This is a genomic window from Albibacillus kandeliae (genome assembly GCF_003116585.1).
GTDB classification, from domain to species: Bacteria; Pseudomonadota; Alphaproteobacteria; order Rhodobacterales; family Rhodobacteraceae; genus Albibacillus; species Albibacillus kandeliae.
This window is the reverse complement of sequence record NZ_QEHM01000004.1, coordinates 329,478-440,355: the sequence shown is the minus strand read 5'-3', so window position 1 is coordinate 440,355 and position 110,878 is coordinate 329,478. Positions and strand designations below refer to the sequence as shown.

Genomic DNA, 110,878 nt, shown 5'->3' with positions numbered 1-110,878 from the left:
GCCTATGCCTCCGAGGCCGGGATGCCGCTGATCGCCGACCCGGGCTACGACCTCAGCCGGGCGGTGGCCGAGGCCGGTCACCCGGTGACCACGGCGCCGGGCCCCTCGGCCCTGCTGACCGCGCTGACCCTCGCCGGACTGCCGACCGACGCCTTCTTCTTCGCGGGCTTCCTGCCCAACGCCACGGGCGCGCGGAAGGGGCGGCTGGAAGAGTTGAAGGCGGTGCCCGGTACGCTGGTCTTCTACGAGTCGCCCAAACGCGTCGCCGCCTCGCTGGCGGATATGGCCGGGGTGCTGGGCGGCGAGCGCCCCGCGGCGCTCTGCCGGGAGCTGACCAAGAAGTTCGAGGAGGTCCGCCGCGGCACGCTTGACGAACTCGCGCAGTCCGTCACCGAGGCGCCGCCGAAGGGCGAGATCGTTCTGGTGGTGGACCGGGGGCGTTCGGAGAAAATTAGCGAATCCGATGTAGAAGAGGATTTGCGGCGGGCGCTGGAGGACAACAGCCTGCGCGATGCCGCCGACATCGTGGCGCGCATGCACGATCTTCCGCGCAGGAAGGTCTACCAGATGGCGCTGAACCTCGGGAAGGATTGAGTGATGCAGGCGGAGGCGGTGCTGGAACGCGACGATGCGGCTCAGGTCTCGGCCCGGCAGCGCCGGGGCCTCTCCGGACGGCGGGCCTACGAGAGCGGGCTTTCGGCCGAACAGCGCATCGCCCAGGATTATGAACGGCGCGGCCTGACCATCGCGCGCCGCCGCTGGCGTGGCGCCGGGGGCGAGATAGACCTGATCACCCGCAACGGCGAGGAGGTGATCTTTGTCGAGGTCAAGCAGTCGCGCGACCTGCATCGCGCCGCCGAACGGCTGAGCCTGCGCCAGATGCGCCGGGTTTATGCCAGCGCCGAACAGTTCCTGGCCGGGGAACCTGCAGGTCAGCTGACCCCCTCCCGCTTCGACGTGGCGCTGGTGGACGGCGCGGGCCGGTTCGAGATCATCGAGAACGCCTTTGGCCTGGTCTGACCGCCGAGGTCTGACGGGCCGGGGGTGAGGGCGGGATAGGTCGCTGGGGGCGCTGCCCCCGTCGCGCCGTGCGCGACTCCCCCGGGATATTTGGGACCCAAAGAAGCAGGCGGGTCGGAGGGCAACGATGCCGTGTGCGGGGCGGATCGGGATTGCGCCCGCCGTTTCTCTGCGCCATGACTTGCGCGCAGCGCACGAGAGGACCCGCAGATGAAGATCGCCTTTCAGATGGACCCGATCGGGGCCGTGAACATCAACGCCGACAGCACCTTCCGCATTGCCGAGGAAGCGCAGGCCCGGGGCCACGAGCTGTTCTACTACGGGCCCGACCAACTGGCCTTCGAGGAGGGGCGGATCACGGCGCGCGGTCATGACATGACGGTGCAGCGCGTGCCGGGCGATCCGGCGGTGCTGGGCCCGCGGCGCATGGTCGATCTCGCGGATTTCGACGTGGTCTGGCTGCGCCAGGACCCGCCCTTCGACATGCATTACATCACCTCCACCCATCTGCTGGACCGCCTTGCGGGGCAGACGCTGGTGGTGAACGATCCCTTCTGGGTCCGCAATTATCCCGAGAAGCTCCTGGTGCTGAACTTCCCGGAGCTGACGCCGCCGACCACCATCGCCCGCGATATCGAGGTGATCCGCGCCTTCAAGGCCAAGCATGGCGATATCATCCTCAAGCCGCTCTACGGCAACGGCGGGGCGGGCGTGTTCCGGCTGGATGCCAACGACCGCAACCTGTCCTCGCTGCACGAGCTGTTCACCGGCTTCTCGCGCGAGCCGCTGATCGTGCAGAAGTACCTGCCGGCGGTGACCAAGGGCGACAAGCGGGTCATCCTCGTCGATGGCGAGGTGATCGGGGCGATCAACCGCGTGCCGGCCGAGGGCGAGACGCGCTCGAACATGCACGTGGGCGGACGGCCGGAGAAGGTCGAGCTGACCGCGCGCGACCGCGAGATCTGCGCCACCATCGGCCCGCTCCTGAAGGAAAAGGGCCAGGTCTTTGTCGGCATCGACGTGATCGGTGACTACCTGACCGAGATCAACGTGACCTCGCCCACCGGCATCCAGGAACTGGAGCGCTTCGACGGGATCAACGCGGCGGCGATGATCTGGGAGGCGATCGAGGCCAAGCTGGCCTGATCAGCCCGCCAGTGTCATGATCCGGAAGCTGACCGCCTCTGCCACGTGGGGGCGGCGGACGGTCTCCGACCCGTCGAGGTCGGCGATGGTGCGGGCCACCCGCAGCACCCGGTGATAGCCGCGCGCCGAGAGGCCGGTCTTTTCCGCCACCCGGGTCAGCAGCGCGCGCCCGTCCGCATCGGGTTCGGCGACCTCGGTCAGCAGGCTGCCCTCGGCATCCGCGTTCTGGCGAAGGCCGGGATGGGCGCCATAGCGGCGCTCCTGCACATCGCGCGCCCCGGCGACCCGGGCGCGGACCGTGGCGGAACTCTCGCCCGTGGCGGGCAGGTCGAGGTCCGAGAAGGCGACGGGCGGCACCTCCAGCCTCAGATCGAAGCGGTCCATCAGCGGGCCCGAGATGCGGCCGAGGTAGTCCGTGCCGCACTGGGGCACCCGGGCGCAGGCGCGCGCCGGGTCGCTCAGGTAGCCGCACTTGCAGGGGTTGGCGGCGGCCATCAGCATGAAACGGCAGGGATATTTCACATGGGCATTGGCGCGGGCCACCATGACCTCGCCCGTTTCGATGGGCTGGCGCAGGGTTTCGAGCACGGTGCGGGGAAACTCGGGGAATTCGTCCATGAACAGGACGCCGTTGTGCGCGAGGCTGATCTCGCCGGGGCTGGCGCGCCGCCCGCCGCCGACGATGGCCGCCATCGAGGCGGTGTGATGCGGTTCGCGGAAGGGCCGCGTGCGGTTGATCCCGCCCTGGTCGAGCAGCCCGCAGAGCGACTGGATCATCGAGGTCTCGAGCGCCTCTGCCGGGGTCAGGGGCGGCAGGATGCCGGGGATGCGCGCGGCCAGCATGGATTTGCCGGACCCGGGCGTGCCGACCATGATCAGGTGATGCCGCCCGGCGGCGGCGATCTCCAGCGCGCGCTTGGCCCGTTCCTGTCCCTTGACGTCGCGCAGGTCGGGGCAGTGGCCGTCCTCGATCACCTCGCCGGGTTCCGAGGGCGCAATCGGGGCCTGCCCGGTGAAATGGCGCACCACCTCGACGAGGCTGGCCGCGCCGATCACGGTGGCGGCGCCCACCCAGGCCGCCTCGGGGCCGGAAGCGGCGGGGCAGAGCAGGGTGCGCTCCTCCTCGGCCGCCGCCATCGCCGCGGGCAAGGCGCCGACCACCGGCACGATGGAGGCGTCGAGGGACAACTCACCGAGCGAGACGGTGCACTGCGCCGCTTCGGAGGGCACGATGTCGAGCGCCGCGAGCAGGGCCAGCGCGATGGGCAGGTCGAAGTGGCTGCCTTCCTTCGGCAGATCGGCGGGCGAGAGGTTGACGGTGATGCGTTTCGACGGCAGCGCCACGGCCATGGCGCTCAGCGCGCTGCGCACCCGGTCGCGCGCCTCGGTGACCGCCTTGTCGGGCAGTCCGACGACGCCAAAGGCAGGCAGGCCGGGGGTGACCGAGCACTGCACCTCGACCAGTCGTGCCTGGACGCCCTGAAAGGCCACTGTGTAGGTGCGCGAGACCATGCGTTCCCCGGTTCATGGGTTAACCGGGGACATGGGTAATCGGTCAGCCGTTTAGGACTGGTTAACCGTGGTGCTCAGTCGGGAACGGACCAGCTCTCACCCGGCAGGTCGATGGCATAGGGCTCGGGGTCGTAATGCACCGCGCCGGCCTCGCGCCGCCACGCCCGGACCGATGGGGTGTTCAGCAGGGCGTCGCAATAGGCCCCGGCCCCGGCGCTGACCGGCAGGCCATAGCCGATGATCCGGGCCGCGACCGGGGTGTAGAACACGTCGGCCAGCGAGTAGGCGCCGAACAGCCAGCCCTCGGCGCTGCCCGAGATCGCGCGGGCGTGGGCCCAGAGCGTCTCGATCCGGTCGAGGTCGGCCAGCACGCCCTCTGAGGGGACAAAGCCCTGGTAGCGGCGCTGGAACTGCATCGGGCAATTGCCGCGCAACTCGCGGAAGCCTGCGACCATCTCGGCGCAGAGCCAGCGCGCGGTGGCCCGCCCCGCCGGGTCGGCAGGCCAGAGACCGGCGTCGGGATGACGCTCGCCCAGGGTTTCGGCGATGGCGAGGCTCTCGCCGATCACGGTGCCCTCGGGCGTGCGCAGGGCAGGCACCAGCCGCGCGGGCGCGAGGGGTGCAAGATCATCGGCCATGGTGCCGGTGTAGAGACCGACGAACCGTGGCGTCACGGGGATGTCGAAGGCGTCGAACATCAGCCAGCCGCGCAGGGACCAGCTCGAATACATGCGATCGCCGAGGAAGAGGTCATATGTCATGGGCAGAGATTAGCCACGACCTCGGCGCGCGGTAAAACGCAGTTATGTGCGCGCCTCCATCACGGCAGGTGATTGATCCGCCCCAGGTTCCAGCCCTCGGGCAGGCGCTGGATCTCGGTGACCGAAAGGTTGTCGATGCGATAGCCGAAGGCGTCGTTCGGCGCGACTCCCAGTGCGCGCTGAACCTGCGAGAGGATCACGCCGAAATGGGCGACGATCACCAGATCCGCGCCGTCGTGTTCCGCGATCAGGGCGTCGACGGCCCCGTCGATGCGGGCGCAGACCTCGTTCCAGCTTTCGCCCTCGGGCGGGCGGACCTCGCCCGGCTGATCCCAGTAGGCGCGGGCGCGCTCCGGGTCCTCGGCCTCGATCTCCTTGTAGGGGCGCATTTCCCATGTGCCGAAGTTGATCTCGCGCAGCGCGGCGCGGTGCGGCAGGCGGCGGCGGGTTCCCTGAATCGCGTCGGCGGTGGCGCTGGCGCGGGACAGGTCGGACGAGATCACCAGCGCCTCGGGCGGGAGGTGGGCCGAGAGGCGCGCGATGGCCTCCACGTCGCTCAGGTCGGCGGGCGGATCGGACCAGCCGACCATGCCGCGGATATGGGTCGGCCCGTGGCGCACAAGGTGAAGACGGGTCATGGCAATTCTCCCTTCAGGACCTGGGGCAGCCCGGCAATCACCTGCACCACCAGCCCGGCCTCGCGGGCCAGCACGATGTTCAGCCGTCCCTGCGCCTCGCGGAACCGGCGGGCCAGCGCATTGTCGGGGACGATGCCAAAGCCGACCTCGTTCGACACGATGACCAGTCGCGCGGCGCAGTCGCGGATCGCGGCCAGCAGGCGCGCCTGCTCGGCCTCGAGGTCATTCTCGGCCAGCAGGTGGTTGCTCAGCCACATGGTGGCGCAGTCGAACAGGCAGATCTCGCCGGGCACCAGCCGGGCCAGTTCGGCGGCGGCATCCAGCGGTGCCTCCACCGTGCGCCAGCGCGGGCCGCGCCGGGCCACGTGGGTGTCGATCTTGGCGCGCATCTCGGCATCCCAGGCCTGCGCACTGGCGATGTAGACAAGGGGCGCATCCTGCCTTTCGACAAGGTTTTCCGCAAAGGCGGACTTGCCCGAGGCGGCGCCCCCGAGCACGAGACAAGTATCTGACAACAACTTTTTTTGACCTCGGATGGAACCAATCTCAGTTATCATGCGTAGAAAAAGAAAGCTCCGTTCACAAGGCGCCGGCAAGGTCAGGGATATTGTAGATGCCATTGGACACGACCCCAGAACGCACGCTTTCACGTCACGCGATGAAAGCTGAACTGCTCGATGCGGACACCGAGCTGCGCCTTGCCTATGCCTGGCGCGACGATCGGAACGAGCAGGCGCTGCACCGGCTGATCAATGCGTACATGCGTCTCGCGATCTCGATGGCGTCCAAGTACCGCCGCTACGGCGCCCCCATGAACGACCTGATCCAGGAGGCCGGGCTCGGCCTGATGAAGGCCGCCGACAAGTTCGACCCCGACCGTGGCGTGCGCTTCTCCACCTATGCCGTCTGGTGGATCAAGGCGTCGATTCAGGACTTCGTGATGCGCAACTGGTCCATGGTGCGCACCGGGTCGACCTCTTCGCAGAAATCCCTGTTCTTCAACATGCGCCGCGTGCAGGCCCGGCTCGAGCGCGAGGCCGCCGGTCGCGGCGAGGTGCTTGGCCGTCAGGAATTGCACCAGCTGATCTCGACCGAGATCGGCGTGCCGCTGCATGACGTCGAGATGATGGAGGGCCGTCTTTCGGGGTCCGACTTCTCGCTGAACGCTGTCCAGTCCGCCGACGAGGAAGGGCGCGAGTGGATCGACGTGCTGGAAGACGACAGCGCGCAGGCCGCCGAGGTGGTGGGCGAGCGTCACGACAACGCACAGCTGCGCGACTGGCTGGTCAGTGCGCTGGGCACGCTGAACGAGCGCGAACGCTTCATCGTGCGCGAACGCAAGCTGCAATCGGTGCCGCGCACCCTCGAAAGCCTCGGAACCGAGCTCGGTCTCTCCAAGGAACGGGTCCGCCAGCTTGAGGCGGCCGCCTTCCAGAAAATGCGCAAGAGCCTTGCGGCGCAGAGCGACGAGGTGTTTGAGTTCCTCGGATGAGGATACTCTTTCGGTTCTGCTGCTCCCTCCTGCTGAGCGTGGGCGCGGCCCTGGCCGAAACGCCCGCGATCTCCTTCGACACCTCCCATGACATCGTGCTGCTGGGAGAATCCCACGACAATCCGGCCCACCACGCCGTGCAGGCGCGCGCGGTCGCCCAGATCGCGCCCCGGGCGCTGGTCTTCGAGATGCTGACGGCCCGGCAGGCGGCGCGCGTGACCGACGACAACCGCAACGATCCCGCCACGCTGGCGCAGGCGCTCGGCTGGGCCGAGAGCGGCTGGCCCGATTTCGCGCTCTACTTCCCGATCTTCGCGGCGGCCCCCTCGGCGATCATCTACGGCGCAGGCGTGCCCCGCGAGGCCGCCCGGGAGGCCCTCAAGACCGGCATCGTCGCGAGCTTCGGAGACGAGGCCGCCGCCTACGGCCTGACCACGCCACTGCCGCCCGGCCAACAGGCCGAGCGCGAGGCCCTTCAGATGGCGGCCCATTGCGACGCCCTTCCCGAGGATCTCCTGCCTGGCATGGTGGACCTGCAACGCCTGCGCGACGCAACGCTGGCCCGTGCCGCCCTCCGCGCGCTCGACGAAACCGGCGGCCCGGTGGTGGTGATCACCGGCAACGGTCACGTCCGGTCCGACTGGGGCGTGCCCTCTGTCCTCGCGCGCGTCCGCCCCTCGGTCGACGTTCTGGCCGTCGGTCAGGACGAGGACGGCGCCATCGAAGGGGCCTTCGACACGGTCCTGCCCGGCCCGGCGGTCGACCGGGGCGACCCCTGCGCCGCGTTCCGCTAGGCGCCGCGCCGCCAATTGGGCTCTGGAACTACCGGTGAGCCATCCCTATTGTCGTGAGGGGTAGGAACGACGGGCGCGGATCATGCTGGCCAACAAAAGAATTCTTCTGATCATCGGTGGCGGGATCGCGGCTTTCAAGGTGCCGGACCTGATCCGTCGCCTGCAGGATCGCGGCGCCTCTGTCACGCCTGTCCTGACCCGCGCGGGCGAGGAATTCGTCACCCCGCTGACGGTTTCGGCGCTGGCGGGGCAGAAGGTCTACCGCGACCTCTTCGACCTCACCGAAGAATCCGAGATGGGTCACATCCAGCTCTCGCGCTCGGCCGACCTGATCGTCGTCGCCCCGGCCACCGCCGACATGATGGCCAAGATGGCCAACGGGCTCGCCAACGACCTCGCCTCCACCCTGCTGCTGGCGACCGACACGCCGGTGCTGATCGCGCCCGCGATGAATGTCCGCATGTGGGACCACCCCGCGACCCGGCGCAACCTCGCACAACTGGTCGCCGACGGCGTCGGCGTGATCGGACCCAACGAGGGCGGCATGGCCTGTGGCGAATTCGGCCCGGGCCGCATGTCCGAGCCGCTGGAGATCGTCGCCGCGATCGAGGCAAAGCTCGCCGACGGGCCGCTCAAGGGCCGCCGGGTGCTGGTCACCTCGGGCCCGACCCACGAACCCATCGACCCGGTCCGCTACATCGCCAACCGCTCCTCCGGGGCGCAGGGCACCGCGCTGGCGGCGGCGCTGCGCGATCTCGGCGCGCATGTCGTCTTCGTCACCGGCCCGGCCTCTGTCCCGCCACCCTCGGGCGTCGAGGTCGTGCGGGTGGAAACGGCCCGGGAGATGTCAGAGGCCGTCGATGCCGCGCTGCCCTGCGACGCCGCCGTCTTTGCCGCCGCCGTGGCCGACTGGCGCGTCGCCTCCGCCTCGGACCGCAAGCTGAAGAAAACCCGCGACGGCATGCCCAATCTGGAGTTCGCCGAGAACCCCGACATCCTTGCCCGCGTGTCGCAGATGACCGGGGGCCGCCCGCCGCTGGTGGTGGGCTTTGCCGCCGAGACCGACGACGTCATCGCCCACGCCACCGCCAAGCGCGCCCGCAAGGGCTGCGACTGGATCGTGGCCAACGATGTCAGCCCCGCCACCGGTATCATGGGCGGCAGTGAGAACGCCGTGGTGCTGATATCGGACGAAGGCGCCGAGGAATGGCCGCGCATGGGCAAGGCCGAGGTCGCGACCCGGCTGGCGGCGCGCATCGCGGCTGCCGTCGCGTCGTGAGTATTTGGAGAGAAAAGATGCTGAGGAGTGGCCCTTGGTCCTGATCCGCGTGACCCGTGATGCCGATGCCGATGCCTCGGTTCCCCTGCCGTCCTACGAAACCGCCGGCGCGGCGGGCGCCGACCTGCGCGCCAACCTGCCCGACCGGGGCGAGATCGTGCTCTCCCCCGGCCAGCGCGCGCTGGTCCCGACAGGCCTCCGGCTGGAAATCCCCGAGGGCTACGAGGTCCAGATCCGCCCGCGCTCGGGCCTTGCGCTGAAACATGGCATCACCCTGCCGAACAGCCCCGGCACCATCGACTGCGACTATCGCGGTCCGCTGGGCGTTATCGTGATGAACGCGGGCGACGCGCCCTTCACCGTCACCCACGGCGAGCGCATCGCGCAGATGGTCGTCGCACCGGTACTGCGCGCGGCCTTCGACCTCGTCGACAGCCTTGGCGACACCGCGCGCGGCGCCGGCGGCTTCGGCTCGACCGGGCGCGGCTGATGCTTCTGGTCCTGGCCCTCGCGGCGCTGCTCTGGGGGCTCGGCTGGGCCCTCGGAACGCCGCGCGGTCCACGCCTCCTGATGGTCGCCCTGCTGTTCGCCGCCGTGCTGCTCGTGCAACTGGCGCTACCCGACGGGCACCCCCTGCGCGAGGCGACAGGGGGCTCGGCAGCGCTCTGGCTGCTGATCGGCGGTTTCGCCGTTCTGGCACTGGGCTACGCCTCGGTGATCCGCGCGCTGCGGCGGCGGGCGCAGGCGGCAGAGCCGGGCGCGACCACCGGGGCAGCGCCACAGCCGGGCGGCAGCTTCACCGAGACCGAACTCGACCGCTACGCGCGCCACATCGTGCTGCGGGAAATCGGCGGACCGGGCCAGAAGAAGCTCAAGCAGGCCAAGGTGCTGGTGATCGGTGCCGGTGGGCTGGGCGCGCCGGTCCTGCAATACCTCGCGGCGGCAGGCGTCGGCACCATCGGCGTGATCGACGAAGATGTCGTCGACAACGCCAACCTCCAGCGACAGGTCATCCACCGCGACGCCGATATCGGCAAGCCCAAGGTCTTCTCGGCCGAGGCCGCGATGCTGGCACAGAACCCGCACGTGACGGTGCGCCCCTACAACCGCCGCCTGAGCGAAGACATCGCCGCCGACCTCTTCGCCGACTACGATGTCGTGCTGGACGGCACCGACAATTTCGAGACCCGCTACCTCGCCAACCGCACCGCCGTGGCGCTGGGCAAGCCGCTGATCTCGGGCGCGCTGTCGCAGTGGGAGGGGCAGGTGAGCCTGTTCGACCCGGCCCGTGGCGGTCCCTGCTACAAGTGCATCTTTCCCGAGGCCCCGGCGCCGGGGCTCGCGCCCTCCTGCGCGGTGGCGGGCGTGGTGGGGCCGCTGCCCGGCGTCGTCGGCTCGATGATGGCGGTAGAGGCGGTCAAGCTGATCACCGGGGCCGGGGCCGTGCTGCGCGGCGAGCTGCTGATCTACGATGCGCTTTACGGCGAAACCCGCAGGATCACGCTGAAACCGCGTGCCGATTGCCCGGTCTGCGGTGGTCTGCACCCGGCCTGAGGCTGGAAAACCCCGCACGGGGACCATAGGTTTCCCGACAAAGGAGACCTCCATGACCAATCCGATTCTGGCCACCTGGGCCACGCCCTTCGACATCGCGCCCTTCGACAGCATCTCGGACGAGGATTTCGCCCCGGCGCTTGACGAGGCGCTGGCGGCCCATGACGCCGAGATCGCCACGATCGCCGCCAACCCCGAGACGCCGACCTTCGCCAATACCGTCGAGGCGCTGGAAGCCGCCGGGGGCGCGCTCGACAAGGTGCTCTCGGTCTTCTTCACCGTGGCGGGCGCCGACAGCAACCCCAAGCGCGAAGAGCTGCAGCGCGCCTTCTCGCCCCGGCTCGCCGCGCATTTCTCGGCCATCTCCAGCAACAAGGCCCTGTTTCACCGCCTCGCCGACCTGTGGGAGCGGCGCGACACGCTGGGCCTCACCGATGAGCAAGCGCGGGTGCTGATGCTGACCCATCGCAACTTCGTCCGCTCCGGCGCGGCGCTTGACGGCGCACAGGATGCCCGGATGAAGGAGATCAAATCGCGCCTCGCCACGCTGGGCACGGAGTTCACCCAGAACCTGCTCGCGGATGAACGCGAGTGGTTCATGGACCTCGCCGAGGACGATCTCGAGGGGCTGCCCGCCTTCGTCGTCGACGCGGCCCGCGCTGCGGGCGAGGAGAAGGGCACCGAGGGTCCGGTGGTGACGCTCTCGCGCTCGCTGATCACCCCCTTCCTGCAGTTCTCGCCGCGCCGCGACCTGCGCGAAAAGGCTTACATCGCCTGGGCCGCCCGGGGCGCCAACGGCGGCAAGACCGACAACCGCGAGATCGCGGCCGAAATCCTGCGCCTGCGCGAGGAACGGGCGCAGCTGCTCGGCTATGCCAACTTCGCCGAGTTCAAGCTCGAAACCGAGATGGCCAAGACCCCGGAGCACGTGCGCGACCTGCTGACGGCGGTCTGGGAACCGGCCAAGGCCCGCGCCGAGGCCGACGGTGCCGTGCTGACCGGGATGATGCAGGCGGAGGGCGTCAACGGCCCGCTCGAGCCCTGGGACTGGCGCTACTACGCCGAGAAGCGCCGCAAGGCCGAGCACGACCTCGACGAGGCGACCCTGAAACCCTACCTCCAGCTCGACCGCATGATCGAGGCGGCCTTCGCCTGCGCCAACCGGCTGTTCGGGCTCGAATTCCGGCCGCTCGACGTGGCGCTCTACCATCCCGACTGCCGCGCCTGGGAGGTAACCCGGAACGGCGAGCACGTGGCGGTCTTCATCGGAGACTACTTCGCCCGGGGCTCGAAACGCTCCGGCGCATGGTGCTCGGCCATGCGCAGCCAGGCGAAGTTCCCGGTCGCACAGGCGCCGGTGGTGATCAACGTATGCAACTTCGCCAAGGGCAAGCCCGCGCTGCTCTCCTACGACGACGCGCGCACCCTGTTCCACGAGTTCGGCCACGCGCTGCACCAGATGCTGTCCGACGTGACCTACGAGAGCATCTCGGGCACCTCCGTCGCGCGCGATTTCGTCGAACTGCCGAGCCAGCTCTACGAGCACTGGCTGGAGGTCCCGGCGGTGCTGAAGGAATTCGCCACCCATGTCGACACCGGCGAGGCGATGCCGCAGGCCATGCTGGACAAGGTGCTGGAGGCGGCGAACTTCGACCAGGGCTTCGCCACGGTGGAATACGTGGCCTCGGCGCTCGTCGACCTCGAATTCCACGACGGCCCCGCGCCGACCGACCCGATGGCGACGCAGCAGGAGATCCTGTCGGGTCTCGGCATGCCCCACGCCATCGGCATGCGCCACGCCACCCCGCACTTCGCCCATGTCTTCTCGGGCGATGGCTATTCCTCCGGCTACTACAGCTACATGTGGTCCGAGGTGATGGACGCCGACGCCTTCGAGGCCTTCGAAGAGGCAGGCGACGCCTTCGACCCCGCGCGCGCCAGGGCGCTGGAGGAGAACATACTCTCGACCGGCGGCTCGCGGGACGCGGCAGAGCTCTACATCGCCTTCCGTGGCCGTCTGCCGGGGGTCGAGGCGCTGCTCAAGGGCCGCGGCCTCGCAGCCTGATTGCGCCTGCGGCGCAAGCCTCCGGCGGGGATATTTGCGGACCCAAAGAAATGGCTTCTTCGGGGTCCAAGTATCCCGGGGGAGTCGCCGTCAGGCGACGGGGGCAGCGCCCCCGGCCGCGTCAGTAGCCCGCGCTGCGGTCGACGAGGTGCAGCAGCGGCTCGCCCGCCTCGGCGCGGCGGACGTTCTCGGCGATGACCTCGCTCGAAGTCCTGAGCCGGGTCTCGGCGGCGACGTGCGGGGTCACCGTGACCCGCGGGTGTGACCAGTAGCGATGCGCGCGGGGCAGGGGCTCGACCCGGAAGGTGTCGAGCGTGGCGTGGCCCACATGACCCGAATCCAGCGCGGCCAGCAGTGCCTCGTCGTCGATCAGCCGGCCGCGGCCCGGGTTGAGGATCACCGCGCCCTCGGGCAGCTGGGCCAGCGTTGTCGCGTTCAGGGTGTTCTCGGTTTCGGGTGTGTTCGGCAGCAGCAGCACGAGGATCTCGGCGCTGGCGAGGGCCTCGGCCAGGCCCGCCTCGCCATGCAGGCAGGTGAGACCGGGGATGGTCTTGGCGCTGCGGCTCCATCCGGTCACCCGGAAGCCGAGTCCGGCCAGCGTCTCGGCGCAGGCGCGGCCCAGGGCGCCGAGGCCGAGGACGGTCACGCCGCGTTCCTCGGCGAGCGGCGGATAGGCGGGCTGCCAGTCGCCGCCGAGGCCGTGGATGTAGCGGTCCATCCCGAGGTGGTGGCGCAGCGTGTGGCCGGTGACCCATTCGATCATCCCGCGGGTCAGCCCGTGGTCGACCATGCGGGCGAGCGGCACCGTGAGGGTCCGGTTCCCGGCCACCGTGTCGACCCCGGCCCAGAGGCTCAGCACCGCCTTCAGGCGGGTGAAGGGGGTGAAATCGCTGACCGGGCCGTTCGGGGCATAGACGATGTAGTCGACCTCATCTGCGGGCAGATCGTCGCCCAGCACGCAATCGACGCCCGCCTGTTCCAGCGCCCGCGCAAGGGCGGGGCGATATTCGTCCCAGCGCGCGGGCGCGCCGGCATAGAGAACTCTTGCGGTCATGGTCTTCCTATCGTCTGCGGCCGCGCGGGCGGTGGATATGGGCGCTCTGGACCAGACCGAAGGCCACCATCAGCACCAGCATGGCCGACCCCCCGTAGCTGACCATCGGCAGCGGCACCCCGACCACGGGGGCAAGGCCCATCACCATCGACATGTTCACCGAGAAGAACAGGAAGAAGGTGATCGCCACCCCGAGGGTGATCAGCGAGGAATAGCGGTCGCGGGTGGCCAACGCGGTGTGGATGCAGAACACGATGATCAGCACGTAGAGCGCCAGCAGGGAGATGCCGCCGATAAAGCCGAATTCCTCGGCCAGCGTGGTGAAGATGAAGTCGGTGTGTTTCTCGGGCAGGAAGTTCAGCCGCGACTGCGTTCCCTGCATGAAGCCCCTCCCGGTCCATCCTCCCGACCCCAGCGCGATCTTGGACTGGGTGATGTGATAGCCCGCGCCCAGCGGGTCCGAGGCCGGGTCGAGGAAGGTGTCGATGCGGCGGAACTGGTAGTCCTTGATCAGCTGCCAGTCGGTTCCCCGGCTCTCGAACACCGCGCTCACGAGGCCCACGCCCGAGGCGATGACGGCCGCGAAATAGGCCCAGTGCACCCCTGCGAGGAACATCATGCCGCCCCCCGCCGCCAACAGCAGGATCGAGGTGCCGAGGTCGGGCTGACGCAGCACGAGGTAGGTGGGAAACAGGATGATCATCACCGGCACCAGCACCCAGAAGGGATGCGAGGTGCGGCGCGCGGGCAACCAGTCGTAATAGGCCGCCAGCAGCATGATCAGGGTGATCTTCATCAGCTCCGAAGGTTGCAGGCGGATGACCCCGAGGTCGATCCAGCGCTGCGCGCCCTTGCCCTCGATGCCCATCAGTTCCACCCCGATCAGCAGGATGACCGAGAGCAGGTAGGCGACCACCGACATGTTGCGCCAGAACCAGATCGGCACCATGGCGACCATCATCATGGCGGTGAGGCCGAGCGCAAAACGCTTCATCTGCGGTTCGGCCCAGGGATAGAGCGAGCCGCCGGCGACCGAGTAGAGCTGGAGGAACCCGACGCAGGCGACGGTGCAGAGCAGCAGCGCCAGCGGCCAGTTCAGGTAGAGGATCTTCCTTGGGCCAGTCGGGGTAGACTGGACGTTATACTCGAGATAGCTCATGCCCGGTCGCTCGTCTTGCGCTGGTTCTCACGGTCGATGCGCTCCTGCTGCAGCTTTTCCTGCTGCTCGCGGATGCGCTCGCGGTCCGAACTGGGATAGGCCTCCAGGGGCGGGGTGCCATCATAGAGCGCCTGCAGCAGCACGTCGCGCAGGATCGGCGCCGCCGCCGAGGAGCCGCCGCCGCCGTGTTCGACCACCACGGCGACCGCGTATTTCGGACGGTCGGCGGGGGCGAAGCCCACGAACAGCGCGTGGTCGCGCCGCTCCCACGGCAGGTCGTTGTTGCTGATCACACCGGCGGCGCGTTCGGCCTTGGTGATGTTGCGCACCTGGCTGGTGCCCGATTTGCCGGCCATCTGCATGGTGTCCTCGGCAATGCGCGAGCGGTAGCCGGTGCCGCGCCGGTCGTTGCTGACCGCGAACATGCCCTTGCGCACCTGCCGCAGGTGGTTCTCGTTGATCCCCATCGGTTCGCCCGCGCCGCTCGGCTGCTCGATGCCGTCGATCGACTTCACCAGCCGCGGGGTGACCGAGCGTCCGGTGGCGATGCGCGCGGTCATCACCGCCAGTTGCAGCGGCGAGGCCAGCACATAGCCCTGGCCGATGGCCGCGTTGGCGGTATCGCCGATCAGCCAGGTCTTGTTGTAGTTCTCCTGCTTCCAGGCACGGTTCGGCGCAAGGCCACGGGCGACGGCCGACATCGGCAGCTCGTGGCGCACCCCGATGCCAAGCGTCTTCGCCATGTCCGAGATCTTGTCGATCCCCACCTGCATCGCCACGTCGTAGTAGTAGACGTCGCAGCTCTGCTTCAGCGAGTTGATCAGGTCCACGTGACCGTGCCCGCCGTGCTTCCAGCAGTGGAACCGGCGGCCCGAGACCTCAAGGTAGCCCGGGCACCAGACGGTGTCGTTGTTCGAGATCACGCCCGCCTCGAGCGCGGCAAGGGCGGTGACCATCTTGAAGGTCGAGCCGGGCGGATAGGCGCCCTGCACCGACTTGTTGGCCAGCGGGCGGTGCTTGTCCTCGGTCAGGCTGCGGTAGTCGGCGACCGAGATGCCCCGGACGAAGAGGTTGGGGTCGAAGCTCGGCGAAGAGACGATGGCCCGCAGGTCGCCGTTCTCGCAGTCGATCACCACCGCCGCGGCGCTCTCGTCGCCCAGCCGGGCCTGCACGTAGCTCTGCAGCCCGATGTCCACGGTCAGCTGCAGGTCGGCGCCGGGCTGGCCCTCGCGGCGGTCCAGCTCGCGCATCACGCGGCCCGTGGCGTTGACCTCGACCCGCTTGGCCCCGGCCTTGCCGCGCAGCAGCTCTTCCTGCCGCGCCTCCAGACCGACCTTGCCGATCTGGAACCGGGGAATGCGCAGGACAGGTTCCGGATCCTCGATCTTCTGCAGGTCGTAGTCGCTGACCGGGCCCACGTAGCCGATCACATGGGCAAGGTCGGGGCCGTGGGGATAGACCCGCGTCAGGCCGACCTCGGGGCTGATCCCGGGCAGGGCAGGGGCGTTGACCGCAACGCGGCTCACGTCCTCCCAGCTGACACGGTCGGCCAGGGTGACGGGCAGGAAGGGCGCGCTGCGCTTGATCTCGGCCAGCGCCTGCTCGGTCTCGCCGGGATCGAGCCGGATCAGCTGGCCCAGGTGGTTGATGACCTCGTCCACATCGCCCGCGTCCTCGCGGACCACCACCACGCGATAGCTCGGCGCGTTGCGCGCCAGCGGTACGCCGTTGCGGTCGAAGAGTTCGCCGCGCGACGGGGCGATCAGCCGGATGTTGATCCGGTTTTCCTCGGCCAGCAGGCGGAACTGGTCGGCCTGCTCGACCTGCATGTAGCGCATCCGCAGCCCCAGCAGCCCGGCAAAGCCCAGCTGGAGCCCCCCGACCACCAGCGCCCGGCGCGTCAGCTTGCGATACGAAGAGGCCTGATCCTTGCTGTTCGGTTTCTTCATGCGCGGCCTCCCATCGCCACGGCGTCACTGGGGGCGAGCCTGCGCACGCCCAGCAGCAGTTGCGACACCAGCACCACCAGCGGGTAGGTCAGCATCGTCAGGACCATCTGGATCAGGCTGATCCCGAGCGTCGGGGCCGGGACCAGCAGGATCGCCAGCACCAGCCGGTCGATCAGGATGATCCCGATCACCACGATGCAGACCGCGGTCCACTCGCCGACGAAGCTCGCGTCGCTCAGCCCGTTGGTGCGGTACTTCAGGTACTCGCTGCCCAGCAGCACCAGCACCGCCTGCAAGCCGGGCGGGCGCTGGAACATCAGGTCGGCCATCAGCATCACCAGCGCGACGCAGAGCGGCGGCGCGTAGTCGGGGCGCCGCAGCACCCAGGCAAAGGTAAAGGCCATCAGCAGGTCGGGCGGCGCCCAGCGGCGCGGCACGGTGTCGAGCGGGATCAGGTGAAAGAAGATGATCACCGCCGCCAGCGCGAAGTAGACGAAGCGCATGGTCCAGACGTGGGGGGTGACGCGGTCAGCCATCTGCGGGCGCCTTTGCCGCGGTGGTTTCCGGGTCCTCGACGCCCTCGCTGCTCTCGGTCGACCCATCCGGCAGCACGAGGCCGCCCGGATCGCGCAGCGACTCGGTGCCGTGGTGGCGCAGCACCCGCAGGAACTCCAGCCGCTCGTAGTCGGCGGCCAGCCGGACCCGCAGGCGGCCCGAGGGCGCGGCGGCGACCTGACCGATCAGCAGGCCGGCCGGAAACACCCCGCCATCGCCGGAGCTGACAACGCGGTCGCCCGGGCGCACAAGGTCGGGGTTCTCGAGAAAGTCGATGAGCGGGGCCGCGGTATTGTCGCCCTTGATCATCGCGCGTTGGCCCGAGGGCTGGATCGTCGCCGGGATCGAACTGGCCGCGTCGGTCAGCAGGATCACCCGCGCCGTCGTCTCGCCGGTGCCCGAGATCCGCCCGACGAGCCCGATGCCGTCCATCGCGGCCCAGCCGTCCATGATCCCGTCACGCGCCCCGACGTTCAGCAGCACCGACTGGCGGAAGGGCGAGCCCGAGTCCGCCATGACGACGCCGGTGATGTAGGTCAGGCGCGGGTCGAGCCGCACGTTGTTCAGATCCAGCAGGCGGGCGTTCTCCTGCTCCAGCTGCAGTGCGGCTTCCTTCCACGCCTGCATCCGGCGCAGCTCGCTGCGCAGTTCCTGGTTCTGTTCGCTCAGGCGGCGATAGCTCTGGAAATCGCGGATCAGGTTGATCGCCCCGGTCACCGGCGCCAGCGCCCATTCCATGTTCGGAACGACCTTGTCGACCACCTGTGCGCGGAACCGTTCGACCCTCGGGCTGTCGATCCGCCAGACAAGGAAGATGCCGACAAGGCATAGGCACAGCACCGCCAGCAGCATACGCCGCAGGGGGCCGGTATAGTCGTCCCGCTGTGATCTATCCTTGGCCAATACGGGTCTCGTCGGAAGGTGCGATGGGCAAAGCCAGACCATTCGCCTGCCCCTGACAGATGCCGCAAATCGGCGCCGAGAACAAGGGAAAGGGGCGATCACGAAGTGGCGGATCCCCGCGCAATTCCGTGACGGAAGTTGATCCGCATTGTGCCACGAAGAGCTCTGCATATAATTTGATCGCCGTCCTGCCGCGCCCGCGCGGAGATTTTTCGGGACGGGTCCGGATGCCGGGGGAAATTCCTGCCCCCTCCGCCTCGCGCGGCTCCGGAGTCGGCATTTTTCGAGTCACGCGGCGGCGCCGTCCGCTGCATTGTTAGAAGAGGTTATTTGTTCGATGCCAACCGTGCATACCGTCAAGAAGGGCGAGACCCTGGGCAAGATCGCCCGCAAGTACAGCATCGCCAAGTGGAAAGACATCTACGAGGCCGCCGAGAACGCCAAGTTCCGCAAACTGCGCCCCGATCCCAACCGCATAGAGCCCGGCGACAAGATCACCATCCCGCCGTGCCCCGCCACGGTCGAGGGCAAGCACAGCAAGGACATGCCGCGCATGTCCATTTCGGTCGACGCCGACAAGGCGCTGATCTTCGTCCAGCAGAAATGGGAATACACCTTCGTCGAGAAGTCCGGCGTCAGCAAATGGACCAGCAAGGAGAAGACGGACTTCCACAATGCCGCGGACAAGTCGATCTGGGCGCGCTGGAGCGGCAAGTTCAAGATCACCTGCGCGGGCAAGTCCGACTTTGCCCGCGCCTACGCCGATGTCGTCTTCAACGTGAACTTCGACATCAAGAAGGTCACCTCGGGCGGACACTGGAAAGTGACCGTGACCAAGGTCCCCAAGGGCAGCAAGTCGCCCACCAGCTCGGTGGACTGGAACGGCCAGAAGATCACCCTCGATTCGGAGGATACCAAGCTGCGCGACCTGCAGGGCACTGGCAAGAAGAAGGACAAGCAATCGCCCTTTGCCCATGAATTCGGCCATGCCGTCGGCAACTCAAAACATGGTCCGGCGGGTCATGGCGATGAATACAAGGCATCCAGTCCTTTCCACGAAGAAAAGAAGAGCATGATGAACATTGGCAACCAGCTGCAAAAGCGCCACGCCGATCACCTCATCATGGAACTGAACAAGATGATCAAGGACACCACCTTTACCGTGAAGAGCGTAAGCTGATGCGCCTAGGTGCGCCGCTGTTGCCCGTACTGCTCGCGCTGGCCCCGCTGCCGGTGCAGGCCCAGACATTGATGGAGAACAAGTTGACTGTTTCGATGAAAGAAGAAGCTCTCAAGGAGCTGTCGCTCGACGAGGCGCTGGACCGTTTCGGTGCCGCGCGCGAACACGAGGAATTCGACCTGCGCCCGGAGATGGTCGAGTTCCGGACCGATCTGCCGGAGTTCTTTACCGCCGAAGAAATCGCGGCGGGCGTGCGGATCCGCGAATACACCTGGCCGCTCGACTCGCAGATCAACCGAACGATCTGGTTCGCGGACAGGGGCAAGGGGTGGCGCTATCTGCACCACAAGGACTGGGACAAGAACCTGGAGTTCTGAGAGAGCCGCGCCGCAGGGCGGGCTCTCGCAGGGTCAGCTGTCGTAGTCGATCGCGTGGCGCAGCTGCTTTTCGTATTCCAGCGCCTTGCCGGTGCCGAGCGCCACGCAGTTGAGGCTCTCGTCGGCAATCGACACGGCCAGGCCGGTCTGCTCGCGCAGGGCCAGGTCGAGGTCGCCCAGAAGGGCACCACCGCCGGTCAGCATGACGCCGCGGTCGACGATGTCTGCGGCCAGATCGGGCGGCGTGGCTTCCAGCGCGGCCATCACGGCCTCGCAGATCTGCTGCACCGGTTCGGCCAGCGCCTCGGCGACCTGCGCCTGGCTGATCTCGATTTCCTTCGGCACGCCGTTCAGCAGGTCGCGGCCACGGATCTGCATCGAGGTGCCGCGCCCGTCGTCGGGCATGCGGGCGGTCCCGATGGAGGTCTTGATGCGCTCTGCCGTCGATTCCCCGACCAGCAGGTTCTGCTGGCGGCGCAGGTAGCTGATGATCGCCTCGTCCATGCGGTCGCCACCAACGCGGACCGAGCGCGCGTAAACGATGTCGCCCAGCGACAGCACGGCCACTTCGGTGGTGCCGCCGCCGATGTCGACGACCATGTTGCCGGTCGGGTCGGTGATCGGCATCCCGGCCCCGATGGCAGCCGCGATCGGCTCGGCGATCAGCCCGGCGCGGCGAGCGCCTGCGCTCAGAACCGACTGGCGGATCGCGCGCTTTTCAACCGGGGTCGCGCCATGCGGGACGCAGACGATGATCTTGGGTTTCGAGAACGTCGAGCGCTTGTGCACCTTGCGGATGAAGTGCTTGATCATCTCCTCGGCGGTGTCGAAGTCGGCGATCACGCCCTCGCGCATCGGGCGGATGGCCTGGATCGAGCCGGGCGTCCGGCCGAGCATCAGCTTGGCGTCCTCGCCCACGGCCAGAACCTTCTTGACGCCGTCCTTGATGTGGTAGGCGACCACGGAAGGCTCGGACAGGATCACGCCGCGTCCCTTGACGTAGACAAGCGTGTTCGCCGTACCGAGGTCGATCGCCATGTCTGCCGTGAAGATGCCGCCTAACGAGTCGAAAATACCCATGAATGAGTGATCCTGTATGAACTGCCGATTGGCCCGCGACTCATCCCAGGGGGCGCGGGCGAGGCCACTTATATGCGCCGCTTGCGTGCGGCGAAAGGCCGGATTCCGTGCAGATCAAGCGTCATTTCGCTTGTCGAGGGGCGTTTGAGCACTCGCGGAGGTACCCAAGCACGGCGCGCGTGCACCTGAGCTGCAATTGTTCTCCTCCCGGTGCACCCGCCAGAGCCTCGGCATTGATCATTCCCTTGCAGATCGCAATGACGTCGCGCGCCTCGGCAAGGCCCGTCGCCGGAAAGCGCTGGCGCAGCATTTCCAGCACCACACCGGCCATCTCCTCGGCCAGATCCGCCGTCTCCTGCATCAGCCCAAGCTGCGGTTCGACATACTCCAGCTCCAGCGCCAGCCTCGGGCGGCTGAACTGGTGGATCATCCCCGCCTTCACCATCTGGCCCACCGCCTGCTCCACCGGCAGGTCACCCGATCCGGCCAGCGCTTCCCGCATCAGCTCCAGCAGTTCCGCCCGCTTGATCCGCATCAGCGTGGCAAGGATCGCCTCCTTGTGCGGGTAGTACTGGTAGAGCGAGCCGATGCTCACCCCCGCGCGCCGCGCGATTCCATTGGTGGTCAGCGCGTCGCGCCCCTCGCTCTCCAGAATGCGAGCGGTGGCCTCGAGGATGGCCTCCTGCGTCGCCCGCGACCTGGCCTGCCGCGCCTGTTTTCTTGGCTGGTTCATGCCGTCCCGCCGCTCCGCCGCAATGCGAGTTGAGAATGTGAGCGAATGCTCACATCTTTTCGGCAAGGATGCAACAAGGGGCACCACCGATGAAACTCACCGTCTTTCTCCTGCTCGAAGCGACGCCCGCCTGGCTGGCCCTTTCGCGCGAGGAGCGGTCGCAAATCGCCGACCCGGCAATGGCCGATGCCTTTGCCCGGCCCGGCCTCTCCTGCCGCTACTTCGATGCCGAGGCCTTCCACGCCCGGATCAGCGATGTCGCGATGATCGAGGCGGACTCGCCGCAGGACTACTACTTCGCCATCGAACTGCTGCGCGATTCAGACCTGATCGCCCGGGGCTACTTCCGCATGGTCGAGATCGTGCCCGCCTACGAGGACGGCTTCCGCGCCTACGAGGCGGCACGCGATGCGGCTTGAGGGCAAGCGTATCGTCGTCACCGGCGCCTCGCGCGGGATCGGGCGGGCGCTGACCGAGCAACTGGCAGGGCGTGGGGCGACTGTCCTCGCCGTAGCCCGCGACCCCTCAGCACTTGCGGGCGACCGGATCGTCCCGGTCTCCTGTGACCTTGCCGACATGGCCGCCCGACAATCCCTGATCGCGCAGCTAATAGGCGACCTCGTCCCCATCGACGGGCTGATCAACAACGCCGGTATCCAGCTTCAGGCCAGCTACCTCGACACCCCTTGCGACCCCGCCTGCGATATCGACCGCGAAATCGCCATCAACCTCGCGGCGCCGCTCCACCTCTCCGCCGCGCTGGCCCCGCACCTCGCGTCGCGTCCCGAGGCGATCCTGCTCAACGTCACCTCCGGCCTTGCCCTCACCCCCAAGGCATCGGCCCCGGTCTACTGCGCCACCAAGGCCGGTCTGCGCTCCTTCACCACCGCCCTGCGCTATCAGGCCGAGGACAGGGCGCCCAACCTGCGCGTGGGCGAGATCGTGATGGCGCTGGTCGATACCGAGATGACCACCGGCCGGGGCCGCGGCAAGCTGAGCGCCGATCAGGCCGCGCAGGCCGTCATCGCCGGGATCGAAAGGCAGGAGAGGGGAGATATCTGGGTCGGCAACACGCGCCTGCTGAGGATCATTCAGCGGCTGTCGCCCGCCCTCGCAGCGCGGATGCTGCGAAACGGGTAGGGTGGCGCGACCCGCAGGCCGCGCCACCCAAAGCTCAGGAAACGTCCTTGTAGGAGACCTCGCGCGAGTCCGTCCCCGGCGCGGTCTTGGACCGGCGCACGACGAGGCGGTTCAGCGCGTTCACATAGGCCTTGGCCGAGGCGACAACGGTGTCGGTATCCGCCGACTGGCCGGTCACGACGCGCCCGTCCTCTTCCATCCGCACCGAGACGGTGGCCTGTGCGTCGGTGCCCTCGGTCACCGCGTGCACCTGGTAAAGCTGGAGCCGTGCCGAATGCGGGAACAGGGCCTTCACCGCGTTGAAGGTCGCATCGACCGGACCGTCGCCGGTCTGCGTGGTCGATTTCTCCTCGCCGCCCACTTCCATGATCAGCTCCGCGGTCTGCGGCGCGGTGGTGCCGCACACGACCTTCAGCGACTTGATCTTGAGGTAATCGTTCTCGGAGTCCTCACCCACACGCATCAGCGCGACGAGGTCGTCGTCGTAGACTTCCTTCTTGCGGTCGGCGAGTTCCTTGAAGCGAACGAAAACGTCCTTCAGCTGGTTGTCACCCACCTCGAAACCAAGCTGGCGCAGCTTGTCGCGCAGCGCGGCGCGGCCCGAGTGCTTGCCCATGACGAGGTTCGAGGCGGTCAGGCCCACGTCCTCGGGGCGCATGATCTCGAAGGTCTCGACGTTCTTGAGCATCCCGTCCTGGTGAATGCCGGACTCGTGCGCAAAGGCGTTCTTGCCGACCACCGCCTTGTTGAACTGCACCGGGAAGCCCGACACGGTCGCCACGCGGCGCGAGATGTTCATGATCTTGGTGGTGTCGATCCCGGTGGTCCACGGCATGATGTCGTGGCGCACCTTCAGCGCCATCACCACCTCTTCCAGCGCCGTGTTGCCCGCGCGCTCGCCAAGGCCGTTGATGGTGCACTCGATTTGCCGCGCACCGCCCGCGACGGCGGCCAGCGAGTTCGCCGTCGCCATGCCAAGGTCGTTGTGGCAGTGGGTGGCAAAGATGATGTCCGACGCACCCGGCACCTCGGCGATCAGGCGCTTGATCAGGTCGGCGCTCTCTGCCGGCGCGGTATACCCGACGGTGTCGGGAATGTTGATCGTGGTGGCGCCCGCCTTGATGGCAATCTCGACCACGCGGGCGAGGTACTCCCATTCCGTCCGCGTCGCGTCCATCGGCGACCACTGCACGTTGTCGCAGAGGTTGCGCGCGTGGCTCACCGTCTCGTGGATGCGCTCGGCCATCTCGTCCATCGTCAGGTTCGGAATGGCGCGGTGCAGCGGCGAGGTGCCGATGAAAGTATGGATGCGCGGCTGACGCGCGTGTTTCACCGCCTCCCAGCAGCGGTCGATATCGGCGAAGTTCGCGCGGGCGAGGCCGCAGATCACCGAGGTCTTGGCGTTCTTCGCAATGTCCGAAACAGCGCGGAAGTCGCCTTCCGAGGCGATCGGGAAACCGGCCTCGATGATGTCGACGCCCATCTCGTCGAGCAGCCCAGCGATCTCGAGCTTTTCGTTGTGGGTCATGGTCGCGCCGGGAGACTGCTCACCGTCACGCAAGGTGGTATCGAAGATCAGCACGCGATCTTTGTCGATTGCTTGGGTCATGTCCGAAACTTTCTGTATCTGTCCTAAAGCCAATGGCGCGCAGGCATCATCCTCTGAGCGGGCGCGCCAGGGGTGGCACGCTCAGAGGCGTGTTAGGATCAGTAGGCCGCGCAGCGACGTTCCGCGGAATGCGGTCAGGGTCGAGGTATGGGCGCGGTTCAACATGGGGGCCGTTATACCGCGATCTTGGTAAATGGAAAGGAAGAATTTCCTCCGGGTCAGGGCGATACCGCCGCCGGAACTGTTCTCCCGGCTGCAATAATGCCATCGCGCGGTCCGGTTTCCGCCACGGTTGCCGTGCATTCGTGCAACAAGAAACCGAATTTTTCCCCGCGGCCCCTTGCCGGCTTGGCCTGACCGGCCCGAGGGCCTAATTCGGCGACAATGACAAGGCTCGTGCCGACGCGTCGGCAAAGAGACCCTGAAGCAGAAAGAGCAAGACCATAGCCAGCCTGTACGATAGTGCGTGCCTCGCGTTCGACGCGGGCGATCCCGCCGTCTGGACGGTGCTGGCGACGCTGACGCTGGTCGCGACCGTTTCCTACCTCGTGCGCCGCTTTCCCAATACCCTCGGGCATGGCTGGTTCATGCTGGCGATGGCGGCAATGGCGTGGTGGCTGCTCTCGGTCCTGCTGGAGTTCTCCAGCCATACGTTCGACTGCAAGGTGCTGGCCGCGCGCGTCGCCTGGCCGGGGATCGTTCTGACCCCCACGGCCTGGGCCTTCTTCCTCTACGAATACGCGTTGGCCCGCCGGGTGCCCGGCTGGGCGCGCTGGGTCGGCCTGCTGATCGCGCCCGCGCTGATCACGGCAGCGGCCCTTGCCGTTCCCTACTACGACGGGTTCTACGGCACCGGCACGCGGCTGGTCGACAACGGCGTCCGCCTCTCGGTGATCTATGACCACGGGCCGGTGTTCTTCGCCTCCGTCGCCTATCTCTACGTGGTGGTGCTCAGCTCGGTCGCCATCACCTTCCGGGCCCTCACGCTGGCCTCGCTCGGCGTGCGCAGCTTCCTGAAGAAGCTGCTGGTGGTGACGATGCTGCCGATCACCGCCGACCTCGCCTACACCTTCGGCGGCGTCACCATCTTCGGCATGGACCCGACCCCGCTGGTCTTCTCGGTCAGCCTGTCCTTCGTGTTCTGGATGTCGACCGATCATCGCTGGGTCGACATGACCGCCATCGGGCGCGACCTGATCTTCTACAACACCCGCGATCCCATCGTGCTGGCCGACATGCAGGGGCGCCTGATCGACGCCAACCCCGAGGCCAAGTCGGTGCTGGCGCTGAAGGGCGTGGCCGAACAGTCGAGCCTGCTGGCCCATCCCGACATCGGCGACATGATCGGCCACCTCCGGACAGGCGACGCCGAGGGCGCCGTGCGCATCATACGCCGCGATGGCCGCAGCTTCGCCGCCCGCGTCTATCCGCTCTCTTTCCTGCATGCCGGGCACCAGCTGGGCTGGCTGATCTCGTTGGTCGACGTCTCGGCCCAGGAAGAAGCGGCGGAAAAGGCGCAGGCGGCCGATCTTGCCAAGACCCGCTTCCTCTCGACGGTCAGCCACGAGCTGCGCACCCCGCTCACGGTGATCAAGGGCGCGACCGAACTGCTGGCACGGGCCAACGTCGCCGCCGAACCGGAAAAGGTGGAAAAGCTGATCCGCCTCGCCCGCGACAACGCCGAGACCCTCGCGCGGCTGGTCGACGATCTGCTGGACGTCCAGCGCCTCGAAAAGGCCGAGTTCTCGATCTCGATGGAGCGGCTCGACCTCAACCAGCTGGCCGAAACCGCCCTGACTCGGATCGAGAGCTATCAGGCGAACAAGCCGATGACCTTCGAGTTCCGCCCGGCCCCGGTTGCCGTTCCGGTGGACGGAGACCGCCAGCGGCTGATGCAGGTGCTGGCGAACATCCTCTCGAACGCGATCAAGTTCTCCAAGGATCCCGGCGTCGTCCGCCTGTCGGTCTCGGTGGTCGGGTCGCAGGCCGAGGTCCGGATCAGCGACAACGGGATCGGCATCCCCGAGGACGCCCGCGCCAAGGTCTTCGGCCGCTTCACCCAGGTCGATTCCTCCGACACTCGCAATCGCGGCGGCTCGGGGCTCGGGATGCACATCACCCAGCAGATCCTCGAGCAGCACGGCGGCAGCATCGACTACGAGAGCGTCATCGGAGAAGGGACGACCTTCATCGCCCTCGTGCCGCTGGCCGTCGCCGCGCCGGTCGCCGACAAGGGCGCCGACCCCGTGGTGGCAAAGCCCGCCCCGGTTCAGGTGGCAAGCTAGGTCCGGACCCGGACCGCCCGCCTTTCTCTCACCTTACTCGCTCGGTGTCTGGGTGGTGTCCTGCTCGGCCGGAGCGGTCTGCTCGGTCGTCTCGGCGGCAGGCGCCGCTTCGCTGGCGGCACCGGTGCCAGTGTCGGTCCCAGTCCCGGCCTCGTCCTTCTGCAGCGCCCCGTTCTCCCAGGTGCCGCTGGCTTCCTGACCCGAGGCATAGCGCATGGTACCCTGACCCTGCCGCTTGCCGTTCACGAAGGACCCTTCGTAGACGTCGCCATTGGCATAGGTCGCCACGCCTTCGCCGCTGATCTCGCCATCGCGCCACTGGCCCTTGTAGCGGAACCCCCCCGCCATGGTGATCTCGCCATCGCCGTCGCGCTGGCCGGCGATGAACTGGCCCGTGTAGACCGAGCCGTCGGCATAGGTCGCCGTGCCCTGCCCATGCCGCTGTCCGTCGCGCCATTCGCCTTCGTAGCGATAGCCGTCCTCGTAGGTCATCACGCCCTGACCGTCGTTCTTGGCGTTCTTGAAAGACCCCTCGTAGACCGTGCCGTTGGCATAGCGCGCCACGCCGTCGCCCTCGATCACCCCGGCGACCCAGCCGCCTTCGTAGGTCGAGCCGTCGGGATAGGTGATCTTGCCCTGACCGTCCGCAAGGTCGCTCTTGAACTGGCCCTCGTAGACCGAGCCGTCGGGATAGGTCACCCGGCCCTGACCCTCGATCTGCCCGGCCACCCAGGACCCGGTGTAGACGTAGCCGTCGGTGCCGGTAAATGTGCCCTGTCCGTCGCGGCGGTCGTCGGCAAAGCTGCCTTCGTAGATGTCGCCGTTGGCGTACTGCACGCGGCCCTCGCCCTGCCGCCGCCCGGCGACCAGCGCGCCGGTATAGACGTCGCCGTTGGGCTGGGTCAGCGTCCCGGTCCCGTCGATCTGGCCGTCCTTCCAGCTGCCCACGTAGACCAGCCCGTCGGGCAGGGTCAGCGTGCCATTGCCCTCCCGTTCACCGGCGACGATGTCGCCCTCGTAGACGGCCCCGTCCGGGTAGGTGATGACCGCCTGGCCCTGCTTCTCGCCGTCGACCCAGCTGCCCTTGTACTCGTAGCCGCCGGGGCTCGTCATCGTGCCGGTGCCGTGGTGGCGCGCATCGCGGAACTCGCCCTCGTAGCGCACGCCATTGGCATAGATCGCAATGCCCTTGCCGTTGATCTTGCCGTCCAGCCACTCGCCTTCGTAAGTGCCGCCGTCGGCAAAGGTGATCTTGCCGATCCCCTCGGGTTTGCCCTTGGCGAATTCGCCCTCGTAGACCGATCCGTTGGGAAAGCGCGCGGTGCCCTTGCCCTTGATCTCGCCATCGGCCCATTCGCCCGAATACTCGTAGCCGTTGGGCAGCTTGTAGGTGCCGGTCCCGTGCTGAAGACCGTTGCGGAACGTGCCCTCGTAGACGCCGCCGATGTCGTCCTGCGTGGTCATCACTTCCGAAGACTGCTGGGCGAAAGCCTGGCCTGCCAGCGAGAGCGCGAGCGTCGCTGCCAATACGTAAGAGGGTCGAGTCATGATAGTTCCTGTCTGCCCCGTTCTGCCGCGGAACCGTGCCACGGCCCGTTGAAATTAGGCGACGGGCGGGTCCGGAGCAACGTCTTTTGCGGTTATCCGCTTTCCCCCGGGTGTCTATCTGTTAAACGGGCTGACAGATAGGGAACGGGCAGAGGACCGCATGAGCGATCGCTTTCGCATCACACTTGCACAGCTGAATCCCACGGTGGGCGACATCGAGGGGAACGCCGCAAAGGCGCGCGCCGCATGGGAGCAGGGCCGCGAGGCCGGGGCCGACATGGTCGCGCTGCCCGAGATGTTCATCACCGGTTACAACACCCAGGACCTGGTGATGAAACCGATCTTTCACCAGACGGCGATCGCCGCGATCGAGCAGTTGGCGAAAGACTGCGCAGAGGGTCCGGCGCTGGCCGTCGGTGGCCCCTGGATCGAAGGCGCGGGCCTGTTCAACGCCTATCACATCTGCCGCGCCGGACGTGTCGTCAGCCGCGTGCTCAAGCACGACCTGCCGAACGAGACCGTCTTCGACGAGGTGCGCATCTACGACAGCGGCCCGCTCGGCGGGCCCTACTCGGTCGGCAACACCCGCGTCGGCTCGCCGATCTGCGAGGATGCCTGGCACCCCGAGGTGCCCGAGACGCTGGCCGAGACCGGGGCCGAGTTCCTGCTGGTCCCGAACGGCTCCCCATACTATCGCGGCAAGCATGACACCCGGCTGAACCACATGGTCGCCCGCGTGGTCGAGACCGGCCTGCCGCTGATCTATCTCAACATGGTCGGCGGTCAGGACGATCAGGTCTTTGACGGCGCCACCTTCGGGCTGAACCCCGGCGGCAGGCTGGCCTTCCAGATGCCCCAGTTCGACGAGGGGATCGCCCATGTCGACCTCGAACGCGGCCCTGAGGGCTGGCGCATCGTCGAGGGCGAGGAGCACGCTCATCCCAGCGAATGGGAGCAGGACTATCGCGTGATGGTCGACTCCCTGCGCGACTACATGCGCAAGACCGGCTTCAAGAAGGTCCTGCTGGGCCTGTCCGGGGGCATCGACTCCGCCATCGTCGCCACCATCGCCGCCGACGCCATCGGCCCCGAGAACGTGCGCTGCGTGATGCTGCCGTCCGAATACACCTCGCCCGAGTCGCTGGAGGATGCCGAGGCCGTCGCCAAGGCGCTCGGCTGCCGTTACGACTACGTCCCGATCAGCCAGGGCCGCGCCGCGATCACCGAGACGCTGGCGCCGCTCTTCGCCGGTCTCCAGCCCGACCTGACCGAGGAAAACATCCAGTCGCGCCTGCGCGGCCTGCTCCTGATGGCCATGTCGAACAAGTTCGGCGAGATGCTGCTGACCACCGGCAACAAGTCCGAGGTCGCGGTCGGCTATGCCACCATCTACGGAGACATGGCGGGCGGCTACAACCCGATCAAGGACCTCTACAAGACCCGCGTGTTCGAACAATGCCGCTGGCGCAACCAGAACCACCGCCCGTGGATGCTGGCCCCGGCGGGCGAGGTGATCCCGCCCCGCGTGATCGACAAGCCGCCCTCCGCCGAACTGCGCGCCGACCAGAAGGACAGCGACAGCCTGCCCGACTACCCGGAACTCGATGCGATCCTCGAGATCCTCGTCGACAAGGACGGCTCCATCGCCGACTGCGTGGCCGCCGGTTTCGACCGCGCCACCGCGCAGAAGGTCGAGAAACTGATCTACATCAGCGAATACAAGCGCTTCCAGTCCGCCCCCGGCGCGCGCCTGACCAAACACGCCTTCTGGCTCGACCGTCGCTACCCCATCGTCAACCGCTGGCGCGACCCGAGCTGAGCTACTCCCACCACCGGTCGATGGCGGCGATGTCGTCGTCGCTCCAGCCGAAGTGGTGGGCGAATTCGTGGATCGTGACGTGGGTGATCAGCTCGTCGAGCGTCACGTCGCCACGGTCGCGCCATTCGGCGAGGATCGGCTGCCGGAACAGCCAGACCACATCGGGCTGCTGCGGCTGGTCCCAGACCGATTTCTCGGTCACCGGAATGCCCTCGTAAAGCCCGGTCAGCTCCAGCCGGTGCGAGATCCCGAGCTCGCGCAGCATCTCGGCGGCGGGCCACTCCGCCACCAGCAGGGCGACCTCGCGCGCGGCCTTGCGAAAGATCCCCGGCATCGCCTCCACGGTGCGGCGGGCGACGTCCTCGAAATGCTCTGTGCTGGTGTTCTGTTGCATCGCGAAGATATGGGATACCGGGACCCTGCGGAGAAGGGCCGCCCGGGCGCACTAGCATGTTAGCGTTGGACTGTGTGCTTAATGTCGATGTTCCCGGGGAACCTCTGAAGGTCGGGTTTTCCCGTATGGACCGGCCCGACTCGCTACGGCTAGATAACGCCATGCCTGGACCGTCGCTGCCCCATTTTGAAAGTGATTACCGTGTGCCCGAACAAGTCGATGTCGTTGTCATCGGCGGGGGCATCGTCGGCGCTTCGACGGCATTGGAACTGGCCGAACGGGGCCTGTCGGTCGTGCTCTGCGAAAAGGGCCAGATCGCCGGGGAACAGTCCAGCCGCAACTGGGGCTGGGTCCGCCTCTCGCAGAGGGACCCGCGCGAAATTCCCCTGATGATCGAGGCGATCCGCATCTGGGAAGGGCTCGATGCGCGCGTCGGCGGGCGCACCGGCTATACCCAGAGCGGCATTCTCTTCACCTCGCCGAACGAACGTGGCGTCGCCGAGAACGAACGCTGGTCGCGCCACCTCGCGCCACACCAGATCGAATGCCGCGTGATCAACGGCAGCGAACTCGACAACCTGATGCCCGGCCACCGGATGAAGGTGAAGGGCGCGCTTTATACGCCGGTCGACGGCAGGGCCGAACCGCAATGGGCGGCGCCCGCCATCGCCGAGGGCGCCCGCACCGCCGGGGCCACGGTGATGACTGCCTGCGCGGTCCGCAGCCTCGACATCCAGGGCGGCCGGGTCGCCGGTGTGATCACGGAAAAAGGCCGCATCCGCTGCGAGCAGGTCGTCCTTGCCGGCGGGGCATGGTCGCGCCTGTTCTCGGGCAATGCGGGCATTTCCCTGCCGCAGCTCAAGGTGATGAACACGGTGCTGCGCACCACCCCGGTCGACGGCCCCGCCGCCTCGGTCTGGTCCGACGGTTTCGCCTTCCGCAAGCGCGAGGACGGCGGCTACACCATCGCCTCGGGCCACGAGAATGTGGTCGACATCGTGCCCGACAGCTTCCGCCTCGGGCTCCGCTTCCTGCCCGCCTATCGCGCCGACTGGCGCTCGCTCGGCTTCCGCCTGTCCGGGCGCTGGGCGGTGGAGGCCTCGCAGGCCCGGCGCTGGCGCCCGGACGAGACCACCGCCTTCGAGAAATGCCGCGTGCTCGATCCCGCGCCCTCGCAAAAGATGCTGCGGCGCAGCTGGAACGCCATCCTCCGCGCCTTTCCGATCTTCGAACAGGCCGACATCGTGCAAAGCTGGGCCGGTATGATCGACGTGACCCCGGATGCCATCCCGGTGATCTCGGCCGTGGACCAGATCCCGGGCTTCTACATCGCGACCGGCTTTTCCGGCCACGGCTTCGGCCTCGGCCCCGGCGCGGGCCGCCTGATGGCCGATCTCGTCACCGGCCGCACACCCGTGGTCGACCCGCACGAATTCCGCCTCGCACGGTTCTTCGACGGCAGCAAAATCCGGCCCGACGCCGGGTTCTGACCCTTTCAGCCAAAGCGCGGGCCGAGGTCCGAAGGATCCGCATCGGTCCGCCAGAACTCTGTTGAGCCTTGGGGGCAGGCGGCCAGTGCCCGGGCCAGCGGCGCGGGCAGGACCGCGCGGCGCAGCGCATAGGCGACGGCTTCAATGCAATTGCCGGGCGTCAGGTTGTGATGCGGCCGCAGGGCCTGCGCCTCGCGCGTCATCTCCTCGCGGCTGGCAAAGGGCACCGGCGCGGCATCCACCTCCCACTCGAAGACAAAGATCGCCCGGGGCACGGCGGGCAGAACGCTGGCAAAGCCGATGCCCTGCGGGCCCGTCAGGCGGCGGCGAAAGGCGCGGAACACGCCGTCGATGGCATTGTAGGCCATGTTGTCCGACGCGAGGTCCATACGCTCTCGCGCATCCGCCAGAAAGGCGCGCCACTCGGCATCGGCATGGCGATAGGGGTAGGGCATGGGCATGGGGCATAGCGTAGTTGCAGCAAGCAAACTGGACAAACACAAAGCCATGTGACAACAGGACGGCGACCTGGAGACGCACATGACCACCACCCGTTTCGCCCCGTCGCCCACGGGCTACATCCATATCGGCAACCTGCGCACCGCGCTGATGAACTACCTGATCGCCCGCAAATCCGGCGGCGAGTTCATCCTGCGCATCGACGACACCGACCCGGAGCGGTCGAAGGAAGAATACGTCGAGGCGATCAAGGAAGACCTGACCTGGCTGGGTCTGACCTGGGACCGGTTCGAGCGCCAGTCGCTGCGGCTGGACCGCTACGCCGAGGCCGCCGACGAACTGCGCGCCAAGGGCCGCTTCTACGAGGCCTTCGAGACCCCGACCGAACTGGACCTCAAGCGCAAGAAACAGCTGAACATGGGCAAGCCGCCGGTCTATGACCGCGCCGCGCTGAACCTGTCCGAGGCCGAGAAGGACAAGCTGCGCGCCGAACGCGGTGCGGGCGTCTGGCGCTTCAAGCTGATCCAGGAACGCATCGAGTGGCACGACGGCATCCTCGGCGACATCTCGATCGACGCGGCCAGCGTGTCGGACCCGGTGCTGATCCGCGCCGACGGTCAGGTGCTCTACACCCTCGCGTCGGTGGTCGACGACATGGACATGGGCGTGACCAACATCGTGCGCGGCTCGGACCACGTGACCAACACCGCGACCCAGATCCAGATCATCGAGGCGCTGGGCGGCAAGGCCCCCGATTTCGCGCACCACTCGCTGCTGACCGGCCCGCAGGGCGAAGCGCTGTCCAAGCGCCTCGGCGTGCTCTCGTTGCGCGACCTGCGTGCCAAGGGCGTGGAACCGGCGGCGCTGCTCTCGCTGATGGCGCGGCTCGGCTCCTCCGACCCGGTGGAACTGCAGTCGGACATGGCGAAGCTGATCGAGGGCTTCGACATCACCCGCTTCGGTTCGGCCCCGACCAAGTTCGACGAGAACGACCTCTTCCCGCTGACCGCGCACTTCCTGCAGCAGCAGCCGCTGGAGTCCGTGCGCGCCCATATCGACGCGCTGGGCGTCCCGGCGGACAAGGCCGAGGCCTTCTGGACCGTCGCGCGCGAGAACATCACCACCCTCGCCGATCTCGAAGGCTGGTGGACCCTCTGCCGCGACGGTGCCGAGCCGCTGATCGCCGACGAGGACCGCGAGTTCATCGCCGAGGCGATGGCGATGCTGCCGCCGCAGCCCCATGACGAAACCACCTGGGGCAGCTGGACGGCGGCGGTGAAGGAAAAGACCGGCCGCAAGGGCAAGGGCCTGTTCATGCCGCTGCGCAAGGCGCTGACCGGGCAGGAACGCGGGCCGGAAATGGCCGCGCTGCTGCCGCTGCTGCAGGTGATCCGCGCGCGCGGCTGACGTCGAGGGCAGGAGCGAGGGGCCAGCCCCTCGCGCTCCCCGGGATACTTGGAACCCAAAGAAGGGGCGGCGCGGGCCGCCCTTTTTCGTGTCTCAGAGCGTCAGATGCCGGGCGCGGGCACCGCGCTCGATGGCGGCGGCGTGCAGGCGGTCGAGGTTCAGCTCGTAGCGGACCTCTTCCAGCAGCCGCAGTTCCGGCTCGGTCAGGGTGCCGTCGGAGGCCGCCACGTCGCAGGCCAGCGCATAGGCGGTCTCGAACAGGCGTTCGGGCAGGTTGTCGCGGATCAGCCCGAACAGGGCGTCGAGCCCGTCCTCCTGTTCGAACAGGTCGAACACGGTCTGGGTCACGCTGTTCATGCGGTCGATGTCGTAGTCGGCGAAGATCGGCAGCATGTTCACCGAGGACTGGATCTTGACCAGCTCGGCAGTGCGGATGTTCTCATCCGACGCGGAAACGGCCACCATGAGGGCGACAAGACAGTCCTGCGCGCTGAGCGGGTGTTGGTCTGTATCGGACAAGGTCGCGTATCCTTCGCTTTGCTCGGTTCATGAGCAAAATATTGACGCCGCAGGCGCAGCACAATAGGTAGCGGCGTCGGGTCGCGCGGCGTGCGCGGCAAGGAACCTCCGGAGTAAACAATGTCTGATCTGCGCGAAGCCGCTCTCGCATCCAAAGCATGGCCTTTCGAAGAGGCACGCCGGGTGGCCAAACGCTACGAGAAGGCACCGCCGGAGAAGGGTTACGTCCTGTTCGAGACCGGCTATGGCCCCTCGGGCCTGCCGCACATCGGGACCTTCGGCGAGGTGCTGCGCACCACCATGATCCGCCGCGCCTTCGAGGTGATCTCGGACATTCCGACCCGTCTGATCTGTTTCTCGGACGACATGGACGGGATGCGCAAGATCCCGGGCAACGTGCCGAACCAGGAACGCCTGCGCGAGGACATCCAGAAGCCGCTGACCAGCGTCTACGATCCCTTCGAGGAATTCGAGAGCTTCGGCCATCACAACAACGCCATGCTGCGCCGTTTCCTCGACACCTTCGGGTTCGAGTACGAGTTCTACTCGGCCACCGAGTTCTACAAGTCGGGCCAGTTCGACGAGGTTCTGAAGCTCGCCTGCGAACGCTATGACGCGGTGATGAAGGTCATGCTCAAGTCGCTGCGCGAGGAGCGCCAGCTGACCTATTCGATCTTCCTGCCGATCCACCCGGAGACGGGCCGCGTGCTCTACGTTCCGATGAAGAAGGTGGACCCCGAGAATTACACCATCACCTTCGACGACGAGGATGGCCGGGAATGGACCCTGCCGGTCACCGGCGGCAACGTGAAGCTTCAGTGGAAGCCCGATTTCGGCGCCCGCTGGGCGGCGCTGGACGTCGATTTCGAGATGTACGGCAAGGACCACTCGACCAATACGCCGATCTACGATTCGATCTGCGAGATCCTCGGCGGCCGCAAGCCCGAGCATTTCACCTACGAGCTGTTCCTCGACGACAAGGGCCAGAAGATCTCGAAATCCTCGGGCAACGGCATCTCGATCGACGAATGGCTGACCTATGCCTCCACCGGGAGCCTCTCGTACTTCATGTACCAGAAGCCCAAGACGGCCAAGCGGCTCTACTTCGACGTCATCCCGCGGATGATGGACGAGTATCACCAGCAGCTGCGCGCCTACCCGACGCAGGATGCCGCCGGTCAGCTGAACAACCCGGTCTACCACATCCACGGCGCGAACGTGCCCGCCTCGGACATGGTGGTGCCCTTCTCGATGCTGCTGAACCTCGCCTCGGTGTCGAGCGCCGAGGACAAGGAAGCGCTCTGGGGCTTCATCCGCCGCTATGCGCCCGAGGCCAGCCCGGCGACCAACCCGCAGATGGACGAGGCCGCCGGGTTCGCTGTGCGCTACTACAACGACTTCGTGAAGCCCGAGAAGACCTTCCGCGCGCCGACCGATCTCGAGCGCGAGGCGCTGGAGGATCTGCGGACGCAGCTGGCCGCCTATGACGGCCCGCTCGACGACGAGGCGCTGCAATCCATCGTCTATGCCTGCGGCCGCGACCGGTTCGAACCGCTGCGCGACTGGTTCAAGGCGCTCTACGAGGTGCTGCTCGGCGCCTCGCAGGGCCCGCGGTTCGGCGGGTTCATCGCGCTCTACGGCGTGAATGAGACCATCGCCCTGATCGACAAGGGTCTGGCCGGCGAACTGGTCTGAGCCGAGGGGGCGGCGCACCCGCCGCCCGGTCGCTCAGCGGACCACGTGCACCGCGCATTTGGCGTGCCGGACCACCTGCGTGGCGGTGGAGCCGATCAGCAGGTCCTGCATGCCGGGGCGATGCGAGTCGATCACGATCAGGTCGGGGCTGTGCTGTTCGGCCCAGTCGAGGATGCTGGAGCCCGAGTGCCCCTCGATCACCTCGCCGGTGGCATTGGGCAGCTGCTGCGCCAGCTCGTCCAGCCGGGCCTGGATCGCCTTGCGCGTTTCTGTGACGAAATCCACCGGCATGTAGGAGATGGCATAGGCCGGGATGTGCTCGATCACGTGCAGCAGCGTGATGCGCGCGCCGGGCGATGCCAGCAGCCCGGCCAGCTTCATCGGCCCGGTGACGTCGTGCTCGGTGTCGAAGGCGACGGGAATCAGGATGTTCTTGTACATGATCGGCCCTCCGGTGCGATATGATGCCCAGAGTGGACAGTTAGGCCGCGCTCGGCCTTGATCCAGATCACCTGCCGCCGCGATCTCAGCCGAAACTCTGCGCCACGTCGTACATCACCGGCTCGAAGCTGCGGCACAATTCGTTGATGGCGCGGTTGCGCTTGCGCATCTCGGTGGTGCGCAGCATGGCCTGAAAGTCCTCGCGCCGTTCCCACTGCGAGTAATTGGCGATGCGGGTCTGGGCATCGTTCACGTGCAGCCCGGCGGCGATGAAGCCCGGTTGCTTGGAGATGAACTGTTCATAGGCCTCGGTCAGCGCCTCGAGCAGGTCATGACAGGTGCCCGGGGTCATCTCGAAGGTGGTGATGACGGTCTGGACATTGGCGTCGGACGAAATGGTCAGCATTGGCTCCTCCCTTGGCTGACCCCGATGCTATCACAGCTTTTCGAGCGCCGTCTCCACTTCGCTGACAAGCGCCATCACCTCGGCATGGGCCGGGCCCTTGCGCGCCTCCAGCGCGGCCTTGCCCTGCCCGAGGGTCTCGGCATAGACGACCCGGTTCGCCATCGGGGTCGCGGCCACCTCGGCCTCCATCTCGGCTGCCTTCTCGGCCACGTCCGCGGCCAGCCGGGTGCCGGGGCGGGCACGGGTCATCACCATCATGGCCGGTTTTCTCTCGCGCTCGGCGAGGTAGAGCACCACCTCCACCGCCCAGAGGTCGACATGGCTGGTCGCCACCGGGATCAGCACGAGGTCCGACACCCGCAGGGCCGGGCGCAGGTCGCTGTCGGCCTTGGGCGGGGTGTCGATGATGACGATATCGTGGCTGTCGGCCAGCTTGCGGCACTCGTAGGGCACGCCCCAGGCCGAGGCGGTCGAGAAATCGAGGCCCGGCTCCTGCTGCGACTCGATCCGGGTCATGAACCAGCGTCCGGCGCTGCCCTGCGGGTCGGTATCCATCAGGGCGACCGTCTTTCCGGCGCGCAGAAAGCCGATGGCGAGGTTGATGGCGAGCGTGGTCTTGCCGGCGCCGCCCTTCTGCTGGGCGATGGTAATCACGTGTCCCAAGGGATTCTCCCTCTCTTCGCTGCAATGCAGCATATCAGGGCCGGGCACCAATACAATGCGCAATTGAGCGCTCGTTCGCCCCATGCGCGAACGCGGCTTGCGATGGCCGCAGTTGTGGCTGACCCGGCCTGCGCCTAACCTCCGCGCCATGACAGATCCCATCCGCCCGACCGATGACGAGGCCCGCGCGCTGGCCCGCCGCCTGCTGCAGGAAGAAACCACCGCCGCGCTGGCCGTTCTGCGCGGGGGCGCCCCCTTCGTCACCCGCATCGCCCTCGGCCTCGCGCCCGAGGGCGGCCCGATCTCGCTGGTCTCCGACCTTGCCGCCCATACGCAGGCCCTGCGCGCCGATCCGGTTTGTTCGCTACTTGTGGGAACTCCGGGGGAGCGGGGCGATCCGCTGACACACCCGAGGCTGACCCTGCAGGCAGGGGCCGAATTCGTCGGGCGGGACGACCCCGGGCGCGAGGCACTGGCCGCGCATTATCTGCGCGGCCACCCCAAGGCCAAGCTCTACATCGGTTTCGCCGACTTCCACTTCGTCTGCTTCCGCGTCACCGGGGCCTTCCTGAACGGCGGCTTCGGCCGGGCCTTCAACCTGACCCCGGCCGATCTGTCGCTCTGACGGCGCTCAGAGGTCGATCCGCACCGTCAGCGCGACCTCGCCCTGCACCTCCTCCTCCCAGACAAGGTCGACCTTGTCGCCACTGCCACCCTGCTCGGTGCGGATGAAGGGCACGCCATAGTGGGTCTGGTCCGCAGCGGTCTTGATCGCGCCCACGCTGACCACCGAGTCGACCCGCCGGGCCATGCCATCGAAGGGGATCGCGTCGGTCAGGCTGACGACCCATGTCTTGGCCGGGGTCGCCTCGACGTATTGCACCCGGGCGGGATTGGTCACCTGACGCGAGACCTGGTGAAAGGTGTTGGCCTCGAAGGTCACGTTCTTGAACCGGCTCGCATCCAGCGGGGCATGGCTGCTGTCAATCCGCTCGACCCGGTCGATACTGCCCGAGATCGAGCGGAACTTGTTGCCGGTGACCGAAAGCCCGTTGAGGTAGTGCCCGCTGCCGAAAGGCTTGATCACGATAAAGCTGAACCAGTCCGCGACATCGGTGCAAAGGCAGATGTTGTCGGTGATGCTGAGCGAGGCAAAGGAGAACCCCGAAGTGAAATCCGGCGTCGAGTCGTGCTCGTTGGTCCACTCGATCCAGCAGTTGTCGATATAGTTCGCCGCGATCGTGGTGCAGTGGTAGTTGCCGATCAGCACGATCCCCGCAGTCCGCACGCCGTTCGAATTGGTGTCGCCCTGAAACAGGTGATTGCCGATCACCGTGTGGTTCTGCCCCTCCAGCACCGCGAAATGCAGGAACCGTGTGATCCGGTTGTGCCGCAGCTTGACGTCATTGGCGTTGACGTTCAGCCCGATCGAGACACGGTCCTCGACATCCAGCGCGTCCTCGTTCGAGAGGAACTGGCAATTGTCGATGATCATGCCCTGGCAGCCTTCCGCAATCGAGGTCACCCCCCGATCCTTCGGCTTGTTGAGGATGCAGTGGTGCAGGCTGAACACCGACCCGGCCGGCGCAAGGCGTATGCCGCTGGCGATACCGTTGCACTGGATCTCGACCTCGGTCAGCTCGAACTTGCTGAGCTGAGAGAAGCCTGAGAAATCGAGCATGTACTTGAAATCACGAAAGGTATAGGTCTGCGTGCCCTCCGCGTCATGCAGCTGGGCGCTGAGCGTAAGCTCCTGTGCGCCGATGTTGCGCGCAGTGACATAAACCTCGCGTCCCACCCCGTTGCCTTCGACCAGCGCCCCCACCGGTATGTTCGCAACATTGGCGACATCCGACAGCGTCCTGCCATTGCTGGCACTGTAGCTCGCCTGCGAGGTCACGGTCTCCGTGTCCCATGCCGCGCCCCCGGTCGCGTTCAGCTGGCCGTTCCGGATCACCCGCCGGGTGGCGTAGCTGTCCTTGTTCGGCACCGCCGCCTGCATGTCGACCGGACCCGAGAGGTTCACCTTGCGCCCGCCAAGGTCCAGCTCGGCATGGTCGGAGTTGTTCAGCAGCGCCTGAAAGGCCTTCTTGAAGGCCAGTTCCTCGTCGCCAAAGGCGTCCACGTAGCTCGCCAGGTCGTAGTTGCGCGTCAGCAGCAGCATCTTGTCGGTCGGCATCGTCACCGTACCTTCGAAGATCACCGGCACGTCAAAGGTCACGCTGTCGTCCAGCTGGTAGATACCGGCGGGCACCAGCACCCGGCGTCCCTCGGCAGCGGCATTCGCGGCTGCGAACGCGGCGGTGTCGTCGGTGGTGCCGTCGCCCAGGGCGCCAAAGTCCCGGACGTCCACAAGGCTCAGCATGTCCCGCAGAAAGGCCGAGGTGATGTCCTCGATGACGATATCGTCGATCCGCACGACGCCGCCGGTCGGCCCGGTCAGGTCCACCCCGAAATGCCCGTAAAGCGCGGCGGTGCCCCAGGCCATGTCCACCCCAACCCGCATACCGGTCCCGATGATGGCCGTGATCTCGACCACCTCGCCATAGGTGGTCAGCGCGGTGGCGGGCCCGGTCTCGGTCACATCCGATACATGCCCGCCCCCCGCGGCCCCGGCCCAACCCGCAATCCGCACCGAGGGGAGGTTGCCGCTGACCGCCTTCACCCGGGCGGTGACGCGCAGGTAGGCCCCCGGCAGCAGTGGCGTCTCGCCCATGTAGCGCAGCTTCTGGGTGGCATTGGTCTTGTAAAGCTCGAGGCAGCCCGCGAAATCCTGATCCGACGGGACAAAGACAGCGTTCGGGTCGCCATCGTAGGTGTCCGATCCGGGGGTGCCGTTGCCGCTGGACCAGACGTCCAGCCCCTCGGCAAAGGCGGGCGGCACCAGTTCGACGCCATCGGTGATCGCAATGTTCATGTGGTTCCCTTCTTGCCGGTCGCGCAGGCTCCGGGCCGGTCCCGGAGGCGCCCGACGGGGTAAGGGAAATCGGTTAAGGCCGGATCAGGGCACCGTCACGGTCCTCGCGGACCCTTGGCGCAGGTCAGACCGACGCGCCGGGCGGATCGAGCAGGGTAACCGCGTTGATCTTCCAGCCATTCTCGGTGGGGATCATCTGGTAACCAAGGTAGAACCGCCGCCCGGCGCCATCCAGCACCTCCACCCGCTGCCACAGCCTGCCGTCGATCTCGCTGAGGTCAAGAAACCGTGTCTCGGCGGGCCGATAGACCATCGGATAGCCCTGTTGCACCATCCGCCCAAAGTTCTCGGGGGTCTGGAACAGCGACCGGATGCCGGGGCTGGCAAACGAGAACGCCCGGTCGAAGTCGTCCTGCCGGAAGGCATCGAACTGGCTGGTGATGGCAGAGCGTATCTCGTCCTGCTGGGCTCCCGCAGGGGCGGCCGCCGAGAAGGCAAGGAACAGGATCAGGAACAATCGGCGCATGGCTGGGCCTTTCGCAGGTCTGATCCGAATATGCGCCAAGCGCCCGTCCGGATCAAAAATAGTCCTGTTCAGTCCCGGCGATGTTCCGGGTTAACACGGCGTGCGGCCTGCTAACACACTGTAAAACGTCGCAAAATTGGAATGTTTCGCGCGCGAAACATTTTCCGCGCAACCCCCTGATCTTGCTTGAGGGGCCGACGCCTCAGGTGCCGTAGATCGAGCTCCACCGCGCAATCAGCTTCTGCTGAAAGACCTTGGCCTGCCCGTTCCAGTGCCGCGCCCCCGGCGGGCGCTCCCGCTGTTCCCTCGGGATATGCGAACGGGTTTCGGGATCGGCGGCGAAGATGGCAAAGGCCAGTTCGGTCCCGTCGTCGGTGGTGATGAACCCGCCCAGCCCCGAGACGAAGTTCAGCGTGCCGGTCTTGGCGTCGATCCTGACCTTCGAGTTCTTGACCAGCCGCCCCTTGGAATCGAGCACCGGAACCGCCTTCAGCAGCGGCCGCAGCACCCCGCTGCGCCGCGCGTCGACCAGCGCGGCCACGAGGTCCTCCGCCGTCATGCGAGAGTCGGCGCCAAGCCCGGAGTGATCGACCATCCGCGTGCTCTTCATGCCGAACCGCTGCGTCGCCCATTGGCTCATCGACAGCCCCGAATCCTTCAGTGATCGCGGCGGTGTCCCTTCCCGCGCGGCGGTGGCCGACATCCCGACCATCTCGGCGGTCAGGTTGTTCGAGTACTTCAGCATGTCCTTCAGGATCACCGTCAGCGTCGGGCTGCTGTGCGACGCGAGCACCAGCCGCTGGCCCGCCGGGCCGGTGCCATTGCGGGCGGGCTTCAGGACAATCCCGTTGGCACGGGCAAGGGTGCGGAACACGTCGCCCGCATAGTCCGCGGGCCTGCGCACCGGCAGCCAGCGCGACCCGCCGGTGCCAAGCGCCTGCGCCGAAACGGTCCACTGGTCGCGCCCGTTGCCATCCTGAAAGGTATAGACCGGCGCGGCCCGGCTCACGACCTTCATCTCGGCCATGGCCACCTCGGGGCGGTACTTCTCGGTCCGCGCGTCCATCGCCACCTGATACCCGCCCGAGGCCTGTTTCCATTCGAAATGGACCCGGTTGAAGTTCAGCGCGATGCCCGAAACCGCCGGGCTGTAGCCCACCTGTTCCGGCTGTTCCTCGTCGATGCTGTGGGTGTAGGGCAGGCAGCTGTCGTCGACGTAAAAATCACCGCGCACCTCGTGCACGCCCGCCGCCTTCAGCTTGCTCGCCAGGTCGGCCAGCGCGTCGGTATCCAGGAACGGGTCGCCGCCGCCCGAAAGGATCAGGTCGCCGTCCAGCCGCCCATTGCTCAGCGTGCCGGCCCCGAGGATCCGGGTGGTGAAGCGGTGATCGGGGCCCAGCGTTTCAAGCGCGTAGAGCGTCGTCAGCGCCTTGGCCACGCTGGCCGGGGGCAGACGCCGGTCGCCGCCGACGGCCTCCAGCGGCAGCCCGGTTTTAACATCGGAAACGGCCCAGCCGACATCGCCGGAAAACCCGGTCTGGTCGAGCATGGTTTCGGGCCGCGCAGGAAGCCGGGAGCGGGGTTCGCCGGGGCGCGGCACGGGTCGCAGCGAGGCGTCGGGCGCTCCGGCATGGGCGCCGCCAGCCGCGAGACAGGCGGCCAGACCTCCCAGTACGAAACGACGCGTAGGACGGATTTGCATGGCCGTACTTAACCCCAGCCCGACGCGGCAAACAAGCGCGATCATTCGTCTTTTGCAGGCTCTTGCGGCATGGTATTGCCGTCGCCATGTGGCAGGCAGTACTTATCATGTTCATCGCTATGTCGATGATCCCCGCCGGCGATCTGGCGGGCAAGCTCCTGACCGGCAGCTATGGCGCAAGCCCGGTCTTCGTGGCCTGGTCGCGCTTCCTGATCGGCATGGCGATCCTGCTGCCCTTCGTGCGGTTCTCGGCCTTCCGGCTGCTTGCCGACTGGCGGCTCTGGTTGCGCGCGCTGCTCATCACCTGCGGGATCCTGTCGATCCAGACCGCGCTGCGGACCGAGCCGCTGGCCAATGTCTTCGCCGCCTTCTTTGTCGGCCCCATCGTCAGCTTCACCCTCTCCGCCGTGCTGCTGCGCGAACCGGCGGGGCTGTGGCGCAGCCTGCTGATGCTGCTGGGCTTCTGCGGTGTGCTGCTGGTGGTGCGCCCCGGCATCGGCGGCTCGGGCGGCCTGATCTGGGCGGCACTGGCGGGCAGCTTCTACGGGGCTTACCTCACCGCCTCGCGCTGGGTCGCCAAGGTGGGAAGCCCGCTGGAGATCACCTTTACCCAGCTGGTCATGAGCGCGCTGATCCTCGCGCCGCTGGGTCTCGCCAGCCTGCCCGCGCCGTCCTGGCCGGTCGCGGGCCTCGCGGCCACCAGCGCGGCCTTCTCGATGGCCGGAAACCTGCTGCTGCTCTGGGCCTATTCGCGGACGGTATCCACCCGTCTCGCACCGCTCGTATATTTCCAGCTGATCGCAGCCACCGGCCTTGGCTGGGCCGTCTTCGGCGACTTCCCCGACCCGATCACCATCGCGGGCCTCGTGCTGATCATCGGCGCCGGGCTGGTCTCGGCCAGCCTAAGACGCTGACCAGTCCCCGCGCGCCCTGATCTCGGTCGAGCTCCAGTCCACCATCGGCACGTTGACAAAGCACCATGCTGGCGGCTCCGCCTGAGCCAGCAGGTGGCTCGCCGTGCCGCTGATCCGGTAGGGCGCGTAGATGCGCGCTGCCGGAGACATCCGGGCGGAAATCCGGTCGCCCGGACGCGCCAGCACGCCGACGGGCACGTTGTCCATGATATAGCGCCAGTCCTGCCAATGGTGCAGCTGCGCAAGGTTGTCAGCGCCCATCAGCCAGACGAACCGCACGCCGGGATACATCGCCCGCAGGGTCGCGATGGTATGCGCGGTGATCCGGGTGCCGACCTGCGCCTCGATGTCGGTGACCTCGACCCTCGGGTGCTGCATGATCGCGCGGCAGGCCGCCATCCGCGTCTCCAGCGGCGCCGGGCCGCGCGCCTTCAGCGGGTTGCCCGGCGAGACCAGCCACCACACCCGATCCAGTCCAAAGCGCTTGAGCGCCTGCAGGGTGATGTGAACGTGCCCGGGATGCGGCGGATCGAAGGATCCGCCGAGCAGGCCGATGGTCTGTCCGGGCCGGGCAAAGGGATAGCGATAGTTCAAGGCAATTCCAAAAGTTGTCCTGCCCGTTCTGCCGGGGTTGTCGGCTTTGTCAATGACAAGCTGGGGGCAAACCCCCGCGAACCCCCTCGGAAAGATGCAGAAAATCGACAGGGCGGTTTTGACGGGGCCCGGCGGCTCCGATAGTCTGGCGACCGACCCGCGCCGCCGCGCGGCCCCCGAAACATCTGGATATGCCATGAATACCGCCGCCCTCGATCCCGCAGCCGTCGCCGTGCGCGACGCCGCTTGCGATGCCCTGATCGCCAGCCTGTCCGCAGAAGCGGGGGAGGCCGCCGACCCGGAGGCCATCGCGGCCTTCTCGCGCGAGCTGTTCGAGAAGTACTTCGCGGTCAGCCAGATGAAGAAGGAACCGGCCGAGCAGGCCGCCGCCAAGATCGCCAAGATGGTCGCCAAGCAGGCCCGCAAGGAGTTCGCCATCCAGCCCGCTGCCGCTGCGGCCCCCGAACCGGCGCCCGCCCCGGCAGCCGCCGAAGGCCCTGCGGGCACCGTCAACGGCAAGTCCGGCGGCATCGACCGCAAGATCCTGAACGTGCTGACCGAGGTTTCGGCCTTCTTTGGCGAGCCGGTCACCATCCTCTCGGGCCAGCGCAGCAAGCCGCAGCAGGCCAATGCGCTCTATACCAACTGGCAGAGCCACCTGCGCCGGGGCAAGGACAACGCCTGGCTTGCAAAGAACGAGAAGCTGCGGGTGCAGCTCGACGAGCTCAAGCAGCAGAAGGCCAAGGATGCCTTTGTCGAGCTCCTGAACAAGAAGGCGGACTGGTCCGCGCTCAGCAACCACATCGACGGCAACGAGGTCGACCTCGCGGCCAATACCGATCCGAACGTGGTTGCCGCCATCGCCACCTGTCTCAATCACCAGTCGGGCCGCAACTCCGAGGGCGCACGGGTGCATCACTTCGACAACTCGCGCGTGGTCTGGCCGATCACCGAGAGCACCCGCGCCAAGTGGAAGAAGGGCGACTGACGCCCGGCCCTCCGGGGCCCGAAAACCTCCGCGCGCCGCGTTGTCAGGGCGCGCGAGATCCACTAGATACGGCCAAACTCCTTACAACGCGGGATCGAAGCAATGGCTGCCTATCAATACGTCTATCATATGTCGGGTGTCTCCAAGACCTATCCCGGCGGCAAGAAGTGCTTTGAAAACATCAACCTGAACTTCCTGCCCGGCGTGAAGATCGGTGTCGTCGGCGTCAACGGCGCCGGTAAGTCGACCCTGATGAAGATCATGGCCGGCATGGACAAGGATTTCTCGGGCGAGGCCTGGGCCGCCGAAGGCGCCAAGGTGGGCTATCTTCCGCAGGAGCCCAAGCTCGACGAGTCGCTGAACGTGCGGGAGAACGTCATGCTGGGCGTGAAGGCCAAGAAGGACATCCTCGACCGCTACAACGAACTCGCCATGAATTACTCGGATGAGACGGCGGACGAGATGGCGGCACTGCAAGACCAGATCGACGCCGAGAACCTCTGGGATCTCGACAGCCAGATCGACGTCTCGATGGAAGCGCTGCGCTGCCCGCCGGACGACGCCAGCATTGCCGACCTGTCGGGCGGGGAACGCCGCCGCGTGGCGCTGTGCAAGCTGCTGCTCGAAGCGCCCGACATGCTGCTGCTCGACGAACCGACCAACCACCTCGACGCCGAGACCATCGCCTGGCTGCAGGCGCACCTGATCGACTACAAGGGCACGATCCTGATCGTGACCCACGACCGCTACTTCCTCGACGACATCACCGGCTGGATCCTCGAACTCGACCGGGGCCGGGGCATCCCCTACGAGGGCAACTACTCCGCATGGCTGGAGCAGAAGGCCAAGCGGCTGGAGCAGGAGGCGCGCGAGGACAAGTCCAAGCAGAAGACGCTGGAACGCGAACTCGAGTGGATGCGGCAGGGCGCCAAGGCGCGGCAGGCCAAGTCCAAGGCCCGTATCCAGGCCTATAACGAGCTGGCCAACCAGTCCGAGCGCGAGAAGCTGTCGCGCGCCCAGATCGTCATCCCGAACGGCACCCGCCTTGGCAACAAGGTGATCGAGGTCACCGGCCTGAAGAAGGCGATGGGCGACAAGCTGTTGATCGAGGATCTCGACTTTGCCCTGCCGCCGGGCGGCATCGTCGGCGTGATCGGCCCGAACGGCGCCGGTAAATCGACCCTGTTCAAGATGCTGACGGGTCAGGAACAGCCCGATGGCGGCTCGATCGAGTATGGCGATACCGTCGACCTCTCTTACGTCGACCAGTCGCGCGACGACCTGAACGCGGGCGATACCGTGTGGGAAGCGATCTCGGGCGGGGCCGAGATCATCGAACTGGGCGACGCGCAGATGAACTCGCGCGCTTACTGCTCGGCCTTCAACTTCAAGGGCGGCGACCAGCAGAAGAAGGTCGGCCAGCTCTCGGGCGGTGAACGCAACCGCGTGCACATGGCCCGCCTGCTGAAATCGGGCGGCAACGTGCTGCTCCTCGACGAACCGACCAACGACCTCGACGTGGAAACGCTCCGCGCGCTGGAAGATGCGCTGGTCGACTTCGCCGGCTGCGCCGTGGTCATCAGCCACGACCGCTTCTTCCTCGACCGGATCTGCACCCACATCCTCGCCTTCGAAGGCGAGGCGCACGTGGAGTGGTTCGAAGGCAACTTCGAGGACTACGAGGAAGACAAGAAGCGCCGCCTCGGCGAGGACGCGCTGGAGCCCAAGCGGGTCAAGTTCAAGAAGTTCAACCGCTAAGGCACGAATTGGTCCGGGACGGGGATGCCCCGTCCCGGACCCCTCTGTCCGCAGGTCGGGCAGCTATCGGCTTCGGATTTCGCTCCCGCGCAGGCGCGCGACGGCACGAAGCCTCCCTCGGTTTCAACCCTCTATCGGTCACGATTTGATGTGATGTCGCCCGATCGGCGGCGTCATGCGGATGGTTTCGGCGCTTTCCGGCGACGCTCCGCCGGAACGCAATCCGCACGAAACCAACGCCAGATCTCCTCGTTCTCTTCCCGAACGCCAACAAGCGCGTTCAGTAGTGAATGGAGGAAACCATGACGATCAAGTTTGTTACCGCAGCCGCCCTTGCCGCAACCATGTCGACCGCCGCCTTTGCGAGCGGTGCGTCCGTGGGCGCGGATGCCAATGCCGGCGGTGCCGGCGCGGACGCAGCCGTGTCGGCCGAGGCCAACACGGGCATGGGCGCAAGCTCGAGCGAGAACGCGTCGGGCCTGTCGCAGGGCAACCTGATGGCCGAGCTGAAGAACGGTCAGGCCAACAGCGCCTCGTGGTCGAGCCAGATCGCCGCGCTCGGCGATGATGCCACCGTGAACATCGTGTCGCTGAGCGAGTTGAAGGGTGAAAGCGCCGAGAACTCGGCCGCGCTGGAAAGCGAGATGTCGCGCGTGCAGTCCGATGCCGAGATGGCGCGGACCGCCATCGAGGAGAACGCGCATGTGGCCCAGGCGCTGGAGGACGAGAACTACTCGGCGGATGACGTCGTGCTGGTGAGCGTGCAGGGCGCTAACGAGGTGACGCTGATCGTCGACGACATGACCTGATCGCCGCAGGTCATGCCACAAGGGAAGGGGCGGGCCATCTGGCTCGCCCTTTTCTTCGCTTGGATCTCAGCCCGCCAGCGCCCGCGCTTCCTCGGCCGAGAGCCCGGCGACCACCTTGCCGCCCATCTCTCCGGTCATGCGGGTGAAATCCTCGCGGCGCACCTTGTCGCGCACCTCCTGAATGGCGCGCTCGGCGGCGTCCCGGGTGGGCTTGTCGGGCCATTCCGAAATCGCCGCGACAGTCCGGTCGCTGGTCTGGACCAGCTGGACCCGCTCCGCACCGAGGGCGAGCAGCGCAGGCAGGCGCACCGCCTCCACCTGCTTGACGGTCAGGGCAAAGTCCGCCCCGCTGGTCAGTTCCCATGTCGTGATGGTGATGTATCGCATCGCTTCACCTCCCTGCGGCGATGACATGGGCCATCCTAGCATGAAACGGGCGGAAAATCAGGTGCGCTGACTTCTCGACGCCGTGAGGTGCGACTCGGTCAGAGATGTGGTATGCTGTGCGAAGGAAGCCAGTCTACAGCGCCTCACCCCCGGAAAAACCCTGTCGAAGTGCGCTCAGAGATGCTTCGCTAAGACCGCCACGTGTCGAAGCGTGGCGGTTTTTCTGCGCGGAGTCAGGCGCGGCCCACCCAGTCGATGATCTGCCCCGCCGGCATGGCTCCGGCCTGACGGGCCGTTTCGCGCCCGCCTTTGAAGGCCACCAGCAGGGGAATGCCGCGGATGCCGTAGAGCCCGCCAGCTTGCGGGTTCGCCTCGGTGTCGAGCTTGACGAAGCGCGCCTTGCCCTTGAGCGCACCGGCCGCCTTGGCGAACTCGGGGGCCATCATGCGGCAGGGGCCGCACCACGCCGCCCAGAAATCTACGACCAACGGCAGGTCGTCGATCTTCTGCGCCTTCTTCAGCCAGTCGAGGCTGACTTCCTTGGGTTTCTGGGTCATCAGCGGCGCCCCGCAGGTGCCGCACTTGGGATTGTCCGAGAGCTTTGCCTCGGGAATCCGGTTGCCCTGACCGCAGTCAAGGCAGGTAAGCTTTACGCCAGCCATCACATCGCCCCATACATATTCGCGTTTGTCGATATATAGGGGCGTCGGCGCCGGGCGTCATCCCCCGGAGGCCATCCCCGTGCGCGGCAGATAGCGCCTGGGCGCGGGCCTGTCAGGCCACCAGTTGCATCGCGGGGCTTTCGCGATGGATGGAGGAATAGACCCAGTCCTCGGGGCGGTCGGCCAGCCCGGCGCGGACCGGGGCGAACCAGCAGCGGCGCACGGCCTCGGCATAGGACACCACGTCGTCCAGCCTGTGCTGCAGGGCAGGGCGGGCAATGGCGAACCCGGCCTGTTCGGCCTCGGTGAGGCAGAAGGAGAAGACCCGTTCGACCATCGTCCAGCGCTGTTCCAGCCGGGTATCCCCCTCGGGCAGGGACCAGACCGCCTCGATCCGGTCGGGCAGGACCGCCCATGCTTCCTCGATGAAGGGTAGGGCGGTTGCCGTCAGGGCGATGGCTGCACGCAGCGAGTCGATCCGGTCGGTCAGCAGGGTGCCACCGCTCTGCCCCAGGTTCAGGGAGAAGAACATGAGGTTCCGGGTCGAATTCGGGTGCAGGTACAGGGTCATGAAGGAACTTTTCGAAAGTCGAGGTTAATCTTTGGTGAACTCAGTCGCTCTGGAACATGCGCTTGCGCATGGCCGCGAAGAGCTGCTCTTCTTCGGCGCGCTTGATCATCGGGATGCGGTCGCTCTTGCTGAGGAAGGCGTTCAGCGCGTTGCTGGCGGCCATGCCCGACCACAGGCGGTTGCCCGAGATCTCGAGCGTGCGGGTCTCGGGCGCCTTGCGCGCGGTGTCGCTGATCGGGGACCATTCGTCCGCGAGCCGGTCGTTGATCTCCTGGCTCAGGCTGCGCACGTCGATCCGCTTGCGGCCATGCAGCACCAGAACGAAGATACCGTGCCCGGCATAGGCGACGCGGGTGTTGCCCACGTTCACGGAGTCGGCGATCGCCTTGCCGATGGAGTCGAGGTCCTGCCGGAACTGCGCGGCGCTGACCGAGGAGTAGCGGGAGTGCGCGCTGATCATCTCGACGGCGAGGAGGCTCATCGCGTAGCAGCCCGTGGTGCTGCGCAGCAGCTGGTTCTCGATTTCGAGGATGTCGCAGATGCCTTCGATGCCGGTCAGCGCGACGCGCTCGTCGAACTCGATCCTGGTCAGGCGGGTCAGCTCTTCCAGACGGTGCCGGTTGCTCTGTTCGCGCAGAACGCTCTCGTTCAGCATCTGGGCCAGCTTGACGCGGGTCCCGAGTTCGAGGCTGTCGAATGGCTTGCTGACGTAATCGGTCGCGCCGGCGTCGAAGGCGCGATGCATCATGTCGGGCTCGCGCGAGGCGGTGATCATGATGATCGGCGTCATGCGGTGCCGGTCCTGCGCGCGGATCTGACGGCAGAGGTCGATCCCGTCCGATCCCGGCAGGTGAATGTCGAGCAGGAACGTCTCGAACGGACGCTTGGCCGCCTCGAGCAAGGCAACAGCTTCCTCGGCGCTGGAGGCGAGGGTCAGATCGGTCTGACCCTGAGCGGCAAGGCTGTCCCGCAGCAGGTCCTGGATGATCGGATCATCATCGACGGCCAGTATTCGCATCTTGTGCCTGTCTCCCTCGGGTACGCCCGAATGCTCGGAAGGATTTCGGTTTGGTTCACGTATCGAGGATAATGCGGGCCGAAATTGGACTTGATTTGGGCGCGAATTGGGACTTTTCGTGGGCGTTTCGCGGGGCGCTGATCAGGATCGGGCAGGGATTGTTCAAGTATCTGATCCACATGTGTTTTCCGCCCCGTTCCATGATGCGCGAGTTCTTGCCGGAGAGGGGCGCGGGGCCCGCTCCGACGGGTCTGGACTGTCAATCATGTCGTGGGAGGTCCGTCCGTGAACTGGTTCACATGACAACCGAGGGGAGGCCGGAATGGTTCCTGAGGGGCGTGGCGGCCATTGACCCTGCGCACCGGGGCGCTCCATTCTCGGCGGGTCAAGGGACCTTGTGAAAGCCGCCGTCATGCCCCGCCGATCCATGTCCGACAGGCCAGATACGCGGTGGAGCATGGCGTGAATCTATTTGTTTTCATTGCGTTTTTCTTTGCGGCTGTCTTCGGGGCGGAGACCCCGCCAAGCGACCCGCCGAAAGAGGAGGTGGCCGCAGTTCGCGGACGGCTCGCCCCGTTGCAGCTGTTCTCCTTCGTGACCGAGCGGGAGTTCTGCGGCTACCTCTATCGAGATGCGGCGGGCGCGCTGGCCTTCACCGAGATGGAGCGCGGCGACCGGGACGGCTGCACCCCGCAGATGCCCGCTGGCGGGATCGTGCCGATCGCGTCGCTGCACACCCACGGCGCCTATGATCCCGACGTTCCGGCCGAGTTTCCCACCGTGCTGGACATGCAGAGCGACCGCAGCGAAGGGGTGAACGGTTACGTCGCGACACCGGGCGGGCGGCTCTGGTTCATCGACAGCCGCCGCATGGTCGTGCACCAGATCTGCGGGCCCGGCTGCCTGCCGCAGGATCCGTCCTTCCGCGAGGGGGACGACGGCGAAATCGCCCCAAGCTACACCTATCGCGCGTTGCGCCGGCTGGAGGCGCGTTGAGCCGGGTTTTCGCGAATCCTTGCACGAATCCGGGTTTTGAAGCATATGGGAGAGCGCGACGTTAAGCTATCGACCCCACTGCTCCTCTACGGCTCAGTCCTCGATCTATTGACTTTGCCGGCCTGCCGCATCCTGCGGGTAGGATACTAAAACAGGAGTAACGACGATGGCTACGGGCACCGTCAAATGGTTCAACACCACCAAGGGCTACGGCTTCATCGCCCCCGATGGTGGCAGCAAGGACGTCTTCGTCCACATCTCTGCTGTCGAGCGCGCTGGCCTGACCGGCCTGGCCGACCAGCAGAAGGTGACCTTCGACATTCAGCCCGGCCGTGATGGCCGCGAGTCCGCGGTGAACATCGCGCTGGCTGACTGATACGTCGCTGACCGAATTCGGCAGGGGGCCGCAGCGGCGGGCCCCTGCCACGCGTTTCAATCGGCAAGACCCGGGAATGTGGTGATCGAACCTTTCCCGTGGGGTCGGTTTTGACGTTTGGAAGGGGCCGCGCCCGCCCAGTGGGGCGGACGGGCGCAGGCTCTGTCCAAATCCGATCTCTCCCGCACTCCGATGTCTGATCAGGCCGGTTCCCTCAGGGCGCCGCCCAGTCCACGTCGTCCGCCTTTTCCACCGACAACCGCCCATCGGGCCAGGGCCTGCACAGGGCCTGCGCCTCTGCCTCGCCACCGTTCAGCCAGAGGGGGATGTCCTCTGGCGCAAGGATCACCGCCATCCGGTGATGGACTGCGCGCACGTCGCCCGAGGGCTCGCAGGTGACCGCCGCCACCTGGTGCAGCCTCTGCCCGCCCGGCGCGGTCCAGACGTCGCTGATCGCGGCGAAGAAGAGCAGCCCGCCCCCGGTTGGTGTGATGCGCCACGCGGTCTTGCGCCGGGTCTCGCCGGTCCATTCGTACCAGCCGTTCACCGGCAGAACGGCCCGGCCGACGCCCACGAACGCGGTCTTGTCGAAGACGGTTTCCGACCGCGCGTTGATGATGGTTTCCATCACCGGGCGGCCCCGTGCGTTGACCCGGCCCACCGGGATGATCCCCCAGCGCATCCGCGTCAGACCCTCGGGCGCCAGCGTGACAACCTGTTGACCGGGCGCGATATTCCGGCGTGGGGGTTCGTCTGCGATGGGGGCGGCCGGGACGCCGAGCGCGGTCGCGATATCCTCGGGCGTGGCGGTCAGGAAGACGCGGCCCGGCATGGTTCAGCCGGCCCTTGCCCGGTCGATCAGCTGGAGCACCGTTGGCCCGATGGCCTCGACGATCCGGCGGACGCCCTCGGCGTTGGGGTGGATGCCATCCGCCTGCATCAGCGGCGCGAGGCTCGCCGGGTCGGCGCCCTGCCCCGCCAGCCCGGCGAGGAAGCTGGGGAGGAACAGGGTCCCGTACTGCTGGGCCAGTTCGGCATAGTTGCCCTCGAACGCCGCCTTGTAGTCGGGACCGTAGTTGGAGGGCGCCTCCATGCCGATCAGCAGGACGGGAACGTCGGCGGCTTCGGCTGCTTTCAGGATGGTTTCGAGGTTGGAGCGCGAGACGGCGGGGTCGATGCCGCGCAACAAATCGTTACCGCCCAGCGTCACGATCATCGCGTCGACCTCGGGGGTCAGGGTCCAGTCCACCCGTGCGGCGCCGCCTGCGGTGGTGTCGCCCGAGACGCCCGCGTTGATCAGCACGGTATCGGCGCCATGCGCCGCAAGCCATGTTTCAAGCTGCGGGACGAGGCCATCCTCCTGCGGCAGCCCGTAGCCCTGGGTCAGGCTGTCGCCCAGTGCGGCGATGGTCACGGGCTCGGCCCGCGCCGCAAGTGCGAAACAGGCGAAAACAATGCACGTCAAGGCCTTGTGCATGGCGGGCAGGGCTCCATATGAGAGGTCACGTTTCAAATGATACCGCTAGCAAGACAACAGGGCCCATGTCTGACCCAGTTCTTTCCCTTTATGATGCGTCTTTGTCGCTGAATGGCAATGCCGGGCGGGTCGATATCCTGCGCGGCATCTCGCTCGACGTCGCGCGTGGCGAAACCCTCGGCCTGATCGGCCCCTCCGGCTCCGGCAAGTCCTCGCTGCTGATGCTGATGGGCGGCCTCGAACAGGCGACCGGCGGCCGGATTTCCGCGCTGGGCCATGACCTGACGGCGATGGACGAGGACGCTCTGGCGCGGTTCCGCCGCGACCACATGGGCGTCGTGTTCCAGTCCTTCCACCTGATCCCGACCATGACCGCGCTCGAGAACGTGGCGACTCCGCTGGAGCTTGCCGGCAAGCGCGATGCCTATCGCCGCGCGATGGAGGAGCTGGAGGCCGTGGGCCTTGGTCACCGGGCCGACCACTATCCGGCGCAGCTCTCCGGGGGCGAGCAGCAGCGCGTGGCGCTGGCGCGGGCCTCGGCGCCGCGCCCCGACATCCTGCTGGCCGACGAGCCCACCGGGAACCTCGACGAGAGCAACGGCGCGGCGATCATGGACCTGCTGTTCGGGTTGCGGGACCGTCATGGCGCAACACTGGTGATGGTGACCCACGCGCCCGAACTGGCCGAGCGGTGTGACCGGGTGATCCGCCTGCGCGACGGTCAGCTCGAGCGCGAACTCGAACACGCCGCCGCCGAATGAGCCTGCCGACTGCCCTTACCTTCGCCCGCCGCGAATTGCGGGGCGGTCTCAGGGGGTTTCGCATCTTCCTTGCCTGCCTTGCGCTGGGCGTTGCGGCCATTGCCGCCGTCGGCACCGTCCGGTCCTCGATCGAGGCGGGGCTGGCGCGCGAGGGGGCGGCGCTGCTGGGCGGCGATGCCGAGATGGAGTTCACCTACCGCTTCGCCACCCAGGAAGAGCGGGACTGGATGAGAGCGAACGCCCTTGCGGTGTCGGAGGTGGTCGATTTCCGCTCGATGGCGGTGGTCGGGGAGAACGGCACCGCCGAGCGGGCGCTGACCCAGGTCAAGGCGGTGGATGATGCCTATCCGCTGGTGGGCACGGTGCAGCTGGACCCCGAGATGCCGCTGGCGCAGGCGCTGGCGGGGCAGGACGGGGTGCCCGGCGCAGTGATGGAGCGGGTGCTGGCCGACCGGCTCGGGCTGCGGCCCGGTGACGGGTTCCGGCTGGGCACGCAGAACTTCGTGCTGTCGGCGATCCTCGCGCGCGAGCCCGACAATGCCTCGGCCGGTTTCGGGCTGGGGCCGCGCACCATCGTGGCCACCCCGGCGCTTGACGGGTCTGGGCTGATCTCGCCGGGGTCGCTGTTTTCCACCGACTACCGGCTGGACCTGCCACCGGGCGCGGACCTTTCGGCCACGGCGGCACAGGCCCGGGCTCGGTTTCAGGAGACCGGCATGCGCTGGCGCGACGCGCGCGACGGGGCACCCGGCGTGCGACGCTTCGTCGATCAGCTGGGCGCCTTCCTCGTGCTGGTCGGTCTCTCCGGCCTTGCCGTGGGCGGGGTCGGGGTTTCTGCGGCGGTGCGGGCCTACCTTGCGGGCAAGACCGGCGTGATCGCCACGCTGCGCACGCTGGGCGCGGACCGGGCGACCATCTTCCAGACCTATTTCCTGCAGATCGGCGCGCTCTCCCTCGTGGGGATCGTGCTGGGCCTTGTCCTCGGCGCGGGCATCCCGGTGCTCCTCGGGCCGCTGCTGGAGGCGCAGCTGCCGGTGCCAGCAGTCTTTGCCATCTATCCCCGACCGCTGGTGGAATCCGCGATCTACGGCCTGTTGACCGCGTTCATCTTCACCCTCTGGCCGTTGGCCCGGACCGAGGAGGTGCGCGCCGCGACGCTGTTCCGCGACGCGCTCTCGTCCGCCCGGATCGTGCCGCGCCCGCGCTACGTGGTGGCGACGCTGCTGGCGCTGGCGCTGCTGATCGGCTGCGCGGTCTGGTTCAGCGGGACATGGCGGCTGACGGTCTGGATGGCCGCGGGCCTTGCCGGGGCTCTGGTTTTGCTCGCGCTTGCCGCCTTCCTGATCCGCCGCCTCGCCCGGCGCGGCGCCTCCGTCGCGCGGGGGCGACCGGCCCTGCGCTGGGCGCTCTCCGCTGTGTCAGGCACGCGCGAAGGCGCGGTATCGGTCGTGCTGTCTCTGGGGCTCGGCCTGTCGGTCCTTGCCGCCGTCGGACAGATCGACGGCAACATCCGCCGCGCGATCTCGGGCGAGTTGCCCGACGTGGCCCCCTCCTACTTCTTCGTCGACATCCAGAAGGATCAGATGGAGGGGTTCACCGAGCGGGTGCAGGGTGACCCCGAAGTATCGCGCATGGACAGCGCGCCGATGCTGCGGGGCGTCATCACCCGCATCAACGGCCGCCCCGCGCAGGAGGTGGCCGGGGGGCACTGGGTCGTCCGGGGCGACCGGGGCATCACCTATGCCGACGCGCTGCCCGAGCGCACCCGGATCACGGCCGGGACGTGGTGGGGCGAGGGCTATGACGGCCCGCCGCAGATCAGCTTTTCGGCCGAGGAGGCCGCCGAGATCGGCCTGAAGCTGGGCGATACCATGACGCTGAACATCCTCGGGCGCGACATCACCGCGACCATCACCAGCTTTCGCGAGGTCGATTTCTCGAACGCGGGCATGGGCTTTGTCCTGACGATGAACGCCAAGGCGCTGGAAGCCGCGCCGCATACCTACATCGCGACCGTCTATGCCGCGCCCGATGCCGAGGCGCCGCTGCTGCGCGACCTTGCAACCTCCTATCCGAACATCACCGCGATCCGAGTGCGGGACGCCATCGACCGGGTGAGCGAGGTGCTGTCGGGCATCGCCTCGGCCACCTCCTACGGTGCGGCGGCGACCCTGCTGACCGGCTTCCTCGTGCTGATCGGCGCGGCGGCTGCGGGCGAAGGCGCGCGCACCTACGAGGCAGCCGTGCTCAAGACGCTGGGCGCGGCGCGCAGCCGTATCCTTGCGAGCTTTGCCCTGCGGTCGGCGCTGCTGGGGCTTGCTGCCGGGGTGGTCGCGCTCGCCGCTGGGATCGGCGGCGGCTGGGCGGTCAGCGCCTTTGTCTTCGAGACCGATTATGCGGTCATCTGGCCCTCGGCGCTCGGCATCATCGCCGGGGGCATCATCGCGACCATGCTGGCCGGGCTTCTTTTCGCATGGCGCCCGCTTGCGGCCCGCCCGGCGCAGGTGCTGCGCGCCCGGGAATAGGGCGCGCCAGTGGGCTCAGGCCGTGGCCTGGGCGTGGGCACAGCTGGGGCTGAGCAAGCGCACGAGATCGACGTTGTCGCAGACCAGCGCGTCGAGCGAGACCTCGTCGAGGCGTTGGTAGAAGGCCTCTGCCGCATCCGCGAGGGCCAGCCGGAGCCAGCAGGAGCTGACCAGCGGGCAGCGTTCCTCGCCCTCGGCAAAGCACTCGGTCAGGGGCAGGTTGCCTTCCAGCTCGCGGAACAGCGAACCGACGTTGATGTCTGAGGCCGGGCGCGCCAGCTTCAGGCCGCCGCGCCGGCCGCGCTGGGTCTTGAGGTAGTCAAGCTGGCTGAGCTGGTTCACCACCTGCGCCAGATGGTTCTCGGACGTTCCGCAGCATTCGGCGACCTCGGTCTTGGTCACCAGCCGGTCCGCGTTGGCGGCACAGAACATCAGCAGACGCATGGCAATGTTCGTTCTTTTCGTAATTCGCATGGTTCAATCTCGCCTGTTGGGGGCAGGAAATTGGCGGTGACCTTGCCACAAACGGTCAAAGCGTGATTTGACATGCATCAATAACGGCGAAGGAGGAGACCACATGAGCGCGGACCCGTATTTCTTTGGTTACGGAAGTCTCGTGAACCGGTGGACCCACGATTTCGCCGATGCCCGGCCCGCGCGGCTGACCGGCTGGCGGCGGGCCTGGTGCCATACCGAGCTGCGCCCCATCGCCTTTCTGACTGCCGTGCCCGAGGCGGGGGCCGAGATCGAGGGGCTGATCGCGCGGGTGCCGGGCGCCGACTGGGCTGCGCTCGATGAAAGGGAGTACGCCTATGACCGGATCGGGGCCAGCGCGGCGGTGACGCATGACCTGCCGGAGGCGCCCGAGATCGCGGTCTACGCGGTGCCCGCGCACCGCCAGCGCGAGGGCGACACGGCGCACCCGATCCTGCTGAGCTATCTCGATGTGGTGGTGCAGGGCTACCTGCGCGAATTCGGCGAGGCGGGCGTGGCGCGCTTCTTCGAAACCACCTCGGGCTGGGAGGCGCCGGTGCTGAACGACCGCGCCGCGCCGCGCTATCCCCGCAGCCAGACTCTCGAGGCGGCGCAGGTCGCGCTGGTGGACCGCCACCTTGCGGCGCTCGGGGCGCAGGTCATGGTGGCGGCGGAGGAGCCGGTCAGAGGCTGACCGGCTCCGGCAGGGCCATCGCCCGGAACAGCGCAGCTTTCATCACGTCGGGCACCGGCAGCATCAGCATCGCCGAGCGCAGCAGCAGCTTGTTGGTTTCAAGCGCCTGCGCGATCCGCGTGTAGTGGGTGCCGCTGGAGGGCGAGCGCAACAGCTGGGTATAGCCGCTGTCGAGCGCCTTGACGAAGTCCTGCTTGGCGCTGGGCAGCGCCTCGGGCCGGATCGCCTGGAAGGACTTGAGGCCGCGCCGGGCCCGGGGCGCGGCGGGGTCGGCGTTCTTCTGGATGGTGCGGGTCAGCGAGGCCTCGACATCCAGCAGCGCCTTGCGGGCCCCGTCATAGGCCGGGTTGCCTTCGAGCAGCCGCGCCGAGCTCTGGTAGACATCGCGGTAGCAGTCGTAGCGATAGGGCTTGTCCAGCTTGTCCCAGCAGCCGCGCACGCCCTTGGTCAGCATCTTCGAGACCCGGTTGGTCAGCGAGTCATTCAGGCCGGTGGGCGCAGCATCGTATCCGCCGCCGCCGGCCCGGGTGGCAGGGGTTTCGGTGAGGGTGAGGAGGGCGGCGATGCCGAGGACGAGCAGGTAACGCATGGCTGAATGACGATCCTTGTAATGTGCCCGGCCTGGGAGGAGCCTTGGCAGGCGGTGGAAGACTAACAGGTATTAGTCGCAGAACAATGCGATCCGGTTCAGGTAAATTTTACCATCAGCAGGACGGCACAGAGGGCGCAGGCGATCCCGGCGAACTCGCGCCAGGCGGCGGCCTCGTCGAAGAACAGCAGCCCGATCACGAAGAGCGAGACCAGCGAGAACATGGTGTAGGTGACGCCGGCCTGCGCCAGCGACATGCTGCGCATCGACCAGAACCAGAACAGCGCGGAGAGCACGTAGAGCCCGCAGGCGATCATCACGCCCGGCGACCAGAAGGTGTGGCCGCGATCGGCCGAGAGTTTCAGGAGAATGTCGGCTACGATGACCGCGAGGGCGCAGGATAGCGCGCAGAAATAACCGGAAAATATGGGACTCATGACTAGGCCACTCTTAAAAATGCGATACGAAATTCCCCAAAACGGGGCGGATGAAAGGATCCGGACGGTTGAAATATAGCCCGCGCCGGACAGGGAAGAGCCTAGTCGGGATATTTCACGGAATCAACGCGTAAGGCGTTCGATAACCCGAAAGCACCCGTCTTCCGCGAATTTTACGCGCCATGTCTTGGCGACGATGCCGGTTCCGGCGCCGGTCTCGTAAGCCTCGACATGGAGCGTTTCGCCCTCCAGCCGCGCGGCGACGCGGACCTCATCGGTGAACACTATCGTTGCTGGCCCGTCCTCGACCACGCCCTCCGCCCGGCCCCGTGCGCCGGGGTAAAGATGGGTGTGGGTGGCGAGGAGGGTGGCCATCCTTCGGGCTCTCCATGCGGCTCAGACGAACGGGTGAACCGCCAGCGGCGTTGGTCTGATTTTCTACCTATGGTAGAGTGATGCTTATTTCATTCATTTTAGAGAGATCATCATGCCCACCGAAAACATAAATGCATTGCAGCAATTTCTTCAATGGGGGCCGCTGGGGCTGGCCGGGCTTATGCTCGTTCTTGTGGTCATCGCGTTGGCGCTGGACATCACCGCGCAGCGGGCTGGCCTGCTCAAGTTCTTCATGGTCATCGGCGCGCTCTGCTTTGTCGCGGCCCTGCTGTTCCAGTACCTGAAGCCCGAGGGCGAACTGAGCCTGAGGCTTGCCGTATATCCCAACGACCTGATCGACAGCCCTTTCCCCGAGCCGGAGATCAAGCTGAACGGCCGGGCGATCGACTATCGAAACGAGCCGCTGGTCCTTACCGGGGCCTCCAGCATCGATGTCGACGTGACACGCGCGGTCGGGCTTTTCCAGCAGGCGGAGGCGCGGATCGAGACGCAGGCCGAAGCCCTGACACAGGCCAGGACATTCGCCAACAGCCTGTCGTCGCAGCTGGAGAGGTTGAAAGCGGACCCGGCCGTGCGGTTGCCGCAACGGGAATTGCAGCAGTTCCAGACCATCGAACGCGACCTGAACCAGATCCTGCGGTCTACCGAGTGACGGGAGCCGGGGGCGGGGAGCGCCCTACCGCTTCCGCCGCCTGACGTTCCCGCCGTGCTGACCGGCGCGGCCCGCCGTCGAGCGACCCTTGGAGCCAACCGCGGCCTCGGCGGCGCGCTCCACGGCCTGCTGGCGCGCCAGCGGGTCGTCGTGGACGGCGAGGTCGACCGCTTCCAGCCGCTTGATCTCGTCGCGCAGGCGGGCGGCCTCTTCGAACTCGAGGTTCTCGGCGGCCTTGCGCATGTCGGTCTTGAGCCCCTCCAGCACCGCCTGCAGGTTCGCCCCGGCGCGGGCCGGGTCGATGGTGGCGGTGACCCGGTTCATGTCGGTGTCGCCCTTGTAGAGGCCCGCGAGGATGTCATCTACGTTCTTCTTGACCGTCGCGGGGGTGATCCCGTGTTCCTCGTTATAGGCCACCTGCTTGGCGCGGCGGCGGTCGGTCTCGGCCAGAGCGCGCTCCATCGAGCCGGTGATCGAGTCCGCGTACATGATGACCTTGCCCTCGGCGTTCCGGGCGGCCCGGCCGATGGTCTGGATCAGCGAGGTCTCGGAGCGCAGGAAGCCTTCCTTGTCGGCGTCGAGGATCGCCACCAGCCCGCATTCGGGGATGTCGAGCCCTTCGCGCAGCAGGTTGATCCCGATCAGCACGTCGAAGGCACCGAGGCGCAGGTCGCGCAGGATCTCGATGCGCTCCAGCGTGTCGATGTCGGAGTGCATGTAGCGGACCTTGATGCCCTGCTCGTGCATGTATTCGGTCAGGTCCTCGGCCATGCGCTTGGTCAGCGTCGTGACCAGCGTGCGGAACCCGCGCTTGGTGACATGGCGCACCTCGTCGAGCAGGTCGTCGACCTGGGTCGAGACCGGGCGGATCTCCACCTCCGGGTCCAGCAGGCCGGTGGGGCGGATCACCTGTTCGGTGAACACACCGCCGGTCTGTTCGATCTCCCACTTGCCGGGGGTGGCCGAGACAAACACCGACTGCGGGCGCATCGCGTCCCATTCCTCGAACTTGAGGGGGCGGTTGTCCATGCAGGAAGGCAGGCGGAAGCCGTGCTCGGCCAGCGTGAACTTGCGCCGGTAGTCGCCCCGGTACATGCCGCCGATCTGGGGCACAGAGACGTGGCTCTCGTCGGCAAAGACGATGGCGTTGTCGGGGATGAATTCGAAGAGCGTCGGGGGCGGCTCGCCAGGCGCGCGGCCGGTCAGGTAACGCGAGTAGTTCTCGATGCCGTTGCAAACGCCGGTGGCCTCGAGCATTTCGAGGTCGAAGTTGGTGCGCTGTTCCAGCCGCTGCGCTTCCAGCAGCTTGCCCTCGCCCACCAGTTGGTCGAGCCGCTGGCGCAGCTCTTTCTTGATGTGCACCATGGCCTGCTGCATCGTCGGCTTGGGCGTCACGTAGTGCGAGTTCGCATAGACGCGGATCTGGTCGAAGGCGCCGGTCTTTTCTCCGGTGAGCGGATCGAACTCGGTGATGCTCTCCAGTTCTTCACCGAAGAACGAAAGCTTCCACGCCCGGTCTTCGAGGTGGGCCGGGAAGATCTCGAGGCTGTCGCCCCGTACCCGGAAGGACCCGCGCTGAAACGCCTGATCGTTGCGCTTGTACTGCTGCGCGACGAGGTCGGCCATCACCTGCCGCTGGTCGTACTCGTGCCCGACCTTGAGGTCCTGAGTCATCGCCCCGTAGGTCTCGACCGAGCCGATACCGTAGATGCACGAGACCGAGGCCACGATGATCACGTCGTCACGCTCCAGCAGCGCCCGGGTGGCCGAGTGGCGCATCCGGTCGATCTGGTCGTTGATCTGGCTTTCCTTCTCGATATAGGTGTCCGACCGCGGCACGTATGCCTCCGGCTGGTAATAGTCGTAGAAGGACACGAAGTACTCGACCGCGTTGTCGGGGAAGAAGCCCTTGAACTCGCCGTAGAGCTGCGCCGCCAGCGTCTTGTTGGGCGCGAGGATGATCGCCGGGCGCTGGGTTTCCTCGATCACCTTGGCCATGGTGTAGGTCTTGCCGGTGCCGGTCGCACCCAGCAGCACCTGGTCGCGCTCGCCGTCGAGCACCCCCTGACTGAGGTCTCTGATCGCCTTGGGCTGGTCGCCCGCCGGCTGGAATTCGGTGTTCATCACCAGCCGCTTGCCGCCCTCCAGTTTTTCCCGCGTGCGGACATCCGGCGCAGGGGCGTGCAGCATCGGCATCGACTTGTCGGAGTTGGCATAGGGCATGGGCGATTCCTCGGGACATGCACAGATTTGATCTGTTTTTGTTCCACTTCAAGAGGGGCAGCGCCGAATCCGGCGGCAGCGGGGGTCGCTCCCGCCACATCCTGACATTTCCGGCGAATGCCGCGCAGGGCGCGCCTTGGCAATCGCTGCGCGGCATGGCAAAAGGCTCATCGAAGGTCAGACCGGAGAGCAGCCCATGCGCGCACGTATCTACAAGCCAGCTCGCAACGCCATGCAGTCGGGAACTGCCAAGACCCGCGACTGGGTTCTTGAATACGCCCCCGCCAGCGCACGCGAAGTCGACCCGCTGATGGGCTGGACCTCGTCGGGCGACATGCAGAGCCAGGTGCGCCTGCGCTTTTCCACCAAGGACGCGGCGCTGGAATATGCCGAGGCCAACGGCATCGAGGCACAGGTGTTCGAGCCGAAGACCCGCAAGCCCAACATCCGCACGGGCGGCTATGGCGAGAACTTTGCCACCAACCGCCGCGGCGCCTGGACCCACTGAGCGCGGTGTCGCGGGGCAGGGGCACCGCGACCGAGCCAGAGCAGCAATCGCAGGGGCGCCCATTGGGCGCCTTTGTCGTATCGGGAGAGGGGCAATGGCGCAGATCGAGTTTCTTCTGACCGGCGACGCGCCGGGGCGCACCACCGTCCTGCTGGCCCACGGGGCCGGTGCGGCGATGGACACCGCCTTCATGTCCGGCATCGCCGGGGCGCTGGCTGCGCAGGGCCTGCGCGTTGCCCGGTTCGAGTTCGCCTACATGGCCGCGCGCCGGACCGGCGGCAGCAAGCGGCCGCCGCCCAAGGTCGAACTGCTTTGCGCGGAATACCTCGCCGCGGTCGAGGCGCTGGCCTGCGAGGGGCCGCTGATCATCGGGGGCAAGTCGATGGGCGGCCGCGTCGCCAGCCTCGTCGCCGATTCCCTGCACGGGGAGGGTCGCATCGCCGGGCTGGTCTGCCTCGGCTACCCGTTCCATCCCACCGGCAAGCCGGAAAAGCTGCGCACCGCGCACCTGGCCGACCTGCGGACACCCACGCTGATCTGCCAGGGCACCCGCGACCCCTTCGGCACGCAGGCCGAGGTCGGGACCTACGCGCTGTCCCCCGCCATCACGCTGGGCTGGTTCGAGGACGGCGACCACGACCTGTCGCCGCGCAAGGGCGTGACGGGGCTGACCCAGACCGATCACCTGAACAGGGCAGCAGCAGAGATCGCCCGCTGGTCCTCCCAGCTGTGACACGTGCCCCCTCGGGCCCGCCGCGACACGATCGCCGGGGAACTCCCGCCGGGGCGCGAATGAAAGCTTGAAAACACCCGGGAACTCCTGCACACCCCTAGCGCCCGGTGCCAGCGCGCTCCCATAGCTCAACTGGATAGAGCAGCCGACTTCTAATCGGCAGGTTCGGGGTTCGAGTCCTCGTGGGAGCGCCACTATCTTCGCAAGCAACAGACCCGGTCGAGACCCGATCGCCGCCTGATCCGGTGTCGCGAAACTCGTCCACGGTCTGCGCCCACCCCGGAGTTGGTCCGGCCCGCCCCAGGGCGGGGCCGGATCAGAGCGCGGGCGCGGGGGTTTGCGGGGCCTGGGCGAGGGCGCGGCGGTCGATCTTGCCGGTGCCGGTCTTGGGCAGGGCGGCGCAGTATTCGATGAGGCGCGGGTATTTGAAGGGTTGGAGCCGCTCCTTGACGAAGGCCTTGATCGAGGCGTCGGACCATTCGCCGGGTTCGAGCCCGTCACGCAGGTGTACCACCGCGCGCAGGGTCATCCGCTTGTCCGCCAGTTCGTGCGCCAGCACGCAGACCTCGTGGATGTCCGGATGCTCGGCGAGGCAGCGTTCGACCTCGAGCGGCCAGACCCACTGGCCCGAGACCTTGATCAGCTCGTCGGCGCGCCCCTGGAAGTAGAAGTAGCCATCGCGCTCGATAAACCTGTCGCCGGTGTAAATCCAGTCTTCCCGCATGGTGTCGCGGGTCTTGTCGGGGCGGTTCCAGTAGATTGGGGCCGAGGAGTGGCCGCGCACGTACATCACGCCCTCTTCGCCGGGCCTTGCGGGCGCGCCCTCCGGCGTCAGCAGCTTGACCTCGTAGCCCGGCACCCGCGCCCCGGCGGCCCCGAGGCGATGATCGTCGAGGCGGTTGGAGAGATAGACGTGCAGGAGTTCGGTCGAGCCGAGCCCCTCGGTGGGGCCGTGGCCGGTCAGGGCGACCCATGCCTTGTAGACCTCCTCCGACAGGATCTCGGCGGCTGACATGCTCTGCCGGATCGACGAGAGGTCGGCCGATTGCGCCGCCGGGTGCCGGGTGATCGAGGTGAACAGCGTCGGCAGGCCGAAGAACACCGTGGGGCGGTAGGTCCCGATGGTGTCCAGCACCGCCTCGGCGCGCGGCTGGCCGGGCATCAGGACCGTTGTCGCGCCGACCGAGAAGGGAAAGGTGATCGCGTTGCCGAACCCGTAGGCGAAGAAGATCTTCGGGACCGAGAAGCAGATGTCGTCGGGCCGCAGGCGGAGCACCTGCTGGCCGAAGCTGGCCTCGGAATAGGCCATGTCGTGATGCAGGTGGACGATGCCCTTGGGCCGCCCCGTCGAGCCGGAGGAGTACATCCAGAAGGCCATGTCGTTCGGCCCGGTGTCGGCGCAGGCGAGCGTGTCGGGCTGATCCTTCAGAAAGTCCTCGGCGCTGACAAAGCCGTTGTCCGCGACGCTGCCGTTCACGGCCACCACCGTGGCGACCTCGGTGCCCTCGCGCACCGTCGGCCCGAAGTGCCGGGCGAGCCCTGCCTCGCAGACGGCGAGCCGCGCGCCGGTGTCCTTGAGGAAGTAGTTCAGCGTGTCGTCGGTGGTTTGAGTGTTCAGAAGCACCGGCACGAACCCGGCCCGGACCGCGCCGAAAAAGGCGGCGGGGTAGGCGGGCGTATCGTCGAGGAAGAACGGAATGCGCTCGCCCCGTTGCAGCCCCGCCGCGGCAAAGGCATTGCCCCAGCGCGCGGCCTCGGCGATCAGTTCGCGGTAGGTCAGCGTGCCGGCGGGCCCGATGACCGCCGGTTTGTCGGGGTTGCGCGCGAGGTTCTGCCAGAGCGTTTCGGAGCAGTTGGGATGCGCCGACCGGTCAAAGCCGATCTCGGCCGCGCCGGGGGTGTCGTCCCCCACCGGGTCGCTGATGGCGTCGGGGTGCGCGCGCTTCTCGGCTTCGTAGCGGGCGGTGAATTCGGGCGCCATCCGGCGGAGCCTGTCCATGTCCACCCGGCCCGAGCGGGTGATGTAGTCGAAGGCGAAGTCCAGCGGCGCCTTGTCGATCTTGGCGCCGAAGGTGTCGTACCAGGTGGCCGAGGTATTGGCGGCCTCCACGATCTTCTTCGCGATGGGCAGCCGTTCGGCCTCGAACCGATGGAGCGCCTTGCGCCAGTCCGGTTCGGCCTCGAGCGCGCCGATCAGCGCGATCACATCCTCCAGCGCCAGCCGTGTGCCCGAGCCGATCGAGAAATGCGCGGTATGCGCCGCGTCGCCCAGGATCACGTAGCGGTCGTGGACCCAGCGCGGGCACCAGAGGCGCGGGAACTGCCGCCAGATGGATTTGTTGGTGATGAGCTTGGCGCCGTCGAGCACCTCGGCGAAGAGGTCCTGGCACAGGGCCGCGCTCTCGGCCTCGTCCATCTGGCCAAAGCCGTAGCGTTCGAAGGTCTCGTGCTCGCATTCGACGATGAAGGTCGAGCGGTCGGGGGTGAAACGGTAGTGGTGGGCGTTCAGCGCGCCCTTGTCGGTACGGATGAAGCTTTGCGTCAGCGTATCGAAGGGGCGGTCGGTTCCGAACCACGCGAAGTGGCAGTTGAAATGCTCGACCTCGGGTGCAAAGGCGCTCTCGAAGCTCTGGCGCACGAGCGAGTTCAGCCCGTCGGCGCCCACCACGATATCGGCCTCCAGCGCGGCCAGATCCTCGATCCGCGTGTCAAAGCGCAGGTCGATGCCAAGACCCTCGGCATGGGTGCGCAGGATCTCGATTAGTTCGAGCCGCCCGAGCGCGGTGAAGCCGACGCCGTCGATGGTGATCCGGTCCTCCGGATGCTGCAGCGTCATGTTCTGCCAGCGCTCCATGTGGGGCAGGATCAGGTCGTGGATTTCCGGGTCGGCGGCCTTGAGAAAGGCCAGCGCCTGGTCCGAGAAGACGACGCCGAAGCCGAAGGTCGCGCCCTGCGGGTTCTGCTCGTAGACGGTGACTTCGACCTGCGGCATCCGGCGGCGCATCTGGATCGCCGCATAGAGCCCCGCCGGTCCTCCTCCGATGATCGCCATCTTGCTCAGCTGTGACATCGCTTTTCCTCCCGCTCGACATCCACCCGGGGAAAAGCTATCAGAATAATTGCGTATCACGCAATACGTTTCATATAGTGCAATAACCGCCATGCCGCACGAGATCCGCTACCAGGTTACCTTCGGCGATTGCGATCCCGCCGGAATCGTCTTCTATCCAAACGTTTACCGATGGATGGACCGCTGCTTTCACGACCTGCTCCGCAGTCGTGGCGGCCATGATGCACTCTGCAAATCGCTCGGGGCGCTCGGGGTCGGGCTGCGGAATGCGAGTGCCAGCTTCCTCCGTCCGATGCGCGACGGGGACGATCTGACGATTCTGATCGAGCTTCTGGAATGGTCGCCGCGGACCCTCACGGTTCACTATGTCGGGACTGTAGCCGGAGAGGTGGCCTTTACCGGGCAGGAGGCCCGCGCGTTGTTCGTTGCCACGCCCGCTGGTATGAAAGCGGGAGATTTGCAGCCGCTCAGGGACATGATCGACGACCATGGCGAAGGATAAGACCGACAACGAGACTGGCGGCGGAACTGGCGGGGGCATCCAGTCGCTCGATGCCGCGCTGAGGGTGCTGATGTTCATGGCATCGCGCCCGGGGCCGCTGTCGCTGTCGGAACTGGCGCGCGAGGTCGACATGCCGCCCTCCAAGGTGCACCGCTACCTCGCCTCCTTCCTTCACGCGGGTCTGGCCGAGCAGGGCGGGCGTTCGGGCAAGTATGACCTCGGGGCCGGTTCCATCCGTCTTGGCCTTGCGGCCATCGGGCGGCACGACTTCGTCAACAAGCCCTCGGCCCATCTCGAAGAGCTCCGCGATGCGACGGGGCTGACCGTGCTCCTCTCGGTCTGGGGCGGGGGCGGTGCGACCGTGGTGCGCTGGGAGCGTGCCGCCTCCCCCATCGTGACTTCGATGGGGTTGGGCACCACGCTGCCGCTGTTGAACTCGTCGACCGGCCGCATCTTTCTGGCCTACGCGCCGCAGGCCACGGTCCAGGCCCGGCTGGCCGAGGAACTGGCACAAGCGGCGCAGAATCCGGCGGTGCTCGGCGACGTGGAGCCGACGCGCTCGGGCGTCGACGCCCTGATCGAGCGGGTGCGCGGTATGGGCTACGCGACCGTCTATGGCGACTATATCCCCGGCCTCGTCGTGGTGGCGGCGCCGATCCTTGACTGGCAGGGCGAGGCACAGGCGGCGATCACCCTGATCGGAACCAATCCGAAGGTGGTGCAGGACGGATCGGACGAGATCGGGCACCTGCTGGACTTCTGCCGGGCCCATTCCTTTGCTTCGGTGGGGTCGGAGGGCTAGGCGATCCCGCCTGAGCCGGTGCCAGACCCGCAGCTGGCGCCCCTGTTGCCCGTCCTCGTTCCGGGGCGGCTTACGGAGGAAACCCTGCGCCGCGTTTTCCTGATCCTGACCGTGCTTCCGGCCCTGCAAAAAAGACGGGACGGGGCCTTCGTGGAGTCCGAGTCGCGACTTACATATGTGGGCATCGGGAAAGGGGCCGTCGTTCCGCCCGACCCGTGAAAGGAAGGTGAGGAAACCCCTGCCATTCGGAACCGGCCAAGGCCGGAGCTTACCCATGGTGACCGGGCCCCTCTGGCAAGCGTCTGCGGTACGCTTGTGATGTCGGCGCTGAAAATCTGTCAACCGCAGGGATCGGGCCAGCAGGCGATGCCGGTCGGTGCGTCATGCCCCCGGGCGCGGCCGGTCAGGTCCCGAAAGGAACGTCGACATGACCACCAATTCACCTTCGGGCCGCGTGATGGCGAGCTACTTCACCTGGGCCTTCGTCGTCACCGTGGCCGGGCTGGCCCTCGGCAGCCTCGTCGGCTGGTTCTACACCGGCACGCTTGGCGGCGTGCTGTCCTATCTCTTCATCTGCTCCGTGCTCGCGGTGCTCGAGATCTCGCTGTCCTTCGACAATTCCATCGTCAACGCAAACAAGCTGAAGTCGATGCGCCCGGAATGGCAGCGGCGGTTCCTGACGTGGGGCATCCTGATCGCGGTCTTCGGGATGCGGATCGTCTTTCCGCTGCTGATCGTCGTCGTCGCGGCGGGGATCGGGCCGGTGCAGGCGATCTATCTCGCGGCGTCCGACCCCGCGCAGTACGGCCGGATCATGCATGCCGCGCATCTGCCCATCACCGCCTTTGGCGGCACCTTCCTGATGATGGTCGGGCTGAGCTATTTCTTCGATCAGGAGAAGAACATTCACTGGGTCCGCTGGATCGAGGAGAAGATGGCCCATTCGGCCACCGTGCGCGGGATCGAGGTGGCGATTGTCCTGCTGCTGGCGCTGCTGTTCTCCTCCGCCCTGCCGGACGCGAAGGGAGAGGTATTCATGGATGCCGCCATCATGGGCCTGCTGACCTTCCTCGTCGTCGAGGTCGTCGGCGGGCTGATCGACGCGGGGAACGCGACGCGGGCGGCGGCGGGCGGCGGCATCGGGGCGTTTCTCTACCTCGAGGTGCTGGACGCCTCCTTTTCCTTCGATGGGGTGATCGGGGCCTTCGCGCTCAGCCAGAACATCTTTGTCATCGCCATCGGGCTGGGGATCGGGGCGATGTACGTCCGGTCGATGACGATCATGCTGGTTGAGAAGGGGACGCTGTCGGAATACCGCTATCTGGAACACGGGGCCTTCTACGCCATCCTGTCGCTGTCGATCGTCATGTACGCGCAGGCGCTGGTGCATATCCCGGAGGTCGTGACCGGGCTGCTCGGGGCAGGGTTGATCCTGATCGCCTTCCTGTCGTCGGTGCGGTGCAAGGTCCCGGCCTGACGGTTCATGGGGCGACTGGGCCGGGCGCTATGTCGCCCGGCCTGTTGGTGCCCTGACGCGCGGGCCTACAGCGCGTCGAGTTCTGCCTTCTGCCCGGCGTCGAACCGCAGGGCGGCCGCCTCGATGTTCTCGCGCAGGTGGGCGCGGCGCGAGGTGCCAGGGATCACGAGGATGTTAGGGCTGCGCGCCAGCAGCCACGCCAGCGCGACCTTCTGCGGGCTGGTTCCCATCGACCCGGCCACGCCATCCAGCACCGCCGATTGCAGCGGGCTGAACCCGCCGAGCGGGAAGTAGGGCACATAGGCGATGCCATCCTCGGCCAGCGCGTCGATCAGCGAGTCATCGTCGCGGTGGGCAAGGTTGTAGTGGTTCTGGACGCAGACCACCGGGGCGATGTCGCGCGCGACCCGGACCTGTTCGGCGGTCACGGTGCTGACGCCGATATGGCCGATCAGCCCCTCCTCCTGCATCGCCCGCATGGCCCGCATGGGGGTGGCGATATCGTCCTCCGCACCGCCCATCCGCAGGTTCACGATGTCGATCCGGTCGAGCCCGAGCCGGTCGAGATTGTCCTCGACGGACTGGCGCAGGAAGGCATCGTCGCGCCGGAGGTTCCAGCCGCCGCTCTCGTCGCGCCACGCCCCGACCTTGGTGACGAGGACAAGGTTGCCCGGGTAGGGGTGCAGCGCCTTGCGGATGATCTCGTTGGTGACATGGGGGCCATAGAAGTCGCTGGTGTCGATGTGGTCGATGCCGAGCGCGAGCGCCTCCTGCAGCACCGCCACCGCCTCGTCCGGGTCCTTCGGCGGCCCCATCACGTGCGGACCGGCAAGCTGCATCGCGCCGTAACCCATGCGGTTCACGGTGAGGTCGGTTCCGGGAAAGGTAAAGCGGCCGGCGGCCATTGCGGGGCGTGTCATGTCTGGTCTCCTTGAGTGCTGCCGGAGAGATGGGGGACTGCGAGCTGTTTGAAAACGGCGCTCAATCCGAATAGGCTGATCGACATGACGAACAATCTTGATGATCTCAGCGTTTTCATCGCGGTCGTGCGGGCCAATGGTTTTCGCAGCGCCGCCCGCACCCTCGGAATGTCACCGGCAACCGTGAGCGAGACCGTCGCGCGGCTCGAGGCGCGGCTCGACACCCGGCTGCTGACCCGCACCACCCGCAGCGTGGCACCGACCGAGGCGGGCCGGGAGCTTGCCGACCGCATCGCGCCACTGCTGGCGGAGGCGGCAGACGCGCTCGACACCGTGCGCAGCCGCAGCGGGACCCTGCAGGGCAGGCTTACGCTGAACGTGCCCGGGGCGGTGATGGTCGACATCCTGCCGCCGCTGATCGAGGCCTTCATGGCCGAACACCCCGGCGTCGAGGTCGAGATCATGGTGGAGGATCGCATGGTCGATGCGGTCGCCGCGAACTGCGACGCCGGTATCCGCTATGGCGAGGCGCTGGCGCAGGACATGATCGCCGTGCCGCTGGGGCCCCGGCGCCAGCAGGCGGCGCTGGCGGCGTCGCCCGCCTATCTCGAACGTGCCGGAACCCCGGAACATCCCCGCGACCTGTTGCAGCACGACTGCCTGCGGGGCCGTTTCAGCAGCGGGGCGCTGGTGCCCTGGGAATTCGAGCGCGCGGGCGAGACGATCACCCTCGACGTCCGCGCGCGGCTGACCATCGGCACCGGCGGTTCGGCGGCGATGATCGGGCACGCGATCTCGGGCATGGGGCTCTGCTTCGTCTTCCGGAACTGGCTGGAGCCGCATTTCGCAAGCGGTGCGCTGGTCCCGGTCCTGCCCGACTGGTGGCCCGAGTTCGAGGGCCCGTTCCTCTACTTCCACGGCCGCCGCCCCCCGGCCCCGCTGCGGGCCTTCGTCGATTTCCTGCGCAGCAGGCAACGCGACGGGGCGGCGTAGCGTCCTAGTCGCCGGACAGAACGGCGCGCACCTCGCGGTCTGCCAGCGTCAGGTCCAGCAGGTTTCGGGTGCGCTCCACGATGGCGTCGATCTCGTCGCCGGTACAGCAGAGCGGCGGCGCGTAGCCGAGGACCCCGTTGCCAAAGGCCCGCAGGATCAGGCCCTGTTGCCAGGCGCCGTCGAAGAAGCGTCGTGCCGGGTCGAGTTCTGCGGGCAGGGGGGCCTTGGTCTCCTTGTTGGCGACCAGTTCCACCGCCGCCAGCATCCCGCGCCCGCGGACCTCGCCGACGAGGGGATGGTCCGAGAGACCTCCGAGCCCTTCGAGCAGGCGCAGACCGGCCTCGCGCCCATTGGCCAGCAGGCCGCCTTCGTAGAGCCGCAGCACCTCGAGCCCGACCGCTGCCGAGACGGGGTGGCCAGAGTAGGTAAAGCCATGCCCGACAGCGGCCTTTCCCGCGCCGTCGGCGATGGTTTCGTAGACCGTCTCGCTCAGGAACACGGCGCCCATAGGCGCGTAGCCCGAGGTCAGGCCCTTTGCCGTGGTCATCAGGTCGGGCACGATGCCCTCGTCCTCGCAGGCGAAAAGGGGGCCGGTGCGGCCAAAGCCGGTGATGACCTCGTCGGCGATAAACAGGATGTCATTCTCGGCGCAGACCGCGCGCATGGCCCTGACCCAGCCCGGCGGCGGCACGAGGACGCCGCCGGAGCCCTGGATCGGCTCGACGTAGAAGGCGGCGACCCTCTCCTCGCCGATCTCCCTGATCTTTGCGCGCAGCGCGGCGGTCGAGGCGGCGATGATGTGGGCGGGGGCCGACCCGACGGGATTGCGGTAGCTGTAGTGGGAGGGGATCTTGTGCTGCCAGTCCCAGGGCGCGCCGAAGCCCGTATGGAACAGCGGCAGGGCGGTCAGTCCGGCCCCGGCGGAGGACGAGCCGTGATAGCCCTGTTCCAGCGAGATGAACTGGTCGCGCTGCGGCTGGTTGCGCGCATGCCAGTAGTAGCGGACGAAGCGGATCGTACTATCGACCGCATCCGAGCCGCCCAGCGTGAAATAGACGTGGTTGAGGTCGCCGGGCGCGCGCTCGGCAAGGGCGGCGGCAAGGCGGATGGGGGCCTCGGCACCAAGATCGAAGTAGCCGGTGGCATAGGGCAGGCGGCGCATCTGTTCGGCGGCGGCTTCAACGATGCTCTCGTGGCCATAGCCTGCGTTGACGCACCAGAGCCCCGAGAACCCGTCGATCAGTTCGCGCCCCTCGCTGTCGGTGACTCGCGCGCCTTGCGCCGAGGAGAGGAGGCGGACGCCCGTCGCTTCGTGCCCGCGCCACGAGGCGACGGGGTGAACAAGGTGGGCGCGGTCGAGTTCGACAAGGGAATTTGCGGTCATTGAAGGATCTCTGGGTGAAAGGTCAGCGGGAGGAGGTGGAGCTACGCGCCGGCGAGGTGCAGGGCCTTGGTTTCGAGGTATTCCTCGATCCCCGCGTGGGCGCCTTCGCGGCCCAGGCCCGACATCTTGACCCCGCCGAAAGGGGCGACCTCGCTCGAGATCGCGCCGGTGTTCAGGCCGAGCATTCCGAATTCGAGGGCGTCGCTGACGCGGAAGGCACGGTCGAGGTCGCGGGTGTAGAAATAGGCGGCAAGGCCATAGGGCGTGTCGTTGGCAAGGGCGATGGCCTCCTCCTCGGTCTCGAACCGGAAGACCGGCGCGACCGGGCCGAAGGTCTCTTCGCTCGCCAGTTGCATATCGGCCCGGGCCCCCGTCAGGACGGTGGGGCAGGCGTAGTGCGCGGGCAGGTCGCGCTGCGCGGTAAGGCGCCGCGCGCCCCGGGCGAGGGCGTCGGCGACGTGGCCATTGATCTTGTTGATCGCGGCGGCGTTGATCATCGGTCCGATATCCGTTCCGGGCGCGGTGCCCAGGCCGACCTTCAGCGCGTCGACCCGGGCGGCCAGCCGCTCGACAAAGGCATCATGGATGCCGGACTGGACGAGGAACCGGTTGGCGCAGACGCAGGTCTGTCCCCCGTTGCGGAATTTGGACGCCATTGCGCCCTCGACGGCAAGGTCCAGGTCGGCGTCGTCGAAGACGAGGAAGGGCGCGTTGCCGCCCAGTTCGAGCGAGAGCCGTTTCACCGTGGGCGCGCATTGCGCCATCAGCAGGGCGCCCACGCGGGTCGAGCCGGTAAAAGACAGTTTGCGGACCGTCGGGCTGGCAGTCAGCACCTGTCCGATGGTTTCCGGGCGACCCGTCACAACGTTGATCACACCGGCGGGAATGCCCGCCCGTTCCGCCAGCAGGGCGAGGGCCAGCGCGGTGAAGGGCGTGAAGTCCGAGGGCTTGATGACCACGGTGCAGCCTGCCGCGAGGGCGGGAGCGACCTTGCGCGTGATCATGGCGGCGGGAAAGTTCCAAGGGGTGATGATCGCGCAGACCCCGACCGGATCCTTGCTGACCAGAACCCGGCGGCCGCGTTCGGGCAGGAGGCTGCCCTCGATCCGGCGGGCCTCTTCGGCGAACCACTTGATATAGCTCGCGGCGTAGCGGATTTCGCCCGCGGCCTCCGACAGGGGCTTGCCCTGTTCCGCAGTCAGGATGCGGGCGAGGTCGTCCACACTGGCGATCATCAGGTCGTGCCAGCGCATCAGCGCCGCGGCCCGGTCTGCGTTCGGAACCCTGCGCCACGTCCGGAAGGCCGCCTCGGCTGCTGCGATGGCCTCTGCCGTCTCGTCCGCGCCGCACTCCGGGACGCGGCCCATGACCTGCCCCGTGGCCGGGTCATGCACCTGCAACGTGGCCGTCCCGGTCCAGGCCCCGCCGATCAGGGCGCGTTCGCGAAACAGGTCGGGGTCTTGCAGGCTCATCCGGCTCTCCTTTGGCGGGTCCGGGCCACAGGGGTGGCCCGTTCGACCGCAGGTCTACCGCGCGCGGCGCGGGCCGGATTGACGCGATCGGTAGGAACCGCCGCCGGTTGCTTCCTCCGCATCGGTGGAGACAACGCGACAGGGCCGCCCGGGGGTACGGACGACCCTGCTGTTCGGTCCTGACCCGGGGTGTCAGCCGAGCACGGTTTCGACCGCGCGCTGCGTGGCTCCGACGATCAGGTCGGCCTCCTCCCGGGTCAGGCAGAAGGGCGGGGCGAAGCCGAGGATGTCGCCCTGTGGCATGGCCCGTCCGATCACCTTGTCCTGGCTCAACAGTGCCGCCGACACCTGCGGTCCGATCTTCCGCGCCGGATCGAAGAAGCGGCGGTCGGCCCGGTCCTCGACGAACTCGACGGCGCAGAGCATCCCCTCGCCCCGGATGTCGCCGACGTTCGGATGGTCGCCTAGTGCGGCCTTCATCGCCTCGTTCAGATAGGCGCCGACGCTGGCCGCGTTGTCGATCAGCCCGAGGCTGTCGATCAGCTTGAGGTTGGCGACCCCGGCGGCTGCCCCGATGGGGTGGGCGGAATAGGTCCAGCCATGACCGATGGCTCCGTTCTCGTCGGTTCCCTGTTCGAGGACCTTCCACATCCGGTCTCCGACGATGGACCCCGAGAGCGGCGCGTAGGCCGAGGTCAGCCCCTTGGCGATGGTGATCAGGTCGGGGCGGATGCCATAGTGGTCCGAGCCGAACATGCTCCCCAGCCGCCCGAAGCCGGTCACGACCTCGTCGGCGATCAGCAGGATGTCGTACTTGTCGAGCACGGCCTGGATCGCAGGCCAGTAGCCTTCGGGCGGCGGAACGATCCCGCCGGTTCCGAGCACCGGCTCGCCGATGAAGGCGGCGACAGTGTCAGGCCCCTCGCTCAGGATCTGCGCCTCGAGTTCACTGGCGCAATGGGCGACGAATTCGGCCTCGCTCATCGGCAGGTCGTCGCGGCGGAAGTAGTCGGGCGCGATGGTGTGCTTGACCTGAACCAGCGGCAGGTCGAACTTCTTGTGGAACAGCTCCAGCCCGGTCAGCGATCCGGTCATCAGGCCGGAGCCGTGATAGCCGCGCCAGCGCGAGATGATCTTCTTCTTCTCGGGGCGGCCGAGGATGTTGTTGTAATACCAGACCAGCTTGATGTTGGTCTCGTTCGCGTCCGAACCGCCGAGCCCGAAATAGACCTTCGACATTCCCTTGGGCGCCCGCTCCAGCACCATCTGTGCAAGGGTGATCGACGCCTCGGTCCCGTGGCCCACGTAGGCGTGGTAATAGGCCAGTTCCTTCGCCTGCTCGGCAATCGCCTCGGCGATTTCGGGGCGGCCATAACCGACATTCACGCAGTAGAGACCTGCAAAGCCGTCGAGCAGGCGGTTGCCGTCGCGGTCCTCGATGTGAACGCCCGATGCGGTCCGGATCACCCGGCTGGGAGACACGCCCCGGGCATGCTGGGCAAGGTGGGTCGAGGGGTGAAAGAAATTCTCCCGGTCCCAGCGGTCGAGTTGGTCGTTGGTCAGCATCTCTGCTCCTTCCTTCTGTGTCATGCCCAGTCGCGGCAGACGTACTTGATTTCCATGAATTCGCGCATGCCGGTCGCCGCGCCCTCGCGCCCGAGGCCGGACTGCTTGGTGCCGCCGAAGGGAATGGGCGCGCCGGTTACCTTGGTCCGGTTCACCGCGACCATGCCGAACTGCAGGGCGCGGCTCAGGCGGTAGATGCGGCGGGGGTCGATGCTGTGCAGGTAGGCCACCAGACCGTACTCGGTGTCATTCGCGCGGCGGATGACCTCCTCCTCGGTGTCGAATGGCGTGATCGCCGCGACCGGGCCGAAGGTTTCCTCGCGCATGATCCGCGCCGTGTCGGGCACATCGGTCAGAACCGTCGGCTGGTAGAACAGCGGCCCCGCCGGGTGCGCCGCGCCCCCGCAGGCGAGCCGGGCACCGCAACTCAGCGCGTCCGCCACGTGCTCGGCCTGCTTGGCCACGGCCGCCTCGTTCATCAGCGGGCCGATATCGGGGTCTGCCATGCCCTCGCCCACGGAGAGGGCGCGCGTGGCCTCGGCAAAGCGCTCGCAGAACGCGTCGTAAACCGCGCGTTCCACGTAGATGCGGTTGGCGCCAAGGCAGTCCTGCCCGGAGGTGGCGAACTTGGCCTTCACGGTCTCGGCCACGGCGGCGTCGAGGTCGGCATCGGCGAAGACGATGACAGGCGCATGGCCGCCGAGTTCCAGAACCAGCCGTTTCACCGTGTCCGCCGACTGGCGATAGAGCAGCTTGCCGATCCCGGTCGACCCGGTGAACGACAGGGCCCGCACCCGGGTGTCCTGTGTCCAGGGTTCGACGATGGTTGCGGGGTCGCCCGTCACCACGTTCAGCACGCCTGCAGGCAGCCCGGCGCGTTCGGCCAGTTCCGCCAGCGCGAGGGCGGAATAGGGCGTTTCGCCCGACGGGTGGGCGACGATGGTGCATCCTGCGGCCAGCGCGGCGGCGGCCTTGCGGGTCAGCATGGCGGAGGGAAAATTCCACGGTGTGATCAGGGCCACCACGCCGACCGGCTCCAGCCAGAGTTCGACCTCGGCATCCGGCAGGTGGCTGGTCACGCCCTCGATGTCCGGGCGCTTGGCCTCCTCGGCGTAGAATTCGACGAAAGAGGCGGCATAGTCGATCTCGCCCCGAGCCTCGGAGAGCGGTTTGCCCTGCTCCAGCACCATGATCCGCGCCAGGTCTTCGCGGTGGGCGAGGATCAGGTCGTGCCAGCGTCGCAGCACGGCCGAGCGGTCCTGTGGCAGGCTCTGTGCCCAGCCGCCAAACGCGCGCTGCGCTGCGTCGACGGCCGAACGCGCCTCGGCCCCCGACAGCGAGGCCACGTCGCCGATGGTTTCAAGGTTGGCGGGGTTTCGCACCGCGAAGGTTGCCCCGGACTCGGCGGCTCTCCACTTGCCGTCGATGTAGGAAAAGCTGCGCAACAGCCGTTTGTCGGCAATGTCGCTTCTGGCCGTGATCGCGTGATCGAGCATGTTCGCCTCCGAATACATGGGGCGAGGCTAGGACGGCGACAGAAGGGCCCGAGACCGAATTTCACGCCGTTCGGAGAGGATCTCTCCTGCAAGTCGGCGGGCAGGAGAGAAATCCTCTCAGCCCGCGATCAACTCGGCAAAGGGCAGCACGCCATCGGTCTTGACCGGTTTGGTCACGAAGTAGGTGAAGTAGCGGGCGATCCCCATGCGCGCATCCAGCATCTCGTCGACGAGCCGCTGGTAGGCGTCGATGTCGCGGGTCACGATCTGGAGGATGTAGTCGAACCCGCCACCCAGCGCCCAGCATCCGATGACCTCGTCATAGCGCTGGACGTTGGCCTCGAAGGTGCGAAAGCTGGCGGCGGTGTGATCGGCAAGTTCCGCCGTCAGGAAGACGACGATATGCGGCCCGAGCTTTCGCAGGCTGATGCGGGCGCGGTAGCTTTCGATCAGGCCAGCCTCTTCCAGCCGTTTCAGTCGGTTCCAGCAGGGCGTGGCCGACAGGCCGACCTTTTCGGCGAGGGCCGCCTTCGAGATGCGACCGTCGACCGAGAGGGCGCGCAGGATGTCGATGTCCTTCTGATCCAGTCTCGTCATGTCTTGGCTCTTGCGCCGGCCCTTGTTCCGTCGGTTCATGAGAAATGCCCCAGTCTCGATGAAACCGGGGCGTTTCATCGAGACTGGGGCAATCCGGTCGGTACTGCAACCCGGAGGCGTCAGGCGGTTTCGGCCTCGGCCTTCATGGCTTCCATGTCGCTGAAGCGGTCGCCGATGCGCGGATGGGCGCGCCCGCCGTCCGAAGCGCCGATCGCGATGAGGATCTCGTCGGGTCCGGGTGCGTCCGCGATCTGGAAGTTCGTGGTCAGGAAGTGCGACCGCTTGCCGGTCTCGCTCTTGTGGATCATCGGCAGCGACATCAGCGCGCCGGGCGCGTTCCGGGTGTTGGTGAAGCTCAGGTAGGCGGTGCCGTGCACCGCTTCGCGGAACTGGTTGCCGAACCGCAGGGTGTGGATCAGCGCCGAGGCGTGCTCGATCTCGCCATTGACCCCGACGCAGGCCGCCTTGCCGAAGGCTTCCACCATGTCCGGCGCCATCAGGTCGGTCAGGCGGCGGGTCATCTCCGCCCCGAGGCCCGGCGCGATCCGCCGGATTTCGGTATCCAGATCCTCGACATAGCCCTGTCCGGCCCACGGGTTCGGCAGGACGGCGGCGATCACCACCGAGGTGATGGGGCGCGGGGCGGGACGCCCGGCCTCGATCACCGTTTCTTCGACAAAAGCTGCGAACTTGCGAACGCCAAGAGACATGGGGACACCTTCGTTATTGTTTCACACCCTCTATAGGTGCGGTCGCATCCTTGGTTCTTCCTATGTTTCGAGGGTCGTGATTTGACATTCATGCTCTGAAGGGGAGTATGAATTCGGGCCCGCCGTGGGTCATGCTCGTGCGCGGCCCGGCGTGGCCACATCACCGCAGAGGAGCCTTTCCGCCATCGACTGGAAAGCCAAACTATCTTCCCTGACGCAGGCCGTGACCCTGATCAACGGCACGGGAAACATCGAGGCCATCCTTGAAAACCTCGTGGCGACCGCCTGCAAGCAGGTCGGCTGGGCGCTGGGCTCGATCATGTCGATCGATGCCGAGCACGGCTTTGCCTATGTCATGGCGCGGCACGATCCCACGCTGATCCAGCGCACGCTGCCGGACCGCTGGGAGCTGGCCACCAGCCCCTCGCTGATCGCGTTGCAACGCAACCAGCCGATCTATGTGCCCGACATCCGCGAGTCCGACGAGTTTCACGGCTACCGCATCGAATCCTATGAACGTGACTATCGCTCGATCCTCGTGATCCCGATGAACTGCGTCGATTTCAACGGGCGTCCGATGGTGCTGAACCTGCTGTCTCGCCAGGTGTCCGAGTTGTCGGACGAAGATCAGGCCGTGCTGGACATGGTGGTTCAGCTGGGTGTGACCGCGGTCGAGCAGGAGCGGCGGGTGCAGGCGGCCCGGCAGGACGCCGAGCGGCAGCAGATGGCGCTTGCGACGCACACGGCGCTGCTGGATCACGCGCTGACGGACAGTTCGGTGCTCTCGCTCAGCGAACTGGTGAATGCACGGCTGCACGTTCCGCTGGTGATCGTCGATTTCACCATGTCGCAGGTCGTCCCCGGGCGCTCGCCCGACCAGAGGCGGTTCACCGACCGCCAGTGGCAGGCCGAGGTGCAGCGTGTCTTTGGTCCGCAGCTTCTCAAGGTGGCGCGGGATACGCTCGAGAGATCGGGGAACGGCAAGGTGTCGATCCGTCTGGACGACGGCGCCGATGCCATCCGGATCGAGGGCACGGTGCAGGCGCTGGAGGTGGATGCCGACAGGGTTGGCGCGCTGGTGGTGTTCGATCAGGACGCGGCGCCCGACCTGATGGAACTGATGGTTCTCGACAGCGCGCGTTTTGCGCTCAGCGTGGTGATGATGCGCAACTTCATCCGCTTCCGGTTCGAGACGCGGACCCAGTCCGAGTTGTTCTACGAGATCATCGAGCGGCGCTGGCGCGATGCCGGTGACCTGCTGCTCCGGGCCCAGCGGCTGGGCCTCGATTTCGAACGCCGCCAGCAGATGCTGGTGGTCGATCTTGGCGGCGCGGAGCGGGTTACCGCCAGCATGACGGTCGATCTGCACCGCGCCCTGACCCGTTTTGTGCAGGCGCAGGGCACCGAGGTCTCGGTGCTGAGCGTGGATGGCGCGATGGTGTGCCTCTGCCCCCTGGCCGAGGATGACCCGGCCGAACGCACCGCCAAGCTGGCCGAGAGGGTTGCGCGCGAGGTGGGGCGCTACCTCGGGCAGACGCCGGTGGTGGTGGCCAGTCAGCCCTGCCAGCACCTTGGCGACTACCCCGAAGCCTGGGAACGGGCGCGCCGGGTGGTCGAGATCGCGCGTTCGCTCGGTCGGACTGGGGCGCTCTCGCTGCAGGACTTCGGCCCGATGCCGATGCTGGCTGCCGCCGCCGGGGTGGACGAGGTGCGCCTGTTCCTCTCCGAGGTCCTCGGGCAGGTCGTCGAGCACGACCGCGAGAACGACACGCCATACCTCGAAACGCTGGAAATCTACCTGCGGGAACGTGGCCGCAGCCAGGCTGCCGCCGATGCCATGGGGCTCCACGTCACCACGCTGCGCTACCGGCTCAAGCGGATCGAGGAACTCTTTGGGATCAACGTCGAAGCCCCGGATCGGCGGTTCTCGGTCGAGCTTGCGATCCAGTTGCAGAAGATGATGACGGGCGTCTGAACCCCCGTCATCGCCGCTCTCTCGGCGCCGAAAATCCTTCCTCCGAAACGAAGCAAAGATATTCCGATCTCTCCTGAGAATGTCAGGAAGAATCCCCCTCCCTCGTCCCGTTACCGTCCCCACATCAAGCAAGGGAAAGACGGAACGGATGCTTTCAGCACTGGCGACGGAGGAGATCACGATGGACCCAAAGGCTCTGAGGCAGGCTTTCGGCACCTTCGTCACGGGGGTCACTGTCATCACGGCCCGCGACCGCGATGGAACGCCGCGCGGGATGACTGCCAACTCCTTCACCTCGGTTTCGCTCGACCCGCCGCTCCTGCTGGTCTGCGTCGGGAAATCGGCGGGCAGCTACCCGGTGTTCAGCACGACCGAGTCCTTCGCGGTGAACATCCTGCACGAGGGTCAGACCCACATCTCGGGCACCTTCGCCTCCAAGTCGGCCGACAAGTTTCAGGGCATTTCGCACGACAGCGTGCACACCGGGGCGCCGGTTCTGACCGACAGCCTGACGTGGTTCGACTGCTCGCTGCACCAGCGCGTTGATGCCGGGGACCACGTGATCCTGATCGGACAGGTCCAGGCCTTCGGCACCAGCACCGCCGCGCCGCTCGGCTTCTGCCGGGGCGCCTATGCCAGCGTGAAGGATCCGCTGCCGACAGGCTGGCTCGACACTCACGGCATGGTGGTGAGCTATCTTGTCGAGACCCAGCGCGGAGTCCTGCTGCGGGATGACGGGAAGGGTGGTTTCGTTCTGCCGCGCGCGCGCCGCAGGCGGCCCGAGGCGCAACTGCTGCTGGAAGGCAGCGCCGGTCTGCAGCTCTTCCCCGAGACCATGTTCCTCTACTCCGTCTTCGACGTCGCGGACGACGATCCGGGCCAGCTGATCTATCGCGCGCGCCTCGCCGGAGACGCCCTGCCGATGGATCTGCCGGCTGACCTGCACGTCTTCGACTTCGACGACATTCCCTACGACGCCATTCCGACGAACGAGATGCGCTCGGTGCTGCGCCGCTATGCCCGCGAGCGTAGCGACCGGCGGTTCAGCATCTTTGTCGACTCCGACGATGGCGGACGCGTCGCGATCCTCGACGGCGACACGCGCTCCTGGGCGCAACACCAGAACGACATTCAGTAAATCAGGAGACACTTCGTGCAAACCACCGTCAAATCCCTGGAAGGATCACGTCAGGAGCTTTTCATCGGCGGCCAGTTCCGCGCGCCGCGCAGCGCGAGCTATCTCCAGAGTTTCGATCCGACCACCGGCAAGCCCTGGTACGAGTTCGCCGAGGCGAATGCCGAGGACGTCGACGCGGCCATCGCCTCGGCGACCGAGGCGTTCCACAGCACGGCTTGGCGGCGGATCACCCCGACCGAACGGGGCAAGCTGGTCCGGCGGCTGGCCGAACTGGTGCTGGAGCACGCCGACGAACTGGCCCTGATCGAGACGCGCGACAACGGCAAGCTGATCAAGGAAATGAAGGCGCAGATGCGCGCCATGCCTGACAGCTACAGCTATTTCGCCGGGATGGCCGACAAGCTGCAGGGCGATACGATCCCCGTCAACAAGCTGGATTCGCTGAATTATTCGCAGCGCGAAGCGCTGGGCGTGGTGGCGATGATCACGCCCTGGAACTCGCCTCTGATGCTGCTGACCGGGACGCTCGCGCCCTGTCTCGCCATCGGCAACACCGTCGTCATCAAACCCTCGGAGCACGCGACCGCGTCGACGCTGGCGCTGGCCGAGCTGGTCGTCGAGGCCGGGATTCCGGCGGGCGTGGTGAATGTGGTGACGGGGACCGGCTCGGTCACCGGCGAGGCGCTGACCCGTCATCCCGGGATCGCCAAAATCGTCTTTACCGGCAGCACCGCCACGGGCCGCCGGATCGCCGCCAACGCCGCGGCGAACCTCGTGCCCTGCCAGATGGAGCTGGGCGGCAAGTCGCCCCACGTTGTCTTCTCGGACGTGGACATCGAGCGCGCGGTGAACGGCGTCGTATCGGGGGTGTTCGCCGCCGCCGGGCAGACCTGCGTGGCCGGATCGCGCTGCTTTGTCGAGGAGAGCGTCTACGGCGACTTCCTCGACGCGCTGATCGAACGGACCCGGCGCATCACCGTGGGCCACCCGATGGACGAGGCCACCGACATCGGGCCCCTCGCGCTGAAGTCGCAACTGGAGAAGGTCGAAGGCTATGTCGCCTCTGGCGTGTCCGAGGGGGCGACCGTCGCGATCGGCGGGCGCCGTCCGCAGAACGGCGACCTAGGAGAGGGCTGGTACTTTGAGCCCACGGTCATGACCGACGTGACCAACGACATGAGCTTCATGCGGGACGAGCTGTTCGGGCCGGTCGTCGGGGTCATGCCCTTTACCGACGAGGCCGAGATGATAGCGCTGGCCAACGACACCGAATACGGCCTCGCCTCGGGCATCTGGACCCGCGACATCGACCGCGCGATGCGCTTCGCCAATCAGGTCGATGCGGGCACCGTCTGGATCAACACCTATCGCTCGGCCGCCTACATGTCCGCCAACGGCGGCTTCAAGAACAGCGGCTATGGCCGGCGCGGCGGCTTCGACGTCATGCGCGAGTTCTCGCGCTCCAAGAACGTGCTGATCGATTACTCGGGCGCCATGCAGGACCCCTTCGTGATCCGCCTCAAGTGACCCCGGGACAACAAGAATTTTGACAGGAGTAGCAGCATGAAGTTCGCCGTATCGCTTACAATGGAACGGTTCTCGCCAGAGACGCCGATGACCGAGGTCAAGCAGAACCTGCTCGAGCTTGCCCAGATGGCCGACGAGGGCGGGTTCGAGACGCTCTGGACCGCCGAGCATCACACCATCGAATGCACCATTTCCCCCAATCCGTTTCTCACGCTGACCTGGCTGGGCCAGCACACCGACCGCATCCGCCTCGGGACCTCGACGCTGGTGGCACCCTACTGGAGCCCGATCCGCCTCGCTGGCGAGTCCGCGATGTGCGACCACCTCATCAACGGGCGGCTCGAGTTCGGGATCGCGCGCGGGTCCTACCAGTACGAGTTCGACCGCATGGCCGGTGGCATGCCGCAGCAGGAAGGCGTCGCCTACCTCAAGGAGCTGGTCCCGGCGGTCAAGGCACTGTGGCACGGCGACTATGCCCACGAGGGCCACTACTGGAACTTCCCCAAGACGGCTGCCGTGCCCAAGCCGGTGCAGAAGCCGCATCCGCCGATCTGGGTCGCGGCGCGTGATCCGGGCACCTTCGACTGGGCCGTCGCGAACGGCGCCAACCTGATGACGACACCGCTGTCGGCGCCCGCCGCCGAGATCGCCGTGCTGGGCGAGAAATTCCGCAAGGCCGTGGCCGATCACCCGGAGGTGCCGACGCCGCGCCTGATGATGCAGCGCCGCACCTGTGTCTACGACCATGCCGACGGCTGGGAAGATGCGGTCCGCCATTCGAGCGACTACGGCCGCCACTTCGAGAACCTGATGCAGAACATCGGCGGCGTGACCAACGGGTTCCCCGAGCCGGTGCCCTACGAGAAGGTGAAGGGAAAGGAAAACTACGACCCCGCGAACATTCGCAAGAACCTGATGTTCGGCACGCCGGACGAGGCCATCGAGAAGCTGCTGGATTACGAGGCCGCCGGTGTCGACCAGTACTGCCTGGGCCTCACCTTCAACCTGCCGTTCGAGATGCAGAAAACGACCCTGCGGCTCTTCATCGACGAGATCATGCCGGTGTTTGCCGAGCGTGAGCGCGACGCCGCGCGCGGCACCGCCGCCGTGGCCGGGGCCTGAGCATGGGCCCGGTGACAGGGCGCCATTCGGTCGGGGGCGTCGAGCTGAACTATCGGCTCGACGGCACCGGTCCCGAACCGCTGGTCTGTATCCACGGGGTCGGGTCCTATCTCGAAGCCTGGCAGGGCGTGGTCGCCCGGCTGGGCGGGGCCTTCACCGTGCTGACCTTCGATCTGCGCGGGCATGGCCGGTCGTCGCGGGTGATGGGGCGCTACGAGATCGACGATTTCGTGGGCGAGGTCCTTTCACTGGCCGATCATGTCGGCTTTGACCGCTTCAACCTTGCCGGTTTCTCGCTCGGCGGGCTGATCGCGCAGCGGCTGGCGCTGACCCATCCCGAGCGGCTGCAGCGGCTGATCCTGCTCTCCACCGTCGCCGGGCGCACCCCGGAGGAGCAGGAGCGGGTTCGCGCACGGCTCGCGGCACTGGAAAGCGGTGAACGTGGCGCGCATTACGACAGTTCGCTGTCGCGGTGGTTGACCGAGGGCTTTCAGGAGGCCAACCCCGAACTGATTGCCCAGCTGCGCAGGCGCAACGCCGAGAACGATCCGGATTGCTATGCCTCGGCCTATCGCGTTCTGGCCGAGACCGACTTTGGCGGGTTTCTCGACCAGATCCGCGTTCCCACCCTGATCGCGACGGGCGAAGACGACATCGGATCGAACCCGCGCATGGCCCGCTACATGCACGACCGCATTCCCGGCTCGCGGCTGCAGATCCTGCCCGGGCTGCGCCATTCGATCCTGACCGAGGCACCCGATCAGGTTGCCGCCCTGTTCCGTGATTTCCTGGCAAGCGAGGAGACCCAAGTTGGATAGCGATCTGCGAGATGCCGGCGAAGCCATTCGCCGCAAGGTGCTGGGCGACGGCTATGTCGACCGGGCGATGGCCGGGGCAGACGCCTTCTCGGCTCCGTTCCAGGACATGGTTAACGAGTATTGCTGGGGGCTGGCGTGGAGCGACCGGACCCTCGCGCCTGCACAGCGCAGCCTCCTGAACCTCGGGATGCTCGCGGCGCTGGGGCGGATGCACGAGTTTCGCATCCACTTTCACGGTGCCCTGCGCAATGGCCTGACCCCCGATGAACTTCGTGCCACGTTGATCCAGATCGCCGTCTACTGCGGCATTCCGGCGGGTGTCGAAGCCTTCCGCATCGCCCGCGAGGTGCTGGCCGAAGCCGCGCAGGAGGACGCGGGATGATCGTCGAGGAACGCATCTACCGCATCCGTCCGGGCAAGATGAAAGCCTATCTCGATCTGGTCCGCGATGAGGGGCTGGCGATCCAGCAACCGATCCTCGGCAACCTGATCGGCTACTTCGTGACCGAGATCGGACCGCTGAACCACGTGGTGCACATGTGGGGCTATGACAGCCTCAACGAGCGTGCGCGGCGGCGGGCCCAGCTTGCGGCCGACCCGCGCTGGCAGGCGTTCACCCCGAGGCTCTCGGCGCAGATCGAGACGATGGAAAACCGGGTTCTCCTGCCGGTCGATTTCTCCCCGCTGAAGTAGGCGGCACGGCTGTTGCCCCCGATCCGAGGATGCAGGGGCAGCGCCATTCTCCGGAACCTAGGAAGACAGCGCGCGGCGGCTTTGCCCTAATCGAGCTTACCGACCGAATGCAAAACCAAGCATCGTCCCGGTCAAGGGACCGACATCAGGGAGCTCAAGGTGACCGAACGGTTACAGATAGAAAACCTATACAAGATCTTCTCCAACCAGCCGCAGCCGGCGATGGACCTGCTGGCGCGGGGCGCCGACAAGGACGAGGTCCAGGCCGAGACCGGCATGGTGGTCGGTCTGAACAACGTGTCGCTGACCGTTCCGACAGGGGCCATGTACATGATCATGGGGCTGTCCGGTTCGGGCAAGTCCACGCTGGCGCGTTGCGTGAACCGGCTGAACGAACCGACCGCGGGCCGCATCCTGCTGGATGGCGAGGACATCGTCGCCCTGAACGATCATGACCTGCGCGAGGTCCGGCGGACCCGCATCTCGATGGTCTTCCAGCACTTCGCACTGCTGCCCAACCGCACCGTGATCGAGAACGTGGAGTTCGGGCTCAAGCTGCGCGGTCTCGCGGTCAAGAAGCGCCGGTCGCGGGCCGAGGATGTTCTCTCGATCGTCGGCCTCGACCGCTGGGGCTATCACTTCCCGCACGAACTCTCCGGCGGGATGCGCCAGCGGGTCGGGCTGGCCCGCGCCCTTGCCACCGACGCGGACGTTCTGGTCATGGACGAAGCCTTCAGCGCGCTCGATCCGCTGATCCGCACCGAGATGCAGGACGAACTTCTGCGCCTGCAGCGGTCGCTGAAGAAGACGATCCTGTTCATCACCCACGATTTCCAGGAAGCGCTGAAGCTGGGCAACGTCATCGCGATCATGGCGGACGGCAAGGTCATGCGCGAGGGTACGCCGCAATCCATCGTGAGCGAGCCGGGCAGCGATTACGTGGCCGCCTTTACCAATGACGTCGACCGCTCGCGCCTCTTCGACGCGGCCTCGGTGATGCAGGCGGGGACCCCGGTCGCCTCGGCCGGACGGGTAAAGGTCGTCGCGGGCGAGGGGACGGGCGGGTTTGCCCTGAACGACGAGGGCCGCGTGGTCGGCCGCATCGACGCCGCCTCGCTCGACCGGGCCCGCTCCGGCGGCAACATCGACGCCGAGGCCCAGTCCGATTTCCTCTCGGTGCGGCGCGACAGCAAGCTGCTGGATGTCGCCCGCATGTGCCGTGGCACGCAGGACCTCGCGGTGACCGACGAGGACGGCCGTTTCGTCGGGATCGTCTCTCCCTCCAAGGTCCTCGCCGCCATTTCCGCGACCTCTCAGGCGGGGTCCAAACGTCCTACCGAGGAGACACTCCATGCTTGAAGCCGACGACCTCGCGATCTTCCCGGTCGACGTCTGGATCAGCGACGCGGTGCAATGGGTGGCGCTGAACCTGCGCCCGCTGTTCATCGCGATCAAATGGCCGATCGAGAACCTGCTGACCTTCATCGACGGCATCATGCACGCCACCCCCTTTCCGGTGATGGTCCTCGTCATGGCGCTGCTGGCCTATGTGCTGGCCAATCGCAACATCGCCATCTTCACCGTGATCGTGCTCGTCCTGATCGCGGCGATGGGGGTCTGGGACCCGGCGATGACGACGCTGGCGCTGATCTCGACGGCGATCTTCTTCTGTGCGGTGATCGGTTTGCCCATCGGCATCTGGAGCGCGCGCAGTGACCGGGTCTGGAACATTGTCCGCCCGGTTCTCGACGTCATGCAGACAACGCCGACCTTCGTCTACCTCGTGCCGGTGGTGATGCTCTTCGGGGTGGGCACCGTTCCGGGCGAAGTCGCGGTCGTGATCGCCGCCGCCCCTCCGCTGATCCGCTTTACCAACCTCGGGATCCGGATGGTCGACCACGAGATCGTCGAAGCCGGCATGGCCTTTGGTGCAAACCGCCGCCAGCTGCTGTGGGAGATCCAGATCCCGATGGCGATCCCGACCATTCTCGGCGGGCTCAACCAGACCGTTCTGACCGCGATGGTGATGTCCGTGGTCGTCGCCATGATCGGCGCCGAGGGGCTGGGCCTGATCGTGCTGCAGGGGATCGGACGACTGGATGTCGGACGCGCGGCCATCGGTGGCATCGCCATCGTCCTGCTCGCCATGATGCTCGACCGGATCACCCAGAAGATGGCCGAGCCCAAGCGCGCCAGCGCGCGGTCCCGCTGGCTGGCGGCTTTCAATCTCGACCGGATCTTCTCGCGCCGCGACGAGGGCGAGCCGGTCGCAACCCAATCGGGCAGCAACGCCTGATCCTGCGCCGGGTCGGCCAAGGCACGGCCCGGCGGAACCAGACAGAGACCGGCGTGCCAAAGGCGCCCGGTCCAAGAACCAACACCTGAAAGTCCAAAAGGAGAAAGACATGAACATGAATATCAAGGCCCTGGCCTTGGGCAGCCTTGTCGCGCTCGGTCAGGTTCTGCCTGCCGCCGCGAACGATCTGCCCGGCGAAGGCAAGACGGTGAACTACTCCCGCTCCGACGGCATCGGTGCCAACTACATCGTCTCCGAGATCGTCACCTCGGCGCTGGAAGAGCTCGGCTACAAGGTCAAGATGACCTCGATCAACACGACGCTGTTCTTTCCGGCCGCGGCACAGGGCGATCTCGACCTCAGCACCGACGTGAACTTTCCCCAGCGCGAGCCGGGCTTCCGCAAGGTCGAGGACAAGACCATGCTCGTTGGCGCCGGGCTGATCCAGGGCGGCGGCATCAACGGCTACCTGATCGATAAGAAAACCGCCGATGAGTACAACATCACCTCGCTCGAACAGATGGCGGACCCCAAGATCGCCGCGCTGTTTGGCAGCGACGGCAAGGCCGACCTGATCAACTGCGATCCCGGCTGGAGCTGCGGCGACGTGGTCGATTACCAGCTCGACAAGTTCGGTCTCAAGGACACGGTCAACTCGGTGCGCGGCAAGTACGACACCCTGATGGTCGAGACCATTGCCCGCGTGAACCGGGGCGAGCCGGTATTCTTCTACACCTGGAGCCCCTCGTGGATGAACAAGGTCCTCGCCCCCGGCGACAAGGTCGTCTGGCTGCCGACGCCCTTCGACGCCCTGCCGCCCGAGGTTCCGAACAAGGGGTCCGCGCTGGTTGATGGCGTGAAAGGCTGCGCCGGCGGTGCCGATCCCTGCCGGATGGCCATGGCCGCGTGGAACTGGAATTCCATCGCGAACAAGGATTTCATTGCCGCGAACCCCGCCGTCGAGGCGCTGGTGTCGGCCATCTCCTTCCCGCTGGAAACATGGTCCCAGTGGGAGGAAGGTATCAGCGAGCAAGGCGGCAGCAGCCCGCGCGCCGTGCGCGAGGCTGCCGACAAGTGGATCGAGGAAAACAAGGACACCTACGAGTCCTGGCTGGCGCAGGCACGTCAGGCCGCGTCCTGAGCCATCAGACCCATTGGCCCGCCCCCTCGGGCGGGCCATCCCCAAACCCAAGACACACTGCCCCGGAGCACCGAGATGACATCGCCGCAAGGACTGACGCAGTCCCGTCCCAACGATCTGAGCGCCGAGGCCATCGGCTGGCGCCGCCATCTGCACAAGACCCCCGAGCTGGGGTTCGACCTGCCGAACACCGCCGCCTTCGTCGCCGCGCGGCTGCGCGAGTTCGGCTGTGACGAGATCGTCGAGGGGATCGCCCGGACCGGGATCGTCGCGCTGATCCACGGACGGCGGGGCCCGGGCCGGACCATCGGCCTGCGCAGCGACATGGATGCGCTGCCGATCCTCGAGGCGAGCGGCAAGGACTGGCAATCGACCGAATCCGGCAAGATGCACGCCTGCGGCCATGACGGGCACATGGCGATGCTGCTCGGTGCGGCGAAGGCACTGGCGGCCAGCCGCGACTTTGCCGGAACGGTTGCTGTCATCTTCCAGCCCGCCGAGGAAAACGGCGGCGGCGGGCGGGTGATGGTGCAGGAGGGCATGATCGAGCGCTTTGGCATCGATTACGTCTATGGCATGCACAACGAACCCGGTGTGCCCATCGGTCAGTTCTCGATCAGGCCGGGCGCCATGATGGCCGGGACTGCCGAGTTCGACATCGCGATGGTGGGGCAGGGCGGTCACGCGGCCCAGCCGAACAAGGCCATCGACCCGGTGATCATGACCGCCGCGCTGATTCAGGCCACGCAGACCATCGTGTCACGCTCGACCGATCCGCTGCATCCCATCGTGGTCTCGATCACCAGTCTGAGCACACCCGTGTCGCACAACGTCATTCCCGCCGAGGTCGCGCTCAAGGGCACCATCCGTGCGTTCGACCCCGTCGCCCTGCAGGACGCGATCGACAGGCTTGGCAGCTACGCCCGGTCCATCGCCGAGATGCATGGCGGCAGTGCTCGGGTCGATATCCGGCACGGTTATCCGATCACCTTCAACGCCGCCGCCCAGACGGACGTGGCGATCTCGGTTGCCCGGCAGATCGCGGGCGCCGAGGGGGTCGAGACCGATGCGACTCCCAAGCTCGGCGCCGAGGATTTCTCGTTCATGCTGAACGAACGGCCGGGCGCGATGATCATGATCGGCAACGGTGACACCGCGCAGTTGCACAATCCGGGCTACGATTTCAGCGACGATACCGTGTCCTACGGGATCGACTACTGGTGCCGTCTGGTGGATCAGGTGTTGAACGCCCCCGCGCCCGCATGAACCGCACCAGACTTGGGCAGAGCGGGCTGCAAATCTCGCGCCTGTGCCTCGGATGCATGAGTTTCGGGGCCCCCGAGCGGGGCCCCCATGCATGGACCATGGGCGAGGAAGACAGCCGGGCGGTGATCCGTTCGGCTCTGGAGCAGGGCATCACCTTTTTCGACACGGCGAATTCCTATTCGCTGGGCCAGTCGGAAGAGATCCTCGGCCGCGCCATCCGCGATTTCGCGCAGCGCGACGAGGTCGTCATTGCGACAAAGGTCTATCACCGGATGCGGCCCGGACCGGGCGGTGCAGGGCTGTCGCGCAAGGCGATCCTGCAGGCCATCGACGACAGCCTCGCGCGTCTGGGCACCGATTACGTCGATCTCTACCAGGTTCATCGCTGGGACTACGAGACGCCGATCGAAGAGACGATGGAGGCGCTGCACGACGTGGTGAAGGCGGGCAAGGCCCGTTACATCGGGGCGTCCTCGATGTTCACGTGGCAATTCGCCAAGGCACAGCAGGTTGCATCCCTCAATGGCTGGACGCGGTTCACCTCGATGCAGCCGCACCTGAACCTCCTCTACCGCGAGGAAGAGCGCGAGATGCTGCCTTACTGCGCGGATCAGGGCATTGGCGTGATCCCGTGGAGCCCCGTCGCGCGGGGGCGTCTGGCCCGGGACTGGCGCGAGACCAGCGCCCGGCAGGAGTCCGACATGGCGGCAAAGCGGCTCTACGATGCGACCATCGACGCCGACCGCAGAGTGATCGACGCGGTCGGGCAGGTGGCCCGGGCCCGCGGTGTCAGCCGGGCCGAGATTGCCCTCGCCTGGGTCCTGTCGAGGAACGTGGTGTCGGCGCCCATCATCGGCGCCCGCACGACAGGGCATCTGGACGCTGCCGTGAAGGCACTCTCGATTTCCCTGACCGCGGATGAAACCGCTGCGCTGGAGGCGCCCTATGTTCCGCACGCCGTCGCGGGGCACACCTGATCCGCGCTGCGCCCGGCCGTCAATCCATACCGCGCGACCAGGCGTGGCCGAACTGGAAGTAGACGATGGTGTCTTCCGGGCCGATGGCGACGTCCATGCCCGCATCGAGGCCGAGTTTGCGGGCGATGCGGTAGCGCAGGCCGGCGCCGCCAGAGTAGATGAACCCGGAATCCTTGAAGAAACGGGAATCGCCCGCGTCTGCCCGGCCCGCCGCGACAAAGCCGAGGACGCTCCAGCGGTCGCCCAACTCGCGCGTGACCTCGAACTCGGTGTTCAGGATCGTCTCGCCCTGGTAGCGGTTCGATGGCACGCCACGGGTGTCGATGGCGGGCATCACGTTGAAGGGCGTGTCGCCGCGAACGGCATTGACCGCGAGCCGCGCGCCATAGCGCCAGCGGGGGGCGAAGCTGCTGAAGTAGTAGCCCTCGAGGTCGTAGACCTGGAAATCCCGGTCGCTGCCGAAGGTGCCATCGTTGAACTTGGCGTTGAGGTAGACGTTCGCGCCCTTGGTCGGGGTCAGCGGGTTGTCGCGGTTGTCGAAATGCAGCCCGATGCCAAGCGCGGCGGTCTTCAGCGTCCGCGTCAGGTCGGGCGCGATCACGGGCAGGGAGGCGGGCAGGGACAGCCGGGTCTCGGTCTTGCGGATGTCGATCAGGGGGCCGATGGAGAACCGCGAATCCGGCAGCTCCCACAGCACGGAGCCGAACACACCGTAGTCGAAGGTCGTGGTGTATTCGACCGGTATCGCCAGCCCGCCGGGATAGGCCGCGATGGTCAGCTCTCCCTGTCCGAGGCCGAACTTGTAGTTCAGCCGACCGTCCAGCACGGTGCCCGACTGGAAATAGCCATAACCGTAGGAGCCGTTTCCGGTTCTGGCCCCGCCCAGCATCCGGCGGGTCAGGGTGTCCTTGGTGCCATCGGGCCACGAGATGAACTGGGCGACAAAGCCCAGGCCCTGATCGACGGCGGGTTCGGTAATGATGATCGGGATCGGGACCAGCCCGCCCTTGGCGAGGTAGTTCGAGACGTCGAGCTTGCCGTCCTGCTCGTCGAAGAACAGCTCGTGAAAGGTGTAGTGCCGCTTGGCGACCGGGTTCTCCGCCTCGGCAGGCGCGTCCTGTGCCAGGGCCACGCTGGCCTGGAGGGTGAGCGACGCGGCAAGGCAGATGAAACGTCTCATGCTCGAAATCCTTGATCAAATAGGGCGTGGGTTCGGATAATCGTGTCGTTCAATCGGTGGCGTTTCGGCGTCGCTCCCTTATGCGCGGTGCCGGGCGCCCGGTGCCGGACCGGGCCAACCACAAGTTGAGAGGGTTGGGCGGGTGCGGGTCTCAGGACGTCGGGCGCGCGGCGCGGTGCGACTCCCAGCAGGATGCACGGCAGGGACACTGCCGCGCAACAGATGATATGATCTGAAAGACGGATTGGGCGGCTTCGGCCCTGCGGACGGGCGCAGAGAGGGCGACCTGCCGACGCCCGGCGTCAACGGAGCGATACCCGCAAGGGGCGAGTATGCCCGCCACTTGCATGGGGCTTTGGCGTGCTATTCTGCGGCCACGGCCTCCGCCTTGCGGCCCCGGATGAAGTCTGCCGCGCGCTCGCCGATCATGATGGTGGGGGCGTTGGTGTTGCCGCCGATCAGCCGGGGCATGATCGAGGCGTCCACGACGCGCAGGCCCTCCATGCCGTGCACGCGGAGCTGGGGATCGACCACCGCCATGTCGTCGGTGCCCATCTTGCAGGTGCCGACCGGGTGGTAGATCGTGTCGGCCCGGGCCCGGATATGACCCTCCCAGTCCGCATCGCTCATGCCATCGGTGACGCCGAAGAGTTCCTTGTCGCGGTAAGATTTCAGCGCCGGTGCCTGCAGGATCTCGCGGGTCATCTTCGCGCCCTTGATGGTGGTCTGGAGGTCACGCGGATCGGAGAGGAACCTGGGGTCGATCCCCGGCGCCGCCATCGGATCGGCGCTTTCGAGAAAGACCTCGCCCCGGCTGTAGGGGCGCAGGGCGCAGACATGGCAGGAGAAGCCGTAGCCGAGGTGCAGCTTGCGGGCGTGATCGTCGACGATGGAGATCACAAAATGCAGCTGTACGTCGGGCCGGTCGAGGCCGGGATCGGTCTTGAGAAAACCGGCGCCCTCGGCGAACGGGGTGGAGATCATCGAGTTCCCGTCCCGGCGCCACTGCAGGATATGTTTGGTCAGTCCGATGGTGCCCGCGAGACCGATGCCGAAGTTGTCGGTGTCCTTCGACTTGTAGGCGAGGATGAAGTCGAGGTGGTCCTGCAGGTTCTTGCCCACGCCGGGCAGGTCGTGGACCACCTCGATGCCGTGCAGCCTGAGATCGTCCGCCGCGCCGATGCCCGAGAGCTGCAGGAGCTGCGGCGAGTTGAAGGCGCCGCCGCAGAGGATCACCTCCTTCGCGGCCATGACCTGCTCCTGCTTGCGGCCCCGGCGATAGGCGACCCCGGTGGCGCGCTTGCCCTCGGTCAAGACGCGGGTGGCATGGGCGCCGGTCAGGATGGTCAGGTTCGGGCGGGCGGCGCGAATGGGGTGCAGGTAGGCCGCGGCGGTCGAGCACCTTTCGCCGTTGCGGGCGCCATCGTGGAACTGGGTCACCTGGTAGAGGCCGACTCCCTCGTTCTCGCCGGTGTTGAAGTCCGCCACCTCGCGGTGCTGGCATTCGGTCGCCGCCTGCACGAAGGCCCGCGAGATCGGGCGCGGGGCCTTCTGCTGCGATACCTGCAGCGGGCCGCTGTCCCCGTGGAAGGCATCGGCGCCGAGTTCGTTGTTCTCGGCGCGGCGGAAGTAGGGGAGGCATTCCTCCCACGACCAGCCGTCGCAGCCCGCGTCGGCCCAGCCGTCGTAATCCGACCGGTGGCCCCGGATGTAGAGCATGGCATTGATCGCGCTGGACCCACCGAGGGCCTTGCCGCGCGGCTGGTAGCCCCGTCGCCCGTTCAGGCCGGGCTGGGGCACCGTGTTGTAGGCCCAGTTCGAGATCTTGCCGTATCCGGGCAGCATCCCCACCACCCCGGCGGGGGCCCGTATCAGGATGTGGTCGCCGTTCCCCCCGGCTTCCAACAGGCAGACCGTGGTCTTCGGATCCTCGCTCAGGCGCGCTGCCAGCGTGGAACCGGCGGACCCGCCGCCTACGATCACGTAGTCGAACGTCATGCTATCCTCCCGTGCGAAGTCTCCCGTCTTCACAGGGAAAGTGAACAGGCATTCGGTTCACGGGTCTAGGAAAACCTTGTGCCCCCGCGCGGGACGCGGGGGCACATCGGCCATTCGGGACCGGGCCGGGGGTCAGGACGTGGCCTTGTTGCCCGCGTAGTTCAGCATCCACGGCGTTCCGAAACGGTCGGTCAGCATGGCAAAGCGCTCGGCCCAGAAGGTCTCGCCCGGGGGCATGGTCACCACCTGCGCCCGTTCGGAGAAGGCCGCGAAGAGCCGGTCGAACTCCTCGGGCGTTTCCGGCGACAGCGAGATCGAGAAGCCCTGCGGTTTGGAATACCACTCGGCGGGGGAGTCCGAGGCCATGACCAGCGCACTGCCCAGCCGCATCGCCATGTTCATGACAAGGTCGTCCCCGCCGGGCATCCGGGCCTCCGGCGTCGGGGCATCCGCGTTGCGGTAAATGCCGGTGATCTCGCCGCCCAGCGTCGTTTCGTAGAAGCGCATGGCTTCGAGGCAGTTGCCGTTGAAGATGAGGTAGATCGTCGGTTCCATCGGGGAAACTCCTGTTGGGGGTCCGGGCGGCGCCAGTCGCCGCCCGTGGTGTCAGAGGGCCGGGGCTGCGCCCGCCCGGGGCAGCAGGCTCCAGCGCAGGGCCAGCGCCCGGCCGGGGCCGTGCACGGCGGCAAAGAGCAGCCCGGCGAAGAAGGTGAAGTGGTCGATGAAGAAGCCGAACTCGGCTTCGTTCTCCTCCCAGTGTGCGGGGCCGTGAAAGGCGAAAGCCAGGAAGATCACGTAGACCCCGGCGGCCAGCGCGGCCTCGGAAAAGAAGGCGCCGGTCAGGAAGGCGAGGGCCAGCCCGACCTCGAAGAAGGCGGCGACCCAGGCGAGGAACAGTGGCGCGGGGAAGCCTGCGGAGGCGATGTAATCGGCGGTCGTCTGCATGCCTGCGAACTTGAAGGACGCGGCCATGACGAACAGACCGGCAAAGATCAACCGGGCGATCAGGAGAGCGGTGGTCTTGTACATGTCGGAAAACCTTGTCTGCGAGGAATGGGCCCGCGGGGGCGCGGGGCCCGGATCATTGCGGGATATCGGGCTCGACCACGCGGGCGAGATTGGCGAGCGACTGCTGCCAGCCGAGATAGCAGGCCTCGGCGGGGATCAGGTCGGGCACGCCGTCCTGCACGATGCTGACATCGGTGCCGACCGAGACCGGCTTGATCTCGATGGTCACCCGCATCTCGCCGGGCAGGTTCGGGTCGTCGAAGACGTCGGTATAGACGATCTTCTGGTTGGGGATCAGTTCCACATAGGTGCCGCCGAAGGCGTGGCTGCCGCCGGTGGTGAAGTTGCGGAAGCTCATGCGGAAGCTGCCGCCCTCCTTGGCGTCCATGCTGTGGACGGTGCAGAGGAAACCGTCGGGCGGCAGCCACTTGGCGAGCGCGTCGGCTTCGAGGAAGGCGCGGTAGAGTTTCTCGGGCGTGGTCGAAAGGACCCGGTGAAGGCGAATGGTGCTGGGCATGGCCCTGTCTCCTGGATGAATGTGGGAATGGCCGCGTCAGGACGCGGGGGTGCCGAGGTCGAGCTCGCGGATCGGCCGGACCTCGATGCTGCCGTACTTGGCCGGAGGGATACCGCCGGCGATGCGCAGCGCCTCGTTCAGGTCGCGGGCCTCGACAAGGTAGAACCCGGCGAGCAGTTCCTTGGTCTCGGCGAAGGGCCCGTCGTAGAGCTGGGTCTGTCCGTTGCGCACGCGCACCGTGGTCGCCGTGTCGACCGGGTGCAGCGCCTCGCCCGCGATCAGCGACTGGCTGTCCACCAGCTGCTGCGCATAGTCGGCGCAGACCGGATCGGGGCAGGCGCTCCAGTTCTCGCGGTCGAGGTAGACCAGGCAAAGGTATTTCATCGTTCTTCTCCCTTTTTCGGATGGACCGGGGCGGGCGCGCGGGCCGGTTCGGTCGGTCATCTCGATAAGTAGTCGAACGGGGAGAGGCGGATTCGACAGGTCGTCGAAATTTTTTTCGTCAGTCGCCGATTTCAGCCAGCCGGGCGGTCAGGAAACGCCGCTCGGAGTCCTGCCGGGCCAGTGCCAGCGCGGTCTCGTAGGCCGCCCGGGCCGGGCCGGTGCGCCCGGCGCGCCGTTCGAGATCAGCCTTGGCCGCATGGGCAAGGTGGTAGCCGCCAAGCAGGTCCGGCGCGAGCAGCGGCTCGATCAGGGCGATCCCGGCGTCGGGGCCATCACGCATCGCGAGGGCGACGGCGCGGTTCAGCTCGATCACCGGCGAAGGCTCGATCCTGAGGAGCGCGTCATAGAGGCCGACGATCTCAGCCCAGTCGGTCGCCCCAGCGCTGGGGGCCTCGGCATGGACCGCGGCGATGGCCGCCTGCAGCGTATAGGTGCCGAACCGCCGCGACCGGAGCGCGCGCTGGACCAGCGCCGCGCCCTCGGCAATGGCGCTCTGGTCCCAGAGCGCGCGGTCCTGCTGTTCCAGCGGGATCAGGTCGCCGTTTTCCTGCGTGCGGGCATCGCGGCGGGAGTCCTGCAGCAGGAGCAGCGCCAGCAGGCCCAGCCCCTCGGGCTCGGGCATCAGGTCGGCCAGCAGGCGGGCCAGCCGGATCGCCTCGGCCGTCAGGTCGGGGCGCAGCAGGTCGCTCCCCTGCGAGGCGAGATGGCCCTCGTTGAAGACAAGGTAGATGACCCGCAGCACACGGTCGAACCGCCCCGGCAGTTCGTCCCGGTCGGGCACCTCGTAGGGGATGCGGGCATCGCGGATTTTGGACTTGGCGCGCACGATGCGCTGGGCCAGCGTGGTCGGCGCGATCAGGAAGGCCCGTGCGATGGCCTCGGTCGAGAGGCCGCAGATCTCGCGCAGGGTCATCGCGATGGCGGCCTCTTCCGAAAGGCTCGGGTGACAGCAGGTGAAGATCAGGCGCAGCCGGTCATCCTCGACCGCCTCCTGGTCCTCGTAGGCCGGGGCATCGTCGGGGATCTCGGCTGCGGCCTCTGCGGCCTCGGTCCAGGGCGTCATGCGCCGCTGGCGCCGCAGGCTGTCGATGGCGCGAAACCGTCCGGCCGACACCAGCCAGCCCACCGGGTTGGCGGGAACCCCGTCGCGCGGCCAGCGCTCGGCGGCGGCGAGAAAGGCGCTCTGCAGGGCGTCCTCGGCAAGATCGAAATCGCCGAGCAGCCGCACCAGCGTGGCAAAGACGCGGCGGTTCTCGCGCCGGTATAGGGCTTGGAAGGAGTCGGGCGAGGTCATTCCGGGGCCGTCGGGTCAGATGCGGGCGCCACCGGGGCAGCGCCGCGCAACTATGACCGAGCCGGACGAAGGGGCAACCCTCGTGAGAGGCGGTCCGCTCAGGCGCCGCCAGTGCCGGTGCGTTTGCGGAACGAGCCGAGGACCTCTTCGGCCGAGGGCGTCGGCCAGTCGAAATAGTCCAGCGTGCCGGCGTAGCCGTTGCCGCCCATGCGCCCGATGGCGTCCAGCTTGGCGTGATCCGAATAGCAGGTCGCCGGGTCGATGATGTCCTCGCGGATATGGGCCATCACGATGCGGCCGAGGATGATCTCGCGGGCCGAACTGACCTGGATCCCGAGGTAGCGTTCGCATTCGAAGGCGACCGGCGCCTCGGCGATGCGGGGAGAGGCGACGCGCAGACCGGGCGCGGCGGTGAGCCCGGCCATCTCGAGCTCATCCACCTCCGGCTCGAACCCGGCGGCAGTGACCGACATCGCCTCGACGTTGGCGCGGTCGACGATGTTGACGGTAAAGCACTCGGTCATGCGGATGTTGTAGGCGGTGTCCTTGAAGCTGCGGTCCGGCTTGTTCTCGACACCGAGGGCCAGGATCGGCGGATCGGCCGACAGGCAGTTGAAGAACGAATAGGGTGCCGCATTGACCACACCCTCGGGCGAGACCGTGGTGACCCATGCGATGGGGCGGGGGACGATGGTGCCGATCATGACCTTGTAGGCTTCGCGCGGGGTCAGGTCGGAGAAATCGAAGGAGTGGTAGCCGTCGCGATTGGTCAATGTGCCAGCTCCTTGCCGTAGTGCGAGAGAATGGATTGGATACTATCTGGCCGGGGCGAAAGCTCGGCCCGACCGGCCACGGCGCCCAGGTGATGGTCCATGATGTCGATGGCGCGCTCGGCGTCCCCGGCGCGGATGGCCGCGATGATCTGCGAATGTTCGTCCACCGCGCAGTCGGAGGAGTGATTGCGCGCATAGAGCGACATGATCAGCGAACAGCGCAGCACGATCTCCGAGACATAGCGCGCCAGCACTTCGTTGCCGGTCAGTTCGGCCAGCAGGATGTGGAATTCGCCCGCCAGCCGGATCGAGACCGGGCCGTCCTTGCCCTTCACGTTCTCCTCGCTGCGTACATGGGCCTCCAGCCGGTCGTAGCCGCTGTCAGGAATACGCTGGCACAACAGGCGGATAACCTCGTTTTCTAGGCAACGCCGCACCTCGAAGACGTGCTGGGCCTCTTCCTTGGAGGGTTCGGCGACAAAGGCGCCCCGGTTGCGCCGGGTGATCACCAGCCCCTCGTTCTCGAGCCGGACAAGCGCATGGCGCACGATGGTGCGACTCACCCCGAACTGTTCGCCCACGGTATCCTCGGGGAGGCGCATTCCGGGCTTGAGGGCCTGCTCGATAATGGCCCTCCGCAGCAACTCGTGCACCGCGTTGGTCAGGGTGTTTTTGTTCTCACTCATGGTCTTGTCCGCCAACATCTTTGCATCGGTCATATCGCATACATTTTTTTTCGTCAATTGGATACAATTTGCTTGCAAGATTGCATCCAGCTTGCCATCGATAGTGGATCGTATCCAATCCTGACGATTCCAAAATACAATCTCCATCAACAGGGAGCAGGACATGCACATCAGAAATCTACTGCTTGCCACGGTCGCGGTCGCGGGCCTGGCAGGGGCCGCTCAGGCCGAAAACACGCTGAAATGGGGCGCGAACCGCGACATCGGCTCGCTCGATCCCTATTCCTACGGCGACAGCTTCACCATCAACGTGCTGAACCACGTCTACGAGGGGCTGGTCCGCTACAACAAGGACCTCAAGATCGAGCCCGCGCTGGCCACCAGCTGGGAAATCCTTGAGGACAACGTGACCTGGCGCTTCAAGCTGCGCGAAGGCGTGACCTTCCACAACGGCAACCCCTTTACCGCCGATGACGTGGTCGCCTCGCTGACCCGTGTCAGCGACGACGCCTCGCCGCTCAAGGGTAACCTGCCGGCCTATGTCTCGTCCAAGGCCGTGGACGACCTGACCGTCGACATCACGCTGAACGGCACCTACCCGCTGCTGCTGAACGACCTCACCAACATCCACATCTTCGACAAGGAGTGGATGACCGAGCACGACGCGCTGAAGCCGACCGATATCGGGGCAGGGGTCGAAGGCTATGCGACCTATAACGCCAACGGCACCGGGCCGTTCAGCGTGGAAAGCCGCCAGCCGGACGCCAAGACCGTCTTCGTCAAGAACCCGGGCTGGTGGGACACGCCGCAGCACAACCTCGACCGGATCGAACTGCTGCCGGTGACCTCGGCGGCGACCCGTGTGGCGGCGCTGCTGTCGGGTGAGATCAACTTCACCAACGACGCGCCGGTGCAGGACCTTCCGCGCCTCGAAGCCGCGCCGAACGTCTCGGTGCTGGAAGGCGTCGACCTGCGCACCGTCATGATCGGCTTTCCGTTCCGCGACAAGCTGACCACCGGCGCCGACAACCCGTTCAAGGACGTGAAGGCGCGCGAGGCGCTCTACAAGGCGATCGACCTCGACCTGATCCACCAGAAGGTGATGCGCGGCAAGAGCCGGATCGCCGGTGCCACCGTCGCCCCGCCGATCCCGGGCTATGCTCCCGAGCTCGACACCGTGCCAGGCTTTGACCCGGAAGCGGCCAAGGCCCTGCTGGCCGAGGTGGGCGTGCCCGAGGGGCTGGAGTTCGAGTTCAACTGCCTGTCCGACGGGCTCGTGAACGAGGAACAGTTCTGCCAGGCCATCGCCTCGATGTGGTCGCGTATCGGGCTCAAGCCCAAGCTCGACGTGGCGCCCCGCGCGGTGCAGACGCCCAAGCGGACCGGCGGCAAGACCGACATCTACATCCTTGGCTGGGCCACCCTGCCGATGCTCGACGCTTACTCGCCGCTGCTGCAGATCTTCCACACCAAGGAAGGCAACTCGGGCGTGTTCAACTGGGGCGACTGGTCGTTCCCGGAACTGGACAAGCTGGTCGACGCGGCGGGCAGCGAACTGGACCTCGACAAGCGCATCGCGCTCGAGACCGAGGCCCTCGGCATCGTCAAGAAAGAGCATATCATGGTCCCGCTGCACCAGCAGCCGATGGCCTGGGCGGTGACCGACGAGGTCTCCGAGATGCCGCTCTTCCCCGACAACAAGCCGCGGCTCTGGTTCGCCCAGGTCAACCCCGGCTCCTGATCCGAATGGAACGGACCGCGCCCGCGCGGTCCGTTTTCCCGGTTCGCCCCGGCGCACGGGGATGACTTCAGGCGAGACTCCGCGGGGCCGCAGCGACGGGCCCCCACAGCCACAACGGAGACGGCGATGATCGCATTTCTTCTCAAGCGGGCAGCCAACGCGGCCTTTGTCATGCTGGCCGTGGCGCTCCTGGCCTTCGTGATCTTCCGGTTCTTCGGCGACCCGGTCGAAATGATGGTGAACGAGCAGGCGACGCAGGCCGACCGCGCCGAGCTGCGCGAGAGGCTGGGGCTGAACGATGGCCTCGTCACCCAGTACACGAGGTTCGTGACCAACGCGGTGCAGGGCGATTTCGGCATCTCCTACCGCAACCAGCAGGACGTGATGGTCCTGATCAAGGAGCGCTTCCCGGCGACCCTGGAACTGGTGCTGGTGGCCACGGTGATCTCGCTGGTCGTCGGCATCCCGCTGGGGGTGATCACGGCGGTCCACCGCAATTCCCGGCTGGCCAATGTCTTGCAGCTCGGCTCCATCGTCGGGGTCTCGCTGCCGAGTTTCGTGGTCGGCATCCTCCTGATCCTCGCCTTTTCCGTCTCGCTGGGCTGGCTGCCCGGCTTCGGCCGGGGCGAGACGGTGAACATCGGCTGGTGGTCCACCGGCTTTCTCACCCCCTCGGGGCGGGCCGCGCTGATCCTGCCCTCGATCTCCCTCTCGACCTTCCAGGTGACGCTGGTGATGCGGCTGGTCCGGGCCGAGATGCTGGAGACCCTGCGCACCGACTACGTGAAATTCGCCCGCGCCCGCGGCGTGCCAACGGCGCGGGTCCAGTGGCGCCACGCGCTGCGCAACTGCCTGATGCCGGTGATCACCCTGACGGGGATGCAGATCGGCAACCTGATCGCCTTTGCCCTCGTGACCGAGACGGTGTTCCAGTGGCCGGGCATGGGCATGCTCTTCATCCAGGCGGTGACCTTCGTCGATATCCCGGTGATGGCCGCCTACCTGATGATCGTCTCTTTCATCTTCGTGGCGCTGAACACCGCCGTGGACATCACCTACGCCTGGGTCGACCCCCGTCTGCGCGACGACACCGCCCGCGCGGGTGGTGCAAATGGCTGAACCGGAGAACACGATGTCAGACACCGCAACCCACGACCGGAGCGCGCTGGATGCCCCCGCCGCACCGACGCGCCCCTCGCGGCTGGAGCGCCTGCGCGACAGCGACCTGTGGTATTCCTTCCGCTCGCACCCCTCGGCCATCTTCGCGGCGGTGCTGTTGGGGCTGGTCGCCCTGACCGCCTTCCTCGCGCCGCTGATCACGCCGCAGAACCCCTACGACCTCGCCGCGCTCGAACTCTGGAACGCCGAGATCCCGCCGATCTGGAATGCCGAGGGACAGTGGCCCTACCTGCTGGGCACCGATACGCAGGGGCGCGACATCCTCTCGGCCATCCTCTACGGCTCGCGCATCTCGCTGATCATCGGGTCCTGCTCGGTGCTGGTGGCGCTGGCGGTCGGGCTGTCGCTGGGCCTTGTCGCGGGCTACGTCGGCGGCTGGGTCGACAACGTGATCATGCGGGTCGGCGACGTACTGCTGTCGATGCCCTTCATCCTGATCGCGATCCTGATCACCGCCATTGCGGCGGCCTCGCTGCCGCCCTCGCTCAAGGACGTGCTGGCAGCGCCGATCCTGATCTTCGCCATCGCGGTGCCCTCGTGGGTGCAATACGCCCGCACCGTCCGCGCCTCGGCGATGGTGGAGGCGCGCAAGGAATACGTGCAGGCGGCCCGGCTGATCCGGGTCAAGGCGTGGCGGATCATGCTGCACCACATCCTGCCCAACTGCATGACGCCGATCATGGTGGCGGCGACGCTAAACTTCGGCCTCGCGATCCTATCCGAAGCGACGCTCTCGTTCCTCGGCGTCGGGATGCCGCCGGATCAGCCGAGCCTTGGCACTCTGATCAGGATCGGCAATCAATACCTGTTCTCGGGCCTCTGGTGGATCGTCGTGTTCCCCTCGATCCAGCTCTGCCTGATCGTCCTGTCGGTCAACATGATCGGCGACTGGCTGCGCGACGCGCTCAACCCCAAACTCCGGTGACTACAATGAAGACCAAGACCCTGAAGAATGTCCGCCCGATGGGCCAGGCCGCGACCGATCTGCATATCGTCGACGGCAGGTTCGCACCCTCCGCCGGAGAGGGCGCCGAGGTGATCGACTGCGGCGGGCGCATCCTGATCCCCGGGCTGGTGGAGGCGCACACCCACCTCGACAAGTCGCTGCTTGGCCTGCCGTGGTACCACAACGAGGTCGGCCCGCGCCTGATCGACAAGATCAACAACGAGCGCGAGGTGAAGGTCTCGCTCGGTCTCGACCCGCAGGTGCAGAGCGAACGGCACGCGATCCTCGCCATGTCGCATGGCTGCACCCATATCCGGTCGCATGTGGACGTGGACACCCACCACGGGCTGGCGGGTGTCGAGGGCGTGATGGCGACCCGCGAAAAGCTGAAGGGCATGATCGACATCGAGATCGTCGCCTTCCCGCAATCGGGCATGATGACCCGGCCGGGGACGGCCGAACTGATGGACGAGGCGCTCGCCCTTGGCGCGGAGCTGGTCGGCGGCATCGACCCCTGCGGGATGGAGCACGACCCCAAGGGGCACCTCGACACCGTCTTCGCGCTGGCCGAGAAGCACGGCAAGCCGATCGACATCCACCTGCACGAACGCGACGCGCTGGGCTGGTTCTCGATGGAAGAGATCATCGACCGGACCGTCGCGCTGGGGATGCAGGGCAAGGTTTCGATCAGCCATGCCTTCTGTCTCGGCGCGGTGGACCGGGCCTATGTCGCCGGGCTGCACGAGAAGCTGGCCGAGAACCGCATCCACATCCTGACCACGGCCCCGGCCTCTGCCCCGGTGCCGGCGGTGAAGGAACTCCACGATCTGGGCATCCTCGTCGGTGCCGGCTGCGACGGTATCCGGGATACATGGGGGCCCTACGGCAACTCCGACATGCTGGAGCGCGCCATGTTCGTCGGGATGCGCAACAACTTCCGCCGGGATGACGAGGTGGCACTGGCGCTGGAGGTCTGCACCTACGGCGGCGCCGCGATCATGGAGGCCGAGGGCTACGGGCTGGAGCTTGGCTGCAACGCCGACTGCGTGCTGGTCGAGGGCGAAACAGTGGCCGAGGCTGTCGTCACCCGCGCGCCGCGCAAGCTGGTGCTGAAGGGCGGGGAAGTGACCGCGCGCGACGGCAAGTGCGTGGTCGAGGCGCCGTGAGCAGCCGAACCCTCCTCTCCGCCCGCTGGGTGATCGGCCACCGTGACGGCGCCCACGTCGTTCACGAGAACGGCGTGGTCGTGATCGAGGGCGATTCCATCCTGCACGTGGGCCGCGACTTCGATGGCGAGGTCGCGGAGCGGATCGACTACGGGCAGGCCGTCATCGCACCAGGGTTCATCGACCTCGACGCGCTCTCGGATCTCGACACCACGATCCTCGGTTACGACAACACGCCCGCATGGCGAAAGGGCCGGGTCTGGCCCGAGAGCTACATCGCCGCCGGTCCGCGCGAGATGTACACGCCCGAGGAACTGGCCTTTCAGAAACGCCACGCATTCGCCCAGCTGATCCGCAACGGGATCACCACCGCCCTGCCCATCGCCTCGCTGTTCTACCGCGCATGGGGCGAAACGGTGGCGGAGTTCGAGGCCGCCGCCGAAGCTGCGGAAGACCTCGGGATTCGCGCCTACCTTGGCCCCGCCTATCGCACCGGCGGGCAGGTGACCGACACGGCGGGCAATATCCGCGCGGTCTATGACGAGGCGCGCGGGATGCAAGGGCTGGAGGAGGCCGCCGATTTCGCCCGCCGCATCGACGGGATCGCCGGGGGGCGCATCCGCGCGATGTTCGCGCCCGACCGGATCGAGACCTGCACCGAGGGGCTGCTGCAACGCACCGCCGCGATTGCCGCCGAGATGGGCGCGCCCGTGCGCCAGCACTGCGCGCAATCGCCGGTCGAGCTGCAGCTGGTGCGCGAACAGCACGGCTGCGGGCCCATCGAGTGGCTGGAGCGGATCGGAGCGCTGCAGAAGAACTGGCTGCTGCCGCACGGCATCCACGCGAGCGAGGCGGAATTCGCGCTGATCGCCGGGGCGGGCGCGACGCTGGTGCATTGCCCGCTGGTCTCGGCGCGGCACGGGGGGATGCTGAGGAGCTTTCCGAAATGCCGGGCAATGGGCATCAACATCGGCCTCGGCACCGATACCTTCCCGCCGGACATGATCCTGAACATGCAGGTCGGCTTGATGACCGCGCGCCTTGCCGAGGGGATGGAGGCGATCCGCTCGGAAGCGATGTTCGACGCCGCCACGCTGGGCGGGGCGCGGGCGCTTGGCCGCGACGACCTCGGGCGGCTCGCCCCCGGCGCCAAGGCCGATATCGCGGTGATCGACCTTTCCCGCGTTCTGCAGGGCACCGACCCGGTGCAGAGCCTGATGACCTCGGCCTCGGGCCGCGACGTGCGCGATGTCTGGATCGACGGCCGCCGTGTCATGGCCGACCGGGTGATCCCCGGTGTGGACGAGGCCGCCGATGCCGCCCGTGCGCAGGCACAGTTCGACCGCGTGATCGCGCAATACCCCGACCGCACCGTGGGCCATCCCCCGGTCGCGGAGATCTTTACCCCGAGCTACAAAAGGATCGACGGAAATGAGTGACATCGTGCTCGACGTCCGCAACCTGCGCGTCGAATTCCCGACCCGGAAGGGCGTGCTGACCGCCGTGGACGATATCTCGCTGACCATCCGGCGGGGCGAAATCCTCGGCATGGTGGGCGAATCCGGCGCTGGCAAGTCGATGACCGGCATGGCGATCCTCGGGCTGCTGGAGCCGCCGGGGCGGATCGCGGCGGGGTCCATCCACCTCTCCGGGGACCGGATCGACAACCTGAGCGACCGCGAGATGCAGCAGGTCCGGGGCCGTCGGATCGGCGCGATCTTCCAGGACCCGCTGACCTCGCTGAACCCGCTCTTCCGGGTGGGCGACCAGCTGGTCGAGACCATCCGCCTGCACACCGACCTGACCAAGGCGCAGGCGCGCGAACGGGCCAAGGACCTGATGCGCGAGGTCGGGATCCCGGCGGTCGAGGAGAGGATCGACAACTACCCGCACCAGTTCTCGGGCGGGATGCGCCAGCGGATCGTGATCGCGCTGGCGCTCTGCGCCGAGCCGGAGCTGATCGTGGCGGACGAGCCGACCACCGCGCTCGACGTCTCGATCCAGGCGCAGATCACGGCGCTGCTGAAGCGGCTCTGCCGCGAGCGGGGGACGGCGGTGATGCTGGTCACCCACGACATGGGCGTGATCGCCGAAACCGCCGACCGCGTGGCGGTGATGTATGCCGGGCGACTGGCTGAGGTCGGCGCGGTCGAGGACGTGGTGCGCCGCCCGAGGCACCCCTACACCGCCGGGCTGATGGGCTCGATCCCCTCGCTGCGCAGCGACGTCGAGGAGTTGCAGATGATCCCCGGCGCGATGCCCCGGCTCGACGCGATCCCGTCGGGCTGCGCCTTCAACCCGCGCTGCGCCCATGCCGGGCCGAAATGCCGCCGGGATATTCCCCGCGTCGAAGGAACCCAGGCCGCCGCCTGCTGGCTGGCCACCGAAGGAGCCGTCGCATGAAGATCCGCCCCAATGCCATCCTCGAGGTCGACGGGCTGGAACGCCGGTTCGACGTCTCTGCGCCCTGGCTGAACCGGGTGCTCGAACGCAAGCCGCGCCGGACCCTCCGCGCCGTCGATGGCGTCGATTTCATCATCCAGCGCGGCCAGACCCTCGCGCTGGTCGGCGAGTCCGGTTGCGGCAAGAGCACCATCGCGCGGCTGGTGACCGGGCTGCACGCGCCATCGGGCGGGTCGGTCAAGTTCCACGGCGACCGGGACAGGATGCAGATGATCTTTCAGGATCCTTTTGCGAGCCTCAATCCGCGCTGGCGGGTGGGCCGGATCATTGCCGAACCCCTGCGCACCCTGCGCCCGGACACGCCCGACGCCGTGGTCGCGGCACGGGTGGATGAGCTTTTGCGCACCGTGGGGCTCTCCCCCTCGGACGGGCAGAAATTTCCGCATGAATTCTCCGGCGGTCAGCGGCAGCGGATCTCGATCGCGCGGGCGCTGGCGGGCGAGCCCGAGTTCCTGGTCTGCGACGAACCGACCTCGGCGCTGGACGTCTCCGTGCAGGCGCAGGTGCTGAACCTTATGAAGCGGCTGCAGAAGGAGATGGACCTGACCTATCTCTTCATCAGCCACGACCTGAGCGTGGTGCGGCACATGGCCGACGTGATCGCGGTGATGTACCTTGGCCGGATCGTCGAGATCCAGCCGACGAAGGACCTCTTCGCCAATCCGCTGCATCCCTACACGCGGCTGCTGCTCGACACGATCCCCGACCTCGAAGCACCCAAGCGCGACCGGACCCCGATGGGGGGCGAAGTGCCGTCGCCCGTCTCTCCGCCCTCGGGGTGCAGCTTTCACCCGCGTTGTCCGCTGGCCTTCGACCGCTGCAAGGTCGAACGCCCGCAACGCCGCGCCGAGGTTCACAACCGCCGCGTCGCCTGCTTTGCCTGCGAGACCGGGGCAGCGGCGACCGGCCTGAAGGAGACCGCAGATGTATGACGAGGCATTCATGCGCCGGGCCATCGAGATCTCGGCCGAGGCTCTTGCCACGCCGGGGACCGAGCCCTTTGGCGCGGTGATCGTCCGGGACGGAAAGATCGTGGGGGAGGGGATCAACCGCTCGCTGATGAACCACGACCCGACCTCGCACGGCGAGACCGAGGCGATCCGCGATGCCTGCCGCAACCTTGGGTCGGTCGATCTGCGTGGCTGCGATCTCTACTCAAGCTGCGAGCCCTGTCCGCTCTGCGTGGCCGCGATGAACATCGCGGGCATCGCGACGCTGTATTACGCCGCCGACATGGGGCAGGCCGGGACTGCGCTTGGCGATCTGCCGGAGGCCGCGCGCTTTCCGGTGGATGTGGGCCGGATGACCCGTGAATGCGGGCGCGCCGTCACCGACCGGGACATGCCCGCCGAGCAGCACATGGACGCCGAGGCCTTCGCGATCCTGACGGATTGGGCGGCGACGGCGCGCGGGCGGCTCTGATCGTGCGCATTCTCTATCTCAATCCCAATGCGACCGAGGCGATGACCGAGAGCGTGGTCTCGGTGGCGCGGGCCGCGGTGCCGGGCGTCGACGTGCTGGGCTGGACGAACCACGACGGCCCGCCCGCGATCCAGGGCGCCGAGGATGGCGCGGCGGCGGTCAGGGGGCTGATGGCCCTGCTGCCCGAGGCCCGCGCGGCCCGGGCCGATGCCATCGTCATCGCCTGTTTCGACGACACCGGCCTCGCCACGCTCCGCGCGGCGGCCCATTGCCCGGTGGTCGGGATCGGTCAGGCGGCCATGTCGCTTGCCGCGCTGCAGGGCGACCGCTTTGGCATCGTGACCACGCTGGACGTCTCGGTGCCCGTCATCGCGGCCAACGTCGAAGCCTACGGCCACGGTAGGGCCTGTGTCGGGGTTCTGGCCTCGGGCCTGCCGGTGCTGGAGGTCGAGGCGGGCGGCGAGGAGGTCGAAGCGCGGCTGCTGGAGAGCATCGCGCAGTCCGAACGGGCGGGGGCGGGGGCTGTCGTGCTGGGATGTGCCGGCATGTCGCGCCTGCGCGAGAGTCTGGCCGGGCGGTCGCGGGTTCCGCTGGTCGACGGCGTGCGCGCCTCGGCCCATCTGGCCTGCGCGCTGGCCTGAGGGTCAGAGCAGACCCAGCGCTCCGAGCACGATGGCGCGGGTCGACTCCACGTGGTTGCGCGCGGCAAAGCCCGCGCGCGTGTTGTCCTTGCTGCGCATGGCCGCCACGATCTCGCGGTGTTCCCGGTTCGCCGCGCGGATCTGGTCGTCGCTGAACATGATCGGGGCGCGCAGCTGCCAGTGGTAGAACTGCGCTTTCTGCCAGAAGTCGTGGATATAGGGGTTGTCTGCCGCCTCGGCGATGGTGCCGTGGAACTCGCTGTTCAGGCGGTTCAGTTCGGCGCGGGTGATGCCGGGCCAGCGGTCCATCTCGTCGCAGAGTTCCTCGAGCCGGTCGAGCAGACCGGGCGTTGCGTTGCGCGAGGCCAGCGCGCCGAGCGCGCCCTCGGCCATGCCGCGCGCCTCGTAGATCTTCGGCAGGTCCTTGGGAGAGGTCTCGCTCACGTACCAGCCGTGCCGCCGCTCGATCAGCCCCTCGCCCTGCAGCAGCAGCAGCGCCTCGCGCAGCGGGGTCCGGCCAAGCTGGAGCGTCTCCATGAGCTCTTCCTCGCGGAGGCGGTCCCCCGGGCGAAAGTCTGACGCGATGATCATGGATTTAAGCAGGTGTACCGAGCGGTTGAACTGCGTTGTTTTTTTCTTCATAGCCCTTTTCCTCGGACCGACCTTAGGCGTGTCCTGCCCCAAGGTCACGCACGTAATCGCTGCAGATTCGCCTCTCCGGGCCCCATTGCCGGGTCGTGAGGCATCACCGGGCTGTTTGCGCTCAATCTGCACGTATTACGGATGAGAAACTCATTCCCGTGAAAGCTACGGCATCTGGTCAGTTTATGCGGATATCTATACGGATATTTTAACGTATATTTTTGTGACCCAACTTGTGAGGCTTCTCCATGACACACAAAACCAAGGTCGCTGCGGCGATCCTGACCGCGACGACGCTGCTCGGGGCTCCTGCCGCCTTTGCCGATATCACGCTCGGTGCGGTCATCCCGCTTTCGGGCTCCAACGCGACACCGGGCGAGGACCAGCGCCGCGGCATCGAGATCGCGGTGAAAGAGATCAACGATGCCGGCGGTATCCTCGGCGAACCGCTGAAGGTCATCATCGAGGACAGCGCGGGCAAGCCGCAGACCGCCATCGACGCGGCGCGCAAGCTTGTTACCGTCGACAAGGTGCCGCTGGTCATCGGGTCGTATTCCTCGGGCATCACCCTGCCGATGGGCGAATACCTCGTGCAGGAGGGCATTCCGCACCTGAACCCGGCCTCCACCTCCGGTCTCGTGCGCAAGATCGGCCCGACCTCCTTCTCGATGGTCGGCCTCGACAACGTCTCGACCGAATTCGCGGCAAAGGAAGTGATCGCCAACGGCTGGAAGAACGTGGCTGTTCTGGCCGTCAACAACGCCTTTGGTCAAGGCGTCGCGCACGAGTTCGAGAAGCATCTCGAAGAGATGGGCGGCGACGTGAAGACCTCGGTGCTGTTCACCGGCGGCCAGCCCTCCTATCGCCGCGAGTTGCAGCAGCTCGAGGCAACCGACCCCGACGCCTACGTGTTTACCGCCTACGGCACCGACGCGGCGCTGATCATGCAGGAAAGCTATGAACTGGGCCTGCAGACCGACGCGCCCTGGTACTCGATCCTGATCACCATGATGAACAAGGACACCGCGGCAGAGTTCAAGCAGGGCCTGACCGGCATGGACGTCGGCTACCTCGGTGCCGGCGGCGAGGGCTACAAGGCCGCCTACGAGGCCGCCTACGGCGAAGGGTTCCTCTCGGCCTATGGCGGTTACGCGCACGACGCCGTGCTTTTCGCCGCCAAGGCGATCGAGATGGCGGGCACCACCGACAAGGAGCCGCTGCTGGAAGCGATCCGCAAGCTGGGCGACGAAGGCTTCGACGGTGCCACCGGCGAGATCAAGCTCGACGCCGACGGCCAGCGCATGTCGCAGCCCTACCTCAAGTTCAAGGTCGACGGTAACGCCCTCGTCCCGATGGACTGATCCCCGGTCGCGACCGCGAGGTCGCCCGAAGAGGCCCGTGTCTTCCCGGTGAAGGCACGGGCCGTCTTTGCCACGGTCTCCCCGACCGCTGGCCCCAGAGAGAAACACATGATCCAATTCCTCTTCGACACGGTGATCCGGGCGCTTGACCTGGCCCTGATCGCCGTCGCGCTCAGCGGAGTCTACTCGCTGATCAAGTTCCCCAATGTCGCGCTGGTCCAGTACTCGGTCACCGGCGCCTTCCTCGGCATGTTGCTGCAACAGGCGGGGCTGCCACTGCTCGTCGCGCTGCCGCTCTCGGCCGCGCTCGTCGGCCTGCTTGCCATGCTGTTCAACGTGCTGCTGTTCGAACGGCTGCTCGAGGAAGGCTCGGCCATCGCGCTGATCGGCTCACTCGCCCTGTCGATGATCCTCTCGGCGGTCTTCCTGCTGGCCTTTGGCCCGGCCGCCTATCGTTTCGACCTGCCGGTGGCCCCGGCGATGCGCTTCATGGGCGCCCGCGTCACCGTGCACCAGCTGAGCACGCTGGCGATCACCCTCGTCTCGCTCGGCGGTTTCGCGGCGATCCTGTTCTTCACCCGTCTGGGGCGCGAGATGCGGGCCACGGCGACCAACTGCGTGCTGGCCGCGGCCAGCGGGATCGGCACCCGCGGCGTGATCAA

The 110,878-nt window shown here is 67.0% G+C and carries 110 protein-coding genes and 1 tRNA gene (2 of these 111 only partly in view); 59 read left to right on the top strand and 52 right to left on the bottom strand.

Going from position 1 to position 110,878, the window contains the following annotated elements:
* From rsmI to gshB, 3 genes are all read left to right on the top strand, one after another.
* Window positions 1-594, top strand: the 3' portion of a protein-coding gene (gene rsmI, locus DDT93_RS12855; RefSeq protein ID WP_109466244.1) for a 16S rRNA (cytidine(1402)-2'-O)-methyltransferase. It extends 264 nt beyond the left edge of the window; only the last 594 of its 858 coding nucleotides appear in the window; the start codon falls outside the window, past its left edge; it ends in the stop codon at window positions 592-594.
* A 3-nt stretch (window positions 595-597) separates the two neighbouring features.
* Window positions 598-1,020: a YraN family protein gene (locus DDT93_RS12850; RefSeq protein WP_109466243.1), complete on the top strand. Its 423-nt coding sequence runs from the start codon at window positions 598-600 to the stop codon at window positions 1,018-1,020.
* A 210-nt stretch (window positions 1,021-1,230) separates the two neighbouring features.
* A complete protein-coding gene (gshB, locus tag DDT93_RS12845) occupies window positions 1,231-2,166 on the top strand; it encodes a glutathione synthase (RefSeq protein WP_109466242.1) in 936 nt (311 codons plus the stop codon).
* Here gshB and DDT93_RS12840 read toward each other — a convergent pair whose 3' ends face one another.
* From DDT93_RS12840 to cobU, 4 genes are all read right to left on the bottom strand, one after another.
* Window positions 2,167-3,678 carry a YifB family Mg chelatase-like AAA ATPase gene (locus DDT93_RS12840; RefSeq protein ID WP_109466241.1) on the bottom strand — a complete coding sequence of 504 codons (1,512 nt, stop codon included), beginning with the start codon at window positions 3,676-3,678 and terminating at the stop codon, window positions 2,167-2,169.
* Window positions 3,679-3,752: 74 nt separating this feature from the next.
* Window positions 3,753-4,439: a glutathione S-transferase gene (locus tag DDT93_RS12835; RefSeq protein ID WP_109466240.1), complete on the bottom strand. Its 687-nt coding sequence runs from the start codon at window positions 4,437-4,439 to the stop codon at window positions 3,753-3,755.
* 59 nt (window positions 4,440-4,498) lie between these two features.
* On the bottom strand, window positions 4,499-5,077 hold the full coding sequence (locus tag DDT93_RS12830; protein ID WP_109466239.1) for a histidine phosphatase family protein: 579 nt from the start codon (window positions 5,075-5,077) through the stop codon (window positions 4,499-4,501).
* Window positions 5,074-5,595 carry a bifunctional adenosylcobinamide kinase/adenosylcobinamide-phosphate guanylyltransferase gene (cobU, locus tag DDT93_RS12825; RefSeq protein ID WP_408607930.1) on the bottom strand — a complete coding sequence of 174 codons (522 nt, stop codon included), beginning with the start codon at window positions 5,593-5,595 and terminating at the stop codon, window positions 5,074-5,076. Before cobU ends, DDT93_RS12830 begins: the two co-directional genes overlap by 4 nt.
* A gap of 95 nt (window positions 5,596-5,690) precedes the next feature.
* Between cobU and DDT93_RS12820 the strand changes: the two genes are divergently transcribed.
* The 6 genes from DDT93_RS12820 to DDT93_RS12795 all read left to right on the top strand — a co-directional run bounded on the left by DDT93_RS12820 (window position 5,691) and on the right by DDT93_RS12795 (window position 12,261).
* Window positions 5,691-6,569 carry an RNA polymerase factor sigma-32 gene (locus DDT93_RS12820; protein WP_109466237.1) on the top strand — a complete coding sequence of 293 codons (879 nt, stop codon included), beginning with the start codon at window positions 5,691-5,693 and terminating at the stop codon, window positions 6,567-6,569.
* The gene (locus tag DDT93_RS12815) at window positions 6,566-7,363 is read left to right on the top strand and encodes a ChaN family lipoprotein (protein WP_109466236.1); all 798 of its coding nucleotides are present in this window, start codon (window positions 6,566-6,568) and stop codon (window positions 7,361-7,363) included. The genes DDT93_RS12820 and DDT93_RS12815 overlap by 4 nt, the downstream gene beginning before the upstream one ends.
* An 82-nt stretch (window positions 7,364-7,445) precedes the next feature.
* Window positions 7,446-8,642, top strand: a complete 1,197-nt coding sequence (gene coaBC / locus DDT93_RS12810) for a bifunctional phosphopantothenoylcysteine decarboxylase/phosphopantothenate--cysteine ligase CoaBC (protein WP_109466235.1) — start codon at window positions 7,446-7,448, stop codon at window positions 8,640-8,642.
* Between the two features lie 34 nt (window positions 8,643-8,676).
* The gene (gene dut / locus DDT93_RS12805; protein WP_109466234.1) at window positions 8,677-9,132 is read left to right on the top strand and encodes a dUTP diphosphatase; all 456 of its coding nucleotides are present in this window, start codon (window positions 8,677-8,679) and stop codon (window positions 9,130-9,132) included.
* Window positions 9,132-10,196 (top strand): HesA/MoeB/ThiF family protein, encoded by a 1,065-nt coding sequence (locus DDT93_RS12800; RefSeq protein WP_109466233.1) that lies wholly within the window; start codon window positions 9,132-9,134, stop codon window positions 10,194-10,196. Before dut ends, DDT93_RS12800 begins: the two co-directional genes overlap by 1 nt.
* Window positions 10,197-10,248: 52 nt before the next feature.
* On the top strand, window positions 10,249-12,261 hold the full coding sequence (locus DDT93_RS12795; RefSeq protein ID WP_109466232.1) for a M3 family metallopeptidase: 2,013 nt from the start codon (window positions 10,249-10,251) through the stop codon (window positions 12,259-12,261).
* A gap of 121 nt (window positions 12,262-12,382) precedes the next feature.
* On the opposite strand, the gene DDT93_RS12790 is transcribed toward DDT93_RS12795, so the two are convergent.
* From DDT93_RS12790 to mreC, 5 genes are read right to left on the bottom strand one after another with little or no spacing between them, the layout of a single operon-like run.
* Entirely contained in the window at window positions 12,383-13,315 is a 933-nt protein-coding gene (locus DDT93_RS12790; protein WP_109466231.1) for a 2-hydroxyacid dehydrogenase, read from the bottom strand.
* A 7-nt stretch (window positions 13,316-13,322) separates the two neighbouring features.
* Complete coding sequence (rodA, locus tag DDT93_RS12785) at window positions 13,323-14,474, bottom strand: rod shape-determining protein RodA (RefSeq protein ID WP_109466230.1); 1,152 nt, start codon at window positions 14,472-14,474, stop codon at window positions 13,323-13,325.
* Window positions 14,471-16,423: a penicillin-binding protein 2 gene (gene mrdA, locus DDT93_RS12780; protein WP_109466229.1), complete on the bottom strand. Its 1,953-nt coding sequence runs from the start codon at window positions 16,421-16,423 to the stop codon at window positions 14,471-14,473. The genes rodA and mrdA overlap by 4 nt, the downstream gene beginning before the upstream one ends.
* Window positions 16,420-16,959, bottom strand: coding sequence for a rod shape-determining protein MreD (locus tag DDT93_RS12775; RefSeq protein ID WP_109466228.1), 540 nt, complete (start codon window positions 16,957-16,959; stop codon window positions 16,420-16,422). The genes mrdA and DDT93_RS12775 overlap by 4 nt, the downstream gene beginning before the upstream one ends.
* Complete coding sequence (gene mreC, locus DDT93_RS12770; protein ID WP_109466227.1) at window positions 16,952-17,881, bottom strand: rod shape-determining protein MreC; 930 nt, start codon at window positions 17,879-17,881, stop codon at window positions 16,952-16,954. The genes DDT93_RS12775 and mreC overlap by 8 nt, the downstream gene beginning before the upstream one ends.
* Before the next feature lie 337 nt (window positions 17,882-18,218).
* Between mreC and DDT93_RS12765 the strand changes: the two genes are divergently transcribed.
* Window positions 18,219-19,061 (top strand): LysM peptidoglycan-binding domain-containing protein, encoded by an 843-nt coding sequence (locus DDT93_RS12765; protein ID WP_109466226.1) that lies wholly within the window; start codon window positions 18,219-18,221, stop codon window positions 19,059-19,061.
* Window positions 19,061-19,438 (top strand): hypothetical protein, encoded by a 378-nt coding sequence (locus DDT93_RS12760; protein WP_109466225.1) that lies wholly within the window; start codon window positions 19,061-19,063, stop codon window positions 19,436-19,438. Before DDT93_RS12765 ends, DDT93_RS12760 begins: the two co-directional genes overlap by 1 nt.
* Before the next feature lie 33 nt (window positions 19,439-19,471).
* On the opposite strand, the gene DDT93_RS12755 is transcribed toward DDT93_RS12760, so the two are convergent.
* A complete protein-coding gene (locus DDT93_RS12755; protein WP_109466224.1) occupies window positions 19,472-20,518 on the bottom strand; it encodes a rod shape-determining protein in 1,047 nt (348 codons plus the stop codon).
* 121 nt (window positions 20,519-20,639) lie between these two features.
* Window positions 20,640-21,251: a TetR/AcrR family transcriptional regulator gene (locus DDT93_RS27060; protein WP_109466223.1), complete on the bottom strand. Its 612-nt coding sequence runs from the start codon at window positions 21,249-21,251 to the stop codon at window positions 20,640-20,642.
* An 89-nt stretch (window positions 21,252-21,340) separates the two neighbouring features.
* Between DDT93_RS27060 and DDT93_RS12745 the strand changes: the two genes are divergently transcribed.
* Window positions 21,341-21,670 (top strand): darcynin family protein, encoded by a 330-nt coding sequence (locus DDT93_RS12745; protein WP_109466222.1) that lies wholly within the window; start codon window positions 21,341-21,343, stop codon window positions 21,668-21,670.
* The gene (locus tag DDT93_RS12740; RefSeq protein ID WP_109466221.1) at window positions 21,660-22,391 is read left to right on the top strand and encodes an SDR family oxidoreductase; all 732 of its coding nucleotides are present in this window, start codon (window positions 21,660-21,662) and stop codon (window positions 22,389-22,391) included. The genes DDT93_RS12745 and DDT93_RS12740 overlap by 11 nt, the downstream gene beginning before the upstream one ends.
* Before the next feature lie 34 nt (window positions 22,392-22,425).
* Here DDT93_RS12740 and DDT93_RS12735 read toward each other — a convergent pair whose 3' ends face one another.
* Window positions 22,426-24,000, bottom strand: a complete 1,575-nt coding sequence (locus DDT93_RS12735) for a 2-isopropylmalate synthase (RefSeq protein ID WP_109466220.1) — start codon at window positions 23,998-24,000, stop codon at window positions 22,426-22,428.
* Window positions 24,001-24,506: 506 nt separating this feature from the next.
* On the opposite strand from DDT93_RS12735, the gene DDT93_RS12730 reads away from it, so the two are divergent.
* Window positions 24,507-26,285 (top strand): sensor histidine kinase, encoded by a 1,779-nt coding sequence (locus DDT93_RS12730; protein WP_109466219.1) that lies wholly within the window; start codon window positions 24,507-24,509, stop codon window positions 26,283-26,285.
* A 33-nt stretch (window positions 26,286-26,318) separates the two neighbouring features.
* On the opposite strand, the gene DDT93_RS12725 is transcribed toward DDT93_RS12730, so the two are convergent.
* A complete protein-coding gene (locus DDT93_RS12725) occupies window positions 26,319-27,833 on the bottom strand; it encodes an MORN repeat-containing protein (RefSeq protein ID WP_109466218.1) in 1,515 nt (504 codons plus the stop codon).
* 160 nt (window positions 27,834-27,993) lie between these two features.
* On the opposite strand from DDT93_RS12725, the gene DDT93_RS12720 reads away from it, so the two are divergent.
* Window positions 27,994-29,652 (top strand): NAD+ synthase, encoded by a 1,659-nt coding sequence (locus DDT93_RS12720; protein WP_109466217.1) that lies wholly within the window; start codon window positions 27,994-27,996, stop codon window positions 29,650-29,652.
* Window position 29,653: 1 nt separating this feature from the next.
* Here the strand turns inward: DDT93_RS12720 and DDT93_RS12715 are convergent, their stop codons facing one another.
* Complete coding sequence (locus DDT93_RS12715; RefSeq protein ID WP_109466216.1) at window positions 29,654-30,046, bottom strand: metallopeptidase family protein; 393 nt, start codon at window positions 30,044-30,046, stop codon at window positions 29,654-29,656.
* Between the two features lie 161 nt (window positions 30,047-30,207).
* Here DDT93_RS12715 and DDT93_RS12710 point away from each other — a divergent pair, with 161 nt between their 5' ends.
* Entirely contained in the window at window positions 30,208-31,536 is a 1,329-nt protein-coding gene (locus DDT93_RS12710) for an NAD(P)/FAD-dependent oxidoreductase (RefSeq protein ID WP_109466215.1), read from the top strand.
* A gap of 5 nt (window positions 31,537-31,541) precedes the next feature.
* Here the strand turns inward: DDT93_RS12710 and DDT93_RS12705 are convergent, their stop codons facing one another.
* Window positions 31,542-31,997 carry a DUF2267 domain-containing protein gene (locus DDT93_RS12705; RefSeq protein WP_109466214.1) on the bottom strand — a complete coding sequence of 152 codons (456 nt, stop codon included), beginning with the start codon at window positions 31,995-31,997 and terminating at the stop codon, window positions 31,542-31,544.
* Window positions 31,998-32,076: 79 nt separating this feature from the next.
* Here DDT93_RS12705 and gltX point away from each other — a divergent pair, with 79 nt between their 5' ends.
* Window positions 32,077-33,402, top strand: coding sequence for a glutamate--tRNA ligase (gene gltX, locus DDT93_RS12700; RefSeq protein WP_109466213.1), 1,326 nt, complete (start codon window positions 32,077-32,079; stop codon window positions 33,400-33,402).
* Between the two features lie 93 nt (window positions 33,403-33,495).
* On the opposite strand, the gene DDT93_RS12695 is transcribed toward gltX, so the two are convergent.
* Complete coding sequence (locus tag DDT93_RS12695) at window positions 33,496-33,867, bottom strand: tellurite resistance TerB family protein (protein ID WP_408607932.1); 372 nt, start codon at window positions 33,865-33,867, stop codon at window positions 33,496-33,498.
* Between the two features lie 174 nt (window positions 33,868-34,041).
* On the opposite strand from DDT93_RS12695, the gene DDT93_RS12690 reads away from it, so the two are divergent.
* On the top strand, window positions 34,042-35,616 hold the full coding sequence (locus DDT93_RS12690; RefSeq protein ID WP_109466211.1) for a lysine--tRNA ligase: 1,575 nt from the start codon (window positions 34,042-34,044) through the stop codon (window positions 35,614-35,616).
* A 33-nt stretch (window positions 35,617-35,649) separates the two neighbouring features.
* Here DDT93_RS12690 and DDT93_RS12685 read toward each other — a convergent pair whose 3' ends face one another.
* From DDT93_RS12685 to parA, 3 genes are all read right to left on the bottom strand, one after another.
* Window positions 35,650-36,057: a universal stress protein gene (locus DDT93_RS12685; protein WP_109466210.1), complete on the bottom strand. Its 408-nt coding sequence runs from the start codon at window positions 36,055-36,057 to the stop codon at window positions 35,650-35,652.
* 85 nt (window positions 36,058-36,142) lie between these two features.
* Window positions 36,143-36,463, bottom strand: a complete 321-nt coding sequence (locus tag DDT93_RS12680; RefSeq protein ID WP_109466209.1) for an antibiotic biosynthesis monooxygenase family protein — start codon at window positions 36,461-36,463, stop codon at window positions 36,143-36,145.
* Window positions 36,464-36,493: 30 nt separating this feature from the next.
* Window positions 36,494-37,126 carry a ParA family partition ATPase gene (gene parA / locus DDT93_RS12675; RefSeq protein ID WP_232825446.1) on the bottom strand — a complete coding sequence of 211 codons (633 nt, stop codon included), beginning with the start codon at window positions 37,124-37,126 and terminating at the stop codon, window positions 36,494-36,496.
* Window positions 37,127-37,274: 148 nt separating this feature from the next.
* Between parA and DDT93_RS12670 the strand changes: the two genes are divergently transcribed.
* Window positions 37,275-37,751 (top strand): HugZ family pyridoxamine 5'-phosphate oxidase, encoded by a 477-nt coding sequence (locus DDT93_RS12670; protein WP_109466207.1) that lies wholly within the window; start codon window positions 37,275-37,277, stop codon window positions 37,749-37,751.
* Window positions 37,752-37,757: 6 nt separating this feature from the next.
* Here the strand turns inward: DDT93_RS12670 and DDT93_RS12665 are convergent, their stop codons facing one another.
* The 3 genes from DDT93_RS12665 to dacB all read right to left on the bottom strand — a co-directional run bounded on the left by DDT93_RS12665 (window position 37,758) and on the right by dacB (window position 42,271).
* The gene (locus DDT93_RS12665) at window positions 37,758-40,043 is read right to left on the bottom strand and encodes a glycosyl hydrolase family 28-related protein (protein WP_109466206.1); all 2,286 of its coding nucleotides are present in this window, start codon (window positions 40,041-40,043) and stop codon (window positions 37,758-37,760) included.
* A gap of 124 nt (window positions 40,044-40,167) precedes the next feature.
* Window positions 40,168-40,569 (bottom strand): DUF4864 domain-containing protein, encoded by a 402-nt coding sequence (locus DDT93_RS12660; protein ID WP_109466205.1) that lies wholly within the window; start codon window positions 40,567-40,569, stop codon window positions 40,168-40,170.
* A gap of 202 nt (window positions 40,570-40,771) precedes the next feature.
* Window positions 40,772-42,271, bottom strand: a complete 1,500-nt coding sequence (gene dacB / locus DDT93_RS12655) for a D-alanyl-D-alanine carboxypeptidase/D-alanyl-D-alanine endopeptidase (protein ID WP_109466330.1) — start codon at window positions 42,269-42,271, stop codon at window positions 40,772-40,774.
* Between the two features lie 107 nt (window positions 42,272-42,378).
* Here dacB and DDT93_RS12650 point away from each other — a divergent pair, with 107 nt between their 5' ends.
* Window positions 42,379-43,185: a DMT family transporter gene (locus DDT93_RS12650; protein ID WP_232825445.1), complete on the top strand. Its 807-nt coding sequence runs from the start codon at window positions 42,379-42,381 to the stop codon at window positions 43,183-43,185.
* On the opposite strand, the gene DDT93_RS12645 is transcribed toward DDT93_RS12650, so the two are convergent.
* The gene (locus DDT93_RS12645) at window positions 43,174-43,779 is read right to left on the bottom strand and encodes a nicotinate-nucleotide adenylyltransferase (RefSeq protein ID WP_232825444.1); all 606 of its coding nucleotides are present in this window, start codon (window positions 43,777-43,779) and stop codon (window positions 43,174-43,176) included. The genes DDT93_RS12650 and DDT93_RS12645 overlap by 12 nt on opposite strands.
* Before the next feature lie 196 nt (window positions 43,780-43,975).
* Here DDT93_RS12645 and DDT93_RS12640 point away from each other — a divergent pair, with 196 nt between their 5' ends.
* From DDT93_RS12640 to DDT93_RS12630, 3 genes are all read left to right on the top strand, one after another.
* Window positions 43,976-44,767: a hypothetical protein gene (locus DDT93_RS12640; RefSeq protein ID WP_109466202.1), complete on the top strand. Its 792-nt coding sequence runs from the start codon at window positions 43,976-43,978 to the stop codon at window positions 44,765-44,767.
* A 102-nt stretch (window positions 44,768-44,869) separates the two neighbouring features.
* Window positions 44,870-46,525 (top strand): energy-dependent translational throttle protein EttA, encoded by a 1,656-nt coding sequence (ettA, locus tag DDT93_RS12635; protein WP_109466201.1) that lies wholly within the window; start codon window positions 44,870-44,872, stop codon window positions 46,523-46,525.
* Window positions 46,526-46,827: 302 nt separating this feature from the next.
* The gene (locus DDT93_RS12630; RefSeq protein WP_157960159.1) at window positions 46,828-47,334 is read left to right on the top strand and encodes a hypothetical protein; all 507 of its coding nucleotides are present in this window, start codon (window positions 46,828-46,830) and stop codon (window positions 47,332-47,334) included.
* A 66-nt stretch (window positions 47,335-47,400) separates the two neighbouring features.
* Here DDT93_RS12630 and DDT93_RS12625 read toward each other — a convergent pair whose 3' ends face one another.
* From DDT93_RS12625 to DDT93_RS12610, 4 genes are all read right to left on the bottom strand, one after another.
* A complete protein-coding gene (locus DDT93_RS12625) occupies window positions 47,401-47,721 on the bottom strand; it encodes a hypothetical protein (RefSeq protein ID WP_109466199.1) in 321 nt (106 codons plus the stop codon).
* A gap of 233 nt (window positions 47,722-47,954) precedes the next feature.
* Window positions 47,955-48,383: a thioredoxin domain-containing protein gene (locus tag DDT93_RS12620; RefSeq protein WP_109466198.1), complete on the bottom strand. Its 429-nt coding sequence runs from the start codon at window positions 48,381-48,383 to the stop codon at window positions 47,955-47,957.
* Between the two features lie 112 nt (window positions 48,384-48,495).
* Complete coding sequence (locus tag DDT93_RS12615) at window positions 48,496-48,954, bottom strand: hypothetical protein (RefSeq protein ID WP_109466197.1); 459 nt, start codon at window positions 48,952-48,954, stop codon at window positions 48,496-48,498.
* Window positions 48,955-48,994: 40 nt separating this feature from the next.
* The gene (locus DDT93_RS12610; RefSeq protein WP_109466196.1) at window positions 48,995-49,972 is read right to left on the bottom strand and encodes a response regulator; all 978 of its coding nucleotides are present in this window, start codon (window positions 49,970-49,972) and stop codon (window positions 48,995-48,997) included.
* 546 nt (window positions 49,973-50,518) lie between these two features.
* On the opposite strand from DDT93_RS12610, the gene DDT93_RS12600 reads away from it, so the two are divergent.
* A complete protein-coding gene (locus tag DDT93_RS12600; RefSeq protein WP_157960158.1) occupies window positions 50,519-50,968 on the top strand; it encodes a DUF4329 domain-containing protein in 450 nt (149 codons plus the stop codon).
* Window positions 50,969-51,134: 166 nt separating this feature from the next.
* Window positions 51,135-51,344: a cold-shock protein gene (locus DDT93_RS12595; protein WP_109466193.1), complete on the top strand. Its 210-nt coding sequence runs from the start codon at window positions 51,135-51,137 to the stop codon at window positions 51,342-51,344.
* Between the two features lie 214 nt (window positions 51,345-51,558).
* Here DDT93_RS12595 and DDT93_RS12590 read toward each other — a convergent pair whose 3' ends face one another.
* Entirely contained in the window at window positions 51,559-52,176 is a 618-nt protein-coding gene (locus DDT93_RS12590) for an SOS response-associated peptidase (protein WP_109466192.1), read from the bottom strand.
* Window positions 52,177-52,179: 3 nt separating this feature from the next.
* Window positions 52,180-52,821: an arylesterase gene (locus DDT93_RS12585; RefSeq protein ID WP_109466191.1), complete on the bottom strand. Its 642-nt coding sequence runs from the start codon at window positions 52,819-52,821 to the stop codon at window positions 52,180-52,182.
* A gap of 65 nt (window positions 52,822-52,886) precedes the next feature.
* On the opposite strand from DDT93_RS12585, the gene DDT93_RS12580 reads away from it, so the two are divergent.
* Together DDT93_RS12580 and DDT93_RS12575 are read left to right on the top strand one after the other, a co-directional pair.
* The gene (locus DDT93_RS12580; protein WP_109466190.1) at window positions 52,887-53,582 is read left to right on the top strand and encodes an ABC transporter ATP-binding protein; all 696 of its coding nucleotides are present in this window, start codon (window positions 52,887-52,889) and stop codon (window positions 53,580-53,582) included.
* On the top strand, window positions 53,579-56,107 hold the full coding sequence (locus DDT93_RS12575) for an ABC transporter permease (RefSeq protein ID WP_109466189.1): 2,529 nt from the start codon (window positions 53,579-53,581) through the stop codon (window positions 56,105-56,107). Before DDT93_RS12580 ends, DDT93_RS12575 begins: the two co-directional genes overlap by 4 nt.
* 15 nt (window positions 56,108-56,122) lie before the next feature.
* Here the strand turns inward: DDT93_RS12575 and DDT93_RS12570 are convergent, their stop codons facing one another.
* On the bottom strand, window positions 56,123-56,581 hold the full coding sequence (locus DDT93_RS12570) for an RrF2 family transcriptional regulator (RefSeq protein ID WP_109466188.1): 459 nt from the start codon (window positions 56,579-56,581) through the stop codon (window positions 56,123-56,125).
* A gap of 103 nt (window positions 56,582-56,684) precedes the next feature.
* On the opposite strand from DDT93_RS12570, the gene DDT93_RS12565 reads away from it, so the two are divergent.
* Window positions 56,685-57,275, top strand: coding sequence for a gamma-glutamylcyclotransferase family protein (locus DDT93_RS12565; RefSeq protein ID WP_109466187.1), 591 nt, complete (start codon window positions 56,685-56,687; stop codon window positions 57,273-57,275).
* On the opposite strand, the gene DDT93_RS12560 is transcribed toward DDT93_RS12565, so the two are convergent.
* The 3 genes from DDT93_RS12560 to DDT93_RS12550 all read right to left on the bottom strand — a co-directional run bounded on the left by DDT93_RS12560 (window position 57,265) and on the right by DDT93_RS12550 (window position 58,676).
* On the bottom strand, window positions 57,265-57,864 hold the full coding sequence (locus DDT93_RS12560) for a hypothetical protein (protein ID WP_109466186.1): 600 nt from the start codon (window positions 57,862-57,864) through the stop codon (window positions 57,265-57,267). The genes DDT93_RS12565 and DDT93_RS12560 overlap by 11 nt on opposite strands.
* Window positions 57,865-57,962: 98 nt before the next feature.
* Entirely contained in the window at window positions 57,963-58,301 is a 339-nt protein-coding gene (locus DDT93_RS12555) for a DMT family transporter (RefSeq protein WP_109466185.1), read from the bottom strand.
* A 123-nt stretch (window positions 58,302-58,424) separates the two neighbouring features.
* Window positions 58,425-58,676: a hypothetical protein gene (locus DDT93_RS12550; RefSeq protein WP_109466184.1), complete on the bottom strand. Its 252-nt coding sequence runs from the start codon at window positions 58,674-58,676 to the stop codon at window positions 58,425-58,427.
* 112 nt (window positions 58,677-58,788) lie between these two features.
* Here DDT93_RS12550 and DDT93_RS12545 point away from each other — a divergent pair, with 112 nt between their 5' ends.
* Window positions 58,789-59,349, top strand: a complete 561-nt coding sequence (locus DDT93_RS12545) for a hypothetical protein (protein WP_109466183.1) — start codon at window positions 58,789-58,791, stop codon at window positions 59,347-59,349.
* 24 nt (window positions 59,350-59,373) lie between these two features.
* Here the strand turns inward: DDT93_RS12545 and uvrB are convergent, their stop codons facing one another.
* On the bottom strand, window positions 59,374-61,572 hold the full coding sequence (gene uvrB, locus DDT93_RS12540; protein WP_109466182.1) for an excinuclease ABC subunit UvrB: 2,199 nt from the start codon (window positions 61,570-61,572) through the stop codon (window positions 59,374-59,376).
* Between the two features lie 196 nt (window positions 61,573-61,768).
* Between uvrB and DDT93_RS12535 the strand changes: the two genes are divergently transcribed.
* From DDT93_RS12535 to DDT93_RS12525, 3 genes are all read left to right on the top strand, one after another.
* Window positions 61,769-62,080: an ETC complex I subunit gene (locus DDT93_RS12535; protein WP_109466181.1), complete on the top strand. Its 312-nt coding sequence runs from the start codon at window positions 61,769-61,771 to the stop codon at window positions 62,078-62,080.
* A gap of 94 nt (window positions 62,081-62,174) precedes the next feature.
* Window positions 62,175-62,813 (top strand): alpha/beta family hydrolase, encoded by a 639-nt coding sequence (locus DDT93_RS12530; RefSeq protein ID WP_109466180.1) that lies wholly within the window; start codon window positions 62,175-62,177, stop codon window positions 62,811-62,813.
* 117 nt (window positions 62,814-62,930) lie between these two features.
* Window positions 62,931-63,007: transfer RNA gene (locus tag DDT93_RS12525), tRNA-Arg, on the top strand.
* A gap of 122 nt (window positions 63,008-63,129) precedes the next feature.
* On the opposite strand, the gene DDT93_RS12520 is transcribed toward DDT93_RS12525, so the two are convergent.
* Window positions 63,130-65,883 (bottom strand): benzoate-CoA ligase family protein, encoded by a 2,754-nt coding sequence (locus DDT93_RS12520; protein WP_109466179.1) that lies wholly within the window; start codon window positions 65,881-65,883, stop codon window positions 63,130-63,132.
* Window positions 65,884-65,974: 91 nt separating this feature from the next.
* On the opposite strand from DDT93_RS12520, the gene DDT93_RS12515 reads away from it, so the two are divergent.
* The 3 genes from DDT93_RS12515 (at window position 65,975) to DDT93_RS12500 (ending at window position 68,664) form a co-directional block, all read left to right on the top strand.
* The gene (locus DDT93_RS12515; RefSeq protein WP_109466178.1) at window positions 65,975-66,385 is read left to right on the top strand and encodes an acyl-CoA thioesterase; all 411 of its coding nucleotides are present in this window, start codon (window positions 65,975-65,977) and stop codon (window positions 66,383-66,385) included.
* Entirely contained in the window at window positions 66,372-67,187 is an 816-nt protein-coding gene (locus tag DDT93_RS12510) for an IclR family transcriptional regulator (protein WP_109466177.1), read from the top strand. The genes DDT93_RS12515 and DDT93_RS12510 overlap by 14 nt, the downstream gene beginning before the upstream one ends.
* A 427-nt stretch (window positions 67,188-67,614) precedes the next feature.
* A complete protein-coding gene (locus tag DDT93_RS12500; RefSeq protein WP_109466175.1) occupies window positions 67,615-68,664 on the top strand; it encodes a DUF475 domain-containing protein in 1,050 nt (349 codons plus the stop codon).
* Window positions 68,665-68,729: 65 nt separating this feature from the next.
* Here DDT93_RS12500 and DDT93_RS12495 read toward each other — a convergent pair whose 3' ends face one another.
* Complete coding sequence (locus tag DDT93_RS12495) at window positions 68,730-69,584, bottom strand: oxidoreductase (RefSeq protein ID WP_109466174.1); 855 nt, start codon at window positions 69,582-69,584, stop codon at window positions 68,730-68,732.
* Between the two features lie 84 nt (window positions 69,585-69,668).
* On the opposite strand from DDT93_RS12495, the gene DDT93_RS12490 reads away from it, so the two are divergent.
* A complete protein-coding gene (locus DDT93_RS12490; RefSeq protein WP_109466329.1) occupies window positions 69,669-70,577 on the top strand; it encodes a LysR family transcriptional regulator in 909 nt (302 codons plus the stop codon).
* 4 nt (window positions 70,578-70,581) lie between these two features.
* On the opposite strand, the gene DDT93_RS12485 is transcribed toward DDT93_RS12490, so the two are convergent.
* The 6 genes from DDT93_RS12485 to DDT93_RS12460 form a co-directional block, all read right to left on the bottom strand.
* Window positions 70,582-71,961: an aminotransferase class III-fold pyridoxal phosphate-dependent enzyme gene (locus tag DDT93_RS12485; RefSeq protein WP_109466173.1), complete on the bottom strand. Its 1,380-nt coding sequence runs from the start codon at window positions 71,959-71,961 to the stop codon at window positions 70,582-70,584.
* Between the two features lie 41 nt (window positions 71,962-72,002).
* A complete protein-coding gene (locus DDT93_RS12480; RefSeq protein ID WP_109466172.1) occupies window positions 72,003-73,433 on the bottom strand; it encodes an NAD-dependent succinate-semialdehyde dehydrogenase in 1,431 nt (476 codons plus the stop codon).
* 192 nt (window positions 73,434-73,625) lie between these two features.
* Window positions 73,626-74,999 (bottom strand): aspartate aminotransferase family protein, encoded by a 1,374-nt coding sequence (locus DDT93_RS12475; RefSeq protein ID WP_109466171.1) that lies wholly within the window; start codon window positions 74,997-74,999, stop codon window positions 73,626-73,628.
* 20 nt (window positions 75,000-75,019) lie between these two features.
* On the bottom strand, window positions 75,020-76,495 hold the full coding sequence (locus DDT93_RS12470) for an NAD-dependent succinate-semialdehyde dehydrogenase (RefSeq protein WP_109466328.1): 1,476 nt from the start codon (window positions 76,493-76,495) through the stop codon (window positions 75,020-75,022).
* Window positions 76,496-76,612: 117 nt separating this feature from the next.
* A complete protein-coding gene (locus DDT93_RS12465) occupies window positions 76,613-77,092 on the bottom strand; it encodes an Lrp/AsnC family transcriptional regulator (RefSeq protein WP_109466327.1) in 480 nt (159 codons plus the stop codon).
* 119 nt (window positions 77,093-77,211) lie between these two features.
* A complete protein-coding gene (locus DDT93_RS12460) occupies window positions 77,212-77,802 on the bottom strand; it encodes an amino acid synthesis family protein (protein ID WP_109466170.1) in 591 nt (196 codons plus the stop codon).
* A gap of 223 nt (window positions 77,803-78,025) precedes the next feature.
* Here DDT93_RS12460 and DDT93_RS12455 point away from each other — a divergent pair, with 223 nt between their 5' ends.
* The 12 genes from DDT93_RS12455 (at window position 78,026) to DDT93_RS12400 (ending at window position 90,755) form a co-directional block, all read left to right on the top strand.
* Window positions 78,026-79,777 (top strand): helix-turn-helix domain-containing protein, encoded by a 1,752-nt coding sequence (locus tag DDT93_RS12455; protein ID WP_198654837.1) that lies wholly within the window; start codon window positions 78,026-78,028, stop codon window positions 79,775-79,777.
* Window positions 79,778-79,958: 181 nt separating this feature from the next.
* Complete coding sequence (locus DDT93_RS12450) at window positions 79,959-80,915, top strand: flavin reductase family protein (RefSeq protein WP_198654836.1); 957 nt, start codon at window positions 79,959-79,961, stop codon at window positions 80,913-80,915.
* A 15-nt stretch (window positions 80,916-80,930) separates the two neighbouring features.
* Window positions 80,931-82,442 (top strand): aldehyde dehydrogenase, encoded by a 1,512-nt coding sequence (locus DDT93_RS12445; RefSeq protein ID WP_109466168.1) that lies wholly within the window; start codon window positions 80,931-80,933, stop codon window positions 82,440-82,442.
* Window positions 82,443-82,478: 36 nt separating this feature from the next.
* A complete protein-coding gene (locus tag DDT93_RS12440; protein ID WP_109466167.1) occupies window positions 82,479-83,564 on the top strand; it encodes an LLM class flavin-dependent oxidoreductase in 1,086 nt (361 codons plus the stop codon).
* Window positions 83,565-83,566: 2 nt separating this feature from the next.
* Complete coding sequence (locus DDT93_RS12435; RefSeq protein ID WP_109466166.1) at window positions 83,567-84,382, top strand: alpha/beta fold hydrolase; 816 nt, start codon at window positions 83,567-83,569, stop codon at window positions 84,380-84,382.
* Complete coding sequence (locus DDT93_RS12430) at window positions 84,375-84,764, top strand: carboxymuconolactone decarboxylase family protein (protein WP_109466165.1); 390 nt, start codon at window positions 84,375-84,377, stop codon at window positions 84,762-84,764. Before DDT93_RS12435 ends, DDT93_RS12430 begins: the two co-directional genes overlap by 8 nt.
* Window positions 84,761-85,075, top strand: coding sequence for an NIPSNAP family protein (locus DDT93_RS12425; protein ID WP_109466164.1), 315 nt, complete (start codon window positions 84,761-84,763; stop codon window positions 85,073-85,075). Before DDT93_RS12430 ends, DDT93_RS12425 begins: the two co-directional genes overlap by 4 nt.
* A gap of 159 nt (window positions 85,076-85,234) precedes the next feature.
* Window positions 85,235-86,434, top strand: coding sequence for a quaternary amine ABC transporter ATP-binding protein (locus DDT93_RS12420; protein WP_109466163.1), 1,200 nt, complete (start codon window positions 85,235-85,237; stop codon window positions 86,432-86,434).
* Window positions 86,427-87,371 (top strand): ABC transporter permease, encoded by a 945-nt coding sequence (locus DDT93_RS12415; protein ID WP_109466162.1) that lies wholly within the window; start codon window positions 86,427-86,429, stop codon window positions 87,369-87,371. The genes DDT93_RS12420 and DDT93_RS12415 overlap by 8 nt, the downstream gene beginning before the upstream one ends.
* Window positions 87,372-87,480: 109 nt before the next feature.
* Window positions 87,481-88,512, top strand: coding sequence for a glycine betaine/L-proline ABC transporter substrate-binding protein ProX (proX, locus tag DDT93_RS12410; protein WP_109466161.1), 1,032 nt, complete (start codon window positions 87,481-87,483; stop codon window positions 88,510-88,512).
* 75 nt (window positions 88,513-88,587) lie between these two features.
* Window positions 88,588-89,778: an amidohydrolase gene (locus tag DDT93_RS12405; RefSeq protein ID WP_109466160.1), complete on the top strand. Its 1,191-nt coding sequence runs from the start codon at window positions 88,588-88,590 to the stop codon at window positions 89,776-89,778.
* A complete protein-coding gene (locus DDT93_RS12400; protein WP_109466159.1) occupies window positions 89,775-90,755 on the top strand; it encodes an aldo/keto reductase in 981 nt (326 codons plus the stop codon). Before DDT93_RS12405 ends, DDT93_RS12400 begins: the two co-directional genes overlap by 4 nt.
* Before the next feature lie 19 nt (window positions 90,756-90,774).
* Here the strand turns inward: DDT93_RS12400 and DDT93_RS12395 are convergent, their stop codons facing one another.
* The 9 genes from DDT93_RS12395 to DDT93_RS12355 all read right to left on the bottom strand — a co-directional run bounded on the left by DDT93_RS12395 (window position 90,775) and on the right by DDT93_RS12355 (window position 98,655).
* A complete protein-coding gene (locus DDT93_RS12395; RefSeq protein WP_109466158.1) occupies window positions 90,775-91,935 on the bottom strand; it encodes a BamA/TamA family outer membrane protein in 1,161 nt (386 codons plus the stop codon).
* A gap of 363 nt (window positions 91,936-92,298) precedes the next feature.
* Window positions 92,299-93,933: a GMC family oxidoreductase gene (locus DDT93_RS12390; protein WP_109466157.1), complete on the bottom strand. Its 1,635-nt coding sequence runs from the start codon at window positions 93,931-93,933 to the stop codon at window positions 92,299-92,301.
* A 132-nt stretch (window positions 93,934-94,065) separates the two neighbouring features.
* Window positions 94,066-94,488 carry a VOC family protein gene (locus DDT93_RS12385; protein WP_109466156.1) on the bottom strand — a complete coding sequence of 141 codons (423 nt, stop codon included), beginning with the start codon at window positions 94,486-94,488 and terminating at the stop codon, window positions 94,066-94,068.
* A 51-nt stretch (window positions 94,489-94,539) separates the two neighbouring features.
* Complete coding sequence (locus tag DDT93_RS12380) at window positions 94,540-94,962, bottom strand: DoxX family protein (RefSeq protein ID WP_109466155.1); 423 nt, start codon at window positions 94,960-94,962, stop codon at window positions 94,540-94,542.
* A gap of 52 nt (window positions 94,963-95,014) precedes the next feature.
* Complete coding sequence (locus tag DDT93_RS12375; RefSeq protein WP_109466154.1) at window positions 95,015-95,458, bottom strand: SRPBCC family protein; 444 nt, start codon at window positions 95,456-95,458, stop codon at window positions 95,015-95,017.
* A 36-nt stretch (window positions 95,459-95,494) separates the two neighbouring features.
* Window positions 95,495-95,842: a YciI family protein gene (locus tag DDT93_RS12370; protein ID WP_109466153.1), complete on the bottom strand. Its 348-nt coding sequence runs from the start codon at window positions 95,840-95,842 to the stop codon at window positions 95,495-95,497.
* 118 nt (window positions 95,843-95,960) lie between these two features.
* Complete coding sequence (locus tag DDT93_RS12365) at window positions 95,961-97,196, bottom strand: RNA polymerase sigma factor (protein ID WP_109466152.1); 1,236 nt, start codon at window positions 97,194-97,196, stop codon at window positions 95,961-95,963.
* A gap of 98 nt (window positions 97,197-97,294) precedes the next feature.
* Window positions 97,295-97,969, bottom strand: a complete 675-nt coding sequence (locus DDT93_RS12360) for a flavin reductase family protein (RefSeq protein ID WP_109466151.1) — start codon at window positions 97,967-97,969, stop codon at window positions 97,295-97,297.
* Window positions 97,966-98,655: a GntR family transcriptional regulator gene (locus tag DDT93_RS12355; protein ID WP_109466325.1), complete on the bottom strand. Its 690-nt coding sequence runs from the start codon at window positions 98,653-98,655 to the stop codon at window positions 97,966-97,968. The genes DDT93_RS12360 and DDT93_RS12355 overlap by 4 nt, the downstream gene beginning before the upstream one ends.
* A 163-nt stretch (window positions 98,656-98,818) precedes the next feature.
* On the opposite strand from DDT93_RS12355, the gene DDT93_RS12350 reads away from it, so the two are divergent.
* The 9 genes from DDT93_RS12350 (at window position 98,819) to DDT93_RS12310 (ending at window position 108,213) form a co-directional block, all read left to right on the top strand.
* Entirely contained in the window at window positions 98,819-100,396 is a 1,578-nt protein-coding gene (locus DDT93_RS12350) for an ABC transporter substrate-binding protein (RefSeq protein WP_109466150.1), read from the top strand.
* A 126-nt stretch (window positions 100,397-100,522) separates the two neighbouring features.
* Window positions 100,523-101,515 (top strand): ABC transporter permease, encoded by a 993-nt coding sequence (locus DDT93_RS12345; protein ID WP_109466149.1) that lies wholly within the window; start codon window positions 100,523-100,525, stop codon window positions 101,513-101,515.
* 13 nt (window positions 101,516-101,528) lie between these two features.
* Window positions 101,529-102,500, top strand: coding sequence for an ABC transporter permease (locus DDT93_RS12340; RefSeq protein WP_109466148.1), 972 nt, complete (start codon window positions 101,529-101,531; stop codon window positions 102,498-102,500).
* 5 nt (window positions 102,501-102,505) lie between these two features.
* Window positions 102,506-103,687, top strand: coding sequence for an amidohydrolase family protein (locus DDT93_RS12335; RefSeq protein WP_109466147.1), 1,182 nt, complete (start codon window positions 102,506-102,508; stop codon window positions 103,685-103,687).
* Window positions 103,684-105,126 (top strand): chlorohydrolase family protein, encoded by a 1,443-nt coding sequence (locus DDT93_RS12330; RefSeq protein WP_109466146.1) that lies wholly within the window; start codon window positions 103,684-103,686, stop codon window positions 105,124-105,126. Before DDT93_RS12335 ends, DDT93_RS12330 begins: the two co-directional genes overlap by 4 nt.
* Entirely contained in the window at window positions 105,119-106,090 is a 972-nt protein-coding gene (locus DDT93_RS12325) for an ABC transporter ATP-binding protein (RefSeq protein ID WP_109466145.1), read from the top strand. The genes DDT93_RS12330 and DDT93_RS12325 overlap by 8 nt, the downstream gene beginning before the upstream one ends.
* Window positions 106,087-107,082: an ABC transporter ATP-binding protein gene (locus tag DDT93_RS12320; protein ID WP_109466144.1), complete on the top strand. Its 996-nt coding sequence runs from the start codon at window positions 106,087-106,089 to the stop codon at window positions 107,080-107,082. Before DDT93_RS12325 ends, DDT93_RS12320 begins: the two co-directional genes overlap by 4 nt.
* Complete coding sequence (locus DDT93_RS12315) at window positions 107,075-107,572, top strand: nucleoside deaminase (RefSeq protein ID WP_109466143.1); 498 nt, start codon at window positions 107,075-107,077, stop codon at window positions 107,570-107,572. Before DDT93_RS12320 ends, DDT93_RS12315 begins: the two co-directional genes overlap by 8 nt.
* A gap of 2 nt (window positions 107,573-107,574) precedes the next feature.
* Entirely contained in the window at window positions 107,575-108,213 is a 639-nt protein-coding gene (locus tag DDT93_RS12310) for an aspartate/glutamate racemase family protein (RefSeq protein ID WP_109466324.1), read from the top strand.
* A gap of 3 nt (window positions 108,214-108,216) precedes the next feature.
* On the opposite strand, the gene DDT93_RS12305 is transcribed toward DDT93_RS12310, so the two are convergent.
* Complete coding sequence (locus tag DDT93_RS12305) at window positions 108,217-108,855, bottom strand: GntR family transcriptional regulator (protein ID WP_109466142.1); 639 nt, start codon at window positions 108,853-108,855, stop codon at window positions 108,217-108,219.
* 248 nt (window positions 108,856-109,103) lie between these two features.
* Here DDT93_RS12305 and DDT93_RS12300 point away from each other — a divergent pair, with 248 nt between their 5' ends.
* Together DDT93_RS12300 and DDT93_RS12295 are read left to right on the top strand one after the other, a co-directional pair.
* Window positions 109,104-110,216 (top strand): ABC transporter substrate-binding protein, encoded by a 1,113-nt coding sequence (locus DDT93_RS12300; protein ID WP_109466141.1) that lies wholly within the window; start codon window positions 109,104-109,106, stop codon window positions 110,214-110,216.
* Window positions 110,217-110,324: 108 nt separating this feature from the next.
* A protein-coding gene (locus DDT93_RS12295; RefSeq protein ID WP_109466140.1) for a branched-chain amino acid ABC transporter permease crosses the window boundary here: on the top strand, window positions 110,325-110,878 show its 5' portion. Its footprint extends 340 nt past the window's final position; the window shows 554 of its 894 coding nt (coding positions 1-554); the start codon lies at window positions 110,325-110,327; its stop codon lies beyond the right edge, outside the window.

Bases quoted from the DNA above. Each gene is read 5' to 3' on its own strand.
- DDT93_RS12850 (WP_109466243.1), top strand. From the start codon at position 598: ATGCAGGCGGAGGCGGTGCTGGAACGCGACGATGCGGCTCAGGTCTCG.
- gshB (WP_109466242.1), top strand. From the start codon at position 1,231: ATGAAGATCGCCTTTCAGATGGACCCGATCGGGGCCGTGAACATCAAC.
- DDT93_RS12840 (WP_109466241.1), bottom strand. From the start codon at position 3,678: ATGGTCTCGCGCACCTACACAGTGGCCTTTCAGGGCGTCCAGGCACGA.
- DDT93_RS12835 (WP_109466240.1), bottom strand. From the start codon at position 4,439: ATGACATATGACCTCTTCCTCGGCGATCGCATGTATTCGAGCTGGTCC.
- DDT93_RS12830 (WP_109466239.1), bottom strand. From the start codon at position 5,077: ATGACCCGTCTTCACCTTGTGCGCCACGGGCCGACCCATATCCGCGGC.
- DDT93_RS12820 (WP_109466237.1), top strand. From the start codon at position 5,691: ATGCCATTGGACACGACCCCAGAACGCACGCTTTCACGTCACGCGATG.
- DDT93_RS12815 (WP_109466236.1), top strand. From the start codon at position 6,566: ATGAGGATACTCTTTCGGTTCTGCTGCTCCCTCCTGCTGAGCGTGGGC.
- coaBC (WP_109466235.1), top strand. From the start codon at position 7,446: ATGCTGGCCAACAAAAGAATTCTTCTGATCATCGGTGGCGGGATCGCG.
- DDT93_RS12800 (WP_109466233.1), top strand. From the start codon at position 9,132: ATGCTTCTGGTCCTGGCCCTCGCGGCGCTGCTCTGGGGGCTCGGCTGG.
- DDT93_RS12795 (WP_109466232.1), top strand. From the start codon at position 10,249: ATGACCAATCCGATTCTGGCCACCTGGGCCACGCCCTTCGACATCGCG.
- DDT93_RS12790 (WP_109466231.1), bottom strand. From the start codon at position 13,315: ATGACCGCAAGAGTTCTCTATGCCGGCGCGCCCGCGCGCTGGGACGAA.
- rodA (WP_109466230.1), bottom strand. From the start codon at position 14,474: ATGAGCTATCTCGAGTATAACGTCCAGTCTACCCCGACTGGCCCAAGG.
- mrdA (WP_109466229.1), bottom strand. From the start codon at position 16,423: ATGAAGAAACCGAACAGCAAGGATCAGGCCTCTTCGTATCGCAAGCTG.
- DDT93_RS12775 (WP_109466228.1), bottom strand. From the start codon at position 16,959: ATGGCTGACCGCGTCACCCCCCACGTCTGGACCATGCGCTTCGTCTAC.
- DDT93_RS12765 (WP_109466226.1), top strand. From the start codon at position 18,219: ATGCCAACCGTGCATACCGTCAAGAAGGGCGAGACCCTGGGCAAGATC.
- DDT93_RS12760 (WP_109466225.1), top strand. From the start codon at position 19,061: ATGCGCCTAGGTGCGCCGCTGTTGCCCGTACTGCTCGCGCTGGCCCCG.
- DDT93_RS12755 (WP_109466224.1), bottom strand. From the start codon at position 20,518: ATGGGTATTTTCGACTCGTTAGGCGGCATCTTCACGGCAGACATGGCG.
- DDT93_RS27060 (WP_109466223.1), bottom strand. From the start codon at position 21,251: ATGAACCAGCCAAGAAAACAGGCGCGGCAGGCCAGGTCGCGGGCGACG.
- DDT93_RS12745 (WP_109466222.1), top strand. From the start codon at position 21,341: ATGAAACTCACCGTCTTTCTCCTGCTCGAAGCGACGCCCGCCTGGCTG.
- DDT93_RS12740 (WP_109466221.1), top strand. From the start codon at position 21,660: ATGCGGCTTGAGGGCAAGCGTATCGTCGTCACCGGCGCCTCGCGCGGG.
- DDT93_RS12735 (WP_109466220.1), bottom strand. From the start codon at position 24,000: ATGACCCAAGCAATCGACAAAGATCGCGTGCTGATCTTCGATACCACC.
- DDT93_RS12725 (WP_109466218.1), bottom strand. From the start codon at position 27,833: ATGACTCGACCCTCTTACGTATTGGCAGCGACGCTCGCGCTCTCGCTG.
- DDT93_RS12720 (WP_109466217.1), top strand. From the start codon at position 27,994: ATGAGCGATCGCTTTCGCATCACACTTGCACAGCTGAATCCCACGGTG.
- DDT93_RS12715 (WP_109466216.1), bottom strand. From the start codon at position 30,046: ATGCAACAGAACACCAGCACAGAGCATTTCGAGGACGTCGCCCGCCGC.
- DDT93_RS12710 (WP_109466215.1), top strand. From the start codon at position 30,208: ATGCCTGGACCGTCGCTGCCCCATTTTGAAAGTGATTACCGTGTGCCC.
- DDT93_RS12705 (WP_109466214.1), bottom strand. From the start codon at position 31,997: ATGCCCATGCCCTACCCCTATCGCCATGCCGATGCCGAGTGGCGCGCC.
- gltX (WP_109466213.1), top strand. From the start codon at position 32,077: ATGACCACCACCCGTTTCGCCCCGTCGCCCACGGGCTACATCCATATC.
- DDT93_RS12695 (WP_408607932.1), bottom strand. From the start codon at position 33,867: ATGGTGGCCGTTTCCGCGTCGGATGAGAACATCCGCACTGCCGAGCTG.
- DDT93_RS12690 (WP_109466211.1), top strand. From the start codon at position 34,042: ATGTCTGATCTGCGCGAAGCCGCTCTCGCATCCAAAGCATGGCCTTTC.
- DDT93_RS12685 (WP_109466210.1), bottom strand. From the start codon at position 36,057: ATGTACAAGAACATCCTGATTCCCGTCGCCTTCGACACCGAGCACGAC.
- DDT93_RS12680 (WP_109466209.1), bottom strand. From the start codon at position 36,463: ATGCTGACCATTTCGTCCGACGCCAATGTCCAGACCGTCATCACCACC.
- DDT93_RS12670 (WP_109466207.1), top strand. From the start codon at position 37,275: ATGACAGATCCCATCCGCCCGACCGATGACGAGGCCCGCGCGCTGGCC.
- DDT93_RS12665 (WP_109466206.1), bottom strand. From the start codon at position 40,043: ATGAACATTGCGATCACCGATGGCGTCGAACTGGTGCCGCCCGCCTTT.
- DDT93_RS12660 (WP_109466205.1), bottom strand. From the start codon at position 40,569: ATGCGCCGATTGTTCCTGATCCTGTTCCTTGCCTTCTCGGCGGCCGCC.
- dacB (WP_109466330.1), bottom strand. From the start codon at position 42,271: ATGCAAATCCGTCCTACGCGTCGTTTCGTACTGGGAGGTCTGGCCGCC.
- DDT93_RS12650 (WP_232825445.1), top strand. From the start codon at position 42,379: ATGTTCATCGCTATGTCGATGATCCCCGCCGGCGATCTGGCGGGCAAG.
- DDT93_RS12640 (WP_109466202.1), top strand. From the start codon at position 43,976: ATGAATACCGCCGCCCTCGATCCCGCAGCCGTCGCCGTGCGCGACGCC.
- ettA (WP_109466201.1), top strand. From the start codon at position 44,870: ATGGCTGCCTATCAATACGTCTATCATATGTCGGGTGTCTCCAAGACC.
- DDT93_RS12630 (WP_157960159.1), top strand. From the start codon at position 46,828: ATGACGATCAAGTTTGTTACCGCAGCCGCCCTTGCCGCAACCATGTCG.
- DDT93_RS12625 (WP_109466199.1), bottom strand. From the start codon at position 47,721: ATGCGATACATCACCATCACGACATGGGAACTGACCAGCGGGGCGGAC.
- DDT93_RS12620 (WP_109466198.1), bottom strand. From the start codon at position 48,383: ATGGCTGGCGTAAAGCTTACCTGCCTTGACTGCGGTCAGGGCAACCGG.
- DDT93_RS12615 (WP_109466197.1), bottom strand. From the start codon at position 48,954: ATGACCCTGTACCTGCACCCGAATTCGACCCGGAACCTCATGTTCTTC.
- DDT93_RS12610 (WP_109466196.1), bottom strand. From the start codon at position 49,972: ATGCGAATACTGGCCGTCGATGATGATCCGATCATCCAGGACCTGCTG.
- DDT93_RS12595 (WP_109466193.1), top strand. From the start codon at position 51,135: ATGGCTACGGGCACCGTCAAATGGTTCAACACCACCAAGGGCTACGGC.
- DDT93_RS12590 (WP_109466192.1), bottom strand. From the start codon at position 52,176: ATGCCGGGCCGCGTCTTCCTGACCGCCACGCCCGAGGATATCGCGACC.
- DDT93_RS12585 (WP_109466191.1), bottom strand. From the start codon at position 52,821: ATGCACAAGGCCTTGACGTGCATTGTTTTCGCCTGTTTCGCACTTGCG.
- DDT93_RS12580 (WP_109466190.1), top strand. From the start codon at position 52,887: ATGTCTGACCCAGTTCTTTCCCTTTATGATGCGTCTTTGTCGCTGAAT.
- DDT93_RS12575 (WP_109466189.1), top strand. From the start codon at position 53,579: ATGAGCCTGCCGACTGCCCTTACCTTCGCCCGCCGCGAATTGCGGGGC.
- DDT93_RS12570 (WP_109466188.1), bottom strand. From the start codon at position 56,581: ATGCGAATTACGAAAAGAACGAACATTGCCATGCGTCTGCTGATGTTC.
- DDT93_RS12565 (WP_109466187.1), top strand. From the start codon at position 56,685: ATGAGCGCGGACCCGTATTTCTTTGGTTACGGAAGTCTCGTGAACCGG.
- DDT93_RS12560 (WP_109466186.1), bottom strand. From the start codon at position 57,864: ATGCGTTACCTGCTCGTCCTCGGCATCGCCGCCCTCCTCACCCTCACC.
- DDT93_RS12555 (WP_109466185.1), bottom strand. From the start codon at position 58,301: ATGAGTCCCATATTTTCCGGTTATTTCTGCGCGCTATCCTGCGCCCTC.
- DDT93_RS12550 (WP_109466184.1), bottom strand. From the start codon at position 58,676: ATGGCCACCCTCCTCGCCACCCACACCCATCTTTACCCCGGCGCACGG.
- DDT93_RS12545 (WP_109466183.1), top strand. From the start codon at position 58,789: ATGCCCACCGAAAACATAAATGCATTGCAGCAATTTCTTCAATGGGGG.
- uvrB (WP_109466182.1), bottom strand. From the start codon at position 61,572: ATGCCCTATGCCAACTCCGACAAGTCGATGCCGATGCTGCACGCCCCT.
- DDT93_RS12535 (WP_109466181.1), top strand. From the start codon at position 61,769: ATGCGCGCACGTATCTACAAGCCAGCTCGCAACGCCATGCAGTCGGGA.
- DDT93_RS12530 (WP_109466180.1), top strand. From the start codon at position 62,175: ATGGCGCAGATCGAGTTTCTTCTGACCGGCGACGCGCCGGGGCGCACC.
- DDT93_RS12520 (WP_109466179.1), bottom strand. From the start codon at position 65,883: ATGTCACAGCTGAGCAAGATGGCGATCATCGGAGGAGGACCGGCGGGG.
- DDT93_RS12515 (WP_109466178.1), top strand. From the start codon at position 65,975: ATGCCGCACGAGATCCGCTACCAGGTTACCTTCGGCGATTGCGATCCC.
- DDT93_RS12510 (WP_109466177.1), top strand. From the start codon at position 66,372: ATGGCGAAGGATAAGACCGACAACGAGACTGGCGGCGGAACTGGCGGG.
- DDT93_RS12500 (WP_109466175.1), top strand. From the start codon at position 67,615: ATGACCACCAATTCACCTTCGGGCCGCGTGATGGCGAGCTACTTCACC.
- DDT93_RS12495 (WP_109466174.1), bottom strand. From the start codon at position 69,584: ATGACACGCCCCGCAATGGCCGCCGGCCGCTTTACCTTTCCCGGAACC.
- DDT93_RS12490 (WP_109466329.1), top strand. From the start codon at position 69,669: ATGACGAACAATCTTGATGATCTCAGCGTTTTCATCGCGGTCGTGCGG.
- DDT93_RS12485 (WP_109466173.1), bottom strand. From the start codon at position 71,961: ATGACCGCAAATTCCCTTGTCGAACTCGACCGCGCCCACCTTGTTCAC.
- DDT93_RS12480 (WP_109466172.1), bottom strand. From the start codon at position 73,433: ATGAGCCTGCAAGACCCCGACCTGTTTCGCGAACGCGCCCTGATCGGC.
- DDT93_RS12475 (WP_109466171.1), bottom strand. From the start codon at position 74,999: ATGCTGACCAACGACCAACTCGACCGCTGGGACCGGGAGAATTTCTTT.
- DDT93_RS12470 (WP_109466328.1), bottom strand. From the start codon at position 76,495: ATGCTCGATCACGCGATCACGGCCAGAAGCGACATTGCCGACAAACGG.
- DDT93_RS12465 (WP_109466327.1), bottom strand. From the start codon at position 77,092: ATGACGAGACTGGATCAGAAGGACATCGACATCCTGCGCGCCCTCTCG.
- DDT93_RS12460 (WP_109466170.1), bottom strand. From the start codon at position 77,802: ATGTCTCTTGGCGTTCGCAAGTTCGCAGCTTTTGTCGAAGAAACGGTG.
- DDT93_RS12450 (WP_198654836.1), top strand. From the start codon at position 79,959: ATGGACCCAAAGGCTCTGAGGCAGGCTTTCGGCACCTTCGTCACGGGG.
- DDT93_RS12440 (WP_109466167.1), top strand. From the start codon at position 82,479: ATGAAGTTCGCCGTATCGCTTACAATGGAACGGTTCTCGCCAGAGACG.
- DDT93_RS12435 (WP_109466166.1), top strand. From the start codon at position 83,567: ATGGGCCCGGTGACAGGGCGCCATTCGGTCGGGGGCGTCGAGCTGAAC.
- DDT93_RS12425 (WP_109466164.1), top strand. From the start codon at position 84,761: ATGATCGTCGAGGAACGCATCTACCGCATCCGTCCGGGCAAGATGAAA.
- DDT93_RS12415 (WP_109466162.1), top strand. From the start codon at position 86,427: ATGCTTGAAGCCGACGACCTCGCGATCTTCCCGGTCGACGTCTGGATC.
- proX (WP_109466161.1), top strand. From the start codon at position 87,481: ATGAACATGAATATCAAGGCCCTGGCCTTGGGCAGCCTTGTCGCGCTC.
- DDT93_RS12405 (WP_109466160.1), top strand. From the start codon at position 88,588: ATGACATCGCCGCAAGGACTGACGCAGTCCCGTCCCAACGATCTGAGC.
- DDT93_RS12400 (WP_109466159.1), top strand. From the start codon at position 89,775: ATGAACCGCACCAGACTTGGGCAGAGCGGGCTGCAAATCTCGCGCCTG.
- DDT93_RS12395 (WP_109466158.1), bottom strand. From the start codon at position 91,935: ATGAGACGTTTCATCTGCCTTGCCGCGTCGCTCACCCTCCAGGCCAGC.
- DDT93_RS12390 (WP_109466157.1), bottom strand. From the start codon at position 93,933: ATGACGTTCGACTACGTGATCGTAGGCGGCGGGTCCGCCGGTTCCACG.
- DDT93_RS12385 (WP_109466156.1), bottom strand. From the start codon at position 94,488: ATGGAACCGACGATCTACCTCATCTTCAACGGCAACTGCCTCGAAGCC.
- DDT93_RS12380 (WP_109466155.1), bottom strand. From the start codon at position 94,962: ATGTACAAGACCACCGCTCTCCTGATCGCCCGGTTGATCTTTGCCGGT.
- DDT93_RS12375 (WP_109466154.1), bottom strand. From the start codon at position 95,458: ATGCCCAGCACCATTCGCCTTCACCGGGTCCTTTCGACCACGCCCGAG.
- DDT93_RS12370 (WP_109466153.1), bottom strand. From the start codon at position 95,842: ATGAAATACCTTTGCCTGGTCTACCTCGACCGCGAGAACTGGAGCGCC.
- DDT93_RS12365 (WP_109466152.1), bottom strand. From the start codon at position 97,196: ATGACCTCGCCCGACTCCTTCCAAGCCCTATACCGGCGCGAGAACCGC.
- DDT93_RS12355 (WP_109466325.1), bottom strand. From the start codon at position 98,655: ATGAGTGAGAACAAAAACACCCTGACCAACGCGGTGCACGAGTTGCTG.
- DDT93_RS12350 (WP_109466150.1), top strand. From the start codon at position 98,819: ATGCACATCAGAAATCTACTGCTTGCCACGGTCGCGGTCGCGGGCCTG.
- DDT93_RS12345 (WP_109466149.1), top strand. From the start codon at position 100,523: ATGATCGCATTTCTTCTCAAGCGGGCAGCCAACGCGGCCTTTGTCATG.
- DDT93_RS12340 (WP_109466148.1), top strand. From the start codon at position 101,529: ATGTCAGACACCGCAACCCACGACCGGAGCGCGCTGGATGCCCCCGCC.
- DDT93_RS12335 (WP_109466147.1), top strand. From the start codon at position 102,506: ATGAAGACCAAGACCCTGAAGAATGTCCGCCCGATGGGCCAGGCCGCG.
- DDT93_RS12325 (WP_109466145.1), top strand. From the start codon at position 105,119: ATGAGTGACATCGTGCTCGACGTCCGCAACCTGCGCGTCGAATTCCCG.
- DDT93_RS12320 (WP_109466144.1), top strand. From the start codon at position 106,087: ATGAAGATCCGCCCCAATGCCATCCTCGAGGTCGACGGGCTGGAACGC.
- DDT93_RS12315 (WP_109466143.1), top strand. From the start codon at position 107,075: ATGTATGACGAGGCATTCATGCGCCGGGCCATCGAGATCTCGGCCGAG.
- DDT93_RS12305 (WP_109466142.1), bottom strand. From the start codon at position 108,855: ATGAAGAAAAAAACAACGCAGTTCAACCGCTCGGTACACCTGCTTAAA.
- DDT93_RS12300 (WP_109466141.1), top strand. From the start codon at position 109,104: ATGACACACAAAACCAAGGTCGCTGCGGCGATCCTGACCGCGACGACG.